Raw genomic sequence first — 111,191 nt, 5'->3', positions numbered from 1 at the left:
AAAGGTATTGGCGGCTCAGTTCAACCGCGAAGGTCATCAGATCGTCGACCACAACACCTACGTGTTCCTCGGCGACGGCTGCATGATGGAAGGTATTTCCCACGAAGTCTGCTCGCTGGCAGGCACCCTGGGTCTGGGCAAGCTGGTTGCGTTCTACGACGACAACGGCATCTCCATCGACGGTGAAGTTGAAGGCTGGTTTACCGACGACACGCCGAAGCGTTTCGAGTCTTACGGCTGGCAGGTGATCCGCAATGTCGACGGCCACGATGCCGACGAAATCAAGACTGCGATTGAAACCGCACGCAAGAACACCGAGCAGCCGACCCTGATCTGCTGCAAGACCATCATTGGTTTCGGCTCGCCGAACAAGCAGGGCAAGGAAGAGTGTCACGGTGCGGCACTGGGCGAGGCGGAAATCGCTGCCACCCGTGAAGCCCTGAACTGGCCGCACGCCGCGTTCGAAATCCCGGCTGACATCAAGGCTGAGTGGGATGCCCACGAGGCTGGTGCCAAGGCCGAAGCCGCCTGGAACGACAAGTTTGCCGCCTACCAGGCTGCCTTCCCGGAACTGGCTGCCGAACTGCTGCGTCGTCTGGCAGGTGATCTGCCGGCCGACTTCAGCGCCAAGGCTGATGCCTACATCGCTGAAGTAGTTGCCAAGGGTGAAACCATCGCCAGCCGCAAGGCCAGCCAGAACACCCTGAACGCCTTCGGCCCGCTGCTGCCGGAAATGCTCGGCGGCTCCGCTGACCTGGCCGGGTCCAACCTGACCCTGTGGAAAGGCTGCAAGGGTGTCGAGGCCGCTGACGCTTCCGGTAACTACTTGTTCTACGGCGTACGCGAATTCGGTATGACCGCGATCATGAACGGTATCGCCCTGCATGGCGGCTTCGTGCCCTACGGCGCGACCTTCCTGATCTTCATGGAATACGCCCGCAACGCGGTGCGCATGTCGGCGCTGATGAAGCAGCGCGTGATCCACGTCTACACCCACGACTCCATCGGTCTGGGCGAAGACGGCCCGACCCACCAGCCGATCGAGCAGCTGGCCAGCCTGCGCGGCACGCCGAATCTGGATACCTGGCGTCCGGCTGACGCGGTTGAATCGGCAATCGCCTGGAAGTACGCGCTGGAACGTGCCGACGGCCCGAGCGCGTTGATCTTCTCGCGTCAGAACCTGCCGCATCAGGAGCGCAACGCCGAGCAACTGGCCAACGTTACCCGTGGTGGCTACGTGCTGAAGGACTGCGACGGCGAGCCCGAGCTGATCCTGATCTCGACCGGTTCCGAGGTCGGTCTGGCGGTCAACGCCTGGGCTGCCCTGAGCGAACAGGGCCGCAAGGTTCGCGTGGTGTCTATGCCGTCTACCAGCGTGTTCGACCAGCAGGACGCGGCCTACAAACAGTCGGTCCTGCCGCTGGAAGTGGGTGCACGCATCGCCATCGAAGCCTCCCACGCTGACTTCTGGTACAAGTACGTCGGCCTCGACGGTCGCATTATCGGTATGCAGAGCTTTGGTGAGTCTGCCCCGGCCGCAGCGCTGTTCGAGGAATTCGGTTTCACCCTCGACAACCTGCTGGCTGTCGCCGAGGAGCTGCTGGAGGACTAACTCCAGACCACGGGTGGGTGCCTCGGCGCCCACCCTCGCTCGTTTTTTGCGCAGGCTGGATGCCCCAACGGCGCGCCAGCCGCCGGATCTTTCGGATTACCCATGCCCAACCCGCGTCCTTACAGAATCGCCCTGAACGGTTACGGCCGGATCGGCCGCTGCGTGCTGCGCGCGCTGCATGAGCGCGGTGATCTGGATGTGCAGGTGGTAGCGCTGAATGATCTGGCCGACCGCGACAGCATCGAATATCTGACGCGCTTCGACTCCACCCATGGCCGCTTTCCGGGTCAGGTGCGGGTCAGCGGTGACGAGCTGCAGATCAACGGTCAGGCCATTCAGGTGCTGCGTGCCGCCGAGCCCGAAGGCGTTGACTGGCGGGCGTTGGATATCGACCTGTTGCTGGAGTGTTCTGGCCAGTACACCACCCGTGAACAGGGGCTGCGTTTTGTTCACGCGGGGGTGCCGCGGGTGCTGTTCTCGCAGCCGATGGCCAGCGAGGAAGCGGTCGACGCCACGCTGGTGTATGGCGTCAACCACGACTGCCTGCCGGCGGATGCACGGCTGGTGTCCAACGCGTCCTGCACTACCAACTGCAGCGTGCCGCTGCTCAAGTTGCTGAATGAGGTGATTGGGCTGGAGTACGTCTCCATCACCACCATCCACTCGGCGATGAATGACCAGCCGGTGATTGATGCCTACCACCACGCCGACCTGCGTCGCACCCGTTCGGCTTTCCAGTCGATGATTCCGGTCTCGACCGGGTTGGCACGCGGCATTGAGCGACTGCTGCCGGAGTTGACCGGGCGTATTCAGGCCAAAGCGATCCGGGTGCCGACAGTCAACGTCTCGGCGCTGGATATCACCCTGCAGACTGCGCGTGATACCAGTGCAGAGGAAGTCAACGCGTTGCTGCGCGCGGCGGCCGAAGGTGAATATGCGGGGCTGCTCGATTACACCGAGCTGCCCCACGCCAGCTGTGATTTCAACCACGACCCGCACTCGGCGATTGTCGATGGCAGCCAGACCCGTGTGTCCGGCCCGCGGCTGGTCAATCTGCTGGTCTGGTTTGACAACGAGTGGGGCTTCGCCAACCGCATGCTTGATGTTGCCCAGTATTGGCTGGCGCAAACCAGCGAATGAATTGAGCGTCGCCAGCGGCGACGCAACTGATTAACCCTTATCGAACGAAGGAGCGGGCTATGACCGTACTGACCATGAATGAGCTGGACCTGAACGGCCAGCGTGTACTGATTCGTGAAGACCTTAACGTGCCGGTCAAGAACGGCAAGGTCGCCAGCGACGCGCGTATCGTTGCCTCGCTGCCCACCATCAAGCTGGCGCTGGAGAAGGGCGCCGCGGTCATGGTCTGCTCGCACCTGGGCCGTCCGGAAGAAGGCGTATTCAGTGAAGAGAACAGCCTGGCACCGGTTGCCGCCTACCTGAGCGAAGCGCTGGGCCGTGACGTGCCGCTGGTGCGTGACTACCTCGGCGGTGTCGAGGTCAAGCCGGGCGAGCTGGTGCTGCTGGAAAACGTCCGCTTCAACAAGGGCGAGAAGAAGAACACCGACGAGCTGGCCCAGCAGTACGCTGCCCTGTGCGACGTGTTCGTGATGGACGCTTTCGGTACCGCTCACCGCGCCCAGGGCTCGACTCACGGCGTTGCCAAGTTCGCCAAGATCGCCTGCGCTGGCCCGCTGCTGGCCGCCGAGCTGGACGCGCTGGCCAAGGCGCTGGACAAGCCAGCCCGCCCGATGCTGGCCATCGTGGCTGGTTCCAAGGTCTCAACCAAGCTGGACGTACTGACCGCGCTGTCGGAAAAGTGCGACCAACTGATCGTCGGTGGCGGCATCGCCAATACCTTCCTGGCTGCGGCCGGTTACAAGGTTGGCAAGTCGCTGTATGAAGCCGATCTGGTCGATACCGCCAAGGCTATTGCCGCCAAGGTCAGCGTGCCGCTGCCGGTTGACGTGGTGGTTGCCAAGGAGTTCGCCGAGACTGCCGTTGCGACCGTCAAGGCGGTTGCCGACGTCGCTGATGACGACATGATTCTCGACATCGGTCCGCAGACTGCCGCGCAGTTCGGCGAGATGCTCAAAGCCTCCGGTACCATCCTCTGGAACGGTCCGGTTGGTGTCTTCGAGTTCGACCAGTTCGGTGAAGGCACCAAGGCGCTGGCTCACGCTATTGCCGCAGGTGAGGGCTTCTCTATCGCTGGTGGTGGTGACACCCTGGCCGCTATCGACAAGTACGGCGTCGCCGAGCAGATTTCCTATATCTCTACCGGTGGTGGCGCCTTCCTCGAGTTCGTCGAAGGCAAGGTTCTGCCGGCCGTCGAGATTCTCGAGCAGCGCGCGCGCTGAAATACTGATTGACCGCCAGTTGGTGGCCGGGCGCTGCTCGTGAACTTGCAGCAGCGGTGCTATAACTGCACCCTATCGGCTTCCAGCTGTCAGCTACATAACTGATATCTACAATTTACGGAGAGATGCTTCATGGCTCTTATCAGCCTGCGCCAGATGCTCGACCACGCCGCCGAATACGGTTACGGCGTGCCCGCCTTCAACGTCAACAACCTGGAGCAGATGCGCGCCATCATGGAAGCGGCCGACAAGACCGATTCCCCGGTGATCGTGCAGGCCTCTGCCGGTGCTCGCAAATACGCCGGTGCACCCTTCCTGCGCCACCTGATCCTGGCCGCCATCGAAGAGTTTCCGCACATCCCGGTGTGCATGCACCAGGATCACGGTACCAGCCCTGACGTGTGCCAGCGCTCGATCCAGCTGGGTTTCAGCTCGGTGATGATGGACGGATCGCTGAAGGAAGATGGCAAGACCCCGGCAGACTACGACTACAACGTCCGCGTGACCCAGCAGACCGTGGCGTTCGCCCACGCCTGTGGTGTGTCCGTGGAAGGCGAGCTGGGCTGCCTGGGCAGCTTGGAAACCGGTATGGCCGGTGAAGAAGACGGCGTTGGCGCCGAAGGCGTGCTGGATCACAGCCAGCTGCTGACCGATCCGGAAGAAGCCGCTGCCTTCGTCAAGGCTACTCAGGTTGATGCCCTGGCGATTGCCATCGGCACCAGCCACGGCGCCTACAAATTCACCAAGCCGCCGACGGGTGATGTGCTGTCCATTGAGCGCATCAAGGAAATTCACAAGCGCATTCCCAACACCCACCTGGTGATGCACGGCTCCTCCTCGGTTCCGCAGGAGTGGCTGAAGGTGATCAACGAGTTCGGCGGCGACATCAAGGAAACCTATGGCGTGCCGGTCGAGGAAATCGTCGAGGGCATCAAGCACGGTGTGCGTAAGGTCAACATCGACACCGACCTGCGTCTGGCGTCTACCGGTGCGATGCGCCGCATGATGGCCGAGCATCCGAGCGAGTTCGACCCGCGCAAGTTCTTCGCCAAGACTGTCGATGCCATGCGTGACATCTGTATCGCCCGCTACGAAGCGTTCGGCACCGCTGGCAATGCCTCCAAGATCAAGCCGATCTCCCTGGAGGGTATGTTCCAGCGCTACGCGAGTGGCGAGCTGGCGTCCAAGGTCGAGTAAGCAGAAAAGGGGCGGCGCAAGCCGCCCTTTTTGCAACAGGACAGAGATATGAGCAATCAGGATGAACAGGACGATGAGTCCTTCGCCGAGGCCCGACTGATCGAAGCGATCGAAAACCAGCTGGTGGCCGGTGAGCCTCCGGCCGCGCAGGCGACCATGAACAAGCTGACGCTGGTTGGTTACGCGCGCGAGGATATCCTCGAGCTGATGGCGCAGGTTCTGGCCCACAGCATCAATCAGATGCTGGAGCAGGACAGTGCCTTTGATACTCCCGCCTACGAGCAGGCATTACGCAATCTGCCGACCCTGCCCGATGGTTCTGACGCGAGCTGAGTGCTCGCACTGCGTAACAGGATAACGACAATGAAATTGATGACCGTGCTGCGGATCGTCTTCCTCTATCTGCTTGCCGTACTGGTGGCGACCCTGCTGGGCTCACTGGTACAGACCCAATTCAATCTGGCTGCGCTGCAGGCCATGGACGTACCGGTTGATCTGGCTACACGTGCGCAGACCAGTCTGCATGACCTGATGTCCTTTGCCCCGATTTTCGTCGTCATGGTCGCCGTGACCCTGCTGCTGGCACTGCCATTGGCTGAAGCGCTGGGCCGCATCTTCAAGCCGTGGCGTTGGCTGCTGTATTTTCTGGGTGGTTTTGTTGGCATCTGGGCGGCCTTCACGCTGGCCAACACCTTGCTGCCGATGCCGACCTTTATCGCTGCGACGCGTGAAACGCCCGGTCTGCTGAGCATGATGGCGGCCGTTGGTCTGGGCTCGGGGCTGTTCGGTCGGTTGACCAAACCCAAGGCGCGGCGCGGGCTGCGTGTGCTCGGTTGAGCCTGTAAGGAGATTGCTGATGAAAAAACGTACTCTGATTGGTGCGGTTCTGGCGCTTTTTGCCGGCGGCGCGATGGCCGCAGACTACCGCATCGAGACCGTTGCCGAAGGGCTGGCCAACCCCTGGTCGCTGGCGTTTCTGCCTGACGGCGGCTTGCTGGTAACCGAGCGTGCTGGCCATTTGCGTCTGATTGGTGCTGACGGCGTGTTGCGCGCCGAGCCGGTGGCTGGCGTGCCAGAGGCTTTCGTTAACAGCCAGGCGGGCTTGATGGATGTGGCGCTGGCACCGGATTTCGCTGAGTCTGGCGAACTGTTTCTCAGCTACAGCTGCGGCACACTGGAGGCGAACCACACCTGTCTGGCGGCGGCGACCTTCAACGGCGCGGCGCTGGAAAATGCCCACGAGATCTTCCGCGTGCAGCCGGCCAAGCGCGGCAGCGCGCACTATGGCGGGCGCATTGCTTTTCTGCCGGACAATACGCTGTTGCTGACCCTGGGTGATGGCTTCGATTTCCGCGAGCAAGCGCAGAACACAGGCAACCATCTGGGCAGCATCGTGCGCCTCAATCGTGATGGCTCGGCACCGGCCGACAACCCCTTCGTTGCGCAGCAGGGCGCGCTGCCGGAGCTGTACAGCATCGGTCACCGGAACGTACAGGGTCTTGTGGTAGATGGTGCGGGCCGGGTATTTAGCCATGAGCACGGCCCGCGTGGTGGTGACGAGCTGAACCTGATTCAGGCCGGGCATAACTATGGCTGGCCGAAGATCACCTACGGCGTCGACTACAACGGCTCGCAGATTTCACCCTACACCGAGCTGCCGGGGCTGGAGCAGCCGCTGACCTACTGGGTGCCGTCGATTGCACCGTCCGGTATGGCGCTGTATCAGGGCGAGCTGTTCCCGGCGTGGCAGGACAGTCTGCTGATCTCCGCGCTGGCGGGCAAGGAAGTGCGTCGGGTCGTGCTGGACGGCGACAGCGTCAGCGCGCAGGAGTCGTTGTTCACCGAGCTGGGCCAGCGTTTTCGTGATGTTCGCAGCGGGCCAGATGGTGCTGTCTATCTGCTGACCGACAGCCCTTCCGGTAAAGTGCTGCGGGTTCTGCCTGCTAACTGACTCTGCTCAGCTGGTTGCCTGACTGCGCTGCCGGTAGGCGCGCGGCGGGCAACCCAGCCAGCGCCGGAAGGTGCGGCTGAAATTGCTGGTGTCCTGATAACCGAGCCGTTCGGCGATCAACTCGACACTCAGTTCGGTGTGTTCCAGCAGCCAGCAGGCCTGCTCGCTGCGTACTTCGTCCAGTAACTGCTGAAAGCGCACACCTTCGTTGCCCAAGTGGCGAATCAGGGTGCGCGGGGTCATGTGCTCCAGCTCTGCCATCTGCGCCAGAGTCGGGTAGCGGTACTCGCAGTTCAGCAGACGTTTCTTGATTCGCTCACTCAGGTCACCGCCCCGGCGCTGGTGCTGCAGTTGGTGCTCGCAATCGCGCAGGGCCTGGCGGTGCACATCCGGATCGGCCCCCAGGCAGGCTTGTGCAAACAACCCGGCGGGCAGATGCAGGCGCAGCGCATCGCTGCCGAAGATCCACTTCCCCGCATACCCGGCGACCTGATCGGCCCAGTCCGGCCGTGGCAACGGCCACTCGAGGGTGACCTCCTGCTGCAGTGGCTGCCCGCTCACGGTTTCCAGCAAGCGCAACATGGCATTAGTGAAATGGCCAAGCACGTATTCGCGCAGCCGCTGTGGCATCTGTTCCTCGTCCAGTCGCAGCACCGGTGGCTCATGGCGCTCGATCACGAAATGCCCCAGATGCTGACGTAGGGTGGAGTAGTGCTCGATGACTTCGATTGCCGCACCGATGGTCGGGGCGCTGGCTGCCGCGTAACCGCCGGGGCCGTGGGCGGACACGTCGGTGTGCATGCCAACGGCAAAACCCAGACCGGGGTGGCCGGTCAGCGCGATGGCGCTGTCGAGCAGCTTGGTCATAGTTTCCAGGCTGAGGAACTGGTTGTCCTGCTGCAGGGCATCCCAGTCGACATCGCTGGCAGCGCGGATGGTTTCCGGGCTGAAGCCAAGGCGACGCAGTTCGGCGAACACTAGGCGGGAATAGACAGGGTGGGCGGCTGGACTCAGCCAGGACTGCTCAGGGGGCATGGTCGGCCTTGCTATTGTTGTTGATAGGGTCGCGTCCAATGGCTGTCACAATATGACGGTTTATTGCCGCTTGCAACGGGTGGTTTGCCTCGATCCCAGGCGCATGATGCGAAAAGGCGCGCTTTACTTGCGGGCTGTTGAGTCGCAAGTGATGCGTGTGCTGTGCCCCTGAATACACAACAACAAGAGGGTGAACGCATGACTTCTACCGCTGCTGCCTCCGGCGGCCTGGCTGGCTATGTTGATCGCAAGCGCAGGCTCTGGCTGTTTTCTCTGGGTGTCCCGATGCTGGCGCTGGTGGGGCCGTTGCTCTATGTGCTGGTTTCGCCGCAGGTAATCTGGCTGTGGATCTCGACCATCTTTGCCTACGTTGTCATTCCTGCGCTGGACGGTGTGCTCGGTGAAGACTTGAGCAACCCGCCGGAGGAGGCGGTGCCCGCGCTGGAAGCCGATCCCTACTATCGTTATGTGACCTATGCGCTGGTGCCGATCCTCTGGGTCTGCTTCCTGGTCAACATCATCTTCCTCGGTTACTACGAGCTGCCCTGGTACGGCACCCTTGCCGTGATCATCTCCACCGGCGGCAGTCTGGGCTTTGGCCTGAATCTGGGCCATGAGATGGGCCACAAGAAGAGCGAGCTGGAGCGCTGGCTGGCCAAGATCACCCTGGCACTGGGCTTCTATGGTCACTTCTTCGTTGAGCACAATCGTGGTCACCACCGTGACGTGGCAACCCCGGAAGATCCGGCTTCCTCACGGATGGGTGAGAGTATCTATCGTTTTGTCTTCCGGGAGATGCCCGGCGCCTTCTTCCGTGCCTGGGACCTCGAGGCGCAGCGGCTTGAGCGTTGCGGCAAGTCGGTCTGGAGCCTGGACAACGAGGTACTGCAGCCAGCGCTGATCAGTGCGGTGCTGTATGGCAGCCTGATTGCCTGGTTGGGGATCGAGATTCTGCCGGTGATGATGCTGATCGCCTTCTGGGGTGCCTTCCAGCTGACGCTGGCGAACTACATCGAGCACTACGGCCTGCTGCGCCGCAAGGAACCGAGTGGTCGCTATGAGCGTTGCCAGCCGCATCATTCCTGGAACAGCAATCACCTGTTCTCGAACTGGGCGCTGTTCCATCTGCAGCGCCACTCTGATCATCACGCCCATCCGACCCGCCGTTATCAATCGTTGCGTGACTTCCCTGATCTGCCGCGGCTGCCGAGCGGGTACTTCGGCATGTATATGCTGACCTACTTCCCGCCGTTGTGGTTCAAGGTGATGGACAAGCGTCTGCTGGATGCGGTGGGCCGTGACCCGTCTCGGATCAACTTCCTGCCGGCCAAGCGGGAGATGCTGATACGCCGCTATGGGCTGGACGATAGTGCTCTGCCGGAGGGTGCGGAGGTCGCCGCATGAGCCGCTATCAGTGTCCGGAGTGTGGTTATGAGTACGACGAGGCGGCCGGTGATCCGCATCAGGGCTATCCGGCCGGCACCCGTTGGGAGGCGCTACCGGACAGTTTTACCTGTCCGGACTGCGCGGTGCGTTACAAGGAAGACTTCAAGCCCGTCGACGAGTAACGCAGTGGCCGTTTATAGCGGCCAAACCCACAACAGCAAGGGGATGCCGATGGTGACGACCAGCAGTTCCATCGGCAGACCCAGTCGCCAGTAATCCCCAAAGCGAAAACCACCGGGCCCGAGGATCAGGGTGTTGTTCTGGTGCCCAATCGGCGTCAGGAAGGCACAGGACGCGCCAATGGCCACGGCCATCAGAAAACTGTCCGGATTGACGCCCAACTGACTGGCAATACTCAGCGCAATCGGGCACATCACCGCGGCAGTTGCGGCGTTGTTCATGAAGTCGGACAGCGTCATGGTGACCACGAGCATCAAGGTCAGCGCAATCACCGGGCTGCCCTGGGCAACATGCTCCAACAGGGTGCGGGCCAGCACATCGGCCGCGCCGGTGTCGGCCATCGCCGCGGCCAGCGGCATCAGCGCCCCCAGTAGCACGATGATTGGCCAATCGATTGCGTCGTAGATGCGCCTGAGTGGAATCACACGGGTCAGCATGTAGCCGAGCACCCCGGCAGTGAAGGAGACTGCCGCGGGCAGCACGCCGAAGGCGGCGAGCGCCACGGCGGCGATCATGATCAGTACCGCGGTGATCGCCCGGCGGCGGTCTGGGATCAGGATGCTGCGTTGGGCCAGCGGCACGCAACCGTATTCGGCGGCGAAGCCGGCGATGGATTCGGCGTCGCCCTGCATCAGCAACACGTCACCGGCCTGGATTTCGGTCCAGCGCAGGCGGCGAATCGAGCGATGACCCTGGCGCGAGATGGCCAGCAGGTTGATGCCGAAGCGGGTGCGCAGGGCGATGTCCGATGCACTGCGGCCGAGAATGGCGGCGCCCGGTTGCGCGACCAACTCCTGCAGGGCGATATCGTCGCTGCTGCGAGCTGCGGGTATGTCTTCTTTCTCGCCCTGGTCGGCTGCCTCCGCGGGCTCCTCGGTGCTGTCGTCGGCGTCCTGCTCTGTCTCCGTCTTACTCGGCGCTACAGCCTCCTCGAGGCTGAGCCCCAGTTTCGTCAACGAGGCGCCCAGCGACTCGGGATCGGCCTCAATCACCAGAATGTCGCCTGCATGCAACCTGCGGCTGGGCAGCGGGGCGATGACGCGGAAGTCGTTGCGGACCATGCCGACGATCTGGGCATCGCCGTCCTCCAGCATCTGCTCTACTTCGCGCAGGCGCTTGCCGTCGGCCTTGCTGTCGGCGTCGATATGAACTTCGGTCAGGTAGGTGCCGGTGTCGAAGTTGCTGGCATCCGACTGAGGGCGGTTCGGTACCAGCCAGCGTCCGGCAATGACCGCCAGCAGCAGGCCGCCGGCAGCGATGCCGAGGCCGACCGGGGTGAAGTCGAACATCCCATAGGCACCCAGTTCGGTCTGGGCGCGAAAACCGGAGACGATCAGGTTGGGAGGGGTGCCGATCAGCGTGGTCATGCCGCCGAGGATGGTGCCGAAGGCCAGCGGCATCAGCACTTTGCCGGGTGGGATTTCGTTGCGACTGGCGAGCTGCAGGGCAATCGGCATCAGCAGCGCCATGGCGCCGACGTTGTTCATGAAGGCCGAGAGGGTGGCCCCGAGCAGGGTCAGCACACCAAGCCCGAGCAGGGTGCCGCCTCGCTGGGGCAGGGCGCGCTGGGCCAGGGCTTCGACGGCGCCGGTGGTTTGCAGGCCCTTGCTGAGGATCAGCACGGCGGCCACGGTGATGACTGCCGGGTGACCGAAGCCGGCAAAGGCGTCGGCAGTCGGGGTCAGCCCGAAGACGACACACGCCATCAGCGCTGCGAGCGCCACCACATCGTGGCGCCAGCGACCCCAGAGGAACAGCCCGACGGTACAGGCGAGAATCAGCAGAATCAGTTGCTGGTTGGCGTCCATGCGTGGGCAGTCCTCCCGGGGTGTTGGCTCAGATCAGACGAACCTTGAAACGGCGGCCCTTGATCTTGCCCTGCTCAAGTCGTTGCAGCGCGGTTTTGGCCTGATCGCGGCGAATGGCTACCAGGGCTTGAAAGTCACTGATGCTGATTTTGCCGATAGCGTCGCCGGTCAGGCCGGCCTCGCCGGTGAGGGCGCCGAGCAGGTCACCCGGGCGCAGCTTGTCCTTGCGCCCGCCAGCGACGGCCAAGGTGCGCATGGGGGCGATCAGCGGGCGGTCCGGACGCTCCGGCAGGCGCTCGATGTCCTGCCAGTTCAGCTCGCCGTAGGCCTCCTCGATCGGGCGCAGGCGCTTGAGTTCACGCGGCGCTACCAGACTCAGCGCCAGACCGGATTGCCCCGCGCGACCGCTGCGACCGATGCGGTGGACGTGGGCAGCCGGGTCGGCGGCCAGCTCGACATTGATCACCGCAGCGACGCCGGCGATGTCAATGCCACGCGCGGCGACGTCGGTGGCGGTCAGCACGCTGCAGCTCTGGTTGGCGAACAGCGCCAGTACCTGATCGCGTTCACGTTGTTCCATGTCACCGTGCAGGGCCTGGGCGCTGATGCCTTCCTTGTTTAGATAATCAGCCAGCTCCTGACATTGCTGGCGGGTGTGGCAGAAGGCGATGCAGGGTTGCGGCCGGTTGGCAGCCAACAGACGGAGAACGGCGGCAAAGCGCTGCTCCGGCAGAATCTCGTAAAAGCGCTGCTCAATCGGGTTCTCCGGCGCTGCCTGTTCGATCCGAACCTGCGCCGGATTGCGTTGAAACTCGCTGGTCAACTGCCCCAGGCTGTCTGGATAGGTGGCGGAGAACAGCAGGGTCTGGCGGCGGCTCGGGGTCTGCTGGATGATTTCGCGGATGGCGTCGACAAAGCCCATGTCGAGCATTCGGTCGGCTTCATCGAGTACCAGGCAGTTCAGTTTGTCGAGGCTCAGGGTGCCGCGCTTGAGGTGGTCCTGCACGCGCCCGGGTGTGCCGACGATAACGTGCGCGCCCTGTTCCAGCGAGGCTGCCTGCGGGCCGAACGGCACGCCACCGCTGAGGGTAACGATCTTGATGTTGCCCATGCCGCGGGCCAGTTTGCGCAGCTCATCGGTGATCTGACCGGCCAGCTCGCGGGTTGGGCTGAGCACCAGTGCCTGACAACCGAAAAAGCGCGGATTCAGCGGCGTCAGCAGGCCGATACCGAAGGCGGCGGTCTTGCCGCTGCCGGTGGGCGACTGGGCAATCAGATCCTGACCGGCCAGGATCGGCGGCAGCGCCTGGGCCTGAATCGGCGTCATGCGCTCGTAGCCAAGCTGGGTGAGTGTCGCCAGCATGCTTTGCGGCAGTGGCAGGGTATTGAACTGATCGGAAGTCACGGCAGGCGCCCTTTGGACCGGGCGCTGCAGTGTAGCAGAGATAGTGTGCGCTCAGCGACGAATGCGGGTTTTGCGCAAGCCGCCGTGGCTGGTGAAGCTGCCGGTGTCGCCGGTCAGCCAGAAACGGGTAGCATGATAGGCTGCTTGCAGTTTGCTGATGTGGTAGCTGCGGGTCTTCAGGTAGGCCCAGCGCCAGCCGCGCTTGCGATCGTCCATGGTCGTTAGCCTTGTTCTTCGGGTATGTGAGTTGGCTTTCAGAACAGCCGTATGTTGCTTCCGGGTGGCGCCTGGTGTCGGATTGATGGCGAGTCGGGGCTGGAGAGTAGCCCCGTTTTACCATCAGTCGAATCGGTTCGACCGGTGACTCGCTCTAACGTGCTGGCTGGTGCAGGGTCACCATGTTGCGGCCGCCTTCCTTGGAGGCATACAGCGCCTTGTCTGCGCGCTCGAGTAACGCCTGATAATCGACCATGTCGTCACTGATGGTGGCTACCCCTAGGCTGATGGTGAACGTCAGCGGCGAGCCCTGATAATCCAGTACCTGCTGCTCAACCGAGGCGCGCAGCCGTTCGGCAAACTGCGCAGCGCCGTCCAGGTTGGTGCCCGGCAGCAGGACGACAAACTCTTCGCCGCCATAGCGTCCGGCGAAGTCTGTCTCGCGTACCAGGTGTGAGGTAACGCCGGACACGGCGCGGATGACTTCATCACCGGTCTGATGGCCGTATGTGTCGTTGACCCGCTTGAAGTGGTCGATATCGAAAATGACCAGGCTGACCGGGTTGTCGTAGCGCTGGTGGCGGGCGAATTCGCGCTCCAGGCAGGACTCCCAGTAGCGACGGTTGAGCAGGCCGGTCAAACCGTCGCGCAATGCCAATTCCTGCAGCTTGGTGTTGGCGGATTCCAGCTGACGCTTGTTCACCGCCACACCGGTCACGTCGTAGATTATCAGGCATACATGGTCGGTGTTGCCGGAAGTACTGCGTAGCGGCAGGATAGTGACGTTCTGGTACATCTCGTCGGCCAGCCCGGTGATCGGCTGGTAGCTCTTGAAGTGCACCAGGTTCGGACGTTGCTCCCAGATTGTGAAGGCGCGGGTGCCGAGCATGACGGCGGTTTCTACCTTGTGGGTGAACCAGCTTTGCTCAATCTCGGGAAACAGCTCGAAAAGGGATGCCCGCGAGGCGCGTTCGGCGCTCACACCTGAGTGATTTTCCATGAAGCTGTTCCAGACTTCGACGTTGTAGTCGCGGTCCAGCACTACGACGCCAACATCAATGCTCTGCACGATGTCGAGCAGCCAGTGAAGTTCGTTGATATCGAGAGTGTCAGTCATGTGCTACGTCTGCTTCCTTGATCAGTCGATCATATAGTTGAGCCGCTCCCGCAGCTTGGGTACCGAGTCTTCGGTAAACAGCAGCAGCAGATCGAAATGAATATCCAGGTTCTCCAGACCGTAGCTGATCTCGACTGCCAGGGTGCGCTTCCAGCGGCGTTGGTTAATGCGGATCAGGTCTTCGATCGGACAATGCTGGCCCAGCACCAGCGGGTGGCCCTGCGAGAGATTGATGTTGAGCTGCTCTGACAGGCCGTTGAGGCAGGCACCGATAATGATACTGGCCAGGTCGAGCTGCATTTCCAGCTGGGCGCCCTCGTCACGTTGGGTATTCAGCAGCTGGGCAATGTCATCAATTTCAGAGTCGTGGAAGATCAGCAGCGCTTCGCCGGCGATGCCACCACCGATGTAGCCCTGACAGATTGCAGAGAGGCTGGTATCGCGCTGGGTATCTGCCAGCGCCATGTGCAGCTCACCGACCTCGAGAATGTTGACGTTGGGGATCGGCAGCTTGATGAATACCCCAAGCACTCGGCCCAACAGCTCGGCTGCCCGACCCATGGCCACGTTGGAGACTTCGCGGAAGGCATCGCGGAAGGAAACATTAGGCAGGGTGCGGTAGACGTCTTCCTGCTCTTCGGGAACGGTTGCCATGGGCACGTCGACGCCCAGGGCGTTGAGCGCTTCGGCCAGTTGCATCGGGTCGGCGGGCTTTTTGATGAAGGCACGGGCGCCCAGCGCCTTGGCCCGACGTACGGCTTCGTCTTGAACGTCGCCAGAGACGACGATCACCTCCGGCGTCAGCCCCTCTTCTCGCAGCGCGGCGAGAACGCCAAAGCCGTCGAGCTCCGGCATGGTCAGGTCGAGCAATACCACCTGGCCGTTGCCTTGGCGGATGGCTTCCAGACCTTCGACGCCGTTGGCCGCCTGACTGATGCGGAACGGCCAATTTGCCGGCAGCGCGCGAATCAGCTGCTTTCGCGCCATGTTGGAGTCGTCGCATACAAGCAAGGGAATGGCACTCACGGCATGATCCTTGTTGCTAATCTGTCCGGCAGGTGTTCAGTTGAGGGGTATGATGGTCGTTAACGGCATATGGCCATCACTTAGCCTATCGGCCAAGCATGACAACTTATTGACCACTTGAGAAGGGACTGCGGGGAAATGTCAGGAGTTTTTCCGCGGGATTTCGGGTATTTTGCTGTGTATAGCGGGCAAACACGGGATATGGGCATGACCCTGCTTTACTTGCTGGCGGGAACAATCACGACTCAAACGGGGGCGTGGGATGACTGAGCGGCTCGAACGCAATCTGCAGCACCGCCGTCAGGTGCTCCGAGCGCTGCTCTGGATTACCGTGATCGCAGGCATTATCTTTGCGCTGATCAACATCAACCGCGGTGTATATCTGCTGGCGGCCCTTGAGCTGATCTACGCGACCTTTGCCGCTTGCCTGCTGCGCATTGTCGGCAGTACGCGGCACCTCGGGCGTTGGACCATCGTCTTCCTGTTACCGTTCTTCTGCATCATGGAAGTGGCGCTGCTGCTGCCGCAAAGCTCCTTTACTGTATTTACCTGGATCCAGACCATTCCGATCATCTCCTACTTGCTGCTCGGCAAGCGTGGAGGGTTCTGGATGTCGCTGGTATTCATCAGTCTCGGTGTGGTTGCCTTCAATGTCCGCTACGTTACCGACGACAGCCTGCTTAATCTGGCGGTGATAGCGAATGTCGGTTTCAGTAGCCTGGCAGTGATGCTGTTTTCACATATTTACGAGCGCAGCCGGGATGATAACGAGCGGCGTTTGATCGAACTGGCGGGTACCGACAGCCTGACCGGCCTGGCCAATCGGATGCGCCTTGGTGAGACCTTCCGCAACCTGCGTGGCCAGGCTGACCGCAGTAATACGGCACTGTCGTTGGTGGTCTTGGACCTTGACCATTTCAAGCAGGTTAATGATCGCTATGGACATGAAGTGGGTGATAGCGTGCTGCAGCGCACGGCGGAAGCACTGCGCAGCCGCCTGCGCGATTCTGACCTGGCCTGTCGGCTGGGCGGCGAAGAATTCGCCTTGCTGTTGCCTGGCGCGAGTCTGGAGCAAGCCGCTGGCCTCGCGGACGAACTGCGTATGCGCTTGGAGCAGACACCAATTGACGCCGGTCGTGACACGATCACCGTTACCTTCAGCGCGGGTGTGGCGTGTCTCGGTGAAGATGGTGACAGTCTCAGCGAACTGCTCAAGACCGCGGACCGCCGCATGTATGAGGCCAAGGGAGGCGGCCGCAACCAGGTGGTTGCCGCGGGTCAACAGTATGCGCTGAGCAAGCCGGAAAGTATTCTGGATAAGTGTTCTGAATAAAGAACGGAATGTGCAAATAAATTGCCGTTCGCGGCTGGTCTTCTACACTGAACGTGAGCTTTCCGATCTGTGCAGAGGAGGTGGCGAAGCATGCGTATTGGCGTTCCCCACGAGATCAAGAATCACGAGTACAGGGTTGGTCTGACCCCCGCGTCAGTGCGGGAGTTGGTCAGTCATGGGCACACCCTGCTGGTCGAATCCGGTGCCGGAGAGGCCATCGGCTATGACGACGAGCTCTACCGTCAGGCCGGGGCTGAGTTGACGGGCTGTGATCAGGTGTTCAGCGACAGCGATCTGATCGTCAAGGTCAAGGAGCCACAGGCCGAGGAGCGGCGGCGCCTGCGCCCGGGCCAGACCCTGTTTACCTATCTGCATCTGGCGCCCGATCCGGCGCAGACCCATGACTTGCTTGCCTCTGGCGCAACCTGCATCGCCTATGAAACGGTGACCGATGCTGCTGGCCGGCTGCCGCTTTTGGCGCCGATGTCGGAGGTTGCCGGGCGCATGGCGATTCAGGCCGGCGCCAGCTGCCTGGAGAAGTCCCATGGTGGTCGAGGGGTGTTACTCGGTGGGGTACCTGGTGTACCGCAGGGGCGGGTGGTCATTCTCGGTGGTGGTGTGGTCGGCAGCAACGCCTTGGCGATGGCGGTTGGGCTGGGCGCGCACGTTCAGGTGCTGGACAAGAGTGCCGATGTGTTACGGCGGCTTGATGCGCAGTACGGCAACCGAATTCAGACCCTGTACGCGACCAACAGCGCCATCGAAGAGGCGTTGCTGCAGGCTGATCTGGTGGTGGGCGCGGTGCTGGTGCCGGGCGCTGCGGCGCCGCGTCTGATCAGTGCCGAGATGGTCAGGCGCATGCAGCCGGGCAGTGTGCTGGTGGACGTCGCTATCGATCAGGGCGGCTGCTCGGAAACCTCTCATGCCACCACCCACGCAGATCCGACCTATATTGTGGATGGGGTCGTGCATTACTGCGTCGCCAACATGCCGGGTGCGGTCGCGCGTACTGCAACCCAGGCACTGAACAACGCGACTCTGCCGTTTGTTTTGGCGCTGGCCGATCAGGGCGTCGCTGCCGCATTGCGGGGCAATCCGCATTTGGCAGCCGGGTTGAATGTCAGTAATGGGGCGCTGTGTAACAGCGAGGTCGGTGCGGCGTTGAATCTGCCGGTGCAGACGCTGGATGAGGCGTTGGCTGCACTGGCGGGCTGAACCTACCGGCATGCTCAGAGTAACCAGATGGGGGACTTTTGACAGTGGATAATCAGATCGCCGCGGCGAACCTGCGGGCGCTGTACGATGAATATGCGCAACGCCTTGATGCGCTCGAGCGAGACCTGCGTAGTGGCCATTCTGCGGACTCGGCCGAGCAGGCGCAGGAGCGTGAAAACGACGACGTAATGCGTTCGCTCAAGCTGGAAGCCGAAGCCGGGTTACGAGATGTTGAGGGCGCTTTGCAGCGCCTGCGTGAGGGGCACTATGGACAATGTCAGCGCTGCGGCGTCGATATCGCCGAGGCGCGCTTGCAGGTGCTTCCGGCCACCCCCTGGTGCAGCGCCTGCGCTGATCAGGCCTGATCGGCCTGACTGCGCAGTGTGGCGATACGTTGGTCCTTGGCTTGCCAGAGCTCAGATACCCAGCGTTGGAAGTTTTCCCGGTATTCAGGGTCACCACTGTAGTCGCCCTGCAGCAGAGACTCTGGCAGCTGGCTCTCGCGAATATCAACGATGACATGCGCCACCCGGCCGCTAACCAATGCCCAGAAGCCCGGTGGCTTGGCACCCGGGTAAACGATGGTGACATCCAGCACCGTGCGCATCTGCTTGCCGAGGGCGGCGATCACAAAGGCGATACCACCGGATTTTGGTTTCAGCAGGTAGCGGTACGGAGATTGCTGCTGCGCATGTTTGGCTGTGGTGAAACGGGTACCTTCCAAATAGTTAACCACGGTCACCGGCAGCCCCTGAAACTTTTCGCAGGCGCGCTGGGTGATCTCCAGATCCTTGCCCTGATCCTCAGGGTGTCTGGCGAGATGCGCCTTGCTGTAGCGTTTCATGAACGGATAGTCGAGCGCCCAAAAGGCCAAGCCCAGAAACGGCACCCAGATCAGCTCGCGCTTGAGAAAGAATTTGAAGTACGGCGTCTTGCGGTTGAACGCCTTGACCAGCGCCGGAATATCGACCCACGATTGATGGTTGCTGATGACCAGATAGGAGTGCTGCTGACTCAGTTCCGCATCGCAGCGAATATCCCAGTGGGTTGGTGTGAGCAGGGCGAAAATCGCCTTGTTGCCTTCCGCCCACGTCTCCGCTATCCACATGACGGCTGCGGAACAGATACGTTGCAGTGGTGGCCATGGCAGTAGTTTGATGATGCCGATCAGCAGCATCGGGCCGATGCCTATCAGAGTGTTCAGCAGTATCAGCAGGCAGGTGAGGATGCCTGTCATCCAGTGTGGCATGGCGATTCCCTGTGGGGCTATTCTCGTTCTGTTGCGACTGCGCGGTGCATGTGCGGTGCAGCCCCTGGCGCGGCTCAGGGCCAAGCATAGCGAGTTTTTCCCGGCTTCGGCCAGCGTCTAATCACCCGTAAAGGTGATGGCCCGCATGGCGTGCCGCCCCTATCGTCAAAGGTTCATCAAAGGTGCCGCCGGGCGGAGTGGCGCGGGCGTCGGAGTAGTGATGGGGTCGTCCAGCAAGCTAGATATTAGTTTTCTTTACCGGCGGGCAGCGGGCGTGCCGATGGTGCGTCGCCGGGGGCAGCAAATCCTGCTGGCAGCGCTGTCCGGTGCACTGCTGTGTCTGCCTTGGGTCGACGGCGGCTTATATTGGGCCGGCTGGTTTGGCTGGCTGCCGCTGCTCTGCGCTCTGCAGGGAGCGTCTTTGCCGCGGGCGGCGCTGCTGGGCTGGCTGACCGGCACCTTGTTCTATCTGGGCACCGCGTACTGGATGATCGACTTTGCGGTGCATCTCAAAGGTCTGTCGTGGCCACTGAGTACGCTGCTGGCAGCACTTTTTTGGGTCTATTGCGGTGCTGCGATTGGCGTCGGATGTCTGCTTTACCGTTGGCTCTCGTTGCGTTTGCCCCAGTTCGCCCTGATCAGTTTTCCGTTGGCGCTGGTAGGCAGTTGCGCGCTTTTTCCGGGGTTGTTTGATATTCGTTTCAGTGAAACGCAGACAGCCTTTCTGGTGGCGATCCAGGCGGTTGATCTGGTCGGTGCGCAAGGGATGGATGTGCTGATGCTGCTGGTGAACGGTCTGCTGTTTCAGTTGCTGATCGGTCGCCGCGGGCGCATTGCCTCGCTGCTGGCGCTCGCCGGTGCGGTGCTGGTGCTCGGCTGGTTCAGTTATGGTTGGGTGGCTCTGGCGCACTGGGATGCGCAGGTCGCGAGAGGCTCAACCGTGCGGGTGGGGCTGGTGCAGCCCAACGATGCGCCAACCCGTCGTATCCCCACTCCCCCAGCTGGCTATTCGCGTCAGTATCCGGAGGAGATGGAGGCCACCCGCCGGCTCGCTGCCGCTGGCGCGCGCTGGGTCGCCTGGCCTGAAGCTCGTTACAAGGGCTATTTTGATCATCAGAGCGTGCGTCAGGCCTACGCTGATCAGTTGCTGGCGATGAACGTCGATCTGTTCTTTCACGATGTCGAAACCCGTAATCGTCATGCCGAGCCGATCAGTTACAACACGGTTGGCTGGTTGCGCCGAGATGGCGATCTAGGCGGTCAGTACCGGAAGATGCTGCGGGTTCCCTTTGGCGAGTATCTGCCGGCGTTCTGGCAGTTGCCTGGTCTGAATGCATTGACTCACGCCGTGCTCGGCGACTATTTGCGTCCACTGGGTGCGGGGCAGACGCACGAGCAGTTCAACGTCGACGGCATGCGTGTGGTGCCCAAGATTTGCTATGAAACCGCGTTCCCCGAGTTTATCGCCGAGGCCATCGGGACCGACGCAGGCGGCAAGGTGCTGCTGTTTGTCTCTCAGGACAACTGGTTCGGCGAGACTTCGCAGCCTTTCCAGCATCGGGCTATCTCGATCATGCGTGCGGTAGAGAATCGGGTGCCCATGCTGCACCTGATCAACAACGGCCCTTCTGTCGCTGCGGCTCCAAGCGGTCGCGCGGTGGCCGGTACCCCGGCATTCAGCCGTGCCGAGCTGCTGGTGGATTTGCCATTCTCGGCGGAGGTTGGCGGCAGCTTCTACTCGCGCCATGCCGGTGCGGTAGGGGCAGGCTGGCTGGCGCTGCTGGCGGCGCTGGTGCTGGTAGCATTGCTGCCGGTCAGGCGATGGGCGGAGTGGAGGAAAGGGCGCCGCTGACCTTTACTGGAGGGCGTATGGATACCCCTCAACGAGGTACAACATGAAAGCGTCACCGCTGCTGCTGGCTGCATTTGCTGCTTTGCTCCCTGTCACCACGACACAGGCCGCCGAGGGTGGTGGCAGTGTGTACCTGCAGGGAACCTTCAACGATTTTGCCGTTGCCATGCCGTTACCACCGGCGGTGTATGTGCGCAATGATCTGATCTACTACAACGCCGAGATCAAGGCGCGTCCTCTTGGTGGCCAGGCCGATGCCGGCTTGGAGCAGACCATGTGGTTGAACATGGTCAAGCTGTCCTGGGTGACCGACTGGACGTTGATGGGGGGCACCTACAGCGCGGCGCTGGTGCTGCCGGTTGTGCTGGACGTTGATGTCGATGCCCGTTTGGCTGGGCCCGGCTTTGGGGTGTTCGGCAATGGCAGTAGCTCGGGCTTTGCTGATCCCTACCTGGTGCCGATTCAGGTGAATTGGCAGTCGGGACGCCACAATATGGCGGTCGCGCTTGGGGTTTCAGTGCCGGTCGGCAAGTATGACCCGGATGATGCGGTCAATCTGGGGCGGCATTACTGGGCGGTCGATCCGAACGCCAGTTACTCCTGGCTGCATGAGTCTGGCTGGGAGGTTTCGGGCACCGCTGGCATGCTGTTTAACGCCCGCAACCCGGATACCGATTACCGCACGGGCAACGAGTTTCACCTCGACTGGCTGGTGGCTAAACACCCTTCCGCCACCAGCGGTTTTGGCGTGGCCGGCTACTGGTATCACCAGACGACTGATGACGACGGCAACATTGCGCCTTTTCTGGATTCGGGGTTCCGTGGCCGCAGCTACGGTATCGGCCCTGTATTTATGAAGGGTGTGAAGGTCGCCGGGCAGGATCTGAGCCTGATCGGCAAGTGGCTGCACGATCTGGATAGCGAGCGGCACATGGAGGGTGACTTGGTGATGTTCAGCGTTGCGCTGGCACTCTAGGCGCGAGTCAGATACCGGCGCCCGCAGCGGGCGCCGATGATTCCTTACAGGGGACGCGCCTTAAGCGTCGGCCCCGTAGCTGCCCCGCATGCGAGCGGGGCCATCAGACAAATTGGCCTGCGGTGTAGCCGGACGACCAGGCCCACTGGAAGTTGAAACCACCCAGGTGGCCGCTGACGTCCAGTACCTCGCCTATAAAGAACAAGCCAGGGCACTGTTTGGCTTCCATGGTCTTTGAGCTTACGTCATCGGTGCTGACGCCGCCCAAAGTGACTTCTGCAGTTCGATAGCCCTCGGTGCCGGATGGCTTGAGCTGCCAGCCGTTGAGTCGGGCGCCAATCTCGCGCAGTTGTCGGTCGGGCATTTCGGCCAGTGCGGTGTCGTCATCTGCCGGCCACCACAGCGCCTGCAGCTCGGTCACCAGGGACTTGGCCAGGTGGATGCCGAGACGGGTCTTCAGTCGGCTACGTGGTTGCTGCTGTTTCTCCTCCAGCAACCACGCCGTAGCGTCGATGCCGGGCAGCAGGTCGACGCTCAGGCTGTCGCCCGTCTGCCAATAGTTGGAAATCTGCAGCATCGCCGGGCCGCTCAGGCCGCGGTGGGTGAACAGCATGGCCTCACTGAAATGCTGACCGTTGCAGCTGACCTCGATATCCAGGGCTAGTCCTGCCAGCCGCTCGCAAATCGGCTTGAGTTGGTCACTGAAGGTAAAGGGCACCAGCCCTGCGTGGCGTGGCACCAGTTTGAGGCCGAACTGCTCGGCCAGCTGATAGCCGATGCCGCTGCCGCCAAGCGTCGGTATCGACAGGCCGCCGGTGGCAACGACCAGAGACTGGCAACGCAGCGTTCCGGCGCGGCCCTGTTGCTCGACGCCAAGGACGAATCCGCCACTTTCTGCTTTCGTGACGGTGCTCAACTCACAGTGGGTGCGAATCTCTACGCCGGCTTGCAGGCACTCGTTTTCCAGCATGTCCAGAATCGGTTTGGCCGAGTCTCGGCAAAACAGCTGCTGGTGTTTGCGTTCCTCATAGTCGATGGCGTAGCGGCCGACCATCGAGATGAAGTCCCACTGGTTGTAGCGCTTGAGTGCCGACTTGCAGAAGTGCGGGTTAGCAGAGATGAAGTTGTCTGCTTCGATGCTGTAATTGGTGAAGTTGCAGCGCCCGCCGCCGGACATCAGGATCTTCTTGCCGATGCGGTTGGCGCGTTCCAGTACCAGCACACAGCGGCCGCGCTGGCCTGCGGCAGCCGCGCACATCAGGCCCGAGGCACCGGCGCCGAGTACGATCACGTCAAAGTCGGAAGCTGGCTGGGGCACGTTGAATGATCCGCGAATGGCAGGGTGGTAAGAAGCGGCGAATTTTAGCATTGTTGAGGTGTCTGCGCTGGGCTGGCGTAGAATGGCGTTTCACCCAATCTGAGGCTTGTCGCATGTCTTCCCCTGTACCGCCGGATCACCGCAACGCTGACCCACTGCATGGCATCACGCTCAAGGCGCTGCTGCAGTGGCTGGTTGATCACTACGGCTGGGCCGAGTTGGGGCGGCGGGTGCCGATCAACTGCTTTCTGCACGAACCCAGTCTCAACTCCAGTCTGAAGTTCCTGCGTCGCACACCTTGGGCGCGTGAGAAGGTAGAGGCGCTGTATATCGCCAGTCGGCGCTAGTCGGCCAGCCAGCCGAGGGTGGCCGCGATCAGAATCAGATAGCGCCCCCCTTTGGCGATCAGCACGATCAGGGTAAAGCGCCAGAGCGGTTCGCGCATGACTCCTGCAACGATGGTCAAAGGGTCGCCGATGAAGGGCGCCCAGCTCAGCAGCAGAGACCAGAACCCCCAGCGGTGATAGGCCTGTTGCGTGCGGTGCAGGCGCTCGGGTGTCAGTGGAAACCAGCGGCGTTGCTGAAAGTGCTCGATGTAGCGCCCCAGCCACCAGTTGATGATGGCGCCCAGTACGTTACCCGCGGTTGCCACCAACAGGATCACGGTCAGGTTGTAGCGTTCCGTCAGCAGCATGCCGACCAGCACCACCTCGGACTGCAGGGGCAGCAGGGTCGCGGCGCCCAGCGCGGCAAAAAACAGTCCGACGTACCCGCTTAACTCCCACATCTCTTTATCTCGACAGCATGACTGGCGTGCATGATAACCCGCATGGGCGCAATTGCTTGAGTCAGCAGCTGGGCGTTCGCTTATGCATGATGCGCAAAATGAGCCATGGCTCATTTTGCGCTCGGTTCGTTGCGGTCGCTCTGAACCAAGGTTTTTTGCCTTGCAGTGAGGTTCAAGCGGCGGACAGGTGCTGGTCGTTGAATTCGTTGGCGCGGATCGCTGCCGGGCGGGAGAAGGCGGCTGCCACGTAGTCGGCAAAGCCGGGCCGCTCGGGAACTATTCCTTCGGCCATGGCCCAGCCCAGCTGTGATGACAGGTACAGATCTGCCGCAGTGAAATGGTCGCCGCACAGCCAGGGGCCGCCAAGCATTGCCAACTCCAGCGTGTCCATTGTGTCGTCAAAGCTGCCGAAACCAACCATGCGGGCGCGCTCGGCAGGTACATCCCAGCCCAGTTTGCGGGCGGTGATGGCCTGTTCCAGCGGGCCGGAGGCGAAAAAGAACCAGCGCAGGTAGGCGGCTCGGCGCGGGTCGTCAACCGGAGGCGCCAGTCGCGGGCGTGGAAAACGGTCGGCCAGATAGGCGCAGATGGCTGGGCATTCGGTAATCAGCAGGTCACCGTGCATGAGTGCCGGCACCTTGCCCATCGGGTTGATGACCCGATAGCCCTCACCCTTCATCTCCTCGCCATAGCGAATCCAGACGGTTTCATAGGACACCTGAAGCTCTTCCAGCATCCAGTGCACCATGCGTCCGCGGGATTGCGGGTTGCTGTACAGGGTGATTCCATGCATTGGGTGGTTCTCCATTCACCGCTCATTAGGTGTCATGCAAGCATAGACGCTGATCTCGGGCTCACCAGTCCAGCAGCACCTTTAGCAAGCCGATGCTGCTCACTGTCAGCAGGGTCAGGCCCAGGACGCGGAAGAAACGACCGCTGTCGTCCGCCAGCATGTGATTGTGGAAGCGCAGGCCAATCAGATGGCCAACGGTAACGCAGGGTAGTAGCCAGAGGTGGTGGATCAGCTGCAGGTCCACCCCGACCCAGATGAAGGCGGCCATCTTGATCGCAACCAACACAAACCAGAGCACGAACAGGGTGTCGCGCAGCTTGTCCTTGGCAACATGCTGAGCGGCAACCGCAATGATCAGGGGCGCGCCGATCAGCGATGTACCGCTGATGTAGCCGCCGAGCATCAGAAACAGGGTGTCCAGCGCACGACTGTTGCTGCGAAAGGGGCGGTTGAGGATGTACGACACGGCGTAGCCGGAGACGATGACGAAGATGATCATGCTCATCACGTTGGCCGGCAGGGTCAGCAGACCGAATACGCCGATCAGCTTGGGCACCATCATGACCGCGAGCATGTGGCCAAGGTAGCGCCAGTCGACCGTACCGCCTTCGGCTGGGCGCGTTGACGTGCGGTTGTTGAGAAAGACCGTTAACGATGAGAAAAGCAGCAGGTGGGCTGCGATCAGCGGCAGAAATACCAGTGGGTCGTCGTGTACCAGCAACAGAAATGGCAGCGATAGTACTGCGCCGCCGAAACCCAAACCGGAGCGCACGAAGCCGCTCCAGACGAAGATCAGGCCGATCAGGACGTATTGGATCAGCGTCAGATCGGTCATGTTGTTACTCCGCAGGAAAATGGGGCGCCAGTGTACCGGAGCCCTCCAGCGCGTGTCAGTTCCAGAGCTTGCGGGCCACGGTGCCGGGCTGGAAGCGCTGCAGGTGCCAAGGCGCCTCTGGTCTTAAGGCTGGATTAAGAAATGCTGATTATGCTGGCGCCATCTTCAACCAACACCCGGGAAACCCCAGCCATGCAGGCCTCCAGTCATCGTTATCACTCTCTCAATGTGACACTGCATTGGGTCATGCTGCTGCTGATTGCGGCCGCCTACGCATGCATCGAACTTAGAACGGCTTTTGCGCGCGGCAGTGATGCGCGGGAGCTGATCAAGCATTGGCACTTCGCGTTGGGGATGGCGGTATTCGTGCTGGTCTGGCTGCGCTTGATTGGTCGCCTGATTTTTCCGCGACCCGCAATTACGCCGCAGCCTGCCCGCTGGCAGCACTGGCTGGCCTCGGGGATGCATCTGGCGTTGTACGGCTTGATGATCAGCCTGCCGTTGCTGGGTTGGCTGATTCTCAGCGCCGGTGGCAAGACGCAGGTATTCGACTGGCTGACGTTGCCGTCGTTGGTCGTGCCGGACCGCCAACTGGCGGGGCAGCTGAAAGAGGTGCACGAATGGCTGGGCGTTGCGGGTTACTGGCTGATTGGTTTGCACGCGGCTGCGGGTGTTGTTCACCACTACGTGCTGCGTGACGACACGCTGGTGCGGATGCTACCAGGAGGTCGCGGAAACTGACTACCGGGTCACCCGTCAGCACTGGCGCGGCCTGCCTTTGCATGAGTTATGCTGTCCTCAAGCAATAAAAGTGGGCACGGTGCCAGTACCGGGCCAACGGAGGACAGGTCTGACCATGTTGAATCGTGCAGCAATGCAGCGGCTGCTGAACGAGCGCAGTCGCCGTTACAAAGTCGCCGTCGGCCTGTTTGTGATGGTGGCGTTGATCATCGGCTGTACGGTGTTCGGCATTCTGACCAGGCCAATCGGTTTTCTCGCTGCTTTCTGGCCGGCCAACGCGGTGCTGCTGGGCTTGATGCTTCGCTTGCCCTATTTGAGAACGCCGGTTGCCTGGTTCCTGGCGTTTTTGGCTTATATCACTCCGGACCTGATGATGGGGGCAGGCATCGACCGGGCCGCGAGCCTCGCTTGTGCCAACCTTGCCTTCGTATCTTGTGGAGTCTTGACCTTTCGCTGCTTTAGTCGAGGTCCTGTAACGTTGGATCGCCCGGCAGTGGTGCTGCACTTGCTGCTTGCGTGCGTCACCGGTGCGGCAGCTGCCACCCTATGCGGGCTGACACTCGTGCGCGCCGTCGCTCCGCAATTGTTCAGTACGGGCTTGTTGAACATGGGGGGATTCTGGTTCACCTCTGAATTGGTGAACGGCATCCTCTTTTTACCACTGATGCTGCTGCGTCCTGAGCGTCGTCAGCGCCCTGATTCCGGCGCTGCGGTAAGCGCGCAAAAGGTTCTGCCGCTGCTGGTGCTGGTTGCCTCTGTGCTGTTGGCGGTGGAGCTGGGTGGGCCCGGGCGCTTGGGGCTGCCGGTGCCGGCATTGCTGTGGTGCGCGCTGACCTACTCGGTCAATCTCACGGCGGTGCTGTCGTCGGCAACGAGTATCGCGATGATGTTGATGATTGGTGGCACTGGCGCGAATGAGCCGGTGTCGGGGCACTACATCGACGAGCTGATTTCTACGCGCCTAGGCATCGCCTTGATTGCGTTGGGTCCGCTGGCGGTGGGTTGCGTCAACGGTGCTCGCAACGAGGTGCTAGCGCGGCTCGAATTTCTCGCCAGTCATGACCATCTGACCGCGGTGCTCGGGCGCGCAGGCTTTTACGCGCGAGGTCAGTTGTTAGTCAGCTCGGCGACATCCAGACGCTTGCCGCTAGCGGTGATGGTGCTGGATCTGGATCACTTCAAATCGGTCAACGATCGCTTTGGTCACGCGGTTGGCGATCAGGTGCTGCGTGAGTTCTCTCAAGTAGTTGAAGAATCGCTGCGGCAGCAGGATGTATTCGGCCGCACCGGCGGCGAGGAGTTCGCTGCGATCATCGAGGGTATCCACCTCGACAGTGCCAAGGGGCTGGCCGAGCGCATCGTGTGCAGCGTGGCTCGTCATCCGATTAAGCTGCCCGACGGGCAGGTGCTGAACGTCACTGTCAGTATTGGTCTGGCCTGGCACAGTGAGGCCCGACTGGATGAGCTGGATGTGATGCTGAAGGTTGCCGATGATGCGCTGTATCGCGCCAAGGAACAGGGGCGCAATCGGGCCGTAGTGGTCTCGGCCTGAGTCAGTCCGGCTGACGGCAGCCGGGCAGTCGGCTCAGCAGCAGAGGTATTGCAAAGCCGATCAGCAATCCGGTCAATACATCGGTCGGCCAATGGACACCAAGGGCCATGCGTGACAGGCCGACCAGCGCACTCCATGTGACAGCACCTGTGATCCATACCCGACGCCGCTGCGGAGCGCGGCGCATCGCAACGATGGCCAGGACGCCTGCACAGGCTGCCGTTCCCAGACTGTGTCCGCTTGGGAAGCTGTAGCTGCTCACTTCGATGGTGTCCCAGAGCTCCGGGCGTGGCCTTGCGATCAGCGCCTTGCTGACGATCACCAGCAAACCGGCGCTCAGCCCGGATAGGGCCAGCAGCAGAGCATGGGGGTAGTTGCGGCTGCGTAGTTGCCAGATTACGCAGGCGCTGATCAGCAGCGTCAGGAACCACGCGGATCCCGTGTGCGTGATGCCCGTCATCAGCGTATTCAGCCAGGTTGTCGTGTGTTCGCCAATCAGGCTTAGCAGTCGATTGTCGAGCGCTGCACTGTGGCCCGGAACAACCAGCGCCGTGGTGCCGGCGGCGAGAGCCAGAAGCGATAATGGAAACGAGAGTGGGCGGCCCTCAACAGCCGTCTTGCGGGCAGGCGCGCAGGTGGCCAGCAGCAGACCTGCGGCGACCGCTGCACTTAGCAGGAACAGCGGCCAGGCCTGCACCTGTCAGGCCTCAGAACGTATAGGTGCCGGGCTGGGGATCAAGTGTCGGCGGCAACTGCGGCTTGACTATAGGTTCCGGCGTCGGCTGCGGAGCGGGTGGCACGACCGGTTCCGGTGTCTTCGCTGCCTGGTGCTCTGCCAGTGTTGCTTGCCAGAGGGTCTCAAACTCGCCGACAAACTGCTTGAAGCTATTGCGCTCGGCCAGTTGGCGAGCTTCATCAATAGCCGCCTCGGTGCTCCATACGCTGGCGCGCTGGGATTCACGGGCGCTGGATTCGGCAGTGCCGTAGATGAAGCCGGTGCGCACGTCGACCAGCAGTGCAGAAGTGGTTGCGCTGACGAAGGCTTCCTTGTTCGGCAGGAACCCGAGGGTGACCGCCGAGAGGGGGCCGAGCGAGGTGCTTTCGACGTTGAAGCGGGTGTCCAGCGTGTAGATCAGCAGCAGGTCGGCTTTCAGACGCGCAGCACCCAGGCGCAAATCCTTGATGGTATTGAGCTCCTGCGGCAGGATCAGGCGAGTGATCGGCGCAACGGCGGCGACGTTGTCCAGTGCGGCGATGCGCTGGATGTCGTCTTCGCTCTCGACATCGCGGGTGGTGACTACGCTAAAGCTGCCGGTGCCATAGCTGTCGGCGGTCAGCGAGCGGTAGCCGGACGACTGGACGCGGACCATGGCCAGACGTGCAGGGAATTGGGCTGCAGGCTCCAGGGCCATCAGTTCGACGATATCGTCATCGCCGAGCGTTGACATGTTTACGCCTGCAGCGGGTGTGGTGTAGGTCGCGCAGCCTTGCAGGATGGCAAGACCAAGCGCAAGCAGGGACACAAGAATACGTCGATTCATCGGCGTAGCGGTTCCTCGGGAACAGGGTGGGCGGATCGGCAAGGCTGTCAGCGGGCAGCGGATCCTGCGAGCCGCAAATGGTATCGCGTTGAGCGCAGGGCAACAATCGGCGGCCGAATCTTTCTTGGTCGCCTGGCGGGAGCTGCGGAGTGCCATTGCAAGCGCGTACACTGTGCGCTTTGCAGGCTTTCAGGGTGGTAGTCAGTGAGCGAACTTTTTCGTATTGAACATCGTGATCCCGAGGCGTTCAGGCGTCAGACCCGGCGCAGCACGGTGATAGTGATTGCGCTGTTTGCCGTGCTCGGTATGGCATTGCCGGCGCTGTTGATCGGGGTTTTTGGCAGTGTGGGCGACAGTAACTTTGGCCTGAACCTGACCGGGGTATTGTTGGCGGCGGCGATCACCGCGACGCTGGTCCGCACGGTGTTTCTCAAGCAGCCCTGGATGGACGCTGCCGCCTACGGCTGGCGTCTGAAGCGCTCGCTGATGCGGGTGACCAATCAGATGCATCAGGTTAAAGACGGAGTGAAGGCCGGTGACGAGCAGGCGATGCTGTTGCTGCGCTTTTACCACCTTGGTCTGCAAGAGATGCACCACCTCGATGGCAACAGCAGTGACCTGCTGGAACTGGTCGCCGAGCGTGAGCAATTGCGTGAAGCCCTGGTAGCGCGGGGGTTGCCGGAGGACCAGTTGGCTCTGCGCAGCGAATGGCTGGAGCATGTGGCGGGTAGCAGCAAAAACTAGCGTCTGACGCCGCCGGGCTAATCCTTGGCTGGCGGCATGACAACCCATTCCGGCTCGTCAAACTCACCGATAAAGCGGATCTCGCAGCAGTGAGCCGCGCCGCGAATGATCTCTGCGACAGCCGGGCTGGGTGTGTTTTCCATCGCATCCCGCGCGGCCTTGCTGTCCCAATGGGCAATCGCGATCAGTTTGTCCGGATCGCGCAGGCTGCGATGCAGCTCGGTGCCGCGCGCCCCCGGAGCCTGCTGGATCAATGTGCTGGCGCGCACCCAGGCGTCGGCATAGTCCTCGGGCTGAAAGCCCGGTTTGATCGTCACTTCGAAGATGTATTTCATCGATGCCTCCCGGAATCAGCGCCGGCTGCTGTCGATATCCACCAGTCGGCCATCAATAAAGCGCAAGCGTCGAACCATGCCGTTATCTGGGCCGTAGGACCAATGGTCTACCGTGACACTGCCCTCGGCCGGATAGCCGTCGGGGTCGATCTGGCGCGGCGTGTGTTCACGTTGATCGGGCTCGCCGCACAGTGCCAATACATCTTCCTGCATGTCACCGGTTTCGACGATACCTTTCTCGCAGCGTAGTGAGGCGGCCTGGGCGGTGGATGTGGCGCTGATCACAGTCAGCAGCATCAGCGGTAGCAGTCGGTTAAGCATGGGTTTCCCTCCCTTGGCGTGGAGCGCTCGACGCCTCCATCATGCCTCGGTCATCTGCGCAGGTCGAACGTCAGGCACAAAAAAAGCCCGGCACAAGGCCGGGCTTTTTGTTGCAGCGAGTCTTACAGGCCGAACTTGGCCTTGAACTCGCGGCGGCGGCGGTGCAGAACCGGCTCGGTGTAGCCGTTCGGCTGCTTGGTGCCTTCAACACACAGCTCAACGGCGGCCTGGAAGGCGACGCTGTCGTCAAAGTTCGGCGCCATCGGCTTGTAGGCCGGGTCGCTTTCGTTCTGACGGTCAACCACAGAGGCCATGCGCTTCATGGTTTCCATGACCTGCTCTTCGGTGCAGATGCCGTGGCGCAGCCAGTTGGCGATGTGCTGGCTGGAGATACGCAGGGTGGCGCGGTCTTCCATCAGGCCTACGTCGTTGATGTCCGGTACCTTGGAGCAGCCAACACCCTGGTCGATCCAGCGTACAACGTAGCCGAGGATGCCCTGGGCGTTGTTGTCCAGTTCCTGCTGGATTTCTTCAGCGGACCAGTTGGTGTTCGGTGCCAGCGGAATGGTCAGGATGTCGTCAACGGAAGCCGGAGTGCGCTTGGCCAGTTCGTCCTGACGCTCGGCAACGTTCACCTTGTGGTAGTGCAGGGCGTGCAGGGTAGCGGCAGTCGGGGACGGAACCCATGCGGTGTTGGCACCGGCCATCGGGTGACCGATCTTCTGCTCCAGCATGGCGGCCATCAGGTCGGGCATGGCCCACATGCCTTTACCAATCTGCGCGCGACCTTTCAGGCCGGTGGCCAGACCGATGTCGACGTTGTTGTTCTCGTAGGCACCGATCCAGACTGCGCCCTTGATCTCGCCCTTGCGAATGAACGCACCGGCTTCCATGGAGGTGTGGATTTCGTCGCCGGTGCGGTCAAGGAAACCGGTGTTGATGAACACAACGCGCTCGCTGGCAGCCTTGATGCAGGCCTTCAGGTTGACGGTAGTGCGACGCTCTTCGTCCATGATGCCGACTTTCAGCGTGTTGCGCGGCAGGCCCAGCATGTCTTCAACGCGACCGAACAGTTCGGTGGTGAAGGCTACTTCTTCCGGACCGTGCATCTTCGGCTTAACGATGTAGACCGAACCGGTGCGGGTGTTCTTGCGGTTGGTGTTGCCGTTCAGGTTGTGCATGGCGATCAGGCTGGTGACCGCTGCGTCCATGATGCCTTCCGGTACTTCGTTGCCGTCCTGATCGAGGATCGCATCGTTGGTCATCAGGTGACCGACGTTACGGACGAAAAGCAGGGAGCGACCGTGCAGGGTCAGGGTAGAACCGTCGGCCTTGGTGTATTCGCGGTCGGGGTTCATGGTGCGGGTGAAGGTGCTGCCGCCCTTGTTGACGGACTCGGCCAGATCGCCCTTCATCAGGCCCAGCCAGTTGCTGTACACGACGGTCTTGTCGTCGGCATCAACCGCGGCAACGGAGTCTTCACAGTCCATGATGGTGGTCAGCGCCGACTCCATCAGCACGTCTTTTACGCCGGCAGCGTCGGTCTGGCCGATGTTGCTGGTCGCATCGATCTGGATTTCGAAGTGCAGGCCGTTGTGCTTGAGCAGCACGCCAGCAGGTGCAGCGGCATCGCCCTGGAAGCCGATGAACTGGGCGGCATCTTTCAGGCCAGTGGTGCTGCCATCTTTCAGGCCGACGCTCAGCTGGCCGTCCTTGACGGTGTAGCTGGTGGAATCAACGTGGGAACCATTGGCCAGCGGTGCTGCCTCATCAAGGAAGGCGCGAGCGAAGGCGATTACCTTGTTGCCACGGATTTCGTTGTAGCCCGGGCCCTTTGTGGCGCCGCCTTCTTCGGAGATGGCGTCGGTGCCATACAGGGCGTCGTACAGCGAGCCCCAGCGAGCGTTCGCAGCGTTCAGGGCGAAACGGGCGTTCATGACCGGCACAACCAGCTGCGGGCCAGCCATGGTGGCGATTTCTTCGTCAACGTTCTGGGTGGTGGCCTGGAAGTCAGCGGGTTCGGGCAGCAGGTAGCCGATTTCCTGCAGGAAGGCTTTGTATTCGGCAGCGTTGTGCGCTTGACCAGCACGTGCCTGGTGCCATGCGTCGATCTGGGCCTGGAAGTCGTCACGCTTGGCCAGCAGCGCCTTGTTCTTGGGAGCCAGATCCTTGATCAGGGCTTCCACACCGCTCCAGAAAGTGGCGGCATCAACGCCGGTGCCGGGAATGGCGCGCTCGTTGATGAAGTCGTGGAGAACTTTGGCTACTTGCAAACTGCCAACTTGGACGCGATCTGTCATGTTACACCCTCACTGTGCTGACAACCTGCGCGCTACGCGCATCAGGACGTGGAAATTGGAGACGCGGTATGTTACACGATGATCTGTTGCAAATCATGCCTGGCGGGCGTAATTCTGTCGGGCCAGCGGCAGATCAGGGAGTGACCCGCGGGTCTGTTTCTCCTTCTCTCACTGGATACCGAATGGATCAGGCTTTCTTTTCTTCCCTCGCAGAACGTCTCCCGCTATTAGCCCCGGGCCTGGCGACTGATGACGCGGCGCGTCGCTATGCCGGCTACTACGGTATCGACTTTCGCGATCGTGCCGAGCAGCACTTGGGGCGCATCGACGTCGATGGTTTCAGCGTCGCCACACAGATCTGGAAGCCGCAGGTGGCGCGCGGCACGCTGCTGATCCTGCACGGTTACTACGATCATATGGGGCTCTACCGGCACCTGATCCAGTGGGCTCTGGAGCAGCACTATGCAGTGCTGGCGTTTGATTTGCCCGGTCACGGCCTGTCCAGCGGCGAGCGGGCCAGCATTGATTGCTTCCTGCGCTATCAGAAGGTGCTCGACGGCGTGCTGGAGCAGGCGCTGCGCTGGCAGCTGCCGGCGCCCTGGCATATGCTCGGGCAAAGCACCGGTGGCGCGATTCTGATCGATCGTTTGCTGCATGGGCCACTGCCGGCGGAACTGGGGCAGACCGTGCTGATGGCGCCGCTGGTGCGTCCTAAACAGTGGGTTTTCTCGCAGATGGGGTTGAAGCTGCTTGGCGGTTTTGTTCAGCAACTCAATCGGCGCTTTACCGATAACTCCACCGATCAGGCGTTTCTCGACTTTATTCGCAGCCAGGATCCGTTGCAGCCGCAAGTGCTGCCGGTAGCCTGGGTGCAGGCGCTGGAAAAGTGGATTCCGCGGATCGAGTCTGCTGCAGCTGTCACGCATCGACCGCTGATCATTCAGGGCCAGGAAGACGGTACCGTCGACTGGCAGCACAATCTGCAGGTGCTGGAGAGCAAGTTCACCAGCCCTGACACCTTTTACCTGCCTACGGCGCGGCACCACCTGGCCAACGAGCACCAGACGCTGCGCCAGCAGTATCTCGACTGGCTGGCGCCGCGCCTGGCAGGTTAAGGCGTCCGGCTTACGGATTTAGCGCATCGCGTGCTGCCGCGCTGGCCGCCTCGAAGAAGGCACGGCCGGTATCGGACTCGCTCCAGTCTGCGTAGCGTTCCAGCTGCTGATCACTCAGGTCACGGTAGGCGTAGGCCAGGGTCTGCGGCAGGTTTGGCTCCATTTGCGCGCGCAGCGTGCCGCGGCGCTGGTCTGCCAGGCCGTCGGGGATAGTCAGCAGCCCCCCCAGCATGTCGTTCGCGCTCTGGGTCGCCAGGCTGGCGAGCGCGAGCGAAACTTCCTCTCCCATATCCAGTGCTGGCAGCTGTTTGCCCAGGCGGCTGAGCAACGCCGCCCGTGCCGGGCTTGGGTTCTGCGTCGGTAAGCCGTTCTGCATGCGGCTGACCTCGGCGGGAGAGGTGGCGCGGGTTTCTGCGGCAGTGACCAGTTGGCCCAGATCACTGCGATAGAACTGCAAAGCGTCAGCCAGTTGCTGGTCGGACAGGTTGATCGACAGACTGGCCATGGCTCGTGCCTCCATGCGATCCGGGGCAAAGCGCTCGCGGCTCTTGCGCATCAGGCTGTCAGCCAGCGCGGCCGGCAGTTGTGTGGCGTAGCGGCTGCTGGCCTTGCTCAAGGCCTGCTGAAAGTGCTGCTGGTGCGTGTTCATACCGGATGCTTGGTAGAGCTGAGGGGTGTCGGCCTGAGCGGCAAGGCCAAGGCTGAGCAGGCCAGCGAAGAGTGCGCCCTGAGCGGCGCGGAGCAAAGTTTGGGACATGATTCTCTCGGGTTGGGTAGTGCGCAAAATTGCTTGCCTGTTGGGGGCGATCGCCTAAAATGCGGCATTCGTCGCTGCGCACGGTAGCAGATGTTCTTCTGCTGACGCGCACCAGCCCTCCGCCAACAGCGACGGATAGATATCCCTCCCTTTGAGTAGTGTCACTATGTCCGAGTTCCCCTTGGTACCGGCCAGCCGTTATGCGTGCGTGGCTGATGAGTTGGCCGAGCGTGGCTGGTCCGTGCAGGAGCAGTTCCTGCCCGAGTCATTGGCTCTGGCGCTGGAGCAAGACTGCCGCAGCCTGTGGCAGCAGGACGATCTCACGCCTGCAGCCATCGGCCGCGGTGAAGGCCAATTGGTCGCGCCAAGGATTCGTGGAGACTATACCCGCTGGCTGGATGAGTGCCCGCCGACAGCGGCCGGCCAGGCGTATATGGCGCTGATGGGCGGCTTGCGTGAGGCGCTCAACCGCAACCTGTTCCTTGGGCTCGACACCTTCGAAACCCACTACGCGCTGTATCCACCGGGTGCCGGCTATCAGCGCCACCTTGATCGTTTTCAGGACAGTCCGTTGCGGACCATATCGGTGGTAGCCTACCTGAACTCGGTCTGGCAACCGGGCGATGGCGGTGAGCTGCGCCTGTTTCTGGCGGACGGCGAGCGCGATGTCGCCCCGCGGGCCGGAACTGTGGTGATCTTTACCAGTGCCGATGTTGAGCACGAAGTATTGGCCTCGCGCTTCGAGCGCGCCAGCCTGACGGGCTGGTTCCGCCGTCGGCCGGATAACCCGCTGCTGCGCTGATCTCTGATCGCGCAGTCTCGACAGGAGTGTGCGTGGAAAAGATTCTGGTGAGCGCCTGCCTGCTTGGGCAGCGAGTGCGTTATGACGGCGGCGGCTTTGACCCGCTGCAGCAATTGCTTGAGTGGCAGGCGCAGGGCCGCCTGGTGGTCGTTTGTCCCGAAGTGGCAGGCGGTCTGCCAACACCGCGGGCGCCGGCAGAGATTCCGGGCGGGCAGGGTGCGCAGGTGCTGGCGGGGCGTCTACCGGTGCGCACTGACCAGGGCGAGGATGTCACTGAGCCCTTTGTCCGTGGCGCCGAGCAGGCGCTCGCGCTGGTGCGCAGCCACGGCATCCGTTTCGCGCTGCTCAAGGCGCGCAGCCCGTCTTGTGGCAATGTCGAAAACTATGATGGCAGCTTCAGTGGCGTGCGGGTGCCGGGCGAGGGCGTTACTGCTGCAGCCCTGCGGCAGGCGGGCGTCCGCGTGTTCAACGAAGAGCAGCTTGCTGATCTGGCCGCGTTGCTTCAGAGCTAGAAGGCGCGCTCAAAACAAAAAAGGCGCAACCGAGGTTGCGCCTTTTTTCGTTTCGGCGAGCTGTCTTAGAACAGAACGCGTACGCGGATGGTGCCCTTGACCTGCTGGATCTTTTCCAGAGCCAGGTCCGAGTACTCGGCATCGACGTCGATGACGACGTAGCCGACTTTCTCGTTGGTCTGCAGGAACTGACCGCAGATGTTGATGCCGTTGGCAGCAAACACCTGGTTGATCTCGCTCATGACGCCCGGCACGTTCTCGTGAATGTGCAGCAGGCGGTGCTTGCCCGGGTGCGACGGCAGGGCGACTTCCGGGAAGTTGACCGAGGTGATGGAGGTGCCGTTGTCGCTGTAGCGAACCAGCTTCTCGGCGACTTCCAGACCGATGTTGGCCTGAGCTTCCATGGTCGAACCGCCAATGTGCGGGGTCAGGATGCAGTTCTGGAACTCGCGCAGCGGGCTGACGAACTCTTCGCCGTTGGCACGCGGCTCAACCGGGAATACGTCGATGGCAGCGCCGTTCAGGTGCTTGTCGCCCAGTGCCGCGGCCAGTGCGTCGATATCGACCACGGTGCCACGAGCGGCGTTGATCAGAATGCCGCCCTTCTTCATGGTGCGGATTTCCTTCTCACCGATCATCCACTTGGTGGCGGCGGTCTCCGGCACGTGCAGGGTGACGATGTCGGCCTCGGCCAGCAGCTCGTTCAGCGAGCCAACCTGCGTGGCGTTACCCAGCGGCAGTTTGGTGACTACGTCGTAGAACAGCACCTGCATGCCCAGACTTTCGGCCAGAACCGACAGCTGAGTGCCGATAGAGCCGTAACCGATGATGCCGAGCTTCTTGCCGCGGATCTCGTAGGAACCGGTGGCGCTCTTGATCCAGCCACCTTCGTGGCAGGAGGCGTTCTTCTCCGGAATGCCGCGCAGCAGCAGAATGGCTTCGGCCAGCACCAGTTCGGCAACCGAGCGGGTGTTGGAGTACGGCGCGTTAAATACCGCTACGCCCTGACGCATGGCGGCGTCGAGATCAACCTGGTTGGTACCGATGCAGAAGCAGCCGACCGCAACCAGCTTGTTGGCGTGGCTGAAGATCTCTTCAGTCAGCTGGGTGCGGGAACGGATGCCGATGAAGTGTGCGTCGGCAATGGATTCCTTGAGCTGCTCTTCCGGCAGGGAACCCGTGTGATACTCGATGTTGGTGTAGCCAGCGGCGTTCAGTGTGTCGACCGCAGACTGGTGTACGCCCTCGAGGAGCAGAAACTTGATCTTGCTTTTGTCCAGCGAGGTTTTGGCCATGGTCATGGTGCAGATACCCAAATGCTGATTAAGGAAGGCCGAGCAACCCGTCTGCCGAGGATTACGACGGAGGGGTCCTGTTTCGGAAGTCGCGTATGCTAGCATAATCTGCCTTTTTTGATGCCTGACTGCGCATGAAATGTGTTCAGGCACCGCATGAATTCCCTTTGAGAGCTCGCCATGACCCCAGATGCTGTGATCGCAACCCTCAAGACACTGGTCGACCCGGACAAGGTGCGGGTGGACGCCGAGTCCCTCGACAACTGGGGCAAGGACTGGACCAAGCACTTTGCGCCAGCGCCGCTGGCGATTGTGTTCCCGAAGACCGTTGAGCAGGTGCAGGCGATTGTGCGCTTCGCCAATGAGCAAAAGCTGGCGCTGGTACCCTCGGGCGGCCGCACCGGCCTGTCGGCGGCGGCGGTGGCTGCCAACGGCGAGATCGTGGTGTCGTTCGATTACATGAATCAGATCGGCGAGTTCAACGCCTACGACCGCACCGTAGTCTGCCAGCCGGGCGTGGTTACCGCGCAGTTGCAGCAATTTGCCGAGGAAAAGGGGCTGTATTACCCGGTGGACTTCGCCTCTGCCGGTTCCAGCCAGATTGGCGGCAACATCGGCACCAATGCCGGCGGTATCAAGGTGATTCGCTACGGCATGACCCGCAACTGGGTGGCCGGCCTGAAAGTGGTTACCGGTACCGGCGAGCTGCTGGAGCTGAACCGTGACCTGATCAAGAACGCCACCGGCTACGACCTGCGTCAGCTGTTTATCGGCGCTGAAGGTACGCTGGGCTTTGTGGTCGAGGCGACCATGCGTCTGGAGCGCGCCCCAAAGAATCTGACCGCGATGGTACTCGGTACGCCGGACTTCGATTCGATCATGCCGGTGTTGCACGCCTTCCAGGATAAGCTGGACCTGACTGCGTTCGAGTTCTTCTCCGACAAGGCGATGGCCAAGATCATGGGCCGCGGTGACGTGCCTGCGCCGTTCGAAACCGAATGCCCGTTCTACGCGCTCTTGGAGTTTGAAGCGGTCAGCGAAGATATCGCCAACGACGCACTGGCTACTTTTGAGCACTGCGTCGAGCAGGGCTGGGTGCTGGACGGGGTGATGAGCCAGAGCCAGCAGCAGCTGGAAAATCTGTGGAAGCTGCGCGAATTCATCTCCGAAACCATCTCCCACTGGACGCCCTACAAGAACGATATCTCGGTTACCGTCGGCAAAGTGCCGGCCTTCCTGCACGACATCGACAGCATCGTCGGCGAGCACTACCCGGATTTCGAGATCGTCTGGTTCGGCCACATCGGTGACGGCAACCTGCACCTGAATATCCTCAAGCCCGAGAATTTGTCCAAGGACGAGTTCTTCGCCAAGTGCGCGACGGTCAACAAGTGGGTGTTCGAGATCGTCGAGAAGTACAACGGTTCGATCTCGGCCGAGCACGGTGTCGGCATGACCAAGCGCGACTACCTGACCTACAGCCGCAGCCCGGAAGAAATTGCGGTGATGAAGGCCATCAAGGCTGTGTTTGACCCCAATGGCATCATGAATCCCGGCAAGATCTTTGCCTGAACCGGTACCTGCTAGCGAGGTTGTTATGGATTATCAGCATCTCTTTCTGGACGGTTCGGCAGCCGGTCTGCCGATGGGTAAAGTGGTTTGTGTCGGTCGCAACTACGCCGAGCACGCTCGCGAACTGAACAACCCGGTGCCGACCGAGCCACTGCTGTTCATCAAGCCGGCTACCTCGGTGGTGCCGATGACGCCGCCCATCGAACTGGTGCAGGGGCGTGGTCCGGTGCACTACGAGACCGAGATTGCGTTGCTGATCGGCGCGCCGCTGACCGGCATGGTCAGTGAAGAGGAGGCCGAGGCTGCCATTGTGGGCGTTGGGCTGGCGCTGGATCTGACCCTGCGCGAGCTGCAGGATCAGCTCAAAAGCAAGGGGCATCCGTGGGAGCGCGCCAAGGCGTTTGATGGTGCCTGTCCGCTGTCGCCCTTCGTGCCCAAGGCCGAGGCGGGTGATCTGCACGCGCTGGCGCTGCAGCTCGACATCAACGGCGAGCGTCGTCAGCAGGGCACGGCGGGCGAGATGATCACACCGATTGTGGCACTGGTTCGGCATATCGCGACCCAGTTCAGCCTGCAGCCGGGCGACGTGGTCATTACCGGTACTCCGGCGGGGGTTGGCGTGCTCAACCCGGGTGATGAGCTGACCCTGGCTATCCCGGGCAAACTGCAGGTACAAACCCGCATCGCCGACTGAACCCCGGGCTCCGGCAGCGGTCAGACATTGCGCCGTCCGCTGTCGGAAACCTCCATGAAGAAGTACCTGCTTGCTGTTGTCCTGTTGCTGCTGAGTGCCGCAGCGGTTTTGCGTTACCTGCATCTCGATGCCATCTGGTGGCACAGTTGGCGGATGCATCAGGCTCCGCTTCATCACGACTCCCTCGCCCTTGATCATTATCGTGCCGACATTCAGGCACAGCCCATCCGCGGGCTCGATGACGACGTCTCGGCCCTGACCTTCAATACCGAAACCGGAACCCTGTTTGCCGTGCTCAACGGCGAACCGCTGCTGGTCGAGCTGTCGACCGATGGTGAGTTGTTGCGCAAGGTGCGGATCAAGGGGGTAGTGGATATGGAGGGCCTGACCCACGTTGCGGGTAATCGCTATGTCATCGCCGAGGAGCGCACCCAGCGCCTGATCGAGATCGAGGTGCCCAGCGGCGCTGAGGAACTCGATGTGGCCGGTGCACCCAGTTTGACGATCGGTCTCGACCTGAACGGCAACAAGGGCTTTGAGGGATTGTCCTGGGATGCGCGTCTGCGGCGGTTACTGGTGGTCAAGGAACGCGATCCGCTGCGGGTGCTGGCGGTAACCGGCTTTGTTGGAGCCGAGCCTGGAGCGGTAATCAGCGTGCATGTAACGGAGCTGAAAACCCCGGACTCGCCGCGGTTGTTCATGCGCGACCTGTCGTCGTTAAGTCTGCATGATGAGACCGGGCACCTTCTGCTGCTCAGTGATCAGTCCAATATGCTGGTTGAATATGACGAGGAGGGGCACCCGCGCAGCCTGCTGGGGCTCTGGCGTGGTATGGGCGGCCTGCAGCAGACGGTGCCGCAGGCCGAGGGGCTGGCGATGGATGGGCAGCGGCGACTGTATATGGTCAGCGAGCCGAATCTGTTCTATCGCTTCGTGCCGGGCGAGTAGCGCAGCGGTTCAGCTGCGCTCGATGGTCCGTACGCCCTGCGGAGTGCCAAGCAGCAGTACGTCGGCTGGGCGGGCGGCAAACAGGCCGTTGCAGACCACGCCGACGATGGCGTTGAGGTCGGCTTCCAGCTGTTTGGGGTTGACGATCGACATGTTGTAGACGTCGAGGATGACGTTGCCGTTGTCGGTCACGCAGCCTTCGCGGTAGACCGGGTCGCCGCCCAGTTTGACGATCTCGCGTGCCACATGACTGCGCGCCATCGGGATCACCTCCACCGGCAGCGGGAAGTCGCCGAGCACCGGCACCAGCTTGCTTTCATCGGCAATGCAGATGAAGGTCCGGGCAACAGCGGCGACAATCTTCTCGCGGGTCAGAGCCGCGCCACCGCCTTTGATCAGTTCGAGGTTTTCGTTGCTTTCGTCAGCACCGTCAACGTAGAAGTCCAGTTGCGGCACGCTGTTCAGATCGTACACTGCAATGCCATGACTCTTCAGCCGTTCAGCGGTGGCCTCGGAGCTGGCAACGGCGCCGTCAAAGGCCAGTTTGTGCTTGGCCAGTGCGTCGATGAAGCAGTTTGCGGTGGAGCCGGTGCCGACCCCGACGATGCTGTTCTCGTCCAGATGCGGCAGCAGACGCTCAACGGCGGCCTGTCCTACCGCCTGTTTCATTTCGTCCTGGGTCATCTCGGCTCCTCGTCGCGGGCTGTGCAAAAAGCGCGATTATACGGTGCGACAGGGGGCGCGTGTAGTCGCGCGGGCTGTGATTCGCTAGACTGGCGCCTTTCTCATGTCCTGCGATCAGTTGACCTCACCCATGCTGGAATCCTACGTAAAGAAGATCCTCTGCTCTCCGGTTTACGATGTGGCGGTGGAAACCCCGGTGCACGCGGCGCCTTTCCTTTCCGAGCGGCTGGGCAACACGGTACTGCTCAAGCGCGAAGACCTGCAGCCGGTGTTCTCGTTCAAGATTCGCGGTGCCTACAACAAACTGGCGCAGCTGACTGATGAACAGCGCGCCTGCGGTGTGGTGGCGGCCTCTGCCGGCAACCATGCGCAGGGCTTGGCCTATGCCGCCCGTCACATGGGTGTGAAGGCGACTATCGTGATGCCGCGCACCACGCCCGAGATCAAGGTTAAAGCGGTGCGGGCCCGTGGTGGCAAGGTCGTGCTGCATGGGGACGCCTTCGATGAGGCGCTGGCCTATTCGCAGAAGTTGGTGAAGGAAAAAGGCTACGTCTACATCCATCCGTACGATGATCCGGACACCATCGCCGGTCAGGGTACGGTCGCGATGGAAATTCTGCGTCAGGTACAGGGCCCGCTGAATGCGATCTTCGTTCCGGTCGGCGGCGGTGGCCTGATTGCCGGTATCGCGGCCTACGTCAAATACCTGCGTCCGGACATCAAGGTGATCGGTGTTGAACCGCAGGACTCCGCCTGCCTGCAGGCAGCGCTGGCCGCCGACGAGCGGGTGGTGCTGGGCCAGGTTGGCCTGTTTGCCGACGGTGTGGCAGTCGCGCAGATTGGTGAGCATACCTTCGAGGTGTGCCGTCAGTATGTGGATGAGGTGATCACCGTGACCACCGATGAAATGTGCGCGGCAATCAAGGACATCTACGACGATACCCGCTCGATCTGCGAACCTGCGGGCTGTCTGGGCGTTGCCGGGATCAAGAAGTACGTCGAGCGTGAGGGCTGCAGCGGTCAGGTGCTGGTTGCCATTGATTCGGGTGCCAACATCAACTTTGACCGTCTGCGCCACGTAGCCGAGCGCGCCGAAATCGGCGAAAAGCGCGAAGCGCTGCTGGCGGTGACCATCCCGGAGAAACCGGGCAGCTTCAAGCAGTTCTGCGAAGCGATCGGCAAGCGGGCGATCACCGAGTTCAATTACCGTTACCACACTGGTAGCGAAGCGCACATCTTCGTCGGTGTGCAGACCCATCCGGAGCTTGATCCGCGCGACAAGCTGGTCAGTCAGTTGGCGGACGATGGGTTCCCGGTGCTGGATTTGACCGACAACGAACTGGCCAAGCTGCATGTACGGCATATGGTCGGCGGGCACGCCGAGCACGTGACCGACGAGCAGGTGTTCCGCTTCGAGTTTCCGGAGCGCCCGGGCGCGTTGTTCAACTTTCTCAACAAGCTCGGCGGGCGCTGGAATATCTCCATGTTCCACTATCGCAACCATGGCGCTGCCTATGGTCGGGTCGTCGCCGGTTTGCAGGTGCCGGAGCACGAGCGGCACATGATCCCTGAGGCGTTGGAGAGCATCGGTTATCCCTACTGGGATGAGACCGATAACCCGGCCTACCGCCTCTATCTCGGCTGAGGCTCCTACAGCGTAGTGCCGGAATCGCCGAGTTCGGAGCGGTTGCGGCCGTTGGTCTTGGCTTGATACAGCGCGAGGTCGGCCTGACGGATCAGGTCGTGGGGGCTCCATTCCGGCGCTGGAACGATGCTCGCCGCGCCGATGCTGACGGTGAGCAAGCCTGATTCAATCGATGTGTGCGGGTGGCGGATGCCCAGCTTGGCTACCGCATCGTGTACGCGGTGCGCGGCCTGCAGGCAATGCTCGCCGTCGGCGCCGGGCAGTATGACGGCGAACTCCTCACCGCCGTAGCGGCATACGCAATCGCCCTCGCGCATCAGGCAGCTGTTCAGGGCAGTTGCCAGTTGCTGCAGGGCATCGTCGCCAGCCTGGTGGCCTAGCTCATCGTTGAAGCGCTTGAAGTAGTCTACGTCCAGCATCAGCAGGCCGAGTGGCGTCTGTTCGCGGCGCAGGCGGCGCCACTCGCTGATTAGCGTCTTGTCGAAGTAGCGCCGATTGAACAGGCCGGTCAGGCCATCCTGTTGCGACAGGCGCTCCAGGTGCGCGGCCATCTGCAGTTGCTCAGTGTTGTTGCGGCCGACGCAGATCAGGTAATCACGGCCCATGCGCCGCAAGTGTCGGACGCTGACTTCCAGCGGCAAGGTGTGGCCGTCGTGGTGGATCACCCGCTTCTGGAAGATCGCATTGCCTTGCTGATGCAGCATGTTGCGCAGGTCCTTCAGCCACTCGGGTGCATCGGGTATCACGTCGGTCGGCACGACCCTGAGAAGCTCTCGCAGCTCTTCCTCGCTATACCCCAGGCCCTGCCAGCAGGTGCGGTTGAGGTAGACGATTTCAAGTGGCTGCAGGCCGACAATGAACAACGCATCGTGGCTGTGGTCGGTCATGTCGTTGATCAACTTGAGCCGTGCCTGGTTGTGCTTCAGCGTTTCCTCTGTCTCCTGTCGACGGCTGATTTCGGCGTGCAGCTGACGGTTGCTGTAGCCCAGTTGGCGGTTGCGCTGGGCTCCGCGGAAAGCCAGCCAAAGAGATGAGCACAGCAGTAGAGCGATCAGCGATCCGGCGGTTGTCACCACTTCGGGTAAGCGGGTGGTAGCGTTATCGATCAGTTTTCGGGTGGGGTAAATGGTCAGCGTGAAGTTGCTGTTTCCACCCAGTCTGATCGGACTGCTGACGCTCCAGTCGGCGGCCTGCGTTTCGGAAGCGCCGGCACTGAGCAGAAGTTGGTCGTTCTCCAGGAAACGCAGATTAAGGTGGGTCGAGCGTAGGTCGTGAATTAGGTCGTTGAGCAGCACCTCAACACGGAATATGCCTAGCAGAAACCCATCAAACTCGCCGTCCTGCAGGTACTGCGGCACGTAGTAAGCCAGACCAAGGCCGCCCTGCGCCAGCTGGAAAGAGTTGCTCAAGTGCGGTTTTTCGCTAGCTCTGGCCTGTAGCAGGATCGGATAGTTTGGGTGGCTGGGTTCGTAGACGAATCCGACCACTGCCTCATTGCCGGCAAGTGGTTCGATCCATTGCATATGGTAGTTGCTGTCGAGCCACTCTATAGCCTGGAAGCTGTTGTAGTCGATCAGCAGTTGCGCTACGTCGTTGGTCCACAGATCGCGCCTATCGCGGTGCAGTGGCCAGCGTTTAGCCAGGCGGATCAGGGTGTTTGTCTGATGCGTGAAGTGCGTTTCAATCTGGTGGGCGAGGGCGTCTGACTCAAGCTGCAGTCGCGCGCGGGCCTGCTGCTGTTCGGCAAGCGAGAGTGCGCGCCAGGTCGCAAATAGGGCGATGACCAGTGCGCAGAACAGTATGGCGATCAGCGCAGGGAGCTTCTTGGCGTGGCGTTCGATAGTCCGTTCTGACATGGGCGTCCCCGAGATATGTGCTTACTGATAGCACATTGATCTCGCGTGGGCCAGCGGGTGCATCTATGAGGCGACGGCGAGCAGAACCTGCCACTGCTGGTCCGTGACCGGCATCACCGACAGCCGACTGCCTCGCTGCAATAATGCCAGCCCTTCCAGGCCGTTGAGTGAGCGCATGTCGCTCAGGGTCAGCAGCCGCGGGAACTTTTTCACGAAGGCAACGTCCACAGCGGTCCATGGCAGTTTTTCAGCAGTGGCCTTGGGGTCGTGATACGGGCTGTCCGGATCGATTGCAGTGTGGTCGGGGTATGGCTCGCTGATGATGCGTCCGATGCCGGCGGCGCCGGGTGGCTGGCAGCTGGAGTGGTAGAACAGGAACTCGTCACCGGGGCGCATCTCACGCATGAAGTTGCGTGCCTGATAGTTGCGCACACCATCCCAGGGTGCTTGTTCCAGGCGCGCCAAGTCGCTGATGGAAAAGGTATCGGGCTCGGATTTCATCAGCCAGTAGGCCATGGGGTGCTCCTGGTTAAGTTGACACAGATTTTGCATGAGTGTAAGACAGCGTGTGATACACGGGTGCGGCCTGTCTCATCGGGGGATGAGAAACAGCCGTACTCGGTGCACACATACTATTAGATTGCCGTATCAATAAGGAGGCAACGCGTGCGACGCAAACCGGATTTGCTGTGGGTGCTGGTCATTGTATTTGGGTTGGGGGTCGTGACGACGGGGTATACCCAGAGCTATCTCGACCGCAATGCCGAGCCAACGGTTCAGCAGGTGCCCTGATCAGCGGCGACCGCAGTCGGTAACAACACCATCGAGCGGGATGTCCCATCCCGCGCAAGGCAGTAATTCAACTTGCTGACACTGATGCGCAAGGCCCAGCAGGCGCGGGCGGCGTGTGGTCGTCATACGGCTGCGATACGCGAAGGCGCGATCGTAGAAGCCGCCGCCCATTCCCAAGCGATTCCCTGCGGTGTCGAATCCAACCAGTGGCATCAGCACCAGATCGAGGCGCCAGGCTTTGACCTGCTGCCTGCGGTTGGTGCGTGGTTCACGAATGCCGAATCGATTGCGCTGCCAGCGTTGTCCCTTGATCAGCCTCTGAAACGCCATGCCGGTCGTTGGCCAGCGCTGCAGAACCGGCAGATAACAGTGTTTACCATAGCGGGTGGCGAGGCGCAGGAGTGGGGCTGGATCGATTTCGCCGTCGTTGGCGAGATAGAGCGCGATGTGGCGGGCGCGCAGAAAGCGGATGTCCTGTGCCAGCTGTCGTTTCAGTCGCTCGGATGCCTTGCGCTGCTGGGCTGGACTCAGGGCGCGGCGGGCTTGGCGAAGTTGTTTTCGGAGCGCAGAACGTGACGTGGCGGAGGTCATGTAAAAGAAGGTCCCCAGAGTGCCGCTGCCGGGTTAGCCCTTGAACCCGAAAGTTCAAGGCGGAGATTACGGGGATACCTCAGGCTTTCCGTCATGCGGACATGCACACTGGTATCAGCGCGTAGCCTCCTGGTACAGGAGTATCGGCTCAGGGACATCTCCGGCTGGCCAACACCCCAGGGATGGGGCTCACTATACAGAAAAGCGGCGTGAACTTCGATGCCTGAATGCACTGAGTCGGGGCATTCAGGACTTGTGGCTTTCCAGTGCCTGATCGAGGCGTTTGACCAGTTCGCTGATCTGCGCTTGCTGCTCGCTTAGGGCGCCATCCTGCTGGTGATTGCCGGTCAGCATTTCGTGCGTGATATTCAGTGCCGCCATCACGGCAATCCGTTCGACGCCGATCACTTTGCCGCTGTTGCGGATGTCGCGCATGGTGGTGTCGAGGTGGCGGGCAGCCTGCTCCAGGTTGCTGCGCTCTTCGGGCGGGCAGGCAACACGGTATTCCTTGTCGAGGATGTGCAGCGTGACAGTCAGGGGTTGGCTCATGAGTCGTGCTCCAGGGATTTGAGTCGCAGAATCATGGCTTCGACCTTCTGACGGGCCAAATCGTTCTTTTCAATTAGCTGAACGCGTTCATCGCGCCAAAGGCGTTCCTGTGCTTGGAGGTGCTGGTTCTGCAATTTCAGCTGGTCGCACAGATCGATCAGCTGGCTGATGCGTTGGGTCAGTGCGTTGATATCGGATTGGTCCATTGCCGCCATTCTGTCGTCCCGGGGGGTTGAGCCACTATAGAGGCGGCCTGCAGGGTGGTCAAACCCGCTGCACTCGGCTGGTCGGGCGCGCGGGTTGGCGGCTCGAGCGAGGTTGCGGCGGTAGATTTAACCGGGTCCGGGCAGGCACAATAGTGCCCATTGGATTTACCCGCTGCGCGGGTCGCTTTGTCGGGCGCAGGATACCGGTATTTGCGAGCTTGCGGCAGCCTCAGTCATACGTCTGGAGCGTGTTCATGGCCTTGATGCCGGCAGTATTTGATTTTGATCGTTATGCGCAGATCTGCAGCGACATCGGCGCGGTGGGTCAGCCAGCCGAACTGCATGGTCATTTGGTAGGTCGACTGAGTGCCGGTGCCCGGCTGGATCATACTACCTGGTTGAGTGTGGCTCAGGAGCTGCTGGATGGTCGTGGCAGTCTGACCGAAGCAGGCAAGGTTGCTCTGATCCAGCTGTACGATGCCAGTCTCGCCGAGCTATCGGGGAGCGGCTTTGAGCTGACGCTGGTGTTGCCCGATGACAGTGCCGCGATCGATCACCGTACCTCGGCGCTGGGCCAGTGGTGCGAGGGCTTTCTGGCTGGCTTCGGCATGGTCGAACGCAGTGCGCAGCTGAGTGAAGAGGCTGACGGTGTGCTGCGAGACTTCGCGGCCATCTCTCAGGTCCAGACCGATCTTGACGAGTCCGAGGCCAACGAAGTCGACTTCATGGAAGTGATGGAGTACGTGCGTATGGCAACACTGATGCTGTTCAGTGAATGCCAGACCGCAGAACCCAAGCAGGATACGCCCCCCGCCGCTCTGCATTGAAGAGGTAAGCATGCGAATCACCAAGGCCGAATATGCCCGTCGCCGCAAGGCGCTGATGAGCCAGATGGAACCCAACAGCATCGCCATTCTGCCGGCGGCGCAGGTGTTCATCCGCAACCGTGATGTCGAGCACAATTACCGTCAGGACAGCGATTTTCAGTATCTGACCGGCTTCCCCGAGCCGGAGGCGGTGGCCGTGCTGGTGCCGGGCCGCGAGCACGGCGAGTACGTGCTGTTCTGTCGCGAGCGTGACAAGGAACGCGAGCTGTGGGACGGCTACCGCGCCGGGCAGGAAGGCGCTGTAGTTGAATACGGCGCCAACGATGCGTTCCCGATTAACGACATCGACGACATTTTGCCGGGGCTGATCGAAGGGCGCGAGCGCGTCTATTACGCGATGGGCGCCAACGCCGACTTCGACCGTCGACTGACCAACTGGATCAACCTGATTCGCAGCAAGGCGCGCCTTGGTGCCCAGCCGCCGAAAGAGTTCCTCGCGCTCGACCACCTGCTGCACGACATGCGTTTGTACAAGAGCGCTGGCGAGCTGAAGGTCATGCAGGCGGCTGCGGACATTTCCTGCCAGGCCCATGTGCGCGCCATGCAGTTCTGTCGCCCCGGTGTTTACGAATACCAGATCGAGGCTGAGCTGCAGCACTGCTTCATGCGCCACGGCAGCCGCTCTCCAGCCTACTCGTCGATTGTCGCGGCCGGCGTCAATGGCTGCATTCTGCATTACACCGAAAACACCTCGCAGGTTCGCGATGGCGACCTGGTACTGATTGATGCCGGTTGCGAGCTGGACTGCTACGCCAGTGACATTACCCGCACCTTCCCGGCCAACGGCAAGTTCACGGCCGAGCAACGGGCGATCTACGACATCGTATTGGCCGCTCAGGAAGCGGCCATGGCTGTCATCGGTCCGGGTCACAGCTGGAACGAATCTCATGACGCCAGCGTGCGGGCGATCACCAGCGGACTGGTCGATCTCGGGCTGCTCAAGGGTGACGTCGACGAACTCATCGCCAGTGAAGCCTATCGGCGTTTTTACATGCACCGTCTCGGTCATTGGTTGGGCATGGACGTGCACGACGTTGGCGAGTACCGGGTGGGTGGAGTCTGGCGCGAGCTGGAACCGGGTATGGTGATGACCGTCGAGCCCGGTATCTATATCGCGCCGGACGACGACACGGTGCCGCGGAAGTGGCGCGGTATTGGTATCCGTATCGAGGATGATGTGGTGGTTACCAAAACCGGCTATCAGGTCCTCACCGGCAATGTGCCGAAGGACCCGGATGAGATCGAGGCGTTGATGGCCGCCGCGCGTCAGCCTGAGGCCGAGCCGGCGTGACCCGCCATATCAGCATTGTCGGTGGTGGCATGGTTGGTGCCAGCCTGGCACTGGCATTGCAGCCGCACGCAGCGCGCTGTGGCTGGCGCATCAATCTGATTGAGGCGCAGCCACCGGCCGTCGGGCAGGCGCAGCCGAGTTTTGATGCGCGTTCAACCGCGCTGTCGCACGGCAGCCGCCTGATGTTTGAACAGCTTGGCATCTGGGATGAACTCGCCAGCCGAGTAGAGCCGATCCGGCAGATTCATGTGTCCGACCGCGGCCACCCCGGTGTGACTCGGCTGTTTGCTGAGAAAGAGCGAGTGCCCGCGCTGGGGTACGTGGTTGAAAACGCCGTACTCGGGCAGGTGCTACTGGCAGCGCTGGATCCTGCGGTGGTGCGCTGGCAGGCGCCAGCGCGGGTAGTCCGCGCGGAGCCGGCGCGCAGCGGCTGGTTGATGCAGGTTGAGGAGCACGGCCAGCTGCACGAGCAGGCGACGGATCTGTTGGTGGTCGCCGATGGCGGTCGCTCCGGGCTGCTGGAACAGTTGGGTATTCATCGCCAGGTGCGCCCCTACGGCCAGACAGCGATCATCGCCAATATCACCAGTTCGCAGGGCCATGATGGTGTGGCCTACGAACGCTTTACCCGCAGCGGGCCGCTGGCGCTGCTGCCGATGTCCGGCGGGCGCAGTGCGCTGGTCTGGACCCTGCCTGAGGCGCAGGCCGATGCGGTCATGGCGCTGTCTGACGCTGCCTTTCTCGAGGAGCTGCAAGAGGCCTTTGGCTTTCGCATGGGCGCGCTCAAACGCGTCGGTCTGCGCTATGCCTATCCGCTCAGCCTGATTGAGGCAGAAGAGCAGGTACGCAGCGGTCTGGTGGTGCTGGGGAACGCGGCGCACAGCCTGCACCCGATCGCCGGGCAGGGGTTTAATCTCAGTCTGCGCGATGCCATGGCACTGGCTGACACGCTGGTGTGTGCAGCAGCAGAGCAGTCGCCCGGAGATCTGCAGTTGCTGGGCAGTTATCTCAGCCGTCAACGTCTGGATCAGCAGCAGACCATAGCCTTCAGCGACTGGCTGACCCGGCTGTTCAGCAACCGTCGGCCGGTATTGGCCGCTGGCCGCAACCTGGGATTGTTGGGGATGGATATCGTGGCACCGCTTAAATCGGTGTTTGCCCGTCAGGCGATGGGCCTGAAGGGATGACTCTGGAGCGCGCAGATGCAGCAGCGTTTTGATCTGATTGTGGTGGGTGCCGGCATGGTTGGCTCAGCGCTGGCCTGTGCGCTGGCTAATAGCGGACTGCGGTTGGCACTGCTGGATGCCCAGTCACTGCAAGCCCTGCCGGAGCCAGCCAGTGCCTCCGGTTACGACCCGCGTGTCAGCGCGCTGAGCGCTGCATCCGAGCAAATTCTGCGCGCCGTGGGCGCTTGGGAGCGGATACCCGCAGAGCGCCGCTGCGCGTATCGCCACATGTGCGTCTGGGATGCTGAGGGCACCGGTGAAGTCCGTTTTGATGCCCATGCTCTGAGCGAACAGCGGCTCGGTCACATCGTCGAGAACTGGCAGGTGCAGAACGCGCTGCTGTCGGTGTTGCAGGACGAGTCGGTCGAGTTGCTCGGCGATAGTCGCGTGCGCGGGTTGGTGCAGGAGGACGCTGGCTGGCGGCTCAATCTGGATGACGGTCGGCAACTGTATGCGCCGCTGATCCTGGCTGCAGACGGCGCGCGCTCCCAGGTGCGTGAGCTGGCCGGATTTGCGATGCGTGAGTGGGATTACCTGCATCATGCGGTGGTAACCACGGTCGAGCTGTCAGAGCCGCATCAGGATACCGCCTGGCAGCGGTTTTTGCCCACCGGGCCTCTGGCCTTTCTGCCGCTGCCGTCGCGTGACGGCAAGCACTACTGTTCAATCGTCTGGTCGCTGCTGCCCGAGGCGGCCGAGCGGATCATGGCGTTGGACGACGAACGTTTCGTTGCCGCCTTGGCCGAGGCGCTTGAGTACCGGCTTGGGCCGGTGGTCGGCGCGGATCGCCGGGTCTGCATACCGCTGCGCCAGCGCCATGCAAAACGTTATGTGATGCCCGGTTTGGCGTTGCTAGGCGATGCTGCTCACAGTATTCATCCGTTGGCGGGGCAGGGCGTCAATCTCGGTTTTCTCGATGCCGCGCAGTTGGCAGATGTGCTGCTGGCAGCCCTTGAGCGTGGGGAAAATATCGCCGATCTGGCCGTGCTGGAGCGCTATGAGCGCGCTCGCATGGGTAACAATCTGGCGGTGATGGCGGCGATGGAAGGTTTTGAGCGTCTGTTTCATGCTGATGCGCTGCCGCTGCGTTGGCTGCGCAACACGGGCATGCAACTGTTCGATCGTGCGCCGCGGCTCAAGGCCGGGGTGATGCGCCAGGCGATGGGGTTGGGCGGCGAGCTGCCAAACCTGGCGCGCGGCTGATCTGTAACATCTCGCGACGCACTGGGTCAGCACGTCGCATTGCCAGTGCAATAGGGAATGATTATCATCTGTTTTCATTTTCCCAACGGAGAGGCGTTTTCATGTCTGTGATCCGCAAGCTGGCAGTCTTTGGTCTGGCCATCAGTACCCTGAGCGGTATCGCTCAAGCCAATGAACTGGTGGTCTATTCGGCCCGTCAGGACCACCTGATCAAGCCGGTGTTCGACCTGTACACCGAGAAGACCGGTACCACCTTTCAGTTCATCACCGACAGCGAAGCGCCCTTGCTGGCTCGCCTGAAAGCCGAAGGCGCCAATACGCCGGCCGACCTGCTGATTACCGTCGACGCCGGTAACCTCTGGCAGGCCGAACAGCAAGGTGTGCTGCGCCCGGTTGAGTCCGACATCATCAACGCCAACATTCCTGCCAAGTACCGCTCTGCTGGTGGTTACTGGACCGGTCTGTCGCTGCGCGCACGTACCATTGCCTACTCCACTGACCGGGTTGATCCGGCTGAACTGAGCACTTACGAGGCGCTGGCAGGCGAAGCCTGGGCTGGTCGTCTGTGCCTGCGCACCGCCAAGAAGGTCTACAACCAGTCGCTGACCGCGACCATGATGGAATCCCTCGGTGTTGAGCGCACCACCGAAGTCCTGCAGGGCTGGGTTGGCAATCTGGCAACCCCGGTGTTCCCGGATGACACTGCACTGCTCAATGCCATCGCTGCCGGTCAGTGTGACGTCGGCATCCTCAACAGCTACTACTTCGGTCGCCTTGAAGCCGCCAATCCCGAGCTGCCGATCAAACTGTTCTGGCCGAACCAGGATGATCGGGGTGTACACGTCAACATCTCCGGCGCCGGCGTAACTCACTACGCCAAGCATCGCCGCGGCGCGATTGCCTTCCTCGAGTGGCTGACCACCGAAGAGGCGCAACGCGTGTTTGCTGACGTTAACCAAGAGTTCCCGGCCAACGAGTCGGTCGCCCCTTCTGAAGAAGTTGGCTCCTGGGGTTCGTTCAAGCGTGACGACGTCAACGTTGAAGTGGCTGGTCGTCGCCAGGCCGAAGCCATCATGTTGATGGATCGCGTTGGCTGGCACTGATCCAGCGCGATTTTGCCGATATACTGCACGCCCGGCCTCGCCGGGCGTTGTTGTTTTTGCTCCACTGGTTGAGCTCGCAGGAGTCTGAGTGCCGCTTCCGTCCGTTGTTTCCAAGCCCCATTGGCGCGTTGTAGCCTACGCTGGCGCTGCGCTGGTATTGATGCCGCTGCTGGTGCTGGCGTTGAGCTGGAGTAGTCTGGATTCGGCTATCTGGAGTCACCTGCTGGAAACGCAAATGCCTCGGCTGCTGGGCAATACCCTGTTGCTTGCGGTGGGGGTGGCGAGCGGAGTGGTGCTGCTTGGTGTCAGTCTGGCGTGGCTGACAAGCCTTTGTGAGTTTCCGGGGCGCCGTTGGCTCGACTGGGCACTGATGCTGCCTTTTGCCGTACCCGCCTACGTGCTGGCGTTCGTCATGATCGGCTTGCTGGATTTTGCCGGGCCACTGCAAACCCTGCTTCGTGGCTGGCTAGGCAACGATTTCCGGATGTTTTCCATCCGTTCCACCGGTGGCGTGATCTTCGTGCTGGTGCTGGTGTTCTACCCCTACGTATACATGCTGGCCCGCGGCGCGTTTCTGGCGCAGGGGCGCGGTCTGATGGAGGCTGCGCGGATTCTCGGGCACAGCCCCTGGCATGCGTTCTGGCGCGTGGCGCTGCCGATGGCCCGGCCGGCGATTGGCGCCGGTGCGGCGCTGGCAGTGATGGAGACCCTGGCTGACTTCGGCGCGGTATCGGTATTCAACTACGACACCTTCACCACGGCGATCTACAAGACCTGGTATGGGTTTTACAGTTTGCAGACCGCGACCCAGCTCGCCAGTCTGCTGTTGCTGTTCGTACTGCTGGCACTGTATGCAGAGCGCCGGGCCCAAGGCAGCCGCCGCTTCCCCGGCGTGGACAAGCCGCGCCAGGGCCCACTGTTTCGCCTGACCGGTGCGAGAGGTTGGCTGGCCACCGGTTATTGCCTGCTGGTGCTGGCAGTGGCCTTCGTGATTCCGCTGCTACAGCTGTTTTACTGGTTGCTGACCAGCGCCCGCAATGACTTCGATGATCGTTACTGGTCGCTGATCCGTAATACGCTGGCCCTCGGTGGCATTGCCGCGTTCACGACCGTCAGCGTCGCGCTGCTCATGGTGCTGGCACGCCGGCTGCAGCCGATGCGTCGGGTGCGCTCGGCCGTTGCTGTGGCCAACCTCGGCTATGCGCTGCCGGGTTCGGTGCTGGCCGTCGGTATCATGTTCGCGTTCAGCTTCGCCGATAACCAGCTGCTGGTTCCGCTGCAGGGGTGGTTGGGCATCGAGGAGCCGCGCCCCTGGTTGCTTGGCAGCCTGTTTGCGCTGCTGCTGGCCTACCTGATTCGCTTTATGGCGGTTGCCAGCGGTCCAATCGATACGTCGCTCGCGCGCATTCGGCCGGCGCTGCCCGAAGCCGCACATAGCCTGGGACATTCCGGCTTCAGCGTATTTTGGCGCGTCTATTTGCCGCTGCTGGTGCCGGGCCTGCTCAGCGCCGGTCTGCTGGTTTTCGTTGATGTGCTCAAGGAAATGCCGGCAACGCTGTTGATGCGACCGTTTGGCTGGGACACCCTGGCCGTGCGCATTCACAGCTTGACTGCCGAAGGTGACTGGCCTAGAGCGGCGCTGCCAGCCATCACGCTGGTGGCAACCGGGTTGTTACCAGTGATCGTATTGATTCGGCGCTCGGCTCAACCGGTCAGTCGCCGTACGCGCTGATCGACGGGCTGCACAGAACGCGGGTTTGCGGCTACAATTCGCCCTTTGCAACCCCCGGATTGAAGGACGGCGCAATGGCCTTGCGGACACCTCTGTATGACCAGCACCTCGCTGCTGGTGCCAAGATGGTCGATTTTGGCGGCTGGGATATGCCGATCAACTACGGCTCCCAGCTCGAAGAACACCATCAGGTGCGCCGCGCTGTCGGCATGTTTGATGTGTCGCACATGACCGTGGTCGATGTCGACGGCAGCGAAGCGCAGGCCTTTCTGCAATATCTGCTGGCCAACGACGTCGCGCGACTGAAAACCCCGGGCAAGGCGCTCTACAGCGGCATGCTCAACGAGCAGGGCGGCGTGATCGACGACCTGATCGTCTATCTGGCTGGCGATGGCTACCGCGTGGTAGTCAACGCGGCTACCCGCGAGAAAGACCTGGCCTGGATGAACAAGCAGGCGGAATCCTTTGCCGTCAACCTGACCGAACGCGCCGAGCTGGCGATGATTGCAGTTCAGGGCCCGCAGGCGCTGGAGCTGGTCAAGTCGGTTGTCAGTGATGACCGCGCTGCGCTGATCAGCGATCTCAAGCCATTCCAGGGGCTGCCGTCGGGCGACTGGTTCATCGGCCGTACCGGTTACACCGGTGAAGACGGCCTGGAAATCATGCTGCCGGCTGAGCAATCCGCGGATTTCTGGCAGGCGCTGCTGGGCGCGGGCTGCAAGCCATGCGGTCTGGGTGCGCGTGACACCCTGCGTCTGGAAGCCGGTATGAACCTGTACGGCTCCGATATGGACGAAAGCATTTCCCCGCTGGCGGCCAACATGGCCTGGACCATTGCCTGGGAGCCGGCCGAGCGCGACTTTATCGGTCGTCAGGCACTGGAAGCCCAGAAAGCCGCCGGCGATCAACCCAAGCTGGTTGGTCTGGTGCTGGAAGAGCGCGCGGTGCTGCGCGGCCACCAGAAAGTCATCGTCGAGGGTGTCGGCGAAGGCGAAATCACCAGCGGCACCTTTTCCCCGACTCTGGGTTACTCCATCGCACTGGCCCGCGTGCCGCGTGCGACCGGCAGCAGCGCCAAGGTCGAGATTCGCGGCAAGCTGCTGGACGTGCGCGTGGTGAAGCCCAGCTTCGTGCGTAACGGCCAGTCGGTCATCGAATAAGCATTGATTCAACTCCCGAGGATATTTCCATGAGCAACATTCCCGCCGAACTGCGTTATGCCTCCAGCCACGAGTGGACCCGTCTGGAAGCCGATGGCACCGTGACTGTTGGTATCACCGATCACGCGCAGGACCTGCTGGGCGACGTGGTTTTCGTCGAGTGCCCCGAGGTAGGTCGCGAAGTCGCTGCCGGTGAAGAGTGCGCGGTAGTCGAGTCGGTCAAGGCCGCTTCCGACATCTACGCGCCGATCAGCGGCGAGATCGTTGCCGTCAACGACGCGCTGGCTGACTCCCCTGAGCTGGTCAACAGCGCACCGTACGGCGACGCTTGGTTCTTCAAGATCAAGCCGAGCGATGCGGCCGAGCTGGACAAACTGATGGACGCTGCTGCCTACGGCGCCTCCATCTGATCAGCTGCTGTTTGTTGTAGTGCTGAAGCCCTGATTCGCGTCGGGGCTTTTTGCTTTCACACTTTGCACAGGTACACCCCATGAGCCACACCCCGAGCCTCGTCGAGCTGGAACAGACCGACGCTTTCATCCGCCGTCACATCGGCCCGGACGCCGCTGAGCAGCACGCCATGCTGTCCACCCTGGGCGCCGAGTCGCTGGAAGCGCTGGTTGCCGAGACCGTGCCGCAGAGCATTCTGCGCAATGATCTGCTGGCGCTGGATGGCCCCCGCAGTGAGGCCGAGGTGCTGGACTACCTGAAGCAGGTTGCTGGCCGCAACCAGATCTTCACCTCCTGTATCGGCATGGGCTACTACGGCACCCTGACCCCGACCGTGATCCTGCGCAACGTGCTGGAAAACCCGGGCTGGTACACCGCCTACACCCCGTACCAGCCGGAAATTGCCCAGGGCCGTTTGGAGTCGCTGCTGAACTTTCAGCAACTGACCATCGACCTGACTGGTATGGAACTGGCCAGCGCCTCGCTGCTGGACGAAGCGACTGCCGCAGCCGAAGCCATGGCTCTGGCCAAGCGCGTTGCCAAGAGCAAGAGCAACCTGTTCTTCGTTGATCAGGATTGCCATCCGCAGACCATCTCTGTTGTCCTGACCCGCGCCGAGGCCTTTGGCTTCGATGTCGTGGTCGATGACGTCAGCAAACTGGGCGACTACGAAGTCTTCGGCGCTCTGTTCCAATACCCGACGACCTGGGGCGAAATTCGCGATATCAAGCCGCTGATCGAGCAGGTTCAGGCGCAGAAAGGTCTGGCCTGTGTAGGCGCTGACCTGCTGGCGCTGACCATGCTGGCCCCGCCGGGCGAGCTGGGCGCCGACGTAGTCTTTGGTTCGGCGCAGCGCTTTGGTGTGCCGATGGGCTATGGCGGACCGCATGCCGCATTCTTCGCCACCCGCGATGCCTACAAGCGCGCGATGCCGGGCCGCATCATCGGTGTGTCCGTCGACACCCGTGGTAACCGCGCACTGCGTATGGCGCTGCAGACCCGCGAGCAGCACATCCGCCGCGAGAAGGCGAACTCGAATATCTGTACCGCACAGGTGTTGCTGGCCAACATCGCCAGCTTCTATGCGGTCTACCACGGCCCGCAGGGCCTCAAGCTGATCGCCGAGCGCGTGCAGCGTCTGACTGCGATTCTGGCCGAAGGCCTGAGCGCGCAGGGTATCGAGCGTAGCAACGCGACCTTCTTCGACACCCTGACCCTGAAGGTGCCGGGCAAGGCCCGTGAGATTCTGGAGCGTGCCCGTTCAGCGCGTATCAACCTGCGCGTGATCGATGCTGATCACCTCGGCGTTAGCCTGGACGAAACCACCACCCGCGCGACCATCGATCAGCTGCTGGCCGCCTTTGCCGGTGCTGCGCACGGTCAGGACGTGGCCGCGCTGGATGCCAAGGTCAGCGCTACCGAAATGGGTATCCCGGCGGCCCTGCGTCGTACCTCCGCGTTCCTGACCCACCCGGTGTTCAACAGCTACCACTCCGAAACCGAGATGCTGCGCTACATCAAGTCGCTGGAGAACAAGGATCTGGCGCTCAACCACGCGATGATCCCGCTCGGCTCCTGCACCATGAAGCTGAACGCCACCACCGAGATGATCCCGATCACCTGGCCGGAGTTCGGTCAGCTGCACCCGTTCGTCCCGCTGGCGCAGGCCGAAGGCTACAAGCAGATGATCGACGAGCTGGAAGCCATGCTGCGCACCATCACCGGCTTCGACGCCATCTGCATGCAGCCGAACTCCGGCGCGCAGGGCGAGTACGCGGGTCTGCTGGCGATCCGCAAGTTCCACGAAAGCAACGACGAAGGCCACCGCAACGTCTGTCTGATTCCGACCTCGGCGCACGGTACCAATCCGGCCTCGGCGATGATGGCAAGCATGCGCGTGGTGCTGGTCAACTGCGACGAGCAGGGCAACGTGGATGTGGCTGACCTGCGTCAGAAGGCGGCCGACAACGCCGACAACCTGTCCTGCCTGATGATCACCTACCCGTCGACCCACGGTGTGTACGAGGAAGGTATCCGCGAGATCTGCGAGATCATCCACCAGCACGGTGGTCAGGTGTACATGGATGGCGCCAACCTGAACGCGCAGGTGGGTTTGACCCGTCCGGCGGACATTGGCGCCGATGTGTCGCACATGAACCTGCACAAGACCTTCTGCATTCCGCACGGCGGCGGCGGCCCGGGCATGGGTCCGATCGGCGTCAAGGCGCATCTGGCGCCGTTCGTTGCCAACCACCCGGTGGTACCGCTGGATGGCCCGAACCCGGAAAACGGTGCGGTCAGCGCGGCGCCGTGGGGCAGCGCGAGCATCCTGCCGATCAGCTGGACCTATATCGCCCTGATGGGCGCCATCGGTCTGCGTCAGGCCACCTCGGTTGCGATCCTCAACGCAAACTACCTGGCCACGCGTCTGGGCGATGCCTACCCGGTGCTGTACAGCGGCCGTAACGGCCGAGTAGCGCACGAGTGCATCATCGACATCCGTCCGCTCAAGGCGGCCTCGGGTATCAGTGAGGAAGACGTTGCCAAGCGCCTGATGGACTTTGGCTTCCACGCACCGACCATGTCTTTCCCGGTGGCCGGTACCCTGATGATCGAGCCGACCGAGAGTGAGTCGAAGGCCGAACTGGATCGCTTCATCGACGCGATGCTGACCATCCGTGCCGAGATCCGCAAGGTCGAACAGGGCGAGTGGACTGCAGAGGACAACCCGCTGCACAACGCACCGCACACCCTGGCTGACATCACCGGTGACTGGCAGCGTGCTTACACGCGTGAAGAAGCGGTGTTCCCGCAGCCCTGGGTCGCGGCCAACAAGTTCTGGCCGAGCGTGAACCGTATCGACAACGTCTACGGTGACCGCAACCTGTTCTGCGCCTGCCCGCCGATCGAGTCCTACGAGGACTGAGATCGTCAGTATCAAACGGGAGAGGGGTGACCCTCTCCCGTTTGATCTTCCTTACGCAGCACGAGTTCTACCTCCACGCCGCCTTCCGTGCGGTTATTCAGGCTCACCCGGCCGTGGTGCAGTCTGGCGATTTCCCTGACAAAACTCAGCCCCAGACCGGTGCTCTTGCGCTGGCCGTCCGGCCGCGGCAGGGAATAGAAGCGCTCGAATACCCGACCCAATGCATAGTCCGGAACCGCTGGCCCGTCGTTGCGTACGCGCAGACTCAGCGTCGAGTCGTTGGCACCGATGTGGACTGCGATGGTGCCGCCGGGCAGGCTGAACTCGATGGCGTTGTCGAGCAGGTTGCTGATCGCCTGTTCGAGTAAAAAGCGATCACCCGCCAACGTGCAGTCGGCGCCGCTGTCCAACGCTAGCGTCAGGCCCTTGCGCTCGGCCAGCGGGCGCTTGGCTTCCAGTTCAATGGCGGCAATCTCGGCCAGATCAATGCTTTCGGTTTGCTCCAGCGCCTGGCGCTTTTCGACCCCGGCCAGTGACAGCAGGCGGTCGACTAGCCGCTGCAGGCGCAGGGATTCGCCGTCGATATTGGCCAGAAAGCGCTCGCGCATGGGCGCCGGTACATCGCCCTCCTGCAGCAGTTCGGCGGCGCCGCGAATGGCCGACAGCGGCGACTTCATCTCGTGAGTCAGGGTGTGCACGTACTGCTCGACGTAGGCTTTGCCGTCGATCTCCCGGCGCATCGCTTCGGTCGCAGCGGCCAGGCGCGCCAGCTCCTTGTCGGCCAATTGCGGCGGGCTGACCCGCTCACCATGGCGAACCTTTTCAACGTAGTCGACCAGCCGCCTGACCGAGCGATTCAGCCAGAAGGCCATACCGGCACCGAGCAGCAACGCGCCAAGCAGGATTACGCCACCGCGCTGCCAGAAATAGCCGTGGGCCAAGGTGATGAACGGATGCAGGCTGGCGTTCGGCTTGCCCAGCGTCAGCACGCCGACCAGTTGATCGCCCTGATAGACCGGCGCGGCGATGTACATCAGGCTGCTGGTGTCGTCCTCGGGGTCGATGCGCGTGGTGCGGGCGCCGTATTCGCCGCGGAGGGTAAGCGACACATCTCGCCAGCGCGAGTAGTCAGCGCCGATCTGGCTTGGATCGGTATGGTAGAGCACGGTGCCGTTGAGGTCGGTCAGGTAAATCACCAACTCGGTGCCAGTCTTGTGCCGTGACCAGATCTGCGCATCCAGCGGGCGGGCGAGGTAGCGGCTGATTGCAGTGGTAAACGGGCTGTCTGCGGCAAAGCCCTGTTGCCAGTGCTGCTCGGCGACTTCGGCCAGCAGGTTGGCGCTGTCGACCATCACCTCTTCACTGGCCTGGCGCACGGACGAGGGCACCTGATTGAGGATGCTGTTGAGAAACAGCACCGTGGCCAGCCCGGCGATGACAAACCAGCCGAGCAGCAGGCGGGTACTCAGGCTCATGCGCGACGGTCCGGAAGCTGCGGGTTAATGCTGTAGCCGAGCCCGCGGTGGGTCACGATCGGGTCGTGGCTGGGCAGGATGCGTTTGAGCTTGGTGCGGATACCCTTGATGTGGGTGTCGATGACCCGGTCAAGGCTGGCGCCGGGGTCGGCCCAGACCGCTTCCATCAATTGATCACGGCTGAGTACATGTTCGGGGCGGCGTAGCAGGGTACTGAGAATCAGATACTCGTAGCGGGTCAGCTCCAGCCACTGCTGGTGATAGCGAATTCGACGCCGCTCGGCGTCGTGCAGAAACAGCTCGGCGGACTCGGTGCTGTCGCTAGTCAGCGGCTCGGCGCGGGTGCGGCGCAAAATGGCGCGCACCCGGGCGGAAATCTCCCGTGGGCTGAACGGCTTGACCACGTAGTCGTCGGCGCCGATCTCGAGTCCGACGATGCGGTCGACCTCTTCCTTGCGCGCGGTCAGAAACATGATCGGCATGGCCGAGAACTGGCGGATGCGGCGGCAGACTTCGAAGCCGCTTTCGTCGGGCAGGCCAACGTCGAGTACCAGCAGGTCGACCGGATTGTCCCGCAGCCACTGCATGCCGTCGCCAGCCAGACTGCACCAGTGCACGTCGAAGCCCTCGGTACCCAGCGCGTACACCAGTGCATCGGCGATGGCGGGCTCGTCCTCGATAATCAGAATCCTGTCCGGCATGGTCTGCTCTGTCCGTGAATCGTCCGCCGATTGTCGCGGGTTCTCCAGCGGCATTGCAATCACGAGGCAGGTTCCTCCAGCCAGGCGGTGACCACATAGCGCAGCGGCCCGCCGCTGGTCAGGGCGCGGAACGGGTAGCAGGTGACCAGCCGCAGTTCGGCGCGATCGTGTTGCAGCACCATCGGCTCAAGGCGGCTGTCGACGATGCGCTGGGTCGCGACACGGTAGCGGTACTCGCGGCCGGTGGCGTCCTGCAGCGTCAGCACTTGCCCGGTCTGCAGCTGCTCGACGAAGGCAAAGTGACTGTCCTGATGCCCGGCCAGCAGCAGCGTGCCGGTTTGCCCCGGTGCCACGCCGTTATCCAGTTGCCCCGGACCGAAGGCCAGCGCCTGACCGCTGACGCTGTCGAGCACATAGCGGGCCTCGCCGTCGGGCGTGGTCAGCTTGGCAACCGGCCAAGTGTCGGCCCAGGGCCAGGGTTTGCTCGGCGTGCCCGCCTGCAGCTGCTCGGCCCAGGCGTCGGCGATCAACCATTGGGCCAGCCACGCCTTGGCCTGCAGCCAGCTGCCTTGAGCTGCGACGGCAATGGTTCCCAGCAGCAGGGCAGTGGCAATCAGCTTACGCATGGCGCGGCTTCCAGTTGAGGACGATAAACGCGCTCAGTAGCAGCGCCAGAGCCAGTGTCCAGAGGCCGGTGAGCCCCAGCGAGGTTTGCGGATACAAGCGGTGGTCGACCGGATTGAGGTTTGGCACCAACTGGCTGTCCAGTGGCTCGTCGGCGTCGCGCACCGGTTGCTCCTCGACCGCGACAAAGCTGGTAAAGCGGCTCATTAATTGATGCTCCAGCGCTACCGGCAACACCAGATCGCGTACCTCGTCTTCGCCTGCACCCTCGTTCAGGCGGTCCATTGCGGCTTCGATTTTGCGCCGAGCCCAGATCCGGGCGATGCCGTTGCCCTGCTGTGGCTCGGGAATCTGCAGGTGTTGCTCCCACAGCTCCGGTTGACGGCCGTGCAGGGCGACTTTCTCCGGCAGCTGGTTGAGTTTCATGGCAATCAGCAGCGGCTGGTCGCTGTACAGGTCGGGCAGTTTCTGCGGCCAGATTTCGGCGTCGATGCCTTCGGGCAGTTCCAGCCGCAGGTGGGTCAGCACCGGTGACTCCAGTTTTTCGAACAGCCGCTCCATGGACTCGCCAATGCCGGCGCGGTCATCAATCGAGGTGAATTGGCCGCGGCCTACTTCGGCCGCCTTGCGCAGCAGAAAGCTGTTGGGGGAAGCGCCAATGCCGACGGTGAAGATACGTGCCTGACGCAGACGTTGCTGGATCATCTTCAGCACCTCGCGTTCGTTGCTGACCGACCCGTCGGTGATAAAGATCAACTGGCGCAGATAGCCCGGCGCGTTCGGCTGAGTCAGGGCCGCGCGCAGTACCGGCAGCATTTCGGTGCCGCCACCGGCGGGCAGCCCGGCCACCCAGCTGCGGGCCTCACTCAGGTTGTCTGCGCTGGCCGGCACCGGTTCGCGGTAGAGCATGCTGTACTCGCTGTTGAATTCGAGCACGTTGAAGCGGTCTTCGGGCTGCAGGCGGCCGAGTGCGTGAATCAGGCTGCTGCGCGCCTGGCGAATGCGCTCGCCCTGCATCGAGCCTGAGGTGTCGAGAATCAAAAATACCTCGCGCGGCTGGCGCTCGCGGCTAACCGGTTCGGCGGCAGGGGAGAGCATCATCAGCGCGTAGTGGTCTTCGCCCACCTGCTCGGTGAACACGGCGACCTGATTGCCGGCCTCGCTCGGCAGTTGCCAGTTGAGGACGAAGTCGCGATCCATCACCACCGGGTTTTCCAGCAGCTGAATGCGGTACTGGCGGCCGTCAAAGTGGCTGCTGATCGCGTGGCTGGGGCTGCTCAGGCTGTGCAGGGCAAAGCCACTGTCCAGAGTGATCTGGATATCGGCCTGGTGAGAGGGGCCGTCACGCCAGAGGCTGGCAGCAATCGGGCCCTCCGGGCTGGCAGAGCTGCCGCGCGGCCTGTGCTGCTGGCCGTCGACCGGCTGCGGGCGGGCGTTGTAGCGCGGGGTCATGGTCAGCGGCAGGCGCAGGCTGTAACGTCCGGCGTCCGGTTGCAGCAGTTCGGTGTAGCTGAGAATGACGCTGATGGTTTCGCCCGCGCCGATGTTGGCGACCGAGGTGCTGAACAGGTTCGGGCGCTGCTGCTCGACCAGGCCGCTGCGCTGGCCGTTGTCACGGGCCTGCTGGTAGGTCTTGCGTGCCTGTTCGCGCTCCTGAATCTGGCCGTTGATCCGGCGTTCACCGATTTCCAGGGTCATCGCGTGGATGGCGGCACTCTCGCTGGTCGGCAGCACATAGCGGCCTTCGGCAAAGGCGCCGCCGGGGTTGCTGAAGGATTGGCGAACCTGTACTTCGGCGACCGGGCCGCTGATCTGCACCTGCATATCGGTGTTGAGCAGCAGCGCGGGTTGCCAGCTGCCGTCATCACTGCGCAGCAGGAACATGCCGGTTGCCGGGCTATCGCTGCCGGCGTCGGCCAGAATGGTGGTGCTGAACAGGCTGATGCTGAGCAGCAGCCAGGCGATTGCGGTTTTCATGTCGGGTCTCCCTGATGGACGATGCCGGCAGTGTGGCGACCCTGTTTGTGCTGATTATGTGGTTTGTGTGTGGTTTGGGGCGTCTCTGAACGGTACATTAACCATCACGTTGAACGCTGCTGGAGCACGCCTGCCTATGACCGACACCGACAGCCAGACCACCCGCACCGAGCTGGACGCCATTATCGAGGCGTTGCACCGGGACAAGCGCAAGCGGGTGCGCAAGCTGTTGCGTGGCATGCACCCGGGCAAGGTGGCCAGCCTGCTGGAAGCGCTTGATGGCACCCAGCGCCTGGCGCTCTGGCAGCATATCGACGACGACCGCGAAGAACAGGTGCTCAAGCACCTGACACCGCTGCTCGGCGCCCAGCTGCGCCGCGAGCCCGATACCTCTGACCTGACCGATGAGGAAGAGGAAGGAGAGGGCGCCACCACCCAGATCGCCCGGGTGCGTGATGCGCTCGAGGCGGGCAAGTTCAAACGGGTCGGCAAGGCGTTCCGGCAGATGCACCCGGCCAAGGCCGCCGGCCTGTTGGAATCCTTACCACCGGCTGAGCGAACCACCGTCTGGGAGATGCTCGACGCCGAGCGCGCGGGCAAGATCCTCGTCCACCTGCATGACGAGGTCCGCGCCCGACTGGCGCTGGAGATGGATGAGGATGAGCTGGTCGCCGCTGCCCGCAAGCTCGATCTGGATGACCTGGTTGACCTGATTCAGGCGCTGCCGAGCGACAGCGGTCGCCAACTGCTGCAGGCCATGGACGTACGCAAGCGGCAGCAGCTGATGTCGATGCTGTCCTACCCGGAGGATTCTGCCGGTGGTCTGATGAACACCGACCAGATCTCGGTGCGGGTCGATGTGCGGGTGGGGTCGGTGCTGCGCTACCTGCGTTTGCTCGAGGATCTGCCAGACCATACTGACAAGGTAATGGTGGTCGACCGCAAGAACCGCTACCAGGGGGTGCTGCGCCTCAGTCGACTGGTAACCAGTCCGCCGGAAGTGCTGGTCAGCGACGTCATGGATGGCGACTTCCAGCCGCTCGATGTGATGCTGCCCAGCCATGAGGTGGCGCGCCGGTTTGAGGACCTGGATATTCTGTCCGCCGCGGTGGTCGACGAGGACGGGCTGCTGCTTGGTCGTATTACCGTCGATGACGTGGTTGACCTGATCCGCGAAGATTCCGAGCGGACCATGATGAGCATGGCGGGTCTGGACGATGAGGCTGACATGTTCGCCCCGGTGCTGACCAGCAGTCGTCGCCGGGCGATCTGGTTGGGCATCAATCTGGTTACCGCCTTCCTTGCCGCCTGGGTGATCGGTTTGTTCCAGGGCACTCTGGAGCAACTGGTGGCGCTGGCGGTGCTGATGCCGATTGTCGCCAGTATGGGCGGTATTGCTGGCAGCCAGACGCTGACCCTGGTGGTACGCGGGATGGCGCTAGGCCAGGTAGAGGGTGGTAACGCGCGGCTGCTGCTCAGCAAGGAGATCGGCATCGCCTGTCTCAATGGTGTGCTGTGGGCGCTGGTGGTCGCAGGGCTGGCGGTGGCCTGGTTTGGCAACTGGCAACTCGGTGCCGTTATCGCTGCAGCCATTTTGCTTAACCTGCTGTGCGCGGCGGTATCCGGCCTGGCTATTCCGTTGTTGCTGCGCCGGTTTGGGGTCGACCCGGCGCTGGCGGGTAGCGTCATCCTGACCACGGTCACCGACGTAGTCGGCTTCCTCGCCTTTCTGGGTCTGGCGACGCTGTTCCTGCTCTGAGGCGTCAACAGCCCCGGCTCAGTCGATTGGGTTGCTGACGCTCTCGATCTCGCGCTTGACGTACATTGGGTCGTCAATATTACGGAACTTGACGTCGCTGATGCCGCGGCCAGTCAGCTTTACTGTGCCGTAGCCAAACATGCGGCCCCAGATGCTCTGCTCGATCTCGACGGTTTCGATTGAGCTGAGCTTCATCTCTTCGGTATGCCGGCTGATGATGCCGGTCTTCAGAATCACCCGCTTGTTGGTCACCCCTTGCTCGATCGAGCGCAGGCGAAAGTACTCATACAGCGCAATCAGCCAGGTAAGGCCGAAGGTCACCAGCCCCAGCGCCAGCCAGCAGTACATGGGTACCTTGGCGAACCAGTGCAGTTGAAACACCTTGTGAATGACCTCGCCGCTGGACAGCGACTCTTCGATGTATGACATGACCTCTTTCCTCTGAACGATTGCAGCCCGGCACTCTAGCGAATTAGCTGCAGCTGGGACAGTGTTGCCTAGATGGCGGTTCCGGAGCTGTGCCTTGAAATAAATATGTAGCTTGCTAAATAAAATTATAGGAGTAGACTTTATTGTTAGCAGGCTAACTATGTTTCGAGGTTATCCATGAACGAAGAACAAGCGGCTTTGGCGCTGCACGAAACGCTGAAGCCTTCGATGGGCGCGGCGATGGGGCGGGTGCACCGGCTCTGGCGCGCCGCAATTAATCAGGCGGTGGGCGACCTGGGTATCACCGAGGCGCGCTGGAGTGTGATGCTGCACCTGGTCAAGGTGGGCGAGGGCTGCACCCAGCAGGTGCTGGCGGATGAGCTGGCGATCGAGATGCCGTCGCTGACGCGCACCTTGAACCAGCTGCAGGAGCAGGGATTGATCGAGCGTCGCCGTGACCCGAGCGACCGCCGCGTGCACGCGCTGTGGTTTACCCCGGCAGGTCATCAGCGGGTGGCCGACATGCGCGTCCACGTGGAGCAGGTGCGCAAGAAAATCTACGCGGGCCTGAGTGACGCCCAGCTGGACGCCTTTGCCGAAGTGCTGTTGGGCATGGAAGCCAATGTCCGCGCGCTGCTCGCGAGTGAGCAGGAGGGGGGCGCATGACACCGGATCAGGTATTTGCCCGTTGGGTGCGGGCGTCGCTGGTGTTGTTTGCTCTGGTCTTTTGCTACTTCCTCGCGGCTGATCTGTGGATGCCGATGACACCGCAATCTCGGGTCATACACCCGGTCATTCGCGTTGCGCCGCAGGTCTCCGGACAGGTGGTCGACGTAGCGGTGGCGGATAATCAGCACGTTGCCGCTGGCGAGTTGCTGTTCAGCATTGACCCGCGCCCCTATGAGCTGGCGGTACAGCAGGCGCAGCTGGCGCTGGAGGCGGCCGAGCGTGATAACGCCGGTATCGATGCCTCGATTGCCGCGGCACAGGCGCAGGTGCGTTCGGCCGAGGTGCGCAGTGCCGAGTTGGCACGCGAACGTGAGCGCATGCAGACCTTGCTGGCCAGTCACAACGTGTCGCGTCAGAGCTATGAGCAGATTGTTGCCAGTCACCAGGCAGCGCAGGCCGAAGTGGCAAGCCAGCGCGCGCAGCTGCAACAGCTTGAGGTGCAGCGCGGCCAAGGTGATCAGGACAACCTGCGTCTGCGTCAGGCGCGCAATGCACTGGCACAGGCAAAGTTGAATCTGAGCTACACACAGGTGCGCGCGGAAAGCGACGGCGTGGTATCCAATCTGCAGGTACGCCCCGGGACCTACGCGGTTGCCGGCAGCTCGCTGGCGGCTCTGGTCGCAGACGACGCTGATGTGGTGGCGGATTTTCGCGAGAAGTCGCTGGTGCATATGGATGTGGGTGAACCGGCTGCAATCGTTTTCGATGCCATCCCCGGTCGGGTGTTCGAGGCCCACGTGGCGGGTATTGCTGCGGGTACGCAGCAGGGGCAATTGTTGCCGGACGGTTCGCTGGCGGCGCCGGAAACCTCTGATCGCTGGGTGCGCGACGCGCAGCGTCAGCGCGTGCATCTGGTGTTGGATGAGGAGCCCGAGCTGCTGCCCGGATTGCCCACGGGGGCGCGCGCGACCGTGCAGTTGTTTCCGGTGGGCGGGCCGGCCAAGTGGCTGGGCGGCGTGCAGGTTCGTCTCGTCAGCCTGATGCACTACATCTACTGAGGTCGCCATGAAACCCATTTTGCTCACCAGCAAGACGCACCTTGAGACCAACGATGTGCGCCAGTGTCTGCGCATCGCCTTTGGCGGCATGCTCGGGTTTCTGCTGTGCAAGCTGATGGGCTGGAATTATGGCGCCTTTTTTGTGGTGCAGCCGATCCTGCTGCTGGGGCTGGTGCCGGTAATCAATGCCCATCTGGTGCGGCAGTTCATCGCCAATATGCTGGTTGTGACGCTGGCGGTGTTGCTGGTGCAGGGGATGTTCGGTGACAAGCCGGTACCGATGACGCTGCTGGTGATGGGCATGTTTGCGGCGCTGTTTACCCAGATGAGCCGTGGTGCCAATTTCCTCTTCGGCGCCATGTCGGTGGTGAACATGTCGATGCAGCTGCATTTTGCCAGCTATCCGCAGGCCGACATTGGCGACATCGTCGCCAGCAATATGGTGTCGGTGTTCAGCACCCTGTTTATCGCCATGCTGATGCAGGTGGTGTTTCCCGATGTCGAGCCGCGCCAGCCGCGCCCTGCCATGCGCAAGTCAGCCAGTACCCAGCGCCACGAGGTGATTCTGGCTACCACGGTAGCAACCCTGTCGTACATCGTATTTCAGGTGTTCAACCTGCAGAGCGGGCTGTCGGCTCAGGTGGCGAGCATTCTGGTGCTGTTCCCGCTCAACTGGCGCGGCGCCGGTCCGGCTGGCTGGAACCGCGCGCTGGGTACGCTGGTGGGCTGCAATCTGGGGCTGGTGGTACAACTGGTGCTGATGGACCACTTCGACGTGTTGCCCTTTGTCGCGCTTGGCCTCTGGGTCTGCCTGATGCTGTTTGCTCGGGTGCACATGCTGGAGGGCGGCTCCGGCGCGGGCTTTGCGGCGCTGACGACGATGGCCATTCTGTTCGGCCAGTATCTGACGCCGCGGCAGGACCTGTTCTACAGTGACCTGTATCGATTCTGGTCGCTGTCTGTCTCAGTGCTGTTGTCGCTGTCGGCGATCTATCTGCTGCACCTGTTGCTTGACCGGTTCGCGTCGACGCGCTGGATGCCGCCTACACCGGTTTCTGCCTGACCGTAGTGTCTTGGCCGGGCGGCGAGTATCATGTGCCGACTTTCCTGGCTGGGGAACTCCTGCATGTTGCGGTTTTTGCGTCCGGTGCTGTTTGTCTGCGGCATCCTGATTCTGATCATGGCCGGTTTGATGCTCAGTGTCGCGGTCTTCGCCTGGTGGCGACAGGACCCGGAAATGCAGGTCTTTCTGACGTCTTTCGCAATTACCCTCGGCTGCGGTCTCGCGCTGGTGTTGAGTTGCCGGGACAAGGCGTTTCACCTCGTGTCACGTCAGCTCTATCTGTTGACCAGCCTTAGCTGGGTCCTGATGTCGCTGTTTGGCGCCTTGCCGCTATTTTTCAGTCACTTCCAGCTCAGCGCAGAGGACGCCGTCTTCGAGGCGGTTTCCGGAATCACCACCACGGGCTCGACCATTCTCAGCGGTATCGAACACCTCGCACCCAGCCTCCTGCTCTGGCGCTCGCTGCTGCAGTGGATTGGTGGCCTGGGTGTGATCGGCATGGCCGTATCGATTCTGCCGTTTCTGCGCGTGGGCGGGATGCGTCTGTTCCATACCGAGTCCTCGGACTGGTCTGACAAGTCGATTCCCCGGGTGCAGTCGCTGGCGCGGCTACTGGTGGTTACCTACCTCAGCCTGACGGTCAGTTGCGTGCTGTGTTACTGGGTCGCCGGTATGAACCTGTTCGATGCGATCAACCATTCCATGGCAACCGTGTCGACCGGCGGTTTTGCGACGGACGATCGCTCCATGGGGCGGTTTTCGTTGGGCGTGCTTTGGGTCTCGATCCTGTTCATGACGCTGAGCGCCTTGCCATTCACGCTGCTTATTGCCTTCTTCCGCCGCCCTTCTTTGCAGGTGCTGAACAATCAGCAGGTGATCGGCTTTCTGTGCATCATCGGGGCCGTGTCGCTGTTGCTGACCGCTGACCTGATTGATCTGCACGTGTTTGCACCGTTTGAAGCCTTTACCCAGGCCACATTCAATCTGGTATCGGTGATTACCACCACCGGCTTCGCCTCAGCCGACTACACCCAGTGGGGTACGTTCAGCATCGCGCTATTCTTCGTTGTGATGTTTATCGGCGGTTGCTCAGGCTCAACTAGTGGGGGCATGAAGGTGTTTCGCTTTCAGCTCAGCTACCTGTTCCTGCGCAGTCAGATCAACAAGCTGATTCACCCCAGCGGTGTGTTTGTCACCCAGTACAACGGCAAGCCGGTGCAGGACGACATCATTCTCTCGGCGGTGGCCTTTTCCTTCCTGTTTTTCATGACGCTGGCGGTGGTGACGTTGCTGCTGGCGCTGATGGGGTTGGAGTTGATGACCAGTCTGACTGCTGCGGCCACGGCGCTGACCAACGTCGGCCCGGGGCTGGGCGATATTATTGGTCCGGCCGGTAACTTTGCTACCCTGCCGGTAGCTGCCAAGTGGCTGCTGTCTTTTGCCATGTTGATGGGGCGGTTGGAGCTGCTGACGTTGATGGTGCTCTTTACGCCGGTGTTCTGGCGTGGCTAACGAAAGATCTAAAGGGGATGACGCATGATGCGCATCATCGTGCTGGGTGCCGGGCAGGTAGGCCGCAGCCTGGTTGAACAACTGGTTGGCGAGAAAAACCACATTACGGTCGTGGACCGCAATCCTGAGCGTCTGCAGTTACTTCAGGAGCTGCACGGGGTGAACGGGGTGACGACACTCTGCGCCCACGGTGCGCACCCGGTCACCTTGTCGCAAGCCGGTGCCGAGGATGCCGACATGCTGGTCGCTGTTACCAACAGCGACGAGGTCAACATGATCGCCTGCCAGGTGGCTCAGTCGCTGTTCAACGTGCCGAACAAAATTGCCCGGGTGCGCGAGCAGGGCTACATGACGCAGAATCATGCGCTGTTTTCCAAAGCCGCGGTGCCGGTCGACGTGCTGATTAACCCCGAGGCACTGGTGACCCAGCACCTCAAGAAGCTGATCCGTTATCCCGGTGCGCTGCAGGTGATCAACTTTGCCGATGGTCTGGCCCAGCTGGTTGCGGTGCGCGCAACGAACGGTGGGGCGCTGGTTGGTCAGCGGATCTCGATGCTGCGCGAGCGTCTGCCGGCGGTGGAGATCCGTGTCGCTGCCATCTTCCGCAAGAACCATGCGGTGATTCCTGACGGCGATACCCTGATTCAGGATGGTGACGAGGTCTTTTTCGTCGCCGCCAGGCCGGATATCCGGCTGGTACTCAACGAGCTGCGGCGGCGGGAAAAACCCTACAAACGCATCATCATCGCCGGCGGCGGTAATATTGGCGCGCGCCTGGCCAGTGTGCTGGAAGACGACTACCGGGTTAAGGTCATTGAGCAGGATATGGCGCGCTGTCAGTTCCTGTCACAACGCCTGCGTCGCACGACAGTGCTCAACGGCAGCGCTTCCGATCGTGAGCTGCTGCTGGAGGAAAGTATCGAGGCAGCGGATGTCTATCTGGCGCTGACCAACGATGATGAAGCCAACATCATGTCGTCGATGCTGGCCAAGCGCATGGGGGCGCGGACGGTGATCACCCTGATCAGCAACCCAGCCTACGCCGATCTGGTGCAGGGTGGCAGTATCGATATCGCCATCTCACCTCAGCAGGCCACCATCGGTGCGTTGCTGACCCATGTGCGTCGTGGTGATGTGGTGGCGGTGCATTCGCTGCGACGGGGTACCGCCGAGGCAATGGAGGCGATTGCCCACGGCGACGCGCAGAGCTCGCAGGTAGTGGGTAAGAGGATCGATGAGTTACCGTTGCCGCCTGGTGCGATGGTTGGTGCGCTGGTGCGCGGTGAGGACGTTATGATTGCGCACGACAGCACCCAGATCGAAGAAGGCGATCACGTTATCGTGATTGTGCCGGACAAACGCGATATGCAGGCAGTCGAGCGGTTGTTCCAGGTCGGCGTGACCTTCCTGCTCTAGAGGCATCGCAGGGCTGCTTGTCAGCCCCGCGATGGAGGGCAGCTCAGTCGGCGTCTTGCAGCTCGACCATCAGGTCGTCGGTGAGATTTTCCAGCGCATCGCGCAGGGCATCCAGATCGGTCTGCGGGTAAACCCCCAGCAGGGCGCGGGCCTTGAACAGCAGGTCGGCACTCATCGGTGCCGGTGTGCACTCGGTCTCCAGCGACTCAACGTTGACCCCGTGGCTGGCCAACACACGGGATACCTCGTGTACGATGCCGGCGCGGTCGTTGGCCACCAGGCTCAGCTGCAGGGTGCGCTGCTGCGGCTCGTCGGCCTGACCGCTAATGGCGACCTGAACATTGATGCCCTGTGCGGTGAGGCCCTCCAGGTCGACGCGTAGCGCCTCGAGCTGATCATTGGGCACGTCAACCCGCAGGATGCCGGCGAATTGCCCTGCCATGCGCGCCATCCGGCTTTCCAGCCAGTTGCCGCCGTGGCGGTTGATGGTTTGCGCCAGGCTTTCTACCAGACCGGGTTTGTCGGCAGACATTACGGTGATTACGAGCGGGGTGGTCATGCGTTATCTCCTGAGGGGCTGGCGGTGACTCAGTCCTGATAGTAGCTGTCGCCACCGGTCGCCGTCATTTCCTGGCAGTTGGCTTCCAGGTTTTCGAAGTCGTACTCGGACAGACCCACGTACTCGAGAATGGCAGCGCCAACCGCATTCCACTCGTGATCGACCGAGTGATTGCCGAGCACGCGGTAGGCTTGGCAGATGTGCTCAGCCATTTTCAGAATCGCCAGCAGGTTCTTCTGCACCGGGTCGTTGCCCAGTGGTGACAGGAACACCTGCTCTGCGTTGTGGTGGCTGGCGATAGCGTCACACAGGTGGCGTGGCAGCAGCCAGGACTTCGCCGTGTAGTAGCCGATCACAGCATGGTTGGTGTTCATGCGTTCGTTTTCTACATCAACCAGGCGCTTCTCGCTCTGCGCATAGGACTCTTCCATCACTTCGATGTAGTACGGGAAGCGGCTGAGCATCAGCGGGATGCCGCAGTTATGGAACAGGCCGAGGGCGTAGGCTTCGTCAGGCTCAACACAGCCGATGCGCTTGGCTAGCGTCATGCAGGTCATGGCCACGTCCTGCGCACTATCCCAAAAGCGGTTCAGGTTGACGATGTTTTCGTCGGTCAGTTCGCCGCGAATGGACTGGGCATTGACGATATTCACCACGCGCCCGACGCCGAGCAGACTGACGGCCTGCTGAATTGAGCTGATGCGATTGGCCAGACCGAAGAACGGCGAGTTGACGACTTTCAGGAGGCTCCCCGAGAGGCCCGGGTCCTGGCTGATCAGCTTGGCGATGACCTTTGGGTCCGGGTCCGGCATCAGTTGCTCCATCTGCAGGTCGACCATGATCTGCGGCTGCGGTGGTACGCTGATGCCTTGCAGGGCGCTGCTGATCTGCTGGTCGGTGAGCTCCGATGTCATAGCCTGGGTCCACTGATTAGTTGAACTGCCGAGTTTAGCCGGAGACTGGGGCGCTTGGCACCCTGTATAATGGCCAGTCGCTTACATTTTTCCTTGCCTGCTTCAGGAGCCCTCCATGTCATTGCCCAGCCTGCGCCTCAAAGCCAACGCCGATCGGCGCATTCGCGGAGGCCACCTGTGGGTCTTCAGCAACGAAGTGGATACTGCGCAGACGCCGCTGACCGCGTTTGAGGCGGGTCAGCAGGCGCAACTGGAGACGGCCTCCGGCAAAGCGCTCGGTCTGGTTTGCGTCAGCCCCAACAACCTGATTTGTGCGCGGATGTTCAGTCGCGATACCAGTCATCTGCTGGACAAGTCGTTGCTGGTGCATCGCTTCAAGGTCGCTCTCAGCCTGCGTGAGCGGCTGTTCGACAAACCCTTCTATCGCCTGGTGTACGGTGAGTCTGATTTTCTTCCGGGACTGGTGGTTGACCGGTTCGGCGATTACTTCGTTGTGCAAATTGCCAACCCCGGCATGGAGGCCGTGCGCGGTGCTATCGTCGAGGCGCTGGTTCAGGTGTTCAAGCCGCAGGCTGTGCTGTTCAAGAACGACAGCGGTGCGCGCAAGCTGGAAGGGCTGGATTCCTATGTTGAGGACGCCTTTGGCGAGATGCCTGAGCTCGTTGCGCTGGAAGAGAACGGTGTGCGCTTCGAGGCGCCTGTTCGTGAAGGGCAAAAGACTGGCTGGTTCTATGATCATCGCGCCAACCGCGCACGTCTGGCACCCTATGTTGCGGGCAAGCGGGTACTGGATTTGTACAGCTACGTCGGCGGCTGGGGCGTTCAGGCGGCGGCCTTCGGTGCCAGTGAAGTCATGTGCGTTGACAGTTCTGCGCCTGCGCTCGACCGGGTCGAGGCTAATGCAGAGCTGAACGGTGTTGCGGAAAAAATGCTGGTGGTTGAAGGCGATGTCATGGCTGCGCTGAAGGAGCTGAAGGGCGCTGGTGAGCGCTTCGACGTGGTTATTGCCGATCCGCCAGCCTTCATCAAGAAGCGCAAGGATATCCGTAACGGTGAGGCGGCCTATCGTCGCCTCAATGAACAGGCGATGCGACTGCTCAACAAGGACGGCATTCTGGTTTCGGCGTCCTGCTCCATGCATCTGGAAGAAGACCGCCTGCGTGATGCGCTGCTGGGGGCGAGTCGCCACTTGGATCGCAACCTGATCATCACCGAGCGTGGGTTCCAGGGGGCTGATCACCCGTTGCATCCGGCCATCCCGGAAACCGGTTATATCAAGGCGCTGTTCTGCCGGGTAACGCCGGTGTAAAACGCCTGCGGCCTATTGCGAGCAGCACAAAAAAACGCGCGATTAAATGTCGCGCGTTTTTTTTCGGCCTGAACATCGTGCCAGTATCGCTAGCCTGATCAGCGCAAGCTGATCACCGGCCAGCCCTGGGCTTCGGCGTGGGCGCGCAGGGTGTCGTCCGGATCGACTGCGACCGGGTGGTCGACCATGCCCAGCAGCGGCAGGTCATTGTGCGAGTCACTATAGAAGTGGCTGCCTTCCAGCGTGCGATTGTTCTCCAGCAGCCAGCGCTCCAGCCGAGTGACCTTGCCTTCGCGGAAGCAGGGGATGTCGGTGGTGCGACCGGTGTAGCGCTCACCGTCCTTCTCGCATTCGGTCGCCAGCAGGATGTTGATGCCCAGATGGCGGGCGATCGGTGCAGTAACGAAGCGGTTGGTGGCGGTGATAATCATCAGGGTGTCGCCAGCCTGGCGATGGCGCTCGATCAGCGCCTGCGCCTTGGGCAGCACGATCGGTACGATCTTTTCCTGCATGAACTGGCGATGCCAGGCTTCGAGCTGCTCGTTTGGGTGCTCCCCGAGCAGCTGCAAACAGAAGTTCAGGTAGATCTGGATATCCAGCCGCCCCGCCAGATAGTCGTTGAAGAACTGGTCGTTGCGCGCCTTGTACTCGTCCGGGTCGACGATCCGGTGGGCAACAATGAACTCGCCCCAGGCGTGGTCGCTGTCGCCACCAAGCAGGGTGTTGTCGAGGTCGAATATGGCGAGTGACACGGGCGGTCTCCTGAGACGGTTGGCGGGTCGCTAGAATAATCCACTCGGCGGGCAAATGCCCGCAATCGCTGACATCAATCGGTGGCATTTCCGTAATTGCTGCTGCGCCGTGCTTTGTGGAACAATGCGGTGATAATTGAATAAGGGATAGTGGCTGTGATTGACCCCGATGGTTTCAGACCCAACGTCGGCATCATCCTGACCAATGAGTTGGGTCAGGTGCTTTGGGCAAGGCGCATCGGCCAGGATTCGTGGCAGTTCCCGCAGGGCGGTATTCAGCGCAATGAAAGCCCTGAGCAGGCGCTGTATCGCGAACTGCACGAAGAGGTCGGTCTGCTGCCTGAAGATGTTGAAATTCTTGCCTGTACCCGTGGCTGGCTGCGTTATCGTCTGCCGCAGCGGCTGATTCGTAGCCATTCGCAACCGGTTTGTGTGGGCCAGAAACAGAAGTGGTTTCTGCTCCGTCTCAAGTCCGAGGATCAGCGGGTCTGTATGACGCGCAGCGCAAAACCGGAATTCGATGGCTGGCGCTGGGTGAGTTACTGGTATCCTCTGGGCCAGGTTGTCCCGTTCAAACGCGATGTCTATCGGCGTGCCATGAAGGAACTTGCGCCGAGACTGCTCTCAAGCCTGCCGGGTAGTTGAATATGCTCAATACGCTGCGCCGCATTGTTCAGGAGGTCAACTCTGCCAGAGATCTGGCAGCGGCTCTGGACATCATAGTGCAGCGCGTGCGTGAAGCCATGGGCACCGAGGTCTGCTCGGTCTATCTGCTTAACCCGGAAATCAGTCGCTACGTGTTGATGGCGACCGAGGGTCTCAACAAGGACGCCGTTGGTGCCGTTACTCTGGGCACCAGCGAGGGTCTGATCGGTTATGTCGGCACCCGCGAGGAGCCGGTCAACCTCGAAGACGCTGCTTCCCACCCCCGTTTTCGCTATTTCGCCGAGACTGGCGAAGAACGCTATGCCTCCTTCCTCGGCGTGCCGATCATCCACCACCGCCGGGTGATGGGCGTGCTGGTGGTGCAGCAAAAGGAGCGCCGCCAGTTTGACGAGGGCGAAGAAGCCTTCCTGGTCACGATGAGTGCGCAGCTTGCCGGCGTTATCGCACACGCCGAAGCAACCGGTGCCATTGGCGGTTTGGGCTGGGGTGGCGAAGTGGTGCAGGACACACGCTTCGATGGCGTGGCCGGCGCACCGGGCGTGGCTATCGGCCATGCGGTCGTGATTCTGCCTCCGGCCGACCTGAAGTCAGTTCCGGACAAGCAGATTCAGGATGTCGACGCCGAGATTGCGCTGTTCCGTCGTGCCAAGGACAGTGTGCGCGATGACATGCAGCAGCTGTCCAGCAAGCTCTCGACCCAGCTGCGACCCGAAGAGCTGGCCCTGTTTGATGTCTATCTGATGATGCTCGATGATGCGGCGCTCGGAAACGAGGTGACCAATATCATCCGCACTGGGCAGTGGGCGCAGGGCGCGCTGCGCGAAGTGGTCAGCTCACATGTCACCCGTTTCGAGTTGATGGACGACCCGTATCTGCGTGAGCGCGCCGCAGACGTCAAGGATATCGGGCGCCGCATCCTGGCCTATCTGCAGGAAGTGGGGCGGCAGGAACTGGTGTTCCCGGAGAACACCATTCTGGTCAGCGAAGAACTGTCGCCGGTCATGCTTGGCCAGGTGCCGAAGGAAAAGCTTGTAGGCCTCGTCTCGGTGCTTGGCTCGGGCAGTTCGCATGTGGCTATTCTGGCTCGCGCGATGGGTATCCCGACTGTGATGGGTGCGCTGGACCTGCCGTATACACGCCTCGACGGTATGGAACTAATCGTCGACGGCAACCGCGGCGAAGTGTATTCCAATCCGTCGCAGGAGCTGCATCGCCAATACCTGGATCTGGTGCGCGAAGAGCGTGAGCTGGTGCAGGGGCTGGAGAAGCTGCGCGACGTACCCTGCGTGACACTTGACGGGCATCGCATGCCGTTGCTGGTCAATACCGGTCTGCAGGCGGATGTGGCTCGCTCGCTGGACCGTGGCGCCGAGGGGGTTGGTCTGTACCGCACCGAAGTGCCGTTCATGATCAAGGATCGCTTCCCCAGCGAGAAAGAGCAGCAGGCAATCTATCGCGAGCAGCTCGAGGCGTTTCATCCGCTGCCCGTGACCATGCGCTCGCTGGATATTGGCGGCGACAAGGCGCTGACCTATTTCCCGATCAAGGAAGACAACCCCTTCCTCGGCTGGCGCGGTATTCGCGTGACGCTCGACCACCCGGAAATCTTTCTGGTGCAGATGCGGGCGATGCTCAAGGCCAGTCAGGGTCTGAACAATCTGCGCATCATGTTGCCGATGGTCAGCAGTGTGTTCGAGGTAGAGGAGGCGTTGCACCTTATTCACCGCGCCTACAGCGAAGTGCTGGACGAGGGTGTCGACGTCCCGATGCCGCCGGTCGGAGTCATGATTGAGGTGCCTGCTGCGGTTTATCAGGCGCGTGAGTTGATCCAACTGGTCGATTTTCTGTCGGTAGGCACTAACGACCTGACCCAGTATCTGCTGGCGGTCGACCGCAATAACCCGCGTGTTGCCGATCTCTATCATTCGTTGCACCCGGCGGTGCTGCAGGCGCTGATCAAGATCGCGACGGCTTGCCGGGAAGCGGGCAAGCCGATGAGCGTCTGTGGCGAGATGGCTGGCGACCCTGCTTCTGCCGTGTTGCTGATGGCCATGGGATGCGACGCGCTATCGATGAACGCGACCAACCTGCCGAAGGTGAAGTGGCTGCTGCGCCAGATCAATCTGTCCGATGCCAAGGCCCTGCTGGATGAAGTTATCGAGCTGGATAACCCGCATCTGGTACTCAGCACGCTGCATCTCGCCCTGCGCGGCATGGGGCTCGGCAAGGTGCTGTCGCAGCCGCGCTGAGCTTTTAGCTCCACTCCTTGCAGGTTTCGCCCTGCGGCTCCCCAAGTGGTCCAAATCGGCGTTCGTTAAGGCGGACGCGATCCTGTGCCTGCAGGCGCAGAATGCTGCTGGAGCGGGTGCCGTATTCGGGTAACCCAACAATGAAAGCCGCAGACAGCATACGTTCCCATTCCAGGCTGATGCCGGTGTTGGGTAGTTGATTGTCGGGGTAGAGCTGGTCTTTCGCGAGCAGTGAGAAGAGGGCGTCATCGCTGGCGTTGAGGTTATTCGCCAAGCCGCTGCGCAGCGCCAGTGTTTTCGGCCAGGGGCTATCCAGGTCGGCGTTTGATACGGCGTAGATGCCTGGCTCAAGTCGGCGTGGCTGGCCATGCTGGCTGTTGAGGAACCACAGTTGTTCGCGGTCTCCGACCAGCAGGTTGAATCCTGTGTACTGATCCAGAGCGCTGCACAGTGTATTCAGGAAATCGGCCGGCCCAAGTGCACCCAGCAGGTAATCCAGCGGCAGTTGCCCGCGTGATTTGGGCGCCTTGGCGGCGCCCGGTGAGCGGATGTTGGTGACCGCAGCAAAGCGCCCCTCGCGGGTGACACCAAGCCATGTTCCGCCGGCTTCCAGGTCCTTGCCCGCCAGGAGTTCGGGATGCCCTTCGGCAGCCCATTCGCTCAACGCCCGTGTCGGGCGGTGATGGAACTCGTCGCGGTTACCGATCAGCAGCAGCGGCTGCTGTGGGGATTGCTGCCAGGCAAAGGCGATCAGACACATCAAGCTACTCCTCGGTACGGTCGCGGCAGTGTAACCCGTGTGTCGGATCGGGGCGATCCGCGATAGACTAGCCGACTTGCGCGGGTTCGCTTTCGGGGGTGTTGTGGAGTTCTTGGTCTATCTGGTGCTGGGTGGTTTTGCCGGCACGCTGGCAGGGCTGTTTGGTGTCGGCGGTGGCATGATCATTGTTCCGGTGCTGGTCTACAGCTTCGCGCTGCAGGGTATTGCCCCCGACGTATTGACCCACATGGCAGTGGGTACCTCGCTGGCGACCATTGTGTTTACTTCCATCAATGCGATTCGCGCGCACCATGCAAAGGGCGCGGTGCGCTGGCATCTGTTTGTCTGGCTGACTGTCGGGATTGTGCTCGGTACGGTGCTCGGTGCGCTGACCGCAGCGCAGATCAGCGGTCCGCTGCTACAGAAGATCATCGGCGTGTTTGCCATCTGTATCGCCATTCAAATGGGCTTCAAGCTGCAGCCCAAGGCTGCGCTGGCTGAACCGGGCAAGCCAACCCTCGGGGTTGCCGGAGGGGTGATCGGCTGGGCGTCGGCGATTTTCGGTATTGGTGGCGGCTCGCTGACTGTGCCGTTTCTGGTCTGGCGCAGCGTGCCGATGCAGCAGGCGGTCGCCACCTCGTCGGCCTGCGGGCTGCCCATCGCGCTGGCTGGTGCGGTGTCCTTTATCTTTACCGGCTGGGGCGAGAGTCAGCTGCCGTCATGGAGTCTCGGGTATGTTTACCTGCCGGCGCTGATCGGTGTTGCCGCGACCAGCATGCTGTTTGCCGGGTTCGGCGCCAGGTTGGCGCACCGGTTGTCGCAGGATGTGCTCAAGCGCCTGTTTGCCTTGTTGCTGCTTTGTGTTGGAATCAACTTTCTTGTCTAGGGATCCTGCATGTTGACCTATCCGCAAATTGACCCCGTGGCGCTCGCCATCGGCCCGTTGAAGATCCATTGGTACGGGCTGATGTATCTGATCGGCATCGGTGGCGCCTGGTGGCTGGCGCGCCGCAGGCTGGCCGCTTTCGACCCGACCTGGAGCAAGGAAACGCTGTCTGATCTGGTGTTCTGGGTAGCGCTGGGGGTGATCGCTGGCGGCCGGTTGGGTTATGTGCTGTTTTACGATCTGGCCTCCTACATCAATAACCCGCTGCTCGTGCTTGAGATCTGGAAGGGTGGCATGTCATTCCATGGAGGTTTGCTTGGGGTGCTGCTGGCGCTGCTGTGGTTCTCGCACAAGCACAACAAGCGCTTTTTCGAACTGGTCGATTTCGTTGCGCCGCTGGTGCCGATCGGACTAGGGGCTGGGCGCATCGGTAACTTTATCAACGCTGAACTGTGGGGCAAGCCAACCGATCTGCCTTGGGCGATGATCTTCCCGACCGACCCCGAGCAGTTGGCGCGCCACCCGTCGCAGCTGTATCAGTTTGCGCTGGAGGGCGTCGCGCTGTTCACCATTCTCTGGTTCTATTCACGCAAGCCGCGGCCGACCATGGCTGTCAGTGGTCTGTTTGCCATCTGTTATGGCTGCTTCCGCTTTGCTGTTGAGTTTGTTCGTGTGCCGGACGCTCAGCTCGGCTATCTGGCGTTCAATTGGTTGACCATGGGTCAACTACTCTGTATTCCCATGATTCTTCTAGGCGCTCTGTTAATGGGGCTTGCCTATCGGCGTGAGGGGCGCACCGCATGAAACAGTATCTCGACCTGATGCGCCATGTGCGCGAGAACGGCACCTTCAAGAGCGATCGTACCGGCACCGGTACCTACAGTGTGTTTGGGCACCAGATGCGTTTTGATCTGGCCGAGGGCTTTCCGCTGGTGACGACCAAGAAGTGCCACCTTAAGTCCATCATTCACGAGCTGCTGTGGTTTCTGCAGGGTGATACCAATATCCGTTACCTGAAGGAAAACGGCGTCTCGATCTGGGATGAATGGGCTGATGAGAACGGCGACCTGGGGCCGGTATACGGCTATCAGTGGCGCAGTTGGCCGGCACCAAACGGCGAGTCCATCGATCAGATCAGCAAGCTGATAGCGATGATCAAGAGCAATCCTGATTCGCGCCGACTGATCGTGTCAGCCTGGAACCCGGCGCTGGTTGATCAGATGGCGCTGCCGCCGTGTCATGCGCTGTTTCAGTTCTACGTCGCTGACGGCAAATTGAGCTGTCAGTTGTATCAGCGTTCAGCAGATATCTTCCTCGGTGTGCCGTTCAATATCGCCAGCTATGCGCTGCTGACGCTGATGGTGGCGCAAGTCTGCGATCTGCAGCCGGGCGAGTTCATCTGGACTGGGGGCGACTGTCACCTGTACGCCAACCATATTGAGCAAACCGATCTGCAGTTGACCCGTGAGCCGCTGCCGCTGCCGACCATGAAGCTTAATCCGGATGTGCGTGATCTGTTCGCGTTCCGCTTCGAGGATTTCGAGCTGGTGGGATATCAGGCTCATCCGCATATCAAGGCGCCGGTGGCAGTATGAGCGGGATCAAAATCGCCATGATCGCGGCGCTGGCCAGTAATCGGGTGATCGGTCTGGACAACGGTATGCCCTGGCACCTGCCGGAGGACCTGAAATACTTCAAGGCTACGACGCTGGGCAAACCGATCATCATGGGGCGCAAGACCTTTGATTCGCTTGGGCGGCCGCTGCCGGGGCGAACCAATATCGTCGTCAGCCGTCAGGCTGATCTGCAACTGGCAGGGGCAGAGGTGTTTGAGTCGATAGAGGCCGCGCTAGATTTTGCCGAACAGCAGGCGGCGACTGACGGTGTTGACGAGGTCATGGTCATTGGTGGTGAAACCCTTTATCGCCAGTGCCTGGCAGAGGCTGATCGTCTGTACCTGACGCGCATTGATGCGACACCCGAGGGCGACGCCTGGTTTCCCGAATTTGATGAGGCAGAGTGGGTGTTGGCGAGCGAGCGGAAGGTTGAGGCGGGCGAGGGCTATCCTGCGCACGTCTACCAAGTGCTTGAGCGACGCAGCTGAGTCAGTTGAGGGCAGCGTCCGGTTGCCCGATCAGCTCTTCGAGCGGCCGTGGCATGCCGATCCAGTAGCCTTGCAGCAGATTGCCACCCCAGCGTGAGAGCTGTTCTGCGACCCGCGCGTCTTCTACATAGTTGGCCGCAACCTGCTTGTCCATGCCCCGTGACAGGGTAATCAGATTCTGCAGATACGCGCCCTGCTCGGGCGATGGGCTTTCGCTCAAGCCCCGGCAGTCCACCTTGACGCCCTTGATCGGCAGTCGGCTCAGATAGCCGAGGGCGCCGTATTCTGAACCGAAATGATCCAGCCAGATTTCCACGCCCAGTTCATGCAGCGCGTTGCAGAGTGCGGTCGCCTGGCTGGCGTGCTTGAGTAGGGCGTCCTCGCGCAGCTCCAGCTGAATCATGTGTGGTGGCACCTTGCTGCGAATCAGCAGCTGGCGCAGCTGATCCACGAAGCGGGGCTGTTTCAGTTCGCGATCGCTGAGGTTGATCGATAGGCGGCAATGGACGCCGGCATCGAGCCACTGTTTGACCGCCTGCAGCGCCTGACCAATCACCCAGTGGCCCATCGGTAGGATGAGACCGCTGTGTTCGGCGAGTTTAAGGAACGCATCTGGCGTCAGCAGGCCGAGCTGCGGGTGCTGCCAGCGCAGCAGCGCCTCCCACGCCACGGTGTCACCGTGGTTGGTGTCGACAATCGGCTGATAGTGCAGACGGAATTGGCCTTCGAGCAGGCCGTGGCGCAGGCCCTGTTCGATATCCAGGTTGTGCCGGGTCTCTGCGTCCTGCTGCGGATTGAAGAACGCATAGCCGTTGCGACCGTTGGCCTTGGCGCGGTACAGGGCTTGGTCTGCATGCTGCAGCAACTCTGCGGCATTGGCGCCGTGACCAGGGAAGGTGGCGATACCGACGCTGGCAGATACCAGCAGATGGTGGCCGCTGAGGGTAATCGGTTCGCTCAGGGTATGGATGATCTTGCTGGCGATCAGCGCCGCGTCGTTCGGGTCGTGCAGATCATTCAGTAGGGCAACAAACTCGTCGCCGCCAATACGGGCGATCAGGTCGTCCTGGCGCATCGTGCGGCGCAGGCGATTGGCGATGACCGCCAGCAGCAGATCGCCCAGGCCGTGGCCAAAGCTATCGTTGATCTGCTTGAAGTAATCGAGGTCGATATAGAGCAGGGCAAAGCCGGTGGGACTGCGCTGGCCGCGCAAAATCATGCGGTCCAGTTCGGCTTCCAGCAGGGCGCGGTTGCCGAGGCCGGTTAGCGGATCCTGGCGCGCCATCTGCTGCAGTTTCTCGCCGCTGCATCGGCGGCGCTCGGCATTCACCAGTGCGCGTTTTATAACGTCTGAGTTGAGAGTGTCGCGCGGCAGGACGTCGTCGGCACCATCTTCAATGGCGGCGCCATCGCGCTCGGCGCAGTCGTCATCGCTGATCAGCAGCAGCAGAGTGTCGGCCGACGCGCGGCGGGCGTCCTGCAGCAGTGCTGGTTCGTTGGGTAGCAGGCAGGCGTCATAGTCTTGAGCGCTGAGGCGGGCAGCGGCATCGCGGGTGCTGGTGCAGATGTCGACCAGCAGTGGCCCGGCAGACGGGGCACGGCAGAGCTCGAGCAGTTGCTCGCGCTTTGTCGGGTTGGCTTCTACCAACAAAATCTTGCGTGCTGCGCGTTCCATGAATAAGGACCCAGTCGGCTGGTGTTATTCGTCCATGTGCAGTTTTGCCACCTCAACATGTTAACGCTGTCACGCTTTTGTAGCCCATCCAAGAATGCCGGGTACAGACGAATCTCCGACGGACGGTATGGCTAAATGCCGCCATCGCCATAATTTTGGCTTTATTTTTGTATTTTTGTCTGATATGGCGAAAAGTTGGCGCAGGGCGGAGCCCTGCGCGCGGGGAGAGGATCAGCCGTCCAGCAGCGCCTTGTCGCGGACGCCGCCCTTGTCGGCGCTGGTTGCCAGCAGGGCATAGGCTTTGAGCGCAGTGCTGACCTTGCGTGGACGTGGTGCAGCCGGCTTCCAGCCTTTGGCGTCTTGAGCTGCGCGACGAGCGGCCAGTTCTTCATCCGATACCAGCAGGTTGATGCTGCGGTTGGGGATGTCGATCAGTACCTTGTCGCCGTCCTGGACCAGACCAATGGCGCCACCGGCTGCCGCTTCCGGAGAGGCGTGGCCGATCGACAGACCTGAGGTGCCGCCAGAGAAGCGACCGTCGGTCAGCAGAGCGCAGTCCTTGCCCAGCCCCTTGGACTTCAGATAGCTGGTCGGATAGAGCATTTCCTGCATGCCCGGACCGCCTTTCGGGCCTTCGTAACGGATGATCACGATGTCACCCGGCTTCACTTCGTCGGCGAGGATGCCTTTGACGGCGCTGTCCTGGCTTTCAAAGATCTTGGCGTTGCCTTCGAAGACGTGGATGGACTCATCGACGCCGGCGGTCTTGACCACGCAGCCGTCGAGCGCGATGTTGCCGTACAGTACCGCCAGACCGCCTTCCTGCGAGTAGGCGTGCTCCACCGAGCGAATACAGCCTTCGGCGCGGTCATCGTCCAGGCTGTCCCAGCGGGTGCTCTGGCTGAACGCAGTCTGGGTCGGAATGCCTGCCGGGCCTGCGCGGAAGAAGGTGTGGACCGCTTCGTCGCTGGTCTGGGTGATGTCCCATTGAGCGATGGCATCGGCCATGGTTGGGCTGTGTACGGTGCTGACGTCGGTGTGCAGCAGGCCGCCACGGGCCAGCTCGCCGAGGATCGAAAAGATGCCACCGGCGCGGTGCACGTCTTCCATGTGGTACTTCTGGATGTTCGGCGCCACCTTGCACAGCTGCGGCACCTTGCGGGATAGGCGGTCAATGTCACGCAGGTCGAAGTCGATCTCTGCTTCCTGGGCCGCAGCCAGCAGGTGCAGGATGGTGTTGGTCGAACCGCCCATGGCGATATCCAGCGTCATGGCGTTTTCGAACGCCTTGAAGTTGGCGACGTTGCGCGGCAGAACCGACTCGTCACCTTCGCCGTAGTAGCGCTGGCACAGTTCAACAGCCAGGCGGCCGGCGCGCAGGAACAGCTGCTCGCGGTCACTGTGGGTCGCCAGTGTCGAGCCGTTACCCGGCAGCGACAAGCCCAGCGCTTCGGTCAGGCAGTTCATCGAGTTGGCGGTGAACATGCCGGAGCAGCTGCCGCAAGTCGGGCAGGCGCTGCGCTCGTACTCTTCCACCTTCTCGTCCGAGCAGGAGTCGTCAGCGGCAACGACCATGGCGTCAACCAGGTCCAGACCATGGTTGGCCAGTTTGGTCTTGCCGGCTTCCATCGGGCCGCCGGAAACAAACACCACCGGGATGTTCAGCCGCAGAGCCGCCATCAGCATGCCGGGGGTGATCTTGTCGCAATTGGAGATGCAGACAATGGCGTCGGCACAGTGGGCGTTGACCATGTATTCGACCGAGTCGGCGATGATCTCGCGGCTGGGCAGCGAGTACAGCATGCCGTCGTGGCCCATGGCGATGCCGTCGTCGACAGCGATGGTGTTGAATTCCTTCGCCACGCCACCAGCCTTCTCGATTTCCCGGGCGACCAGTTGGCCGAGATCCTTCAAATGGACGTGGCCCGGCACGAACTGGGTAAAGGAATTCGCGATCGCGATGATCGGCTTCTTGAAGTCTTCGTCCTTCATGCCGGTAGCGCGCCACAGGGCGCGGGCGCCGGCCATGTTGCGGCCGAAGGTGGACGTTTTCGAGCGGTAATCTGGCATGACGGAGTTCTCGTGGTGTAGTGCAGACGGGCAAGCATACCAATTCACGGGGCGGCATGCAGCCGTGTCGGCGGCTGTTTGCCTAGCTGCGGGGGCGTTGAAGTCGATGTTCTGGAATAAGCAGGGTTTAGCCTGCTACGCTCCGCTAACCGAATTTCTAGTTGTTGCTACGGAAGCCGACCCTGGCGTTGCCTGCTTCGGGGTCGGTTTTTAATCAAGACCTGGTGATGAAAGTGCTAGAGCTTTTTCTCAAACACCTTTGAGTTGCGCTGGAAGTTGTACAGCGCAGCTCGCTTGGCAGGCAGCCTTTCTACGCTGCTGGGTTCGAAGCCGCGTTCGCGGAACCAGTGGGCGGTTCGAGTGGTAAGTACGAACAGGGTGTCGATCTTCAGGCTGCGGGCCTGGCTCTCGATGTGCTGCAGCAACTGATCACCCCGGCCGCCCTGGCGGTAGGTCGGGTCAATCGCAACGCAGGCCAGTTCCGCGGCGCTGGAGCCTTCCAGCGGGTACAGGGCGGCGCAGCCGATGATGCGGCCGTCCCGTTCGATCAGGGTGAACTGGCTGATCTCGGTTTCCAGTACTTCCCGCGAGCGGCGTACCAGAATGCCGGCCTCTTCCAGTGGCCGCAGCAGCTCCAGCAGGCCGCCGACGTCGTCGATGCTGGCGCCACGGATCTGCTCGAAGGCCTCCTGGCTGACCAGGGTGCCGCCACCGTCGCGGGTAAATAGTTCAGTCAGCAGCGCACCGTCGTCGGCAAAGCTGACGATGTGGCTGCGCCGCAGCCCGGCATTGCAGGCTTTGCAGGCGGCCTGCAGCAGGGTGCCGGGTTGGCTGTTGCCGAGTTTGGCCAGCAGGGGGGCTGCGCGGGTTGGCTTCAGCTCGCGCAGCAGCTCTCCCTGCTCGTCACGGATGCCGGCGTCTTCGCCAAACAGAATCAGCTTGTCCGCTCCCAGCGCCACGGCGACGCTGGTGGCGACGTCCTCGCAGGCCAGATTGAACGCCTCGCCGGTCGGCGAGTAGCCAAGGCTGGAGAGCAGCACAATGTCCTGTTCATCCAGGTGGCGGGTGATCGCTTTGCGATCGACTCTGCGCACTTCACCGGTGTGGTGAAAGTCGACGCCATCCACAACCCCAATCGGCTTAGCGGTAACCAGGTTGCCGCTGATGACCCGCAACCGGGTGCCTGACTGTTGGGCGCACAGGCGAGCTTCAATGGCGATGCGCAGGCTGCCGACGGCGTCGATCACGCAGCCGAGGGTGTCCATGTCGGTTACCCGCAGGTCGTTGTGGTAGTGCGAACGGATGCCGCGGCTGGTCAGTCGCTCCTCGATCTGCGGGCGCGAGCCGTGAACCAGCACCAGGCGCACGCCCAGGCTGCTGAGCAGCATGATGTCGTGGATGATGTTGTTGAAGTTGGCGTGGATCATGGCTTCGCCCGGCAGCATCAGCACAAAGGTGCAGTCCCGGTGCTGGTTGATGTAGGGCGTCGAGTGGCGGAACCAGTTGACGTAGTCGAGCATGCGCGGTGTTCCAGACAAAAGAGCTATTAAAGGGGTTTGCGGGCGGGCCTTCAAGCCGCCTTGTTACTGCAGGCAGAATCGCCGGATCAGGCCTTGCAGTACGTCGATGGTCGGTTGCAGGCGATCCAGGGCGAGAAACTCGTCTGGCTGATGCGCCTGATCGATATCGCCGGGCCCGAGGATCAGGGTCTGCATGCCGAGTTGGTTGAGATAGGGCCCCTCTGTGGCAAAGGCCACTGCGGCGGCGCTTTGCCCGGTCAGCTCTTCGCAGGCGCGGACGATCGGTGAGTCCGCCGGGGTCTCGAACGCAGGTACGCCAGGAAACAGTGGTTTGTAATCGATCTGCACCTGATGCTCGGCAGCGATCGGCAGCAGTCGCTCGCGGATCGCTGCGCGCAGCTCATCGCCGTTCATACCGGGCAGTGGGCGGATATCGAACTCCAGGGCGCATTTGGCGCAGATGCGATTGGGGTTGTCGCCACCATGGATGCAGCCGAGGTTCAGTGTGGGTGTGGGTACGCCGAATAACGGGTTGTTCCAGCGCTTCTGCCAGCTACCGCGCAGTTGCAGCAGATCGCCGATTACCGCGTGCATGGCCTCCATGGCGTTATGACCCAGGCTTGGGTCGGAGGAGTGGCCGGCCTGGCCGATGATGTCGATGCGCTCCATCATGATGCCCTTGTGCAGGCGGATTGGCCGCATACCGGTGGGCTCGCCGATGATTGCGTGGCGCGCTTGGGTGAAGTCGGCAGCGACCAGTGCGCGTGCGCCGCTCATGGAGCTTTCTTCGTCGGCGGTGGCAAGGATGATCAGCGGTTGTTTGAACGGCTGGTCGAGGTAGCCGCGGACGGCCTCGATAATCAGCGGGAAGAAGCCCTTCATGTCGCAGCTGCCAAGCCCGTACCAGCGATTGTCCGCCTCGGTCAGGGCGAAGGGATCGTGTTGCCAGCGCTCTGGGTTGCAGGGAACCGTGTCGGTGTGGCCGGCCATGACCAAGCCGCCGGGGCCGCTGCCGTAGGAGGCAATCAGGTTGGCTTTGCCTGGCTGGCCGGCGATCGGCAGCAGGCGACAGTCGAAGCCAAGGTCGGTGAGCCAGCTTGCCAGCAGCTCTACGACGGGCAGATTGCTTTGGTCCAGGTCCGCCTGCGTGCAGCTGATCGAGGGGAGCCTCAGCAGGGCGTCAAACTGATCCTTCAGTGGCGGCAGGGACATATGCAACTCCGGTTGAGGTGGGCGTTCTGCCAGTCAGAACGCCCGACGCAAATGTCGTTTCAGCTTACGCCGCCGGTGGCGGATAGTCAGCTGAAAATCCCGGAGAGGATGAAGAAATAGGTGATGGAGAGGATGGCGCCAGCTGGCAGGGTGACGACCCAGGAACTGAAGATGGTGCCGATGACGCGCAGGTTCAGTGCACCGATGCCGCGCGCCAGGCCCACCCCGAGAACCGCGCCCACCAGGGTGTGGGTGGTGGAGATCGGCAGGCCGATGCTGGATGCGCCGACGACCGTGGTGGCCGTGGCGAGTTCGGCGGCAAAGCCGCGGCTCGGCGTCAGCTCGGTAATATGTTTACCGATGGTCGCGATAACCCGGTAGCCGTAGGTCGCCAGACCGACAACGATACCGATGGCGCCCAACAGCAGTACCCAGCCGGGTACCAGCGATTTGCTCGCTACTTCGCCGCCGGAGTGCAGCACGCCGACGATGGCGGCCAGCGGGCCAACCGCATTGGCGACATCGTTGGAGCCGTGGGCAAACGCCATCGCGCAGGCGGTGAAGATCATCAGGACGGCGAAGACTTTTTCCACACTGGCGAAGTGGAAGGTCTTGTCGGCTTCAGGATCGGCCTTGATTCGGCTCAGCAGGATCACGCCCAGACCTGAAACCAGAACGCCAGCGATTAGCGCCAGACCCAGGCTCTCCCAGCCGCTGAGGTTCAGGCCGATGTGCTTGAGGCCCTTGGTCAGAGTCAGGATGGTGACCACGAAGCCAACCGCGAACATGTAGAAAGGCACATAGCGCTTGGCGTTGGCGAAAGGGTTCTCGGTGTCGAGAATCAGGCGGTGTACGCTGATGAAGATCATGAAGGCGACGATGCCGGACAGCAGCGGCGAGATGACCCAGCTGGCGACGATCGGGGTGACGCCTTCCCAGTGCACAGCTTCCATGGAGACGCCGACGGCGCCGAAGCCGATAACCGCGCCGATGATCGAGTGCGTGGTCGATACCGGCCAGCCCTTGATCGAGGCAACCAGCAGCCAGGTGCCTGCTGCGAGCAGCGATGCCAGCATGCCGAAGACCATCTGATCAGGGCTGATCGCTTCGGCGTCGATGATGCCGCTGCGAATGGTCTGGGTCACCGATCCACCGGCCAGATAGGCGCCGAGGAACTCGAAGACGATGGCGATGAAGATTGCCTGCTTGATGGTCAGGGCGCGGGAGCCGACCGAGGTGCCCATGGCATTGGCAACATCGTTGGCGCCGACGCCCCAAGCCATGAAAAAGCCGAATAGGCAGGCAAGAATCAGCAGGATGGTGCCGTACTCTGCAATCAGGGTCATATCTCTAATACTCTAAAACGGGTGCATGGGCTGGCGGCTTTCTGCCGAGGCGGAAAGTTTGTCAGGGTGCTGTTGGCCGTTCGGTCGCTTCCTAGCGGGCCATCAGCAGTTCCAGGCGGTTACCGACGCGCTGGGCGCGGTCGGCAACATCACCGATCCATTCAATGATCTGATACAGGAACATCACATCGACCGGCGGCCAGTCCTTCTCCAGCTTGAACAGCTCGGAGCGCAGGCCAATCTGCATGTTGTCGGTATCGTGTTCGATGCGGTCCAGCTCTTCGATCAAACGCTCAACCAGCGTGACCTCTCGGCCGGCAAAACCGGTCTCCAGCAATTCGTCGAGCTCGTTCATGGCCTTCAGCGCTTGGGCCGCAGCGTCGATGGAGCGTTGAACGAATTCGCGGAATGCGGGGAAAAGCGGGGCAGGAATGACCATGCGACGGCCAAACATCAGGCCGGCGATATCCTTGGCGCGGTTGGCTACTTTGTCCTGTACACTGAGCAGCTCCAGCAGGTCGGAGCGTGGCACCGGCAGGAACAGGCTCTTGGGCAGGTGAACGCGGACGTCTTTCTTCAGTTTGTCTGCTTCACGTTCAAGCTTGGCAACCTGCTGCTGCAGGCGCTCTGCTTCGGTCCAGTCCTCGGCCTGCAATGCATCGATAAAGGGCAGGAGCTGGGCGGCACACTCGTGCGCCTTGGCAATGTGCTGTTGCATGGGGCCGATCGGAGATCTACCGAACAGTGTGAGGAACGGATTGTTTGGCATGACGCCTCCCGCTGGAATTGAGGCCGCAAAGTATAGGTGCTGAGGCTGCGGCCGTCATCAAATTGAAAACAATTGAACATTATTCGCCGGTGGCCACCTGTTGCCGCCGGCGCTGTCGAGAATTACACATGGTCAAAGAAACTGAAATCAAGCTGCGCGCCAGTGCCGATGTACTGCAAGCCCTGCGCACCCATCCGCTGCTCGACGAGCGACGTCAGGGCGACTGGCAGAGCGGCACTTTGTACAACCAGTACTTTGATACAGCCAACCGTGATCTCGCTGCCGCCAAGGTAGCGCTGCGTCTTCGTCGTGATGGTGACACCTTTATTCAGACGCTGAAAAGTCGAGGGCAAAGCGTCGCCGGGCTATCCGAACGCAACGAATGGGACTGGTACCTCAAGACTGACGCGCTGGATTTGTCGCTGCTGGATGACAGCTGCTGGCCAGCGGAGTTGGTCGAGCTGGACAAGCAGAGCCTGCAACCGGTGTTTACCACCGACTTTCAGCGCACCCGGGCGCTGCTGCGCTGGGAGCGTGAAGGTGAGATTGTTGAGGTAGAGGCCGCTCTTGACGAAGGTGAGGTGCGTACCGAAAGCGGTAGCGAGCCGATCAGCGAGCTTGAGTTGGAAGTGCGCCAGGGACCGGCGATTGCCTTGCTCGAGCTGGCTCATGCGCTGGCAACCGAATTGCCACTGATGCCGTGCGATATCAGCAAGGCCGAACGTGGCTACCGGCTGTTTGATGCGCGCAGCTTTAACCTGCGTCTCGATCAGCCTCGGTGGCAGGCCGATACTCCGGTCGATGACGTCATTGCCGAGCTGGTCAGCCAGTTGTTGGGCCGCGTGCAGCGTCTGGCCGAGCAGTATCGCTATGCGCATCAATGGAAATTGTTCCGTGAATTGACCGGCGCGCTGGCGCAGTTGCGCGCCGCTTTTGCGGTATTTGATCTGGCGTTGCCGCGTTCTGCGGCGAGCCCTTTTGTCGGGCCGCTGGATGCGTTGCTGGCGACATTTCAACCTCTGGTGCTGGCCGGCTGGGCCGATGACGCAGATGGCGAGTCGGCCCGGCGCGCAGCGGAGGCCGAGTTTGATCGACAGCTTGAGCTGCCAGGCTGGGGGGCGCTGTTCACCGAGCTGGCACTGTGGCTGCAGCAGCGCCGCTGGACGCAGAATCGGCCGCCACGTGGTGACCGGGTCGCCGGCCTGACGCTGGAACGCTGGTTGCTAGCTGCGACCGGCAAGGAGATCCAGGAACTGCGCGTGCCGCATAACAACGATTCCGAGCATATGGTCAGCGAGTGGCTTGATCAGTTGCCGCGCCTTGGGCGACTGCATATGCTGCTGGCCCAGTTCCGCCCCTGGCTGGACGTGTCTGAGCCGGATCGCCTGTTTGGTGAGTTGAACAAACTGCAGGCATTGCTGGAACAGTACCCGCAGATTGATGATGAGCAACGCGAATTGCTGCTGGCGGCGTTGCGCAAGCAGGGTGTGCGACTGCGTCGGCTCAACGCCTGGCGCGAGCTCAACAGCTGATTACTCGCTAACGCGACGGCTGCCGGATGCAGGCGTGCTAGACCGAATGGGACGGGGGAGCAGTACATGAATAGGTTGGCGGATCTGGCGATCCCGGGAAGTGATCGCCCGCTGGAACTGGTGGATTTTCTCACCACGCTGGTAGCGCAGGGGCGAATGAGTCAGGACAGCGCTGACCAGCTTGTCACTCTACGCCGTGCGGCAGTCGGTGATACCGCCAAGCTGCATCCGTTGGAGTTTATTGCCGGACAGAATGTCGAGGATCTTGGCCGTCCGGGCAAGACCTTCGACCTTGATAGCCTCAGCCGCTGGCTGGCCAGTGAAAGCGATCAGCCCTGGTATCGCATTGATCCGCTGAAGATCAACGTCACCGCGGTCACGCCGCTGATGTCGTTTGCCTTCGCCCAGCGCCACCGCATCCTCGCGGTTGAGGTTAACGACCGCGAGGTGACCATCGCCAGCGCCCAGCCCTTTGTACAGAGCTGGGAGGACAACCTGCGGCACGTGCTCAAGCGTGACATCCGCCGCGTCATTGCCAATCCCGAAGATCTGCAGCGTTACTCGGTCGAGTTCTACCGTCTGGCGCGCTCGGTCACCGGTGCCAACGCCACTGACCAGAAGGCCAGTGGCGTCGGCAACTTCGAGCAGTTGCTGAATCTGGGCAACATGAGTCAGGAGCCCGACGCCAATGACGCGCACGTGGTCAATATCGTTGACTGGCTGTTCCAGTACGCGTTCGAACAGCGTGCCAGCGATATTCATATCGAGCCGCGGCGCGAGTCTGGATGCGTGCGCCTGCGTATCGATGGCGTGCTGCACACCGTGTACCAGTTCCCGATTCAGGTCACCATGGCGGTCGTCAGCCGACTGAAGACCCTCGGTCGCATGAACGTGGCCGAGAAGCGCAAGCCGCAGGATGGTCGAATCAAGACCCGTGCGCCCAAGGGCAATGAGGTTGAATTGCGGCTTTCCACATTGCCGACCGCCTTTGGCGAGAAAATGGTCATGCGGATCTTCGACCCGGACGTGCTGCTGCGCAGCTTCGATCAGTTGGGCTTTTCTGCCGAGGATCAGCGGCGCTGGCAGCATATGGTCAGTCAGCCCAACGGCATCGTGCTGGTCACCGGGCCGACCGGGTCAGGCAAGACCACCACGCTGTACACCACGCTCAAGCAACTGGCGACGCCGCAGGTCAACGTCTGCACTATCGAAGATCCGATTGAGATGGTGGAAGACAGCTTCAATCAGATGCAGGTGCAGCACAATATCGACCTGACCTTCGCCAGCGGCGTGCGCGCGCTGATGCGTCAGGACCCGGACATCATCATGGTCGGTGAGATTCGTGACCTGGAAACCGCCGAAATGGCGATCCAGGCGGCGTTGACCGGGCATCTGGTGTTGTCGACCCTGCACACCAACGACGCGCCCAGCGCGGTCAGCCGGCTTATCGAGCTGGGTGTGGCTCCCTACCTGATCAAGGCCACGGTGCTGGGCGTGATGGCGCAGCGGCTGGTACGGACCCTGTGCCCGCACTGCAAGGCGCCCGCACCGGTCGATGAGGAAGCCTGGGTCGATCTGACTCGGCCCTGGAATGCGCCCTTGCCGACCCAGTCGCAGCACGCGGCAGGCTGCCTGGAGTGCCGTGAAACAGGCTACCGTGGTCGCGCGGGCGTATATGAACTGATGATGTTGAGTGACGGCATCAAGGCGCTGATTCATAACGACACCGATATCGCGCAGTTACGCTTGCAGGCCTACAAAGAAGGCATGCGCAGTCTGCGCCTGTCGGGTGCGCAGAAGGTCGGCGCCGGGCTGACCACGATCGAAGAAGTGTTGCGGGTGACGCCGACCAGCCAGCAGGGGTGAGCGCGCCGAGTCCGCTCAGGCTCGGCGCGGCGGTGTTCAGAACGAGCCGACGACGTGCATGGCCAGCCAGGCGTCTGGCTCCTCTCCTTCGCTGGTTGCGTTGGCACTGACGATCAGCTTGAACGGCGAGAGCGTCCAGATGCTGCCGATCGAGGCTCGCAGCCAAGTGTCCTTGGCGCTGCTGACATCGATGTCAAAATTGTCGATACCGCCCAGCGTGCCGCGAACATTGGAGCTCGACTCATCAAAACGGTGCACCGCTTCAAGGCCTGCGGTCAGGCTGAAGGTGGGTGTCAGCGGTTTCAGTGCATTTACACCGGCACGTGCCTCCGAAGTCGACAGGTCGCTGTCAGCGAAGACCGCAGGGGCCGCACCGGAGCGTTCGCTGTAGCCGTCGAGTTCTGCCTTGCTATGCGACAGCTCGACGAAGGGTGACAAGCCTGCACCAGCCAGCAATCCGGCGTTTTCCCAATCGTTGCGCAGCCGCAGCGCCCAGGTGCTGGCGTCGGTTTTGCCGACTGAACTATCCGCCACATTATTGCTCAGGTAGCCGCGTTGAATATCCAGATCCGCCTCGCTGTAGTAGAGGCTCAGGGTCGTCCAAGCGTTGTTGCCAAGCACGCCCAGCGGGCTGATCAGCTCCACAACCATGTACTCGCCGCGCTGGTCCTGGGTGCCGCTAAACGCGGTGTCTTGCTTGCTCCAGGACTTGCCCAGGCCGATGCCGATCTGGGCGCGATTGTCGTTGATTACCCAGCAGCCACCCAGTTCGGCCAGCTTGAGCGAGCCGTCGCGCTGTGCGTGATTGTCTGTGCCCCAGTCGCCGGAGGCCCACAGGCAGGACTGGCTGCCGGGTTCGGCGCGCATCTCCAGCGGAGTGCCGTGGCTACCGTGCAGAACCAGAGAGGACTGGGCTATGGCGCCCTGCAACAGTTGCGGCTGTTCCGCCAGGCTTTGCAGGCGCGAGGGATTCAGTATCGATCTGATTACCAGATGCAGGGTCGACTCTTTCTGGATGTTGTAGTCGCCCAGCGTGCGGCCTTCTTCCAGTTGCTTGCCCGCGAAAATCAGTCGCTGACTTTCAGGTGGCAGGCCTGTCGCGTCCTGAATCTTGGCTTTGACGTTTTCGATGGTGTCGTTTGATTCTACTTCCAGTGCAATGTTCTGCCCGGTCAGTGTGCGGACGAAAATCTGCATGGCATAGCCGGGTAGGGAGGTGCACAGCAGCATGGCTGCCAGAAGGGCATTGAGGATGGGTTTCACGTCGGAGTCCGGGTGTGGTTGGTGATGGCAAAGTGCCAAATGTACGCCTTGTCGGTCGCGGTTGCACGCGCGCGTGCACGGTCGGGCGATGTCGCTATGCGATGCCTGCTAGAATGCGCGCTTTCGCTCACGTATCTCCGCGGGACCGCCCATGAACTACCGCCACAGTTATCACGCTGGCAACCACGCCGACGTTCTTAAACACGCCCTGCTGCGCCGTCTGCTGGAGCTGATGCAGCGTAAGGACACACCACTGTGCTGTTTTGACAGCCATGCCGGCACCGCGCTGTATGACCTGCAGGGCGAGGCAGCGGGTAAGACGGGTGAGTACGTTGATGGCATCGGGCGGCTGTGGCAGCGCGATGACCTGCCACTTTGGCTGGCCGACTACCGTGATGCGGTAGCGCGCCACAACCTGGACGGCACGCTGCGCTGGTATCCGGGCTCACCGCAAATCATGGCCGAACTGCTGCGCGAGCAGGATCGGATGATCGTCAGCGAACTGCACCCGGAAGATGCCGAAACCCTGCGCGCGCATTTTGTCGCCCAACCCGATGTCGCGGTGCATCAGCGTAACGGTTACGAGTTGCCCAAGGCCTTCTTGCCGGTGCCGGAAAAGCGCGCCCTGTGGCTGCTCGATCCGCCGTTCGAGAAGACCGATGATCTGGAGCGGTGCGTGGCAGGCGTGCAGCAGGCGATCAGCCGTATGCGTCAGACCGTGATTGCGATCTGGTATCCGATCAAGGACCAGCGTCTGCTCAAGGATTTTTATCAGGGTATCGCCGACAGTGGCGCGCCCAAGGCGCTGCGAGTCGAGCTGAATGTGCGGCCGGTCGACAATCAGCTGGGCCTGAATGGCTCGGGCATGATGCTGATCAATCCGCCGTGGCCGATCTGGGAAGAGCTGGAACAGGTACTGCCGTGGCTTAGCGCGGAGCTGGCGCAGGCCGGTGGCGGGAGTTGGCGGCTGGATTGGCTCGCCGGGGCTCCCTGAGGTCAGGGCGCACCGGGGCCAGATTGGGGTAGGGGCACGGCATGCCGTGCCCGCCCGGATTACCGTGCGATCAAGGCTCCAGCTTGAAGGTCAGGCCGGCATGTTCCTGCAGGCGCTTGACCAGTTTGTCGCCCATGGCTGGGGCGGTGGTCCAGATGCCGCCTTGGGTATCGGTGGCATCGCGAACCAGGCAGATCGCGCTTTCGGCGATCATGCGCGAGGTTGAGCCGTAACCCGGGTCGCGCTTGCCGGCGACGCTGGCTTTCAGGGTGCGACCGTCGGCTGCTTCGCCGATGAACAGCACATCGTAGAAGCCGGTTTCGCGCTCTTCCTTAGTCGGGCCTTCGCCCGGTTTCGGCGCATCATCGCTGGCCAGTGACTTGTCGCTGGCAACCGCCTTGGCGATCGCTTCGCCCTGCTCGCCGGGGCCAGTCAGCAGCATCTCGTCGTAAACGAAGTCTTCACCGTAGGCATGACCCAGCAGGGCGTTGGAGCGATGGACGTTGCGGGTGTTGATGGCGGCCATGATAAACGGCGCGGCCCAGCTGCCCAGGGACTCGTCGTATTCCGGCTTCATGGCTGGCGGTTGCGCCGGACCGGTGAAGCCCGGGGTCAGGGCGAACGGGTTGGCGAGCAGCTGGAAGATCTCGGGATTGGCTTTGGCCGCTGCCATGGTGGCCTTCAGGCTGGCTGCGGTGCCGCCGGAGAAGGTGCCCTTCATCTTGCGTACGCGGCCCTTGACGCGTGGCAGTGCGCAGCCGAGCTGTTCCTTCGCCGCGTTCTGCAGGAAGTAGACGCCCAGATCGAAGGGAATCGAGTCGAAGCCGCAGGAGAAGACGATGCGCGCGCCGCTCTTCTTTGCGGTCTCGCCGTGGGCATCAATCATTTGTCGCATCCAGGCCGGTTCGCCGCAGAGGTCCACGTAGTCGGTGCCGGTTTCCGCGCAGATGCGCACCAGTTCAGGGCCATAGAGCTGGTACGGGCCAACGGTGGTCAGTACCACCTTGGTGCGTTCGACCATGGACTGCAGGCTGGCGAGGTCACTGGTGTCGGCGACCACCAGCGGGGTGCTGGCCGGTGCGCCTATTTCATCGCGCACGGCTTCCAGCTTGCTTTGGCTGCGGCCTGCCATCGCCCAGCGCAGATTGCTGTCGTTGCCGTATTCCTGGCACAGGTACTCGGCAACCAGGCGGCCGGTGTAGCCGGTGGCGCCGTAAACGATGACGTCGAACTCACGGGTGTTGCTCATGGGGTTTCCTCATTTTCTCAGGTGGCGCATGGCCGGGTCGGCTGAACTTTGCCCGTTGCTTGCCAGTCCCAGCCTGTATCCGGCCGTGGGACGATGGCAGTCAGTCTGGCACAGATCGGCGCGCCGTCGAATGCCGTTGGCTGCAGCCTGTCCTCTGCCGGTATTAGAGTAAATGCACTGGTGGCCGATTCGGCGGGGCGAATGTTGGCGAATAAACCCGGTCGATGACGACTGCCCGCCTGCGCGCCTATAGTAGGTGGGCAGTTACCGGCCTTTGCCGGTCAGGCACACGGATCAAGGAGACGGACATGACAGCAGAAAAGACAGCAGGCAAGGGCGCTGAGTTGGCGGCCAGCAAAGCGGCGGTCGGTGAGGCGTATGAAAAGCTGTTAGAAGCGCGCGACCACTTTAAGGCCGCAGCACAGGCCGCCGGCCTGGACGTCAAGCAGGATGCGCTCGAGCAGTTGCTCAAAGGCAAGGAGAAGGCTGAGGTACTGGGTGAGCAGGCGACGACCTACATGCGTGAGAAGCCGCTGGCAACGCTGGGTATCGCTTTTGCCGCGGGCTTTGTACTGGCTCAGTTGCTGTCGCGCAAATGACGGAATCGGTTGAATCGAAGCCTCAGAACGGTGAGCCGGCGCAGCCGGAGGCGGCAGATACCGAGCTTTCGCCAGACGCCGTGAAGGCGGTAGACGAGCTGCTGGATCATTCGGTTGCCTGGCTGCGGCAACTGCTGGCCGCTGGCGGTGAGCTGGCAACGTTGCTGCGGCTGGAATTGCAGCTGACCTTGGGGGATGCCCGGCGGATGCTGCTGCTGACGCTGTTGCTGGTGCCGTTGCTGTTGTTCACCTGGCTGTTGCTTGGTGCATTGGCGGGCTGGCTTATCTGGTTGGCCAGCGCCTCGGTCTCTGTAGCGCTGTCTGGCGTGTTGGGGCTGCATGCGCTCGGTCTCTGGTTGTTGCTGCGTCAGCTGCAGATTTACCAGCGTTCGCTTGGCTTTCGTCGTACCAAGGCCCATCTAAAACGTTTGCTGCAGGGAGCAGATCATGAGTCGCCGTCAGCTGATAGCTGAGATTGAACAGCTTGAACACCAACTGAACCTGCGTGCCGAGATCGTTCATCTCAGTGGTGCACTGGTGCGTCATCAGCTGGCCCAGGTGCCACCCGCCCTGCTGGTTGGCGGCGGTGCGCTGGCCGGCGCCCTGACCCAGCGGTTGGGTGCCGGCCGGACGTGGGGGCTTGGGGTGACTGGTGTACGTCTGCTGCCGATTGCGCAGAGCCTGTTTCAACTGCTGCGCCGGTTGTGGAGTCCGCTGTGAGTGATGCTGTTGAGCAGGGCGAGACCGTTTCCCCGCCGCCGCTAAGGCCTCGACAGCCGTTGCAGCATACGCTGGCTTGGCTGCTGGCGCTGGCCTGTCTGTACACCCTGTACTTTGCCAAGAGCCTACTGCTGCCGGTCGTCGTCGCTGCCCTGTTTGCCTTGTTGCTTAGCCCGCTGGTGGCTGTATTCAAGCGCTTTCATGTGCCGCGCACCTTCTCCGCGCTGTTGCTGCTGGCGGCGATCGGTGGCCCGTTTACCTTGCTGGGCTCGCAGTTGGCCGAGCCAGCGCAGAAGTGGTGGGAGCGGCTGCCGGAGTTATCGGCTCAGCTGTCGGATGAGTTGGATGCCTTCGGTCGGAAGTTGACGCCGTCGGAGGCACCGGCGCCGCAGACGGTTGAGCCGCAGCAGGGCTTCCGGTTGTTTGGCTGGCTCCGCGAGGAGCCAGCTGCCCCTGCCACGGCGGCCCCTGCCAACGGGGACCCCGCGCTTTCTGATCGGGTGATGCAAGGTGGCATGGAGGTCATGGTTAAGGCGCTGGGGGCAACGCCGGCGGTATTGGCCCAGTTTTTCACCTTTCTGGTGTTGGTGCTGTTCATGCTGATCTTCGGGCCATCGCTGTACAGCACCTTTATCCAGGTTTTTCCGCAGGTCCGTGACAAGCAGGCTGCGACCGATTTGTTGGAACAGGTGCAGCGCGAGCTGTCGCGCTACATTCTGACCGTCAGCCTGATCAATACCCTGCTGGGTGCGGTTACCGCCGGCGTGCTGGCGCTGATGGAGGTAGAAGACGCCTTGCTCTGGGGGGTGATGGTTGGATTGCTCAACTTCGCGCCCTACGTTGGGCCGGTTATTGGCATGCTGGTACTGTGCCTGGCGGGTATCGTGCAATATGGCCCGGGTCTGGAGGCGCTGCTGCCGGCGTTGGTGTTCTTCTGTATCAACCTGGTGGAGGCGCAGTTTGTTACCCCTACCGTGCTGGGGCAGCGTATGCGTCTGCACCCCCTGGTGCTGATGCTGTGGCTGATTCTCTGGGGCTGGTTATGGGGTGTGGTTGGGGTGCTGATCGCGGTGCCGCTTCTGGTCTGCCTGAAGCTGGCAGCAGATCGAATGCATCTGTTGCAGCATTGGGTAAAGCTGATCGAGAGTCCGCTCTGAGGTTCAGGTCGGATTGGGTGCCCGGCGCACCATCAGCACCGCGCAGATGATCAGCAGGCCGCCGACCAGCATGCGCAAGGTGGGCTGTTCGGCGAACAGCCACCAGGCAATTAGGATGCCGTAGACCGGTTCCAGGGCGAAGAACAGCGATGCGGTGCGCGCATTCAGAACGCGCAGGCTGGAGACGAACAGCACCTGTGCCAAGCCGGTGCAGAAGATGCCCAGCAGGCCAATCCAGAGCCAGTCGAGTGCGGGCATTTGCACCATCGCCAGCGTTCCTGTCGGCAGGACCAGCAGCGACACCACCAGATTTTGCCAGCAGGCAATCTGTACCGGGTGCAGGCGGCCGCTGGTCAGCCGGTTGCCGACCGAAACAGCGGCGAAGCAGAAACCGGACAGAATCGCCCACAGCAGCCCTTCGGTGTTGTCTGCTTCGAGGCTGAATTCAGCAGGGATCAGCAGCAACCCCGCGCATACCAGTCCGACCTTGATCAGGTCCTGGCGGCTTGGGTGTTCGCGCCAGAAGAGCGCTTCCAGCACGACGACAAAGGCCGGAAAACTGGCGAACCCGAGCGTGGCGATGCCGACACCGGAAATCTTGATGGCGTGAAAGAAGGTTAGCCAGTGCACGGCCAGAAAAGCGCCGCACATCGTCAGGCTGACGAGGTGGCGGGGCGTCAACTGGCGTAGCAGCGGATGTCTGCCGAGCTGGGCGAACGCGACCAGTGCGACCACTGCAAACAGCGCGCGTCCCAGCACGATAGCGTCGGGCGCGGTGCTGGCCAGCTTGCCGAAGATCCCGGTCAGGCCGAATAGCAGTGCGGCGACATGCATGTATAGCAAGGCGCGGTTGTGAGTCAGGTCGGTCATGCTGGTCTCGCAGATTGAAGACTGAGCAGGATGGTACTGCGCAGACAGATCTGCTGCTGTCGCGTGGCTGCTGAATATTGTTGCGACACTGCTGCGTCAGCGGTCGCTGCGCAAGCGGCTGGGTGACAACTTCCAGTGGCGGTTGAATGCCTGACTAAAGGCGCTCTGACTGCTGTAGCCGCATCGTGCTGCGATCTCCCCGACAGGCAGGTTGCCATGCTCTAGTAACTGCCGGGCTCGCTGAAGCCGCCGCTGGCGCAGATACTCCAGCGGTGAGCAGCCCAGCTCCAGTCGGCACCAGTGGTTGAAGCGCGATGCAGATAGGCCGCACTCTTTGGCCAGGTCCTCGACACCAAGTGGGCGATCCATCCTGGCCTCGATAAACGCATTGAGGCGGGCGAGCGGCAGTCGGCGCTGAACAGTCGGTTGGCCAAGCAGCGAACCGAGTAGCAGGGCTGCGCTGTTGTCGGCAAGCCAAGGCTGCGTGCTGATGAGTCCGGCCAGGCTGCTGATCAGTTGGGTCTGGGCTGGGTTCAGCGGCTGCAGCGAGCTGCGGTCAAACAGGCGCAACTGTTGTTCGCGCTGCCCTTCAAGTCCCGGGAGAAGCGCGTCGGGGTCGATGTCGAGCACCAGACAATTGCCCTGGTCCGGGCTGAAAAAGGCATGTCGGTCGCTGGGGACGATGATCGCCACGCGTCCAGCCTGAACGGTACCACCGTCGTTCTTGAATTCCAGCTCCAGCGTGCCGTGCAGCCCGAACACCAGCTGCGCCTGTTGCTCGTGGGCGTGGGCGTCGCTGGCGCTGGAGTAGTGATGAATATCAAGGCGGGTAGTTGGCATCGGGCTATTCTATGGAAGTGGCGCCGGGTTGCACAAACCGGGGTTGATGAGGGCGCAGGGATGCTGCCCGGGTTGATACTATATTGGTATCATTCTGTGCTATTGGCATCCACTGACCGGAAAATCGCTTTGAACAACGAAACACATGGCCTGCGTTCCTGGCTGGAACGCCTGAACCGCGCTGAGCTTCCGGCCATGGCCGTGGTAGTGCACGACTTGCTGCGGTTGTCGCAGTCGGAAACGGCATCGGTTGCGCAGCTGACCGAGGTGTTGATGCGCGATGCGGCGCTTGCCTCCAAGGTGCTGCGGGTCAGCAACAGCGTCTACTGTAACCCCGGAAGAGAGGTGATCAAGACTCTGTCGCGGGCGGTAGTGGTGGTCGGCTTCGATCAGGTGCGGATGATCGGTTTGTCGGTCAGCCTGCTCGATGGTCTGCTGAAAAATTCCCCGCGTGAACAGTTACAGGCGCTGCTGGCTCGGTCGTTTCATGGCGCGGTGCAGGCGCGCAATATGGCTCAATATCTGAATCAGCGGCAGCAGGAAGAAGTCTTTATCGCGACCCTGCTGAGTCATATCGGTGAACTGGCGTTCTGGAGTCACGCGGGCAAGGCGGCCGATCGCCTGGTCGCCAGCCTCAATGAGCCGGGTGCCGACCCGGACAAGGTGCTGCGGCGCGAGATTGGGGTCACTTTTGACCAGTTGACGGTTGGGCTGCTCAAAACCTGGAATATGGGCGAGATCGGCCAGCTGATTCAGGCCAGCCGCACCAGCGACGGTCCGGCGGCGCGGGCAGTGGCGTTGGGTAGCGAACTCGCGGAGCGGGTCGCGACTGACGGCTGGACGCATGAGTCGGTGCAGGCGTTGATCGAGCCGGTTGCTGAGCTGATTGGTACCGATGCCGAGCACGCATGGCAGCAACTGGTCGGTAGTGGTCAGGAAGCGGTGCGTATCGCCGGCAACTGCTCCAACGCCGATCTGCAGCAATGGATTCCGCGCGCCGATGATCTGCCTCTGGATCTGTCTGCGCTGCTGCAAATGGAAGTCGTACCGGGCGCGCCGTCGGACGAAGAGCCCCTGGCTGAGCGCAAGGCGGAGGTTGAGTCCGAGCCATTGCTGCAGCCAAACCTGGAAATGCTCAAGTTATCGATCGACCACCTCAAGCTGATGGTTCGGGCGCCGATGGATGTCGACACCATTCTGCACACGGTCATGCAGGGCTTGCATCGCGGTGCCGGGATTGAAAGGGTTGCCCTGATGGTGCTGGCCGAGAAGCAGACGCAATTTCGCGTGCGGTCCGCCATTGGCAAGGGCACGCAGCGTTGGCGCGAAACCTTTTCGCTGAGATGTGCGGATAGTGCGCCGCAGATATTCAGTCATGCGCTCAATCAGCGTGACTGCCTTTGGCTTGGCAGTCCAAAGTCGGAGCGGTTACAGCCGCTGGTGACGCCGGCGGTAGTCGAGCTGGTTGGCAGCGGCCCGTTCGCCATTTCGCCGGTGATAGCGGGCGAGCGCAGAGTCGGGGTGCTTTACGGTGATATGCGCCTCTCCGGTCGAGAGTTGAGCACCAGCCAATTGGCCGCATTCAAGCGTTTTGCCGAACTGACTGGTCTTTGTCTGCAGCGGCTCAGTCAGCGCTGAGCCCGGTTCTCAACCGGGCAGGCAGACGCCAGTGCCACCCAGACCGCAGTAACCACCGGGATTCTTGGCCAGATATTGCTGGTGGTAGTCTTCGGCATAGTAAAAGGTCGGGGCGGGCAGAATCTCGGTGGTGATTTCGCCCAGGCCGGCATCCTGCAGGACGTTTGCATAGTTCGCCTTGCTGGCCTCGGCGAAGGCCCGCTGGGCCATGTCGCTGACGTAGATGCCGGAGCGGTACTGGGTACCCTGGTCGTTACCCTGACGCATGCCTTGGGTTGGGTTGTGCGATTCCCAGAACACTTTCAGCAGTTGCTGCAGGGACACCTCTTCCGGGTCGAAGACCACCAGCACCACCTCGTTGTGGCCGGTCATGCCGGAGCAGACTTCCTCGTAGGTCGGGTTGGGTGTCAGGCCGCCGGCGTAGCCAACCGCAGTGCTGAATACGCCCGGCACCTGCCAGAAGCGTCGCTCGGCGCCCCAGAAACAGCCAAGCCCAACCATCAGCGTTTGCGTCTGCTCGGGGAAGGGGCCATGCAACGGCGTGCCGAGCACGCTATGGGTGGTTTGGCTGGTTGGGATCGGCGTTTCACGGCCGGGCAGCGCCTCGTCGGCGGTCGGCATGCGCAGTTTGTGCTCGGGAATACGTTGGAAGAACATGGGGCCTCCGTCAGCGCTGCAGTTCGCCGCGCTGTTCCAGCAGGTCACGCACCAGATACAGAGCAGCCAGGGCGCGACCCTCGGTGAAGTTGCTGCGGGCGTTCAGCTCGCTGAGTTCGTACAGGTCGACCTGATCAACCCGGATCGGTTCCGGCTCATCGCCCGGCAGACGCTTTTCGTAGAGATTGCGAGCCAGCACCACGGCGATCTTCTGGCTCATGTAGCCCGGTGAGAGCGACAGGTGCGTGAGAAACTCCAGTTGTTCGGCGCCAAAGCCGGCCTCTTCCATCAGTTCGCGGTTAGCCGCTTCCAGCACGTCTTCGCCCGGCTCGACCAGCCCCTTGGGGAGTGACAGCTGATAATCGTCCGTGCCGCCGCAATACTCCTCGATCAGCAGGGCAGTGCGTGCGTCCCGCATGGCGACCACCATCACCGCACCGTACCCCTGGCCCTTGTTGACCAGGCGCTCGTAGGTGCGTTCTACGCCGTTGCTGAACCGCAGTTGAACCTGCTCAACCGTGAACAGACGACTCTTGGCGACAATCTTTGCTTCCAGCGTTTGCGGCTTCTGCGGCATGAGGGCTCCGTGGTGATCGACCGAGTGCATGGGGAGCGCAGATCAACTCCACGCGCTCTCTGGCGATCAGAGCGGGCAGCACTCAAGGCGAGGTTTCGACGGCATGTCATGACCTGTCGAGAAACCACAACACAGAGTGCTGCCCACCCTGATCGCCCCGCAGGGCGAGTACTCAAGCACGCATCTGCTGCGTTGCGTCTCTTGCCAATAGAGCGACTATTGGCGGTGAGTCGCGCCTTGCAGCTGCACGCTCGATTACTCGCAGAGAGTGTGTGGAGTTAATCTGCGCTTCCCTTGGTATCATAGCCGCACCTCTAGCCCAAGCCCAACCGCCGATGATCAACTGGAACGCAATTGATACCGTGCTGCTCGATATGGACGGCACTCTGCTCGACCTGCACTTCGATAACCATTTCTGGCTGGAACACATGCCGGTTTGTTACGCCCGGCATCACGGCCAGTCTGTCGAGTGGGCCAAGGCTGAGTTGTACCCGATGATGCAGGCGATTCAGGGGCAGCTGGAGTGGTACTGCCTGGATTACTGGACCCGCGAACTGGGCTTGCCGATCGTCGAGCTGAAGCGCGAAATCGCCCATCTGATCAGCTTGCGGCCGGATGCCGATACCTTCCTGCAGGCGCTTCAACGCAGCGGTCGGCAGGTGGTACTGATCACCAACGCCCACCGCGATTCGCTGTCTCTGAAGATGGAGCGGGTAGAGCTGCGGACCTGGTTCCAGCGCTTGATCAGCTCGCATGATTACGGCTATCCGAAGGAAACCCAGGCGTTCTGGCAGGCGCTGCAGGCGGATATGCCGTTTGATCCGGCGCGCACGCTGTTTATTGATGACAGCCTCAGCGTGCTGCGGTCTGCGCGGGAGTATGGTGTTGCGCACTTGCTTGCGGTGCGTGAGCCCGACAGCCGCGGGGCGCGGCGCGATACCGAAGAGTTTGATGCCGTAGAAGATTACGCGGAGCTGGCTGCGGCGGCCGCTGCGCCCCGCAGCTAAAGCTCCCGCTCAGCCTTTGCCGCGTGTGCGAGTCTGGTTCGGGCGGCCATTTTTTTCGATGTATTGAATGATCAGCCCGGCGACGTCCTTGCCAGTGGTGGTCTCGATCCCTTCCAATCCCGGTGAGGAGTTGACTTCCATGACCACCGGGCCGTGGTTGGAGCGCAGAATATCGACACCCGCAACGCTCAGCCCCATTACCTTGGCGGCGCGCACAGCGGTCATCCGCTCTTCGGGGGTGATCTTGATCAGGCTGGCGCTACCGCCCCGGTGCAGGTTGGAACGGAACTCACCCGGTTTGGCCTGACGCTTCATGGCTGCGATGACCTTGTCGCCGACGACCAGACAGCGAATATCGGCGCCGCCGGCTTCGCGAATGTACTCCTGCACCATGATGTTGGCTTTCAGGCCCATGAAGGCCTCAAGAACAGACTCTGCCGCCTTCTCGGTTTCACACAACACCACGCCAATGCCTTGGGTACCTTCCAGCAGCTTGATCACCAGCGGGGCGCCGCCGACCATACTGATCAGGTCCGGGATGTCGTCGGGGGAGTGGGCGAAGCCGGTCACCGGCAGGCCCACGCCCTTGCGGGCCAGCAGCTGCAGCGAGCGCAGTTTGTCGCGTGAGCGGCTGATGGCAACCGACTCGTTGAGCGGGAATACGCCCATCATCTCGAACTGGCGCAATACGGCGGTGCCGTAGAAGGTGATCGACGCACCGATGCGCGGGATCACTGCATCGAAGCCTTCCAGCTCTTCACCCTTGTAGTGAATCGACGGCTTGTGGCTGGCGATGTTCATGTAGGCGCGCAGGGTGTCGATGACCCGCACCTCGTGGCCGCGTTCTGTCGCCGCCTCAATTAACCGGCGGGTGGAGTACAAATTGGCGTTACGCGACAGAATCGCAATTTTCATTCTGGGTCCCTTGACGCTGAAAGGCGCATTGATGGGGGTAAGGGTAGGTTGCTCAGCGCAGTGTTTCGACCAGGGGCTTGTCCTGAACGAAGCGCAGGCCCGGGTTGATCACCAGTTGCGCGTCCTGCATCGCTGTACAGCCGATCAGCATGCGATAGCGCATGGCCTTGCGGCAGGTCAGGGTAATCTCGACGTCCCAGCACTTATCGCCCAGCACCAGCGGGGTGCGAATGACGTGCCGTTCCTGCATATGACCGTTGGAGCTCTTGATTCGTTTCAGATCGATCAGCAGGGCTTCGCAGGTCCGGGTGCGCTGGCGGGTGCGGCTGCCGATGTGCGCGTCAAAGCGAACCCAGGTCTGCTCATCGCGCTCGAAGGTGCGGATGTTGCTGGCGTGCAGGGCTGAGGTTTTGGCGCCGCTGTCGACTTTGGCGATCATCTGGCTGATGCCGAGGTCGGGCAGGGCGACCCACTCGCGCAGGCCGATCACGCTCAGATGATCAAAGGTTTTCACAGCGGTATCTCCAGGCCCGGGGCCATTGGGCGCGCATCATGCTGCAAGTCTCCGGTTTCGACAAGCCTGTTATAGTGCGCCTGCGAGAGGAGTACAAACCCGATGCAGCAAGAAGGCAAAGTTCGCCTGGATAAATGGCTCTGGGCGGCCCGTTTTTTCAAGACCCGTTCGCTGGCCAAGGCCGCGATTGAAGGGGGCAAGGTGCAGTGCGCGGGCGAGCGCTGCAAGGCCAGCAAAGAGATTCGCGTCGGCGATGTGTTGAATATTCGTCAGGGGTTGGATCTTAAAGTGGTCGAGGTGCTGGTGCTGTCTGAACAGCGACGCGGCGCGCCAGAAGCGCAGTTGCTGTACCGCGAGAGCGAGGACAGCATTGCTGCGCGCGAGGCGGCAGCGGCGCAGCGCAAGGCGCTGGGGGCTGGTGGGCAGATCAGCGACGGCCGGCCGAGTAAGAAGCAGCGGCGGCAAATCTTCCGCTTTCGCGATGAACGTAATACACCGTCGGCGGAGTGATTGGTTATAATCGCGCCTTTTGAAGGTGCATCATGGCCGCTCAGGACATTACCCAACGCTTTCTGTTTGAAAACGCCGACGTGCGCGGCGAGCTGGTGTCCGCCGATCAGAGCTACCGCGAAATCCTCGCCAAGCACCCCTATCCGCAGCCGGTTCAGGCGCTGCTGGGTGAAATGCTGGCAGCCGCAGTGCTGCTCTCTACCACGATCAAATTCGACGGTCTGCTGATTCTGCAGGCCCGCTCCAGCGGTCCGCTTTCCACACTGATGGTCGAGTGCTCCAGCAAGCAGGGCGTGCGTGGCATTGCACGCTACGCCGACGACCTGAGCGGCGAGTCCCTGCATGAACTGATGCCCGACGGCGTGCTTGCCATCACCATCGATCCGGAAAAAGGCCAGCGCTATCAGGGCATTGTGTCGCTGGAAGGCGGCTCTCTGGCTGAATCGCTGGGTAGCTACTTCGCTAACTCCGAGCAGTTGCCGACCCAATTCCGTCTGCACGCTGACGGCCGCGTTGCCCGCGGCTTCCTGCTGCAGGCGCTGCCAGCCGACCGTCAGAAGGATGAGCAGGAGCGCGCCGACACCTGGGCGCACCTGAATGTGCTGGCCGACACTATCACCGCGGAAGAACTGATCGGTCTGGACAACGAAACCCTGCTGCATCGCCTCTATCACCAGGAGGAGGTGCGACTGTTTGACGCGCAGCCGGTGCACTTCGAGTGCAGCTGTTCGATGGAGCGTTCCGGCAATGCGCTGGTCAGTCTCGGGCAGGACGATGTCCTTGCGCTGCTTGAGGAGCAGGGCGGCGAGATCACGGTGGACTGTCAGTTCTGCAATAGCCGTTACCGTTTTGACGAGCCCGCTGTGCAGGCGCTTTTCGCTGCTGCGGCTGAGCATGCGAAGGGTTTGCACTAAACGAGAACGGTTCGGACTTAGCGACTTTGTCTTTTTTTTGGCATAATGGCGCGCCTGCGCGCTGAGTCCGCGCTGAGTCAATGGACGAAAACCAACCTGAACCCCCACGGACTTAGGCCGAATCGGTCGGTCTTTAGATAGATATATTCGGTCAAAGTCGAAGAGGACCCTGTTTGATGACGCAAGCTACCAATACCGTGTACACCGACCTGAGCGTGGCACACCTGATCGAGCTGGCCATTCAGCGCAACGAAGGCCAACTGGCAGATACCGGCGCTCTGGTAGTCAAGACCGGTGCACGTACCGGCCGCTCGCCGATGGACCGTTTTATCGTTGACGAGCCGTCTACCAGCTCTGCGATTGCCTGGGGTGCGGTAAACCGCCCGTTCCCGGCTGACAAGTTTGACGCCCTGTGGGCGCGTGTCGCTGACTACCTGGGCGCCAAGGAAAGCTTCGTATCCCACGTTCACGTTGGTGCCGATCCGGCCCACTACCTGCCGGTCGTGATGGAAACCGAGACTGCCTGGCACAACGTGTTCGGCCGCACTCTGTTCATCAATCCCGAGGTCTACAACCCGGCTTCGCGTGACGCCTGGCAGATCATGAACGCCCCGTACTTCGTCTGTGAGCCTGAGCGTGACGGCACCAACAGCGACGGCTGCGTCATCATCAACTTCGCCCAGCGCAAGGTTCTGCTGGCTGGCATGCAATACGCCGGTGAAATGAAGAAGGCCATGTTCTCCGTGCAGAACTTCCTGCTGCCGGCCAAGGACGTTCTGCCGATGCACTGTGCCGCGAACGTTGGCGACAACGGTGACACCACCCTGTTCTTCGGTCTGTCCGGTACCGGCAAGACCACCCTGTCTGCTGATGAGTCGCGTAACCTGATCGGTGACGACGAGCACGGCTGGGCAGAAGGTTCCGTGTTCAACATCGAAGGCGGCTGCTACGCCAAGTGCATCGACCTTTCGCAGAAGAACGAGCCGGTCATCTGGAATGCCATCAAGTTCGGCTCCATCGTCGAGAACGTGGTCATTGACGAGGCAACTCGTCACGCCGACTACACCGATGTCAGCCTGACTCAGAACACCCGTGCGGCCTACCCGCTGGAGCACGTCGAGAAGCGCGTTGTTGCCAACATGGCCGGTGAGCCGAACGCGATCATCTTCCTGACCTGCGACCTGACCGGCGTACTGCCGCCGGTGTCGATCCTGAACAACGAACAGGCGGCCTACCACTTCCTGTCCGGTTACACCGCACTGGTTGGTTCGACCGAGATGGGTTCGGGCGGCGGTATCAAGTCGACCTTCTCTACTTGCTTCGGCGCACCGTTCTTCCCGCGTCCGGCTGGCGAGTACGCCGAGCTACTGATCAAGCGCATCAACGCCTTCGGTAGCAAGGTTTACCTGGTTAACACCGGTTGGACTGGCGGTGCTTACGGCACTGGTAGCCGCTTCAGCATCCCGACAACTCGCGCGATCATCGCTGCGATTCAGTCTGGCGCGCTGGTTGGTGCCGAGACCGAACACCTGCCGGTTATCAATCTGGACGTTCCGGTTGCTGTGCCTGGCGTTGAAACCAAGCTGCTGAACCCGCGCAACACCTGGGCGAACGGCGCGGATTACGACAAGGCGGCGCAGGATCTGGCCAAGCTGTTCGTCGACAACTTCACCAAGTTCGACGTCTCCGAAGCCATTGTCGCAGCGGGCCCGCAACTGGGCTAAGCGTAAGCGACGTGCGTTGACGAAACCCGCCTGATGGCGGGTTTCGTGTTTCAGGGCTAATCCGGGCGCGTTAATGGGGTGGGCCAGCCTTGCTCCGTGTGGAGTGTCTGCGGCCGCAAAGGGCCGTTGTCGATGGTCGTGCGTGGTCTGGATTCGCGTCCTCTGGCGCTTGCGGGGCGGGTGGACGACTGATTCCTGCAACGCTAGATAGAACATTGAAATAAAAGAGATAAAAAGGGTTGACACTCCAGCGCTGGTCGGTAAAATGGCGCGCCTCAGCAGGGGATATGTGTTACCAACCACTGCCCAAGTTGAGAAGTTTGAACGTGATTCCGCGATAGCTCAGTTGGTAGAGCAAATGACTGTTAATCATTGGGTCCCAGGTTCGAGTCCTGGTCGCGGAGCCAATTCAAGCATGTTCGGGGTATAGCGCAGCCTGGTAGCGCGCCTGCTTTGGGAGCAGGATGTCGAGAGTTCGAATCCCTCTACCCCGACCAGTTTTTTTTGAGCATGGGTCGTTAGCTCAGTTGGTAGAGCAGTTGGCTTTTAACCAATTGGTCGTAGGTTCGAATCCTACACGACCCACCACTCAAAACCTTCCTTGCAGTACCTTTCCTTTCTATTTGAATTAGTTCTCCTTGCCTGCCTTGTGCGGGTTTTTTGCGTTTGTGGCTGGTGTCTGGGGGTGCCATGGCTGCGTCTGTAGCCTCTCCTGCTGACAGAGTCGCCACTTCAGGTGTGCCGCTTGAGCATGCAGGGAATTGGGTTTGCGCAGTGATCGTGCTGTCAGCACCATTGGACGCGGAGCGTCCGGACAGGAATTCCCACGCGGAGCCTGGGAATGATCAGTTAGGGTGAAGTGTGCACGGAATTCAGTCCCGTTTACGCGGGCGAGTAGCGCAGGGCTGACGGGAAAAAGAGTCATAGGAT

107 protein-coding genes, 3 tRNA genes and 1 other RNA gene (1 of these 111 running past the window's edge) are annotated in these 111,191 nt (G+C 61.7%); 63 read left to right on the top strand and 48 right to left on the bottom strand.

The window, feature by feature from the left end; all coding sequences use genetic code 11:
* The 7 genes from tkt to AAFM31_RS11080 form a co-directional block, all read left to right on the top strand.
* Positions 1-1,612: the 3' portion of a transketolase gene (gene tkt / locus AAFM31_RS11110; RefSeq protein ID WP_341707995.1), read on the top strand. 389 nt of this gene lie to the left of the window's left edge; only the last 1,612 of its 2,001 coding nucleotides appear in the window; the start codon falls outside the window, past its left edge; its stop codon occupies positions 1,610-1,612.
* 102 nt (positions 1,613-1,714) lie between these two features.
* On the top strand, positions 1,715-2,752 hold the full coding sequence (epd, locus tag AAFM31_RS11105) for an erythrose-4-phosphate dehydrogenase (RefSeq protein ID WP_341707993.1): 1,038 nt from the start codon (positions 1,715-1,717) through the stop codon (positions 2,750-2,752).
* Between the two features lie 59 nt (positions 2,753-2,811).
* Positions 2,812-3,972: a phosphoglycerate kinase gene (locus tag AAFM31_RS11100; RefSeq protein WP_341707992.1), complete on the top strand. Its 1,161-nt coding sequence runs from the start codon at positions 2,812-2,814 to the stop codon at positions 3,970-3,972.
* A gap of 132 nt (positions 3,973-4,104) precedes the next feature.
* The gene (gene fba / locus AAFM31_RS11095; protein ID WP_341707991.1) at positions 4,105-5,169 is read left to right on the top strand and encodes a class II fructose-bisphosphate aldolase; all 1,065 of its coding nucleotides are present in this window, start codon (positions 4,105-4,107) and stop codon (positions 5,167-5,169) included.
* 48 nt (positions 5,170-5,217) lie between these two features.
* The gene (locus AAFM31_RS11090; RefSeq protein ID WP_341707990.1) at positions 5,218-5,502 is read left to right on the top strand and encodes a hypothetical protein; all 285 of its coding nucleotides are present in this window, start codon (positions 5,218-5,220) and stop codon (positions 5,500-5,502) included.
* Positions 5,503-5,532: 30 nt separating this feature from the next.
* Entirely contained in the window at positions 5,533-6,006 is a 474-nt protein-coding gene (locus AAFM31_RS11085) for a hypothetical protein (protein WP_341707989.1), read from the top strand.
* A 19-nt stretch (positions 6,007-6,025) separates the two neighbouring features.
* Entirely contained in the window at positions 6,026-7,120 is a 1,095-nt protein-coding gene (locus AAFM31_RS11080) for a PQQ-dependent sugar dehydrogenase (protein WP_341707987.1), read from the top strand.
* A 6-nt stretch (positions 7,121-7,126) separates the two neighbouring features.
* On the opposite strand, the gene AAFM31_RS11075 is transcribed toward AAFM31_RS11080, so the two are convergent.
* Positions 7,127-8,155 carry an AraC family transcriptional regulator ligand-binding domain-containing protein gene (locus tag AAFM31_RS11075; RefSeq protein WP_341707986.1) on the bottom strand — a complete coding sequence of 343 codons (1,029 nt, stop codon included), beginning with the start codon at positions 8,153-8,155 and terminating at the stop codon, positions 7,127-7,129.
* A gap of 198 nt (positions 8,156-8,353) precedes the next feature.
* Here AAFM31_RS11075 and AAFM31_RS11070 point away from each other — a divergent pair, with 198 nt between their 5' ends.
* Positions 8,354-9,559: an alkane 1-monooxygenase gene (locus tag AAFM31_RS11070; protein ID WP_341707985.1), complete on the top strand. Its 1,206-nt coding sequence runs from the start codon at positions 8,354-8,356 to the stop codon at positions 9,557-9,559.
* The gene (locus AAFM31_RS11065) at positions 9,556-9,723 is read left to right on the top strand and encodes a rubredoxin (RefSeq protein ID WP_341707984.1); all 168 of its coding nucleotides are present in this window, start codon (positions 9,556-9,558) and stop codon (positions 9,721-9,723) included. Before AAFM31_RS11070 ends, AAFM31_RS11065 begins: the two co-directional genes overlap by 4 nt.
* 12 nt (positions 9,724-9,735) lie before the next feature.
* Here AAFM31_RS11065 and AAFM31_RS11060 read toward each other — a convergent pair whose 3' ends face one another.
* From AAFM31_RS11060 to AAFM31_RS11040, 5 genes are all read right to left on the bottom strand, one after another.
* Positions 9,736-11,589: an SLC13 family permease gene (locus tag AAFM31_RS11060; RefSeq protein WP_341707982.1), complete on the bottom strand. Its 1,854-nt coding sequence runs from the start codon at positions 11,587-11,589 to the stop codon at positions 9,736-9,738.
* 28 nt (positions 11,590-11,617) lie between these two features.
* Positions 11,618-12,994, bottom strand: a complete 1,377-nt coding sequence (dbpA, locus tag AAFM31_RS11055; RefSeq protein WP_341707981.1) for an ATP-dependent RNA helicase DbpA — start codon at positions 12,992-12,994, stop codon at positions 11,618-11,620.
* Positions 12,995-13,045: 51 nt separating this feature from the next.
* Positions 13,046-13,210 carry a hypothetical protein gene (locus AAFM31_RS11050; protein ID WP_341707980.1) on the bottom strand — a complete coding sequence of 55 codons (165 nt, stop codon included), beginning with the start codon at positions 13,208-13,210 and terminating at the stop codon, positions 13,046-13,048.
* Positions 13,211-13,364: 154 nt separating this feature from the next.
* On the bottom strand, positions 13,365-14,327 hold the full coding sequence (locus tag AAFM31_RS11045) for a diguanylate cyclase (RefSeq protein ID WP_341707979.1): 963 nt from the start codon (positions 14,325-14,327) through the stop codon (positions 13,365-13,367).
* Between the two features lie 21 nt (positions 14,328-14,348).
* Positions 14,349-15,353, bottom strand: coding sequence for a response regulator (locus tag AAFM31_RS11040; protein ID WP_341707978.1), 1,005 nt, complete (start codon positions 15,351-15,353; stop codon positions 14,349-14,351).
* A 262-nt stretch (positions 15,354-15,615) separates the two neighbouring features.
* Here AAFM31_RS11040 and AAFM31_RS11035 point away from each other — a divergent pair, with 262 nt between their 5' ends.
* From AAFM31_RS11035 to AAFM31_RS11025, 3 genes are all read left to right on the top strand, one after another.
* Positions 15,616-16,686 carry a GGDEF domain-containing protein gene (locus AAFM31_RS11035; RefSeq protein ID WP_341707977.1) on the top strand — a complete coding sequence of 357 codons (1,071 nt, stop codon included), beginning with the start codon at positions 15,616-15,618 and terminating at the stop codon, positions 16,684-16,686.
* Positions 16,687-16,776: 90 nt separating this feature from the next.
* Positions 16,777-17,901: an alanine dehydrogenase gene (gene ald, locus AAFM31_RS11030; RefSeq protein ID WP_341707976.1), complete on the top strand. Its 1,125-nt coding sequence runs from the start codon at positions 16,777-16,779 to the stop codon at positions 17,899-17,901.
* A gap of 44 nt (positions 17,902-17,945) precedes the next feature.
* Positions 17,946-18,266: a TraR/DksA C4-type zinc finger protein gene (locus AAFM31_RS11025; protein WP_341707975.1), complete on the top strand. Its 321-nt coding sequence runs from the start codon at positions 17,946-17,948 to the stop codon at positions 18,264-18,266.
* Here the strand turns inward: AAFM31_RS11025 and AAFM31_RS11020 are convergent.
* A complete protein-coding gene (locus AAFM31_RS11020) occupies positions 18,257-19,150 on the bottom strand; it encodes an acyltransferase (RefSeq protein WP_341707973.1) in 894 nt (297 codons plus the stop codon). The two genes, AAFM31_RS11025 and AAFM31_RS11020, sit on opposite strands and share 10 nt — an antisense overlap.
* A 220-nt stretch (positions 19,151-19,370) precedes the next feature.
* On the opposite strand from AAFM31_RS11020, the gene lnt reads away from it, so the two are divergent.
* Together lnt and AAFM31_RS11010 are read left to right on the top strand one after the other, a co-directional pair.
* Entirely contained in the window at positions 19,371-21,002 is a 1,632-nt protein-coding gene (gene lnt, locus AAFM31_RS11015; RefSeq protein WP_341707972.1) for an apolipoprotein N-acyltransferase, read from the top strand.
* A gap of 43 nt (positions 21,003-21,045) precedes the next feature.
* On the top strand, positions 21,046-21,978 hold the full coding sequence (locus AAFM31_RS11010; RefSeq protein ID WP_341707971.1) for a transporter: 933 nt from the start codon (positions 21,046-21,048) through the stop codon (positions 21,976-21,978).
* A 103-nt stretch (positions 21,979-22,081) separates the two neighbouring features.
* Here AAFM31_RS11010 and AAFM31_RS11005 read toward each other — a convergent pair whose 3' ends face one another.
* Complete coding sequence (locus AAFM31_RS11005) at positions 22,082-23,296, bottom strand: NAD(P)/FAD-dependent oxidoreductase (protein ID WP_341707970.1); 1,215 nt, start codon at positions 23,294-23,296, stop codon at positions 22,082-22,084.
* A gap of 113 nt (positions 23,297-23,409) precedes the next feature.
* Here AAFM31_RS11005 and AAFM31_RS11000 point away from each other — a divergent pair, with 113 nt between their 5' ends.
* Positions 23,410-23,643: a VF530 family protein gene (locus tag AAFM31_RS11000; RefSeq protein ID WP_341707969.1), complete on the top strand. Its 234-nt coding sequence runs from the start codon at positions 23,410-23,412 to the stop codon at positions 23,641-23,643.
* Here AAFM31_RS11000 and AAFM31_RS10995 read toward each other — a convergent pair.
* From AAFM31_RS10995 to AAFM31_RS10985, 3 genes are all read right to left on the bottom strand, one after another.
* Entirely contained in the window at positions 23,640-24,083 is a 444-nt protein-coding gene (locus AAFM31_RS10995; RefSeq protein WP_341707968.1) for a YqaA family protein, read from the bottom strand. The two genes, AAFM31_RS11000 and AAFM31_RS10995, sit on opposite strands and share 4 nt — an antisense overlap.
* A 172-nt stretch (positions 24,084-24,255) precedes the next feature.
* Positions 24,256-24,876: a glutathione S-transferase family protein gene (locus AAFM31_RS10990; protein WP_341707967.1), complete on the bottom strand. Its 621-nt coding sequence runs from the start codon at positions 24,874-24,876 to the stop codon at positions 24,256-24,258.
* A gap of 61 nt (positions 24,877-24,937) precedes the next feature.
* A complete protein-coding gene (locus tag AAFM31_RS10985) occupies positions 24,938-25,711 on the bottom strand; it encodes a sulfite exporter TauE/SafE family protein (RefSeq protein ID WP_341707966.1) in 774 nt (257 codons plus the stop codon).
* A gap of 150 nt (positions 25,712-25,861) precedes the next feature.
* Here AAFM31_RS10985 and AAFM31_RS10980 point away from each other — a divergent pair, with 150 nt between their 5' ends.
* Together AAFM31_RS10980 and AAFM31_RS10975 are read left to right on the top strand one after the other, a co-directional pair.
* A complete protein-coding gene (locus AAFM31_RS10980) occupies positions 25,862-26,452 on the top strand; it encodes a cytochrome b (RefSeq protein WP_341708013.1) in 591 nt (196 codons plus the stop codon).
* 115 nt (positions 26,453-26,567) lie between these two features.
* Positions 26,568-28,004: a diguanylate cyclase gene (locus tag AAFM31_RS10975; RefSeq protein WP_341707965.1), complete on the top strand. Its 1,437-nt coding sequence runs from the start codon at positions 26,568-26,570 to the stop codon at positions 28,002-28,004.
* A 1-nt stretch (position 28,005) separates the two neighbouring features.
* On the opposite strand, the gene AAFM31_RS10970 is transcribed toward AAFM31_RS10975, so the two are convergent.
* Together AAFM31_RS10970 and AAFM31_RS10965 are read right to left on the bottom strand one after the other, a co-directional pair.
* Positions 28,006-28,701: a phosphatase PAP2 family protein gene (locus AAFM31_RS10970; RefSeq protein WP_341707964.1), complete on the bottom strand. Its 696-nt coding sequence runs from the start codon at positions 28,699-28,701 to the stop codon at positions 28,006-28,008.
* Between the two features lie 10 nt (positions 28,702-28,711).
* Entirely contained in the window at positions 28,712-29,545 is an 834-nt protein-coding gene (locus AAFM31_RS10965; RefSeq protein WP_341707963.1) for a hypothetical protein, read from the bottom strand.
* Between the two features lie 204 nt (positions 29,546-29,749).
* Here AAFM31_RS10965 and AAFM31_RS10960 point away from each other — a divergent pair, with 204 nt between their 5' ends.
* On the top strand, positions 29,750-30,289 hold the full coding sequence (locus tag AAFM31_RS10960) for a DUF3087 family protein (RefSeq protein ID WP_341707962.1): 540 nt from the start codon (positions 29,750-29,752) through the stop codon (positions 30,287-30,289).
* A gap of 17 nt (positions 30,290-30,306) precedes the next feature.
* On the opposite strand, the gene AAFM31_RS10955 is transcribed toward AAFM31_RS10960, so the two are convergent.
* The 3 genes from AAFM31_RS10955 to AAFM31_RS10945 all read right to left on the bottom strand — a co-directional run bounded on the left by AAFM31_RS10955 (position 30,307) and on the right by AAFM31_RS10945 (position 33,245).
* Positions 30,307-30,624 (bottom strand): antibiotic biosynthesis monooxygenase family protein, encoded by a 318-nt coding sequence (locus AAFM31_RS10955; RefSeq protein ID WP_341707961.1) that lies wholly within the window; start codon positions 30,622-30,624, stop codon positions 30,307-30,309.
* Positions 30,625-30,639: 15 nt separating this feature from the next.
* Positions 30,640-30,945 (bottom strand): DUF2845 domain-containing protein, encoded by a 306-nt coding sequence (locus AAFM31_RS10950; protein ID WP_341707960.1) that lies wholly within the window; start codon positions 30,943-30,945, stop codon positions 30,640-30,642.
* Between the two features lie 122 nt (positions 30,946-31,067).
* Complete coding sequence (locus AAFM31_RS10945) at positions 31,068-33,245, bottom strand: malate synthase G (RefSeq protein ID WP_341707959.1); 2,178 nt, start codon at positions 33,243-33,245, stop codon at positions 31,068-31,070.
* Between the two features lie 182 nt (positions 33,246-33,427).
* Here AAFM31_RS10945 and AAFM31_RS10940 point away from each other — a divergent pair, with 182 nt between their 5' ends.
* The gene (locus AAFM31_RS10940; RefSeq protein WP_341707958.1) at positions 33,428-34,360 is read left to right on the top strand and encodes an alpha/beta hydrolase; all 933 of its coding nucleotides are present in this window, start codon (positions 33,428-33,430) and stop codon (positions 34,358-34,360) included.
* Between the two features lie 10 nt (positions 34,361-34,370).
* Here AAFM31_RS10940 and AAFM31_RS10935 read toward each other — a convergent pair whose 3' ends face one another.
* Positions 34,371-35,117, bottom strand: coding sequence for a DUF2059 domain-containing protein (locus AAFM31_RS10935; protein WP_341707957.1), 747 nt, complete (start codon positions 35,115-35,117; stop codon positions 34,371-34,373).
* Between the two features lie 166 nt (positions 35,118-35,283).
* Here AAFM31_RS10935 and AAFM31_RS10930 point away from each other — a divergent pair, with 166 nt between their 5' ends.
* Positions 35,284-35,919, top strand: a complete 636-nt coding sequence (locus AAFM31_RS10930) for a 2OG-Fe(II) oxygenase (RefSeq protein ID WP_341707956.1) — start codon at positions 35,284-35,286, stop codon at positions 35,917-35,919.
* 32 nt (positions 35,920-35,951) lie between these two features.
* Entirely contained in the window at positions 35,952-36,431 is a 480-nt protein-coding gene (locus tag AAFM31_RS10925) for a DUF523 domain-containing protein (RefSeq protein WP_341707955.1), read from the top strand.
* Positions 36,432-36,496: 65 nt separating this feature from the next.
* Here the strand turns inward: AAFM31_RS10925 and serA are convergent, their stop codons facing one another.
* On the bottom strand, positions 36,497-37,726 hold the full coding sequence (serA, locus tag AAFM31_RS10920) for a phosphoglycerate dehydrogenase (RefSeq protein ID WP_341708012.1): 1,230 nt from the start codon (positions 37,724-37,726) through the stop codon (positions 36,497-36,499).
* A 180-nt stretch (positions 37,727-37,906) separates the two neighbouring features.
* Between serA and AAFM31_RS10915 the strand changes: the two genes are divergently transcribed.
* From AAFM31_RS10915 to AAFM31_RS10905, 3 genes are read left to right on the top strand one after another with little or no spacing between them, the layout of a single operon-like run.
* Positions 37,907-39,298, top strand: coding sequence for an FAD-binding oxidoreductase (locus AAFM31_RS10915; RefSeq protein WP_341707953.1), 1,392 nt, complete (start codon positions 37,907-37,909; stop codon positions 39,296-39,298).
* A 25-nt stretch (positions 39,299-39,323) separates the two neighbouring features.
* Positions 39,324-39,992, top strand: coding sequence for a fumarylacetoacetate hydrolase family protein (locus tag AAFM31_RS10910; RefSeq protein WP_341707952.1), 669 nt, complete (start codon positions 39,324-39,326; stop codon positions 39,990-39,992).
* Between the two features lie 54 nt (positions 39,993-40,046).
* On the top strand, positions 40,047-40,940 hold the full coding sequence (locus AAFM31_RS10905; RefSeq protein ID WP_341707951.1) for an SdiA-regulated domain-containing protein: 894 nt from the start codon (positions 40,047-40,049) through the stop codon (positions 40,938-40,940).
* 9 nt (positions 40,941-40,949) lie between these two features.
* Here the strand turns inward: AAFM31_RS10905 and rpiA are convergent, their stop codons facing one another.
* Positions 40,950-41,624 carry a ribose-5-phosphate isomerase RpiA gene (rpiA, locus tag AAFM31_RS10900; RefSeq protein WP_341707950.1) on the bottom strand — a complete coding sequence of 225 codons (675 nt, stop codon included), beginning with the start codon at positions 41,622-41,624 and terminating at the stop codon, positions 40,950-40,952.
* Between the two features lie 130 nt (positions 41,625-41,754).
* On the opposite strand from rpiA, the gene ilvA reads away from it, so the two are divergent.
* Positions 41,755-43,269: a threonine ammonia-lyase, biosynthetic gene (gene ilvA / locus AAFM31_RS10895; RefSeq protein WP_341707949.1), complete on the top strand. Its 1,515-nt coding sequence runs from the start codon at positions 41,755-41,757 to the stop codon at positions 43,267-43,269.
* A gap of 5 nt (positions 43,270-43,274) precedes the next feature.
* Here the strand turns inward: ilvA and AAFM31_RS10890 are convergent, their stop codons facing one another.
* The gene (locus tag AAFM31_RS10890; protein WP_341707948.1) at positions 43,275-45,125 is read right to left on the bottom strand and encodes a diguanylate cyclase; all 1,851 of its coding nucleotides are present in this window, start codon (positions 45,123-45,125) and stop codon (positions 43,275-43,277) included.
* Positions 45,126-45,188: 63 nt separating this feature from the next.
* Positions 45,189-45,641: an EVE domain-containing protein gene (locus AAFM31_RS10885; RefSeq protein ID WP_341707947.1), complete on the bottom strand. Its 453-nt coding sequence runs from the start codon at positions 45,639-45,641 to the stop codon at positions 45,189-45,191.
* Positions 45,642-45,791: 150 nt separating this feature from the next.
* Between AAFM31_RS10885 and AAFM31_RS10880 the strand changes: the two genes are divergently transcribed.
* A complete protein-coding gene (locus AAFM31_RS10880) occupies positions 45,792-45,917 on the top strand; it encodes a hypothetical protein (protein WP_341707946.1) in 126 nt (41 codons plus the stop codon).
* Here AAFM31_RS10880 and AAFM31_RS10875 read toward each other — a convergent pair whose 3' ends face one another.
* The 4 genes from AAFM31_RS10875 to AAFM31_RS10860 form a co-directional block, all read right to left on the bottom strand.
* Positions 45,918-46,508: a 5-formyltetrahydrofolate cyclo-ligase gene (locus tag AAFM31_RS10875; RefSeq protein WP_341707945.1), complete on the bottom strand. Its 591-nt coding sequence runs from the start codon at positions 46,506-46,508 to the stop codon at positions 45,918-45,920.
* A 7-nt stretch (positions 46,509-46,515) separates the two neighbouring features.
* A non-coding RNA gene (ssrS, locus tag AAFM31_RS10870) (6S RNA) lies at positions 46,516-46,694 on the bottom strand.
* 60 nt (positions 46,695-46,754) lie between these two features.
* The gene (locus AAFM31_RS10865) at positions 46,755-47,057 is read right to left on the bottom strand and encodes a cell division protein ZapA (RefSeq protein ID WP_341707944.1); all 303 of its coding nucleotides are present in this window, start codon (positions 47,055-47,057) and stop codon (positions 46,755-46,757) included.
* Complete coding sequence (locus AAFM31_RS10860) at positions 47,054-47,263, bottom strand: TIGR02449 family protein (RefSeq protein WP_088274507.1); 210 nt, start codon at positions 47,261-47,263, stop codon at positions 47,054-47,056. The genes AAFM31_RS10865 and AAFM31_RS10860 overlap by 4 nt, the downstream gene beginning before the upstream one ends.
* Positions 47,264-47,517: 254 nt before the next feature.
* On the opposite strand from AAFM31_RS10860, the gene AAFM31_RS10855 reads away from it, so the two are divergent.
* The 9 genes from AAFM31_RS10855 (at position 47,518) to gcvP (ending at position 59,241) form a co-directional block, all read left to right on the top strand.
* Positions 47,518-48,090 carry a UPF0149 family protein gene (locus AAFM31_RS10855; protein WP_341707943.1) on the top strand — a complete coding sequence of 191 codons (573 nt, stop codon included), beginning with the start codon at positions 47,518-47,520 and terminating at the stop codon, positions 48,088-48,090.
* A gap of 10 nt (positions 48,091-48,100) precedes the next feature.
* On the top strand, positions 48,101-49,441 hold the full coding sequence (gene pepP / locus AAFM31_RS10850; protein ID WP_341707942.1) for a Xaa-Pro aminopeptidase: 1,341 nt from the start codon (positions 48,101-48,103) through the stop codon (positions 49,439-49,441).
* Positions 49,438-50,628 (top strand): 2-octaprenyl-6-methoxyphenyl hydroxylase, encoded by a 1,191-nt coding sequence (gene ubiH / locus AAFM31_RS10845; RefSeq protein ID WP_341707941.1) that lies wholly within the window; start codon positions 49,438-49,440, stop codon positions 50,626-50,628. The genes pepP and ubiH overlap by 4 nt, the downstream gene beginning before the upstream one ends.
* 15 nt (positions 50,629-50,643) lie before the next feature.
* Positions 50,644-51,870 carry an FAD-dependent monooxygenase gene (locus AAFM31_RS10840; RefSeq protein ID WP_341707940.1) on the top strand — a complete coding sequence of 409 codons (1,227 nt, stop codon included), beginning with the start codon at positions 50,644-50,646 and terminating at the stop codon, positions 51,868-51,870.
* Between the two features lie 101 nt (positions 51,871-51,971).
* A complete protein-coding gene (locus tag AAFM31_RS10835; RefSeq protein WP_341707939.1) occupies positions 51,972-52,973 on the top strand; it encodes an extracellular solute-binding protein in 1,002 nt (333 codons plus the stop codon).
* A 160-nt stretch (positions 52,974-53,133) separates the two neighbouring features.
* A complete protein-coding gene (locus AAFM31_RS10830; protein WP_371833032.1) occupies positions 53,134-54,705 on the top strand; it encodes an ABC transporter permease in 1,572 nt (523 codons plus the stop codon).
* A 74-nt stretch (positions 54,706-54,779) separates the two neighbouring features.
* A complete protein-coding gene (gcvT, locus tag AAFM31_RS10825; protein WP_341707937.1) occupies positions 54,780-55,865 on the top strand; it encodes a glycine cleavage system aminomethyltransferase GcvT in 1,086 nt (361 codons plus the stop codon).
* A gap of 29 nt (positions 55,866-55,894) precedes the next feature.
* A complete protein-coding gene (gcvH, locus tag AAFM31_RS10820) occupies positions 55,895-56,275 on the top strand; it encodes a glycine cleavage system protein GcvH (protein WP_341707936.1) in 381 nt (126 codons plus the stop codon).
* An 80-nt stretch (positions 56,276-56,355) separates the two neighbouring features.
* Entirely contained in the window at positions 56,356-59,241 is a 2,886-nt protein-coding gene (gcvP, locus tag AAFM31_RS10815) for an aminomethyl-transferring glycine dehydrogenase (protein ID WP_341707935.1), read from the top strand.
* 11 nt (positions 59,242-59,252) lie between these two features.
* On the opposite strand, the gene creC is transcribed toward gcvP, so the two are convergent.
* The 4 genes from creC to AAFM31_RS10795 are packed head-to-tail and all read right to left on the bottom strand — an operon-like array spanning position 59,253 to position 64,018.
* A complete protein-coding gene (creC, locus tag AAFM31_RS10810; protein WP_341707934.1) occupies positions 59,253-60,716 on the bottom strand; it encodes a two-component system sensor histidine kinase CreC in 1,464 nt (487 codons plus the stop codon).
* On the bottom strand, positions 60,713-61,417 hold the full coding sequence (creB, locus tag AAFM31_RS10805) for a two-component system response regulator CreB (RefSeq protein WP_341707933.1): 705 nt from the start codon (positions 61,415-61,417) through the stop codon (positions 60,713-60,715). Before creB ends, creC begins: the two co-directional genes overlap by 4 nt.
* A gap of 59 nt (positions 61,418-61,476) precedes the next feature.
* Complete coding sequence (locus tag AAFM31_RS10800) at positions 61,477-62,043, bottom strand: class GN sortase (protein WP_341707931.1); 567 nt, start codon at positions 62,041-62,043, stop codon at positions 61,477-61,479.
* Entirely contained in the window at positions 62,036-64,018 is a 1,983-nt protein-coding gene (locus tag AAFM31_RS10795) for a marine proteobacterial sortase target protein (RefSeq protein ID WP_341707930.1), read from the bottom strand. The genes AAFM31_RS10800 and AAFM31_RS10795 overlap by 8 nt, the downstream gene beginning before the upstream one ends.
* Positions 64,019-64,154: 136 nt before the next feature.
* Between AAFM31_RS10795 and mgtE the strand changes: the two genes are divergently transcribed.
* A complete protein-coding gene (mgtE, locus tag AAFM31_RS10790; protein ID WP_341707929.1) occupies positions 64,155-65,777 on the top strand; it encodes a magnesium transporter in 1,623 nt (540 codons plus the stop codon).
* Between the two features lie 18 nt (positions 65,778-65,795).
* Here the strand turns inward: mgtE and AAFM31_RS10785 are convergent, their stop codons facing one another.
* Positions 65,796-66,206: a PH domain-containing protein gene (locus AAFM31_RS10785; RefSeq protein WP_341707928.1), complete on the bottom strand. Its 411-nt coding sequence runs from the start codon at positions 66,204-66,206 to the stop codon at positions 65,796-65,798.
* Between the two features lie 177 nt (positions 66,207-66,383).
* Between AAFM31_RS10785 and AAFM31_RS10780 the strand changes: the two genes are divergently transcribed.
* The 5 genes from AAFM31_RS10780 to trkA all read left to right on the top strand — a co-directional run bounded on the left by AAFM31_RS10780 (position 66,384) and on the right by trkA (position 71,924).
* Positions 66,384-66,872 carry a MarR family transcriptional regulator gene (locus AAFM31_RS10780; protein ID WP_341707927.1) on the top strand — a complete coding sequence of 163 codons (489 nt, stop codon included), beginning with the start codon at positions 66,384-66,386 and terminating at the stop codon, positions 66,870-66,872.
* Positions 66,869-67,933: an HlyD family secretion protein gene (locus AAFM31_RS10775; protein WP_341707926.1), complete on the top strand. Its 1,065-nt coding sequence runs from the start codon at positions 66,869-66,871 to the stop codon at positions 67,931-67,933. Before AAFM31_RS10780 ends, AAFM31_RS10775 begins: the two co-directional genes overlap by 4 nt.
* A 7-nt stretch (positions 67,934-67,940) precedes the next feature.
* On the top strand, positions 67,941-68,996 hold the full coding sequence (locus AAFM31_RS10770) for a DUF2955 domain-containing protein (protein WP_341707925.1): 1,056 nt from the start codon (positions 67,941-67,943) through the stop codon (positions 68,994-68,996).
* 63 nt (positions 68,997-69,059) lie between these two features.
* Positions 69,060-70,508, top strand: a complete 1,449-nt coding sequence (locus AAFM31_RS10765; RefSeq protein WP_341707924.1) for a TrkH family potassium uptake protein — start codon at positions 69,060-69,062, stop codon at positions 70,506-70,508.
* A gap of 27 nt (positions 70,509-70,535) precedes the next feature.
* Positions 70,536-71,924 carry a Trk system potassium transporter TrkA gene (trkA, locus tag AAFM31_RS10760; protein ID WP_341708010.1) on the top strand — a complete coding sequence of 463 codons (1,389 nt, stop codon included), beginning with the start codon at positions 70,536-70,538 and terminating at the stop codon, positions 71,922-71,924.
* Positions 71,925-71,967: 43 nt separating this feature from the next.
* On the opposite strand, the gene AAFM31_RS10755 is transcribed toward trkA, so the two are convergent.
* Positions 71,968-72,483 carry an ACT domain-containing protein gene (locus tag AAFM31_RS10755; protein ID WP_341707923.1) on the bottom strand — a complete coding sequence of 172 codons (516 nt, stop codon included), beginning with the start codon at positions 72,481-72,483 and terminating at the stop codon, positions 71,968-71,970.
* Positions 72,484-72,512: 29 nt separating this feature from the next.
* Positions 72,513-73,397: an HDOD domain-containing protein gene (locus AAFM31_RS10750; protein WP_341707922.1), complete on the bottom strand. Its 885-nt coding sequence runs from the start codon at positions 73,395-73,397 to the stop codon at positions 72,513-72,515.
* A 115-nt stretch (positions 73,398-73,512) separates the two neighbouring features.
* On the opposite strand from AAFM31_RS10750, the gene AAFM31_RS10745 reads away from it, so the two are divergent.
* Positions 73,513-74,706, top strand: a complete 1,194-nt coding sequence (locus AAFM31_RS10745) for a class I SAM-dependent rRNA methyltransferase (RefSeq protein ID WP_341707921.1) — start codon at positions 73,513-73,515, stop codon at positions 74,704-74,706.
* A 98-nt stretch (positions 74,707-74,804) separates the two neighbouring features.
* Here the strand turns inward: AAFM31_RS10745 and AAFM31_RS10740 are convergent, their stop codons facing one another.
* Complete coding sequence (locus tag AAFM31_RS10740) at positions 74,805-75,458, bottom strand: HAD family hydrolase (RefSeq protein ID WP_341707919.1); 654 nt, start codon at positions 75,456-75,458, stop codon at positions 74,805-74,807.
* A 156-nt stretch (positions 75,459-75,614) separates the two neighbouring features.
* Here AAFM31_RS10740 and rppH point away from each other — a divergent pair, with 156 nt between their 5' ends.
* Together rppH and ptsP are read left to right on the top strand one after the other, a co-directional pair.
* Complete coding sequence (gene rppH, locus AAFM31_RS10735) at positions 75,615-76,103, top strand: RNA pyrophosphohydrolase (protein ID WP_341707918.1); 489 nt, start codon at positions 75,615-75,617, stop codon at positions 76,101-76,103.
* A gap of 2 nt (positions 76,104-76,105) precedes the next feature.
* The gene (gene ptsP, locus AAFM31_RS10730; protein WP_341707917.1) at positions 76,106-78,373 is read left to right on the top strand and encodes a phosphoenolpyruvate--protein phosphotransferase; all 2,268 of its coding nucleotides are present in this window, start codon (positions 76,106-76,108) and stop codon (positions 78,371-78,373) included.
* 4 nt (positions 78,374-78,377) lie between these two features.
* On the opposite strand, the gene AAFM31_RS10725 is transcribed toward ptsP, so the two are convergent.
* Positions 78,378-79,133: an NRDE family protein gene (locus AAFM31_RS10725; protein ID WP_341707916.1), complete on the bottom strand. Its 756-nt coding sequence runs from the start codon at positions 79,131-79,133 to the stop codon at positions 78,378-78,380.
* Between the two features lie 103 nt (positions 79,134-79,236).
* Here AAFM31_RS10725 and AAFM31_RS10720 point away from each other — a divergent pair, with 103 nt between their 5' ends.
* The 4 genes from AAFM31_RS10720 to AAFM31_RS10705 are packed head-to-tail and all read left to right on the top strand — an operon-like array spanning position 79,237 to position 82,123.
* Complete coding sequence (locus AAFM31_RS10720) at positions 79,237-80,019, top strand: sulfite exporter TauE/SafE family protein (protein ID WP_341707915.1); 783 nt, start codon at positions 79,237-79,239, stop codon at positions 80,017-80,019.
* A 9-nt stretch (positions 80,020-80,028) separates the two neighbouring features.
* On the top strand, positions 80,029-80,823 hold the full coding sequence (lgt, locus tag AAFM31_RS10715) for a prolipoprotein diacylglyceryl transferase (RefSeq protein ID WP_341707914.1): 795 nt from the start codon (positions 80,029-80,031) through the stop codon (positions 80,821-80,823).
* Positions 80,820-81,614, top strand: a complete 795-nt coding sequence (locus AAFM31_RS10710; RefSeq protein ID WP_341707913.1) for a thymidylate synthase — start codon at positions 80,820-80,822, stop codon at positions 81,612-81,614. The genes lgt and AAFM31_RS10710 overlap by 4 nt, the downstream gene beginning before the upstream one ends.
* The gene (locus tag AAFM31_RS10705; RefSeq protein ID WP_341707912.1) at positions 81,611-82,123 is read left to right on the top strand and encodes a dihydrofolate reductase; all 513 of its coding nucleotides are present in this window, start codon (positions 81,611-81,613) and stop codon (positions 82,121-82,123) included. The genes AAFM31_RS10710 and AAFM31_RS10705 overlap by 4 nt, the downstream gene beginning before the upstream one ends.
* Position 82,124: 1 nt before the next feature.
* Here AAFM31_RS10705 and AAFM31_RS10700 read toward each other — a convergent pair whose 3' ends face one another.
* The 6 genes from AAFM31_RS10700 to AAFM31_RS10675 form a co-directional block, all read right to left on the bottom strand.
* Positions 82,125-83,798 (bottom strand): EAL domain-containing protein, encoded by a 1,674-nt coding sequence (locus AAFM31_RS10700; protein ID WP_341707911.1) that lies wholly within the window; start codon positions 83,796-83,798, stop codon positions 82,125-82,127.
* Positions 83,799-84,029: 231 nt separating this feature from the next.
* Positions 84,030-85,868, bottom strand: coding sequence for a dihydroxy-acid dehydratase (ilvD, locus tag AAFM31_RS10695; protein WP_341707910.1), 1,839 nt, complete (start codon positions 85,866-85,868; stop codon positions 84,030-84,032).
* Between the two features lie 236 nt (positions 85,869-86,104).
* Positions 86,105-87,388: an amino-acid N-acetyltransferase gene (gene argA, locus AAFM31_RS10690; RefSeq protein WP_341707909.1), complete on the bottom strand. Its 1,284-nt coding sequence runs from the start codon at positions 87,386-87,388 to the stop codon at positions 86,105-86,107.
* 63 nt (positions 87,389-87,451) lie between these two features.
* Complete coding sequence (gene argE / locus AAFM31_RS10685; protein WP_341707908.1) at positions 87,452-88,600, bottom strand: acetylornithine deacetylase; 1,149 nt, start codon at positions 88,598-88,600, stop codon at positions 87,452-87,454.
* A gap of 86 nt (positions 88,601-88,686) precedes the next feature.
* Positions 88,687-89,946, bottom strand: a complete 1,260-nt coding sequence (locus AAFM31_RS10680; protein WP_341707907.1) for an inorganic phosphate transporter — start codon at positions 89,944-89,946, stop codon at positions 88,687-88,689.
* Between the two features lie 91 nt (positions 89,947-90,037).
* The gene (locus AAFM31_RS10675) at positions 90,038-90,715 is read right to left on the bottom strand and encodes a TIGR00153 family protein (protein ID WP_341707906.1); all 678 of its coding nucleotides are present in this window, start codon (positions 90,713-90,715) and stop codon (positions 90,038-90,040) included.
* 128 nt (positions 90,716-90,843) lie between these two features.
* On the opposite strand from AAFM31_RS10675, the gene AAFM31_RS10670 reads away from it, so the two are divergent.
* Complete coding sequence (locus AAFM31_RS10670) at positions 90,844-92,247, top strand: CYTH domain-containing protein (RefSeq protein ID WP_341707905.1); 1,404 nt, start codon at positions 90,844-90,846, stop codon at positions 92,245-92,247.
* A gap of 66 nt (positions 92,248-92,313) precedes the next feature.
* On the top strand, positions 92,314-94,113 hold the full coding sequence (locus AAFM31_RS10665) for a GspE/PulE family protein (RefSeq protein ID WP_341707904.1): 1,800 nt from the start codon (positions 92,314-92,316) through the stop codon (positions 94,111-94,113).
* Positions 94,114-94,149: 36 nt separating this feature from the next.
* Here the strand turns inward: AAFM31_RS10665 and AAFM31_RS10660 are convergent, their stop codons facing one another.
* On the bottom strand, positions 94,150-95,376 hold the full coding sequence (locus tag AAFM31_RS10660; RefSeq protein WP_341707903.1) for a ubiquitin-like protein: 1,227 nt from the start codon (positions 95,374-95,376) through the stop codon (positions 94,150-94,152).
* Positions 95,377-95,527: 151 nt separating this feature from the next.
* Here AAFM31_RS10660 and AAFM31_RS10655 point away from each other — a divergent pair, with 151 nt between their 5' ends.
* Positions 95,528-96,370 (top strand): 23S rRNA (adenine(2030)-N(6))-methyltransferase RlmJ, encoded by an 843-nt coding sequence (locus tag AAFM31_RS10655; RefSeq protein WP_341707902.1) that lies wholly within the window; start codon positions 95,528-95,530, stop codon positions 96,368-96,370.
* A gap of 70 nt (positions 96,371-96,440) precedes the next feature.
* On the opposite strand, the gene AAFM31_RS10650 is transcribed toward AAFM31_RS10655, so the two are convergent.
* Positions 96,441-97,619 carry a saccharopine dehydrogenase NADP-binding domain-containing protein gene (locus tag AAFM31_RS10650; RefSeq protein WP_341707901.1) on the bottom strand — a complete coding sequence of 393 codons (1,179 nt, stop codon included), beginning with the start codon at positions 97,617-97,619 and terminating at the stop codon, positions 96,441-96,443.
* 308 nt (positions 97,620-97,927) lie between these two features.
* On the opposite strand from AAFM31_RS10650, the gene AAFM31_RS10645 reads away from it, so the two are divergent.
* The 4 genes from AAFM31_RS10645 to AAFM31_RS10630 are packed head-to-tail and all read left to right on the top strand — an operon-like array spanning position 97,928 to position 100,095.
* Positions 97,928-98,218 (top strand): hypothetical protein, encoded by a 291-nt coding sequence (locus AAFM31_RS10645; protein ID WP_341707900.1) that lies wholly within the window; start codon positions 97,928-97,930, stop codon positions 98,216-98,218.
* Positions 98,215-98,691, top strand: coding sequence for a hypothetical protein (locus AAFM31_RS10640; protein WP_341707899.1), 477 nt, complete (start codon positions 98,215-98,217; stop codon positions 98,689-98,691). Before AAFM31_RS10645 ends, AAFM31_RS10640 begins: the two co-directional genes overlap by 4 nt.
* A complete protein-coding gene (locus AAFM31_RS10635; RefSeq protein WP_341707898.1) occupies positions 98,666-98,938 on the top strand; it encodes a hypothetical protein in 273 nt (90 codons plus the stop codon). Before AAFM31_RS10640 ends, AAFM31_RS10635 begins: the two co-directional genes overlap by 26 nt.
* Positions 98,935-100,095 carry an AI-2E family transporter gene (locus tag AAFM31_RS10630; RefSeq protein ID WP_341707897.1) on the top strand — a complete coding sequence of 387 codons (1,161 nt, stop codon included), beginning with the start codon at positions 98,935-98,937 and terminating at the stop codon, positions 100,093-100,095. The genes AAFM31_RS10635 and AAFM31_RS10630 overlap by 4 nt, the downstream gene beginning before the upstream one ends.
* Positions 100,096-100,098: 3 nt before the next feature.
* Here AAFM31_RS10630 and AAFM31_RS10625 read toward each other — a convergent pair whose 3' ends face one another.
* Positions 100,099-100,965, bottom strand: a complete 867-nt coding sequence (locus AAFM31_RS10625) for a DMT family transporter (protein WP_341707896.1) — start codon at positions 100,963-100,965, stop codon at positions 100,099-100,101.
* A 96-nt stretch (positions 100,966-101,061) separates the two neighbouring features.
* A complete protein-coding gene (locus AAFM31_RS10620) occupies positions 101,062-101,805 on the bottom strand; it encodes an AraC family transcriptional regulator (RefSeq protein WP_341707895.1) in 744 nt (247 codons plus the stop codon).
* A 129-nt stretch (positions 101,806-101,934) separates the two neighbouring features.
* On the opposite strand from AAFM31_RS10620, the gene AAFM31_RS10615 reads away from it, so the two are divergent.
* Positions 101,935-103,443 carry an HDOD domain-containing protein gene (locus AAFM31_RS10615; RefSeq protein WP_341707894.1) on the top strand — a complete coding sequence of 503 codons (1,509 nt, stop codon included), beginning with the start codon at positions 101,935-101,937 and terminating at the stop codon, positions 103,441-103,443.
* Positions 103,444-103,452: 9 nt separating this feature from the next.
* On the opposite strand, the gene msrA is transcribed toward AAFM31_RS10615, so the two are convergent.
* Together msrA and nudE are read right to left on the bottom strand one after the other, a co-directional pair.
* The gene (msrA, locus tag AAFM31_RS10610) at positions 103,453-104,100 is read right to left on the bottom strand and encodes a peptide-methionine (S)-S-oxide reductase MsrA (protein ID WP_341707893.1); all 648 of its coding nucleotides are present in this window, start codon (positions 104,098-104,100) and stop codon (positions 103,453-103,455) included.
* Between the two features lie 10 nt (positions 104,101-104,110).
* Positions 104,111-104,677, bottom strand: a complete 567-nt coding sequence (gene nudE / locus AAFM31_RS10605) for an ADP compounds hydrolase NudE (RefSeq protein ID WP_341707892.1) — start codon at positions 104,675-104,677, stop codon at positions 104,111-104,113.
* A gap of 335 nt (positions 104,678-105,012) precedes the next feature.
* Here nudE and yrfG point away from each other — a divergent pair, with 335 nt between their 5' ends.
* The gene (gene yrfG / locus AAFM31_RS10600; RefSeq protein ID WP_341707891.1) at positions 105,013-105,684 is read left to right on the top strand and encodes a GMP/IMP nucleotidase; all 672 of its coding nucleotides are present in this window, start codon (positions 105,013-105,015) and stop codon (positions 105,682-105,684) included.
* Positions 105,685-105,693: 9 nt separating this feature from the next.
* Here the strand turns inward: yrfG and rimK are convergent, their stop codons facing one another.
* Both rimK and AAFM31_RS10590 read right to left on the bottom strand, forming a co-directional pair.
* On the bottom strand, positions 105,694-106,599 hold the full coding sequence (gene rimK / locus AAFM31_RS10595; RefSeq protein ID WP_341707890.1) for a 30S ribosomal protein S6--L-glutamate ligase: 906 nt from the start codon (positions 106,597-106,599) through the stop codon (positions 105,694-105,696).
* 52 nt (positions 106,600-106,651) lie between these two features.
* Positions 106,652-107,113, bottom strand: coding sequence for an ATP-dependent zinc protease (locus tag AAFM31_RS10590; RefSeq protein WP_341707889.1), 462 nt, complete (start codon positions 107,111-107,113; stop codon positions 106,652-106,654).
* A 102-nt stretch (positions 107,114-107,215) separates the two neighbouring features.
* Here AAFM31_RS10590 and AAFM31_RS10585 point away from each other — a divergent pair, with 102 nt between their 5' ends.
* From AAFM31_RS10585 to AAFM31_RS10560, 6 genes are all read left to right on the top strand, one after another.
* Complete coding sequence (locus AAFM31_RS10585) at positions 107,216-107,623, top strand: RNA-binding S4 domain-containing protein (protein ID WP_341707888.1); 408 nt, start codon at positions 107,216-107,218, stop codon at positions 107,621-107,623.
* Positions 107,624-107,655: 32 nt separating this feature from the next.
* Positions 107,656-108,537: an Hsp33 family molecular chaperone HslO gene (gene hslO / locus AAFM31_RS10580; RefSeq protein ID WP_341707887.1), complete on the top strand. Its 882-nt coding sequence runs from the start codon at positions 107,656-107,658 to the stop codon at positions 108,535-108,537.
* A 176-nt stretch (positions 108,538-108,713) separates the two neighbouring features.
* Positions 108,714-110,261, top strand: a complete 1,548-nt coding sequence (locus AAFM31_RS10575; protein WP_341707886.1) for a phosphoenolpyruvate carboxykinase — start codon at positions 108,714-108,716, stop codon at positions 110,259-110,261.
* Between the two features lie 331 nt (positions 110,262-110,592).
* A tRNA-Asn gene (locus AAFM31_RS10570) sits at positions 110,593-110,668 on the top strand.
* 13 nt (positions 110,669-110,681) lie between these two features.
* Positions 110,682-110,758 (top strand) — tRNA-Pro (locus tag AAFM31_RS10565).
* A 15-nt stretch (positions 110,759-110,773) separates the two neighbouring features.
* Positions 110,774-110,849: transfer RNA gene (locus tag AAFM31_RS10560), tRNA-Lys, on the top strand.
* The last annotated feature ends 342 nt before the right edge of the window (positions 110,850-111,191 follow it).

The organism is Halopseudomonas sp. (assembly GCF_038130085.1).
In the GTDB taxonomy this organism is placed as follows: Bacteria; Pseudomonadota; Gammaproteobacteria; order Pseudomonadales; family Pseudomonadaceae; genus Halopseudomonas.
This window is presented reverse-complemented; position numbering and strand designations above follow the sequence as displayed.

Excerpts from the sequence above, each read along its gene's own strand:
- AAFM31_RS11000 (WP_341707969.1), top strand. The coding sequence starts at position 23,410 with ATGTCTTCCCCTGTACCGCCGGATCACCGCAACGCTGACCCACTGCAT.
- AAFM31_RS10840 (WP_341707940.1), top strand. The coding sequence starts at position 50,644 with ATGCAGCAGCGTTTTGATCTGATTGTGGTGGGTGCCGGCATGGTTGGC.
- AAFM31_RS10585 (WP_341707888.1), top strand. The coding sequence starts at position 107,216 with ATGCAGCAAGAAGGCAAAGTTCGCCTGGATAAATGGCTCTGGGCGGCC.
- creC (WP_341707934.1), bottom strand. The coding sequence starts at position 60,716 with ATGAGCCTGAGTACCCGCCTGCTGCTCGGCTGGTTTGTCATCGCCGGG.
- AAFM31_RS10955 (WP_341707961.1), bottom strand. The coding sequence starts at position 30,624 with ATGAAATACATCTTCGAAGTGACGATCAAACCGGGCTTTCAGCCCGAG.
- AAFM31_RS10710 (WP_341707913.1), top strand. The coding sequence starts at position 80,820 with ATGAAACAGTATCTCGACCTGATGCGCCATGTGCGCGAGAACGGCACC.
- AAFM31_RS10905 (WP_341707951.1), top strand. The coding sequence starts at position 40,047 with ATGAAGAAGTACCTGCTTGCTGTTGTCCTGTTGCTGCTGAGTGCCGCA.
- ptsP (WP_341707917.1), top strand. The coding sequence starts at position 76,106 with ATGCTCAATACGCTGCGCCGCATTGTTCAGGAGGTCAACTCTGCCAGA.
- AAFM31_RS10950 (WP_341707960.1), bottom strand. The coding sequence starts at position 30,945 with ATGCTTAACCGACTGCTACCGCTGATGCTGCTGACTGTGATCAGCGCC.
- AAFM31_RS10655 (WP_341707902.1), top strand. The coding sequence starts at position 95,528 with ATGAACTACCGCCACAGTTATCACGCTGGCAACCACGCCGACGTTCTT.
- gcvP (WP_341707935.1), top strand. The coding sequence starts at position 56,356 with ATGAGCCACACCCCGAGCCTCGTCGAGCTGGAACAGACCGACGCTTTC.
- AAFM31_RS11075 (WP_341707986.1), bottom strand. The coding sequence starts at position 8,155 with ATGCCCCCTGAGCAGTCCTGGCTGAGTCCAGCCGCCCACCCTGTCTAT.
- ilvD (WP_341707910.1), bottom strand. The coding sequence starts at position 85,868 with ATGCCAGATTACCGCTCGAAAACGTCCACCTTCGGCCGCAACATGGCC.
- AAFM31_RS10995 (WP_341707968.1), bottom strand. The coding sequence starts at position 24,083 with ATGTGGGAGTTAAGCGGGTACGTCGGACTGTTTTTTGCCGCGCTGGGC.
- AAFM31_RS10675 (WP_341707906.1), bottom strand. The coding sequence starts at position 90,715 with ATGCCAAACAATCCGTTCCTCACACTGTTCGGTAGATCTCCGATCGGC.
- AAFM31_RS10875 (WP_341707945.1), bottom strand. The coding sequence starts at position 46,508 with ATGACCTCCGCCACGTCACGTTCTGCGCTCCGAAAACAACTTCGCCAA.
- AAFM31_RS10705 (WP_341707912.1), top strand. The coding sequence starts at position 81,611 with ATGAGCGGGATCAAAATCGCCATGATCGCGGCGCTGGCCAGTAATCGG.
- AAFM31_RS11080 (WP_341707987.1), top strand. The coding sequence starts at position 6,026 with ATGAAAAAACGTACTCTGATTGGTGCGGTTCTGGCGCTTTTTGCCGGC.
- AAFM31_RS11065 (WP_341707984.1), top strand. The coding sequence starts at position 9,556 with ATGAGCCGCTATCAGTGTCCGGAGTGTGGTTATGAGTACGACGAGGCG.
- AAFM31_RS10780 (WP_341707927.1), top strand. The coding sequence starts at position 66,384 with ATGAACGAAGAACAAGCGGCTTTGGCGCTGCACGAAACGCTGAAGCCT.
- AAFM31_RS11060 (WP_341707982.1), bottom strand. The coding sequence starts at position 11,589 with ATGGACGCCAACCAGCAACTGATTCTGCTGATTCTCGCCTGTACCGTC.
- AAFM31_RS10965 (WP_341707963.1), bottom strand. The coding sequence starts at position 29,545 with ATGAATCGACGTATTCTTGTGTCCCTGCTTGCGCTTGGTCTTGCCATC.
- yrfG (WP_341707891.1), top strand. The coding sequence starts at position 105,013 with ATGATCAACTGGAACGCAATTGATACCGTGCTGCTCGATATGGACGGC.
- AAFM31_RS10755 (WP_341707923.1), bottom strand. The coding sequence starts at position 72,483 with ATGACCACCCCGCTCGTAATCACCGTAATGTCTGCCGACAAACCCGGT.
- AAFM31_RS10765 (WP_341707924.1), top strand. The coding sequence starts at position 69,060 with ATGTTGCGGTTTTTGCGTCCGGTGCTGTTTGTCTGCGGCATCCTGATT.
- AAFM31_RS10860 (WP_088274507.1), bottom strand. The coding sequence starts at position 47,263 with ATGGACCAATCCGATATCAACGCACTGACCCAACGCATCAGCCAGCTG.
- AAFM31_RS10930 (WP_341707956.1), top strand. The coding sequence starts at position 35,284 with ATGTCCGAGTTCCCCTTGGTACCGGCCAGCCGTTATGCGTGCGTGGCT.
- AAFM31_RS10575 (WP_341707886.1), top strand. The coding sequence starts at position 108,714 with ATGACGCAAGCTACCAATACCGTGTACACCGACCTGAGCGTGGCACAC.
- AAFM31_RS10835 (WP_341707939.1), top strand. The coding sequence starts at position 51,972 with ATGTCTGTGATCCGCAAGCTGGCAGTCTTTGGTCTGGCCATCAGTACC.
- AAFM31_RS11090 (WP_341707990.1), top strand. The coding sequence starts at position 5,218 with ATGAGCAATCAGGATGAACAGGACGATGAGTCCTTCGCCGAGGCCCGA.
- AAFM31_RS10775 (WP_341707926.1), top strand. The coding sequence starts at position 66,869 with ATGACACCGGATCAGGTATTTGCCCGTTGGGTGCGGGCGTCGCTGGTG.
- AAFM31_RS10670 (WP_341707905.1), top strand. The coding sequence starts at position 90,844 with ATGGTCAAAGAAACTGAAATCAAGCTGCGCGCCAGTGCCGATGTACTG.
- rpiA (WP_341707950.1), bottom strand. The coding sequence starts at position 41,624 with ATGACCCAGGACGAAATGAAACAGGCGGTAGGACAGGCCGCCGTTGAG.
- AAFM31_RS10945 (WP_341707959.1), bottom strand. The coding sequence starts at position 33,245 with ATGACAGATCGCGTCCAAGTTGGCAGTTTGCAAGTAGCCAAAGTTCTC.
- AAFM31_RS10640 (WP_341707899.1), top strand. The coding sequence starts at position 98,215 with ATGACGGAATCGGTTGAATCGAAGCCTCAGAACGGTGAGCCGGCGCAG.
- AAFM31_RS11045 (WP_341707979.1), bottom strand. The coding sequence starts at position 14,327 with ATGACTGACACTCTCGATATCAACGAACTTCACTGGCTGCTCGACATC.
- rimK (WP_341707890.1), bottom strand. The coding sequence starts at position 106,599 with ATGAAAATTGCGATTCTGTCGCGTAACGCCAATTTGTACTCCACCCGC.
- AAFM31_RS10800 (WP_341707931.1), bottom strand. The coding sequence starts at position 62,043 with ATGCGTAAGCTGATTGCCACTGCCCTGCTGCTGGGAACCATTGCCGTC.
- lnt (WP_341707972.1), top strand. The coding sequence starts at position 19,371 with ATGGGGTCGTCCAGCAAGCTAGATATTAGTTTTCTTTACCGGCGGGCA.
- pepP (WP_341707942.1), top strand. The coding sequence starts at position 48,101 with ATGCGAATCACCAAGGCCGAATATGCCCGTCGCCGCAAGGCGCTGATG.
- AAFM31_RS10830 (WP_371833032.1), top strand. The coding sequence starts at position 53,134 with ATGCCGCTGCTGGTGCTGGCGTTGAGCTGGAGTAGTCTGGATTCGGCT.
- AAFM31_RS10700 (WP_341707911.1), bottom strand. The coding sequence starts at position 83,798 with ATGGAACGCGCAGCACGCAAGATTTTGTTGGTAGAAGCCAACCCGACA.
- AAFM31_RS10795 (WP_341707930.1), bottom strand. The coding sequence starts at position 64,018 with ATGAAAACCGCAATCGCCTGGCTGCTGCTCAGCATCAGCCTGTTCAGC.
- gcvH (WP_341707936.1), top strand. The coding sequence starts at position 55,895 with ATGAGCAACATTCCCGCCGAACTGCGTTATGCCTCCAGCCACGAGTGG.
- hslO (WP_341707887.1), top strand. The coding sequence starts at position 107,656 with ATGGCCGCTCAGGACATTACCCAACGCTTTCTGTTTGAAAACGCCGAC.
- AAFM31_RS10645 (WP_341707900.1), top strand. The coding sequence starts at position 97,928 with ATGACAGCAGAAAAGACAGCAGGCAAGGGCGCTGAGTTGGCGGCCAGC.
- AAFM31_RS10935 (WP_341707957.1), bottom strand. The coding sequence starts at position 35,117 with ATGTCCCAAACTTTGCTCCGCGCCGCTCAGGGCGCACTCTTCGCTGGC.
- AAFM31_RS11050 (WP_341707980.1), bottom strand. The coding sequence starts at position 13,210 with ATGGACGATCGCAAGCGCGGCTGGCGCTGGGCCTACCTGAAGACCCGC.
- fba (WP_341707991.1), top strand. The coding sequence starts at position 4,105 with ATGGCTCTTATCAGCCTGCGCCAGATGCTCGACCACGCCGCCGAATAC.
- argA (WP_341707909.1), bottom strand. The coding sequence starts at position 87,388 with ATGCTCGACTACGTCAACTGGTTCCGCCACTCGACGCCCTACATCAAC.
- AAFM31_RS10910 (WP_341707952.1), top strand. The coding sequence starts at position 39,324 with ATGGATTATCAGCATCTCTTTCTGGACGGTTCGGCAGCCGGTCTGCCG.
- AAFM31_RS11100 (WP_341707992.1), top strand. The coding sequence starts at position 2,812 with ATGACCGTACTGACCATGAATGAGCTGGACCTGAACGGCCAGCGTGTA.
- AAFM31_RS11020 (WP_341707973.1), bottom strand. The coding sequence starts at position 19,150 with ATGCCACACTGGATGACAGGCATCCTCACCTGCCTGCTGATACTGCTG.
- AAFM31_RS10915 (WP_341707953.1), top strand. The coding sequence starts at position 37,907 with ATGACCCCAGATGCTGTGATCGCAACCCTCAAGACACTGGTCGACCCG.
- AAFM31_RS10625 (WP_341707896.1), bottom strand. The coding sequence starts at position 100,965 with ATGACCGACCTGACTCACAACCGCGCCTTGCTATACATGCATGTCGCC.
- trkA (WP_341708010.1), top strand. The coding sequence starts at position 70,536 with ATGCGCATCATCGTGCTGGGTGCCGGGCAGGTAGGCCGCAGCCTGGTT.
- AAFM31_RS10650 (WP_341707901.1), bottom strand. The coding sequence starts at position 97,619 with ATGAGCAACACCCGTGAGTTCGACGTCATCGTTTACGGCGCCACCGGC.
- AAFM31_RS10985 (WP_341707966.1), bottom strand. The coding sequence starts at position 25,711 with ATGACCGATCTGACGCTGATCCAATACGTCCTGATCGGCCTGATCTTC.
- serA (WP_341708012.1), bottom strand. The coding sequence starts at position 37,726 with ATGGCCAAAACCTCGCTGGACAAAAGCAAGATCAAGTTTCTGCTCCTC.
- AAFM31_RS11085 (WP_341707989.1), top strand. The coding sequence starts at position 5,533 with ATGAAATTGATGACCGTGCTGCGGATCGTCTTCCTCTATCTGCTTGCC.
- AAFM31_RS10975 (WP_341707965.1), top strand. The coding sequence starts at position 26,568 with ATGTTGAATCGTGCAGCAATGCAGCGGCTGCTGAACGAGCGCAGTCGC.
- AAFM31_RS10855 (WP_341707943.1), top strand. The coding sequence starts at position 47,518 with ATGGCCTTGATGCCGGCAGTATTTGATTTTGATCGTTATGCGCAGATC.
- AAFM31_RS10990 (WP_341707967.1), bottom strand. The coding sequence starts at position 24,876 with ATGCATGGAATCACCCTGTACAGCAACCCGCAATCCCGCGGACGCATG.
- AAFM31_RS11070 (WP_341707985.1), top strand. The coding sequence starts at position 8,354 with ATGACTTCTACCGCTGCTGCCTCCGGCGGCCTGGCTGGCTATGTTGAT.
- AAFM31_RS10745 (WP_341707921.1), top strand. The coding sequence starts at position 73,513 with ATGTCATTGCCCAGCCTGCGCCTCAAAGCCAACGCCGATCGGCGCATT.
- ilvA (WP_341707949.1), top strand. The coding sequence starts at position 41,755 with ATGCTGGAATCCTACGTAAAGAAGATCCTCTGCTCTCCGGTTTACGAT.
- nudE (WP_341707892.1), bottom strand. The coding sequence starts at position 104,677 with ATGCCGCAGAAGCCGCAAACGCTGGAAGCAAAGATTGTCGCCAAGAGT.
- gcvT (WP_341707937.1), top strand. The coding sequence starts at position 54,780 with ATGGCCTTGCGGACACCTCTGTATGACCAGCACCTCGCTGCTGGTGCC.
- AAFM31_RS10890 (WP_341707948.1), bottom strand. The coding sequence starts at position 45,125 with ATGTCAGAACGGACTATCGAACGCCACGCCAAGAAGCTCCCTGCGCTG.
- AAFM31_RS10980 (WP_341708013.1), top strand. The coding sequence starts at position 25,862 with ATGCTGGCGCCATCTTCAACCAACACCCGGGAAACCCCAGCCATGCAG.
- epd (WP_341707993.1), top strand. The coding sequence starts at position 1,715 with ATGCCCAACCCGCGTCCTTACAGAATCGCCCTGAACGGTTACGGCCGG.
- AAFM31_RS10725 (WP_341707916.1), bottom strand. The coding sequence starts at position 79,133 with ATGTGTCTGATCGCCTTTGCCTGGCAGCAATCCCCACAGCAGCCGCTG.
- AAFM31_RS10940 (WP_341707958.1), top strand. The coding sequence starts at position 33,428 with ATGGATCAGGCTTTCTTTTCTTCCCTCGCAGAACGTCTCCCGCTATTA.
- mgtE (WP_341707929.1), top strand. The coding sequence starts at position 64,155 with ATGACCGACACCGACAGCCAGACCACCCGCACCGAGCTGGACGCCATT.
- creB (WP_341707933.1), bottom strand. The coding sequence starts at position 61,417 with ATGCCGGACAGGATTCTGATTATCGAGGACGAGCCCGCCATCGCCGAT.
- lgt (WP_341707914.1), top strand. The coding sequence starts at position 80,029 with ATGTTGACCTATCCGCAAATTGACCCCGTGGCGCTCGCCATCGGCCCG.
- argE (WP_341707908.1), bottom strand. The coding sequence starts at position 88,600 with ATGTCCCTGCCGCCACTGAAGGATCAGTTTGACGCCCTGCTGAGGCTC.
- AAFM31_RS10750 (WP_341707922.1), bottom strand. The coding sequence starts at position 73,397 with ATGACATCGGAGCTCACCGACCAGCAGATCAGCAGCGCCCTGCAAGGC.
- AAFM31_RS10865 (WP_341707944.1), bottom strand. The coding sequence starts at position 47,057 with ATGAGCCAACCCCTGACTGTCACGCTGCACATCCTCGACAAGGAATAC.
- AAFM31_RS10785 (WP_341707928.1), bottom strand. The coding sequence starts at position 66,206 with ATGTCATACATCGAAGAGTCGCTGTCCAGCGGCGAGGTCATTCACAAG.
- ald (WP_341707976.1), top strand. The coding sequence starts at position 16,777 with ATGCGTATTGGCGTTCCCCACGAGATCAAGAATCACGAGTACAGGGTT.
- AAFM31_RS10680 (WP_341707907.1), bottom strand. The coding sequence starts at position 89,946 with ATGACCCTGATTGCAGAGTACGGCACCATCCTGCTGATTCTTGCCTGC.
- AAFM31_RS10665 (WP_341707904.1), top strand. The coding sequence starts at position 92,314 with ATGAATAGGTTGGCGGATCTGGCGATCCCGGGAAGTGATCGCCCGCTG.
- AAFM31_RS10620 (WP_341707895.1), bottom strand. The coding sequence starts at position 101,805 with ATGCCAACTACCCGCCTTGATATTCATCACTACTCCAGCGCCAGCGAC.
- AAFM31_RS11010 (WP_341707971.1), top strand. The coding sequence starts at position 21,046 with ATGAAAGCGTCACCGCTGCTGCTGGCTGCATTTGCTGCTTTGCTCCCT.
- AAFM31_RS10885 (WP_341707947.1), bottom strand. The coding sequence starts at position 45,641 with ATGGCCTACTGGCTGATGAAATCCGAGCCCGATACCTTTTCCATCAGC.
- AAFM31_RS11035 (WP_341707977.1), top strand. The coding sequence starts at position 15,616 with ATGACTGAGCGGCTCGAACGCAATCTGCAGCACCGCCGTCAGGTGCTC.
- msrA (WP_341707893.1), bottom strand. The coding sequence starts at position 104,100 with ATGTTCTTCCAACGTATTCCCGAGCACAAACTGCGCATGCCGACCGCC.
- AAFM31_RS10770 (WP_341707925.1), top strand. The coding sequence starts at position 67,941 with ATGAAACCCATTTTGCTCACCAGCAAGACGCACCTTGAGACCAACGAT.
- AAFM31_RS10635 (WP_341707898.1), top strand. The coding sequence starts at position 98,666 with ATGAGTCGCCGTCAGCTGATAGCTGAGATTGAACAGCTTGAACACCAA.